At 51.6% G+C, this 115343-nt stretch carries 87 protein-coding genes (1 of these 87 only partly in view); 53 read left to right on the top strand and 34 right to left on the bottom strand.

All coding sequences use genetic code 11. The annotated features are described in order from the left end of the window. A protein-coding gene (locus tag K7P01_RS28220; RefSeq protein ID WP_267297948.1) for a serine hydrolase crosses the window boundary here: on the bottom strand, positions 1–749 show its start. 2170 nt of this gene lie to the left of the window's left edge; only the first 749 of its 2919 coding nucleotides appear in the window; its start codon is at positions 747–749; its stop codon lies beyond the left edge, outside the window. Between the two features lie 174 nt (positions 750–923). Between K7P01_RS28220 and mutL the strand changes: the two genes are divergently transcribed. The 3 genes from mutL to K7P01_RS28205 are packed head-to-tail and all read left to right on the top strand — an operon-like array spanning position 924 to position 4256. Then, the gene (mutL, locus tag K7P01_RS28215) at positions 924–2741 is read left to right on the top strand and encodes a DNA mismatch repair endonuclease MutL (RefSeq protein ID WP_267297947.1); all 1818 of its coding nucleotides are present in this window, start codon (positions 924–926) and stop codon (positions 2739–2741) included. 30 nt (positions 2742–2771) lie between these two features. After that, positions 2772–3353 carry a rhomboid family intramembrane serine protease gene (locus K7P01_RS28210; RefSeq protein WP_267297946.1) on the top strand — a complete coding sequence of 194 codons (582 nt, stop codon included), beginning with the start codon at positions 2772–2774 and terminating at the stop codon, positions 3351–3353. A gap of 9 nt (positions 3354–3362) precedes the next feature. Continuing rightward, a complete protein-coding gene (locus tag K7P01_RS28205) occupies positions 3363–4256 on the top strand; it encodes a rhomboid family protein (protein WP_267297945.1) in 894 nt (297 codons plus the stop codon). A 10-nt stretch (positions 4257–4266) separates the two neighbouring features. Here K7P01_RS28205 and rlmN read toward each other — a convergent pair whose 3' ends face one another. The 4 genes from rlmN to K7P01_RS28190 all read right to left on the bottom strand — a co-directional run bounded on the left by rlmN (position 4267) and on the right by K7P01_RS28190 (position 6640). Then, positions 4267–5313, bottom strand: coding sequence for a 23S rRNA (adenine(2503)-C(2))-methyltransferase RlmN (rlmN, locus tag K7P01_RS28200; protein WP_267297944.1), 1047 nt, complete (start codon positions 5311–5313; stop codon positions 4267–4269). A 72-nt stretch (positions 5314–5385) separates the two neighbouring features. Next, a complete protein-coding gene (locus K7P01_RS32220; protein WP_397311149.1) occupies positions 5386–5688 on the bottom strand; it encodes a type II toxin-antitoxin system RelE/ParE family toxin in 303 nt (100 codons plus the stop codon). Next, entirely contained in the window at positions 5688–5909 is a 222-nt protein-coding gene (locus K7P01_RS28195; protein ID WP_267297943.1) for a hypothetical protein, read from the bottom strand. The genes K7P01_RS32220 and K7P01_RS28195 overlap by 1 nt, the downstream gene beginning before the upstream one ends. A gap of 257 nt (positions 5910–6166) precedes the next feature. Continuing rightward, positions 6167–6640, bottom strand: a complete 474-nt coding sequence (locus tag K7P01_RS28190; protein WP_267297942.1) for a DUF2147 domain-containing protein — start codon at positions 6638–6640, stop codon at positions 6167–6169. 152 nt (positions 6641–6792) lie between these two features. Here K7P01_RS28190 and K7P01_RS28185 point away from each other — a divergent pair, with 152 nt between their 5' ends. From K7P01_RS28185 to K7P01_RS28135, 11 genes are all read left to right on the top strand, one after another. Beyond that, positions 6793–8055: a class A beta-lactamase-related serine hydrolase gene (locus K7P01_RS28185; RefSeq protein WP_267297941.1), complete on the top strand. Its 1263-nt coding sequence runs from the start codon at positions 6793–6795 to the stop codon at positions 8053–8055. A gap of 75 nt (positions 8056–8130) precedes the next feature. Further along, positions 8131–9207: a DUF1611 domain-containing protein gene (locus tag K7P01_RS28180; protein ID WP_267297940.1), complete on the top strand. Its 1077-nt coding sequence runs from the start codon at positions 8131–8133 to the stop codon at positions 9205–9207. Between the two features lie 41 nt (positions 9208–9248). Further along, the gene (locus K7P01_RS28175; protein ID WP_267297939.1) at positions 9249–10319 is read left to right on the top strand and encodes a mandelate racemase/muconate lactonizing enzyme family protein; all 1071 of its coding nucleotides are present in this window, start codon (positions 9249–9251) and stop codon (positions 10317–10319) included. A gap of 358 nt (positions 10320–10677) precedes the next feature. Next, positions 10678–10863, top strand: coding sequence for a hypothetical protein (locus K7P01_RS28170; protein ID WP_267297938.1), 186 nt, complete (start codon positions 10678–10680; stop codon positions 10861–10863). Positions 10864–10940: 77 nt separating this feature from the next. Further along, positions 10941–12941: a prenyltransferase/squalene oxidase repeat-containing protein gene (locus K7P01_RS28165; protein ID WP_267297937.1), complete on the top strand. Its 2001-nt coding sequence runs from the start codon at positions 10941–10943 to the stop codon at positions 12939–12941. Further along, positions 12941–14173, top strand: a complete 1233-nt coding sequence (locus tag K7P01_RS28160) for a hypothetical protein (RefSeq protein WP_267297936.1) — start codon at positions 12941–12943, stop codon at positions 14171–14173. The genes K7P01_RS28165 and K7P01_RS28160 overlap by 1 nt, the downstream gene beginning before the upstream one ends. Continuing rightward, entirely contained in the window at positions 14160–15569 is a 1410-nt protein-coding gene (locus K7P01_RS28155) for a radical SAM/SPASM domain-containing protein (protein ID WP_267297935.1), read from the top strand. Before K7P01_RS28160 ends, K7P01_RS28155 begins: the two co-directional genes overlap by 14 nt. 14 nt (positions 15570–15583) lie before the next feature. After that, positions 15584–17944, top strand: coding sequence for an ABC transporter permease (locus tag K7P01_RS28150; protein ID WP_267297934.1), 2361 nt, complete (start codon positions 15584–15586; stop codon positions 17942–17944). Positions 17945–17994: 50 nt separating this feature from the next. Next, positions 17995–19215, top strand: coding sequence for a cytochrome P450 (locus K7P01_RS28145; RefSeq protein WP_267297933.1), 1221 nt, complete (start codon positions 17995–17997; stop codon positions 19213–19215). A gap of 20 nt (positions 19216–19235) precedes the next feature. Beyond that, positions 19236–20375 (top strand): hypothetical protein, encoded by a 1140-nt coding sequence (locus K7P01_RS28140; RefSeq protein ID WP_267297932.1) that lies wholly within the window; start codon positions 19236–19238, stop codon positions 20373–20375. Beyond that, the gene (locus tag K7P01_RS28135) at positions 20372–21286 is read left to right on the top strand and encodes a hypothetical protein (RefSeq protein WP_267297931.1); all 915 of its coding nucleotides are present in this window, start codon (positions 20372–20374) and stop codon (positions 21284–21286) included. The genes K7P01_RS28140 and K7P01_RS28135 overlap by 4 nt, the downstream gene beginning before the upstream one ends. Here the strand turns inward: K7P01_RS28135 and K7P01_RS28130 are convergent, their stop codons facing one another. The 3 genes from K7P01_RS28130 to K7P01_RS28120 form a co-directional block, all read right to left on the bottom strand. Then, entirely contained in the window at positions 21287–21919 is a 633-nt protein-coding gene (locus K7P01_RS28130) for a response regulator (RefSeq protein WP_267297930.1), read from the bottom strand. Positions 21920–22227: 308 nt separating this feature from the next. After that, a complete protein-coding gene (locus K7P01_RS28125; RefSeq protein ID WP_267297929.1) occupies positions 22228–23493 on the bottom strand; it encodes a sensor histidine kinase in 1266 nt (421 codons plus the stop codon). Further along, complete coding sequence (locus K7P01_RS28120; RefSeq protein WP_267297928.1) at positions 23490–24167, bottom strand: response regulator transcription factor; 678 nt, start codon at positions 24165–24167, stop codon at positions 23490–23492. The genes K7P01_RS28125 and K7P01_RS28120 overlap by 4 nt, the downstream gene beginning before the upstream one ends. Before the next feature lie 113 nt (positions 24168–24280). Between K7P01_RS28120 and K7P01_RS28115 the strand changes: the two genes are divergently transcribed. Genes K7P01_RS28115 through K7P01_RS28105 form a run of 3 tightly spaced genes read left to right on the top strand, consistent with a single transcriptional unit; the run spans position 24281 to position 30045 of the window. Beyond that, positions 24281–25681 carry a TolC family protein gene (locus K7P01_RS28115; protein WP_267297927.1) on the top strand — a complete coding sequence of 467 codons (1401 nt, stop codon included), beginning with the start codon at positions 24281–24283 and terminating at the stop codon, positions 25679–25681. A 14-nt stretch (positions 25682–25695) separates the two neighbouring features. Next, positions 25696–28911 carry an efflux RND transporter permease subunit gene (locus tag K7P01_RS28110; RefSeq protein WP_267297926.1) on the top strand — a complete coding sequence of 1072 codons (3216 nt, stop codon included), beginning with the start codon at positions 25696–25698 and terminating at the stop codon, positions 28909–28911. Positions 28912–28917: 6 nt separating this feature from the next. Further along, positions 28918–30045, top strand: coding sequence for an efflux RND transporter periplasmic adaptor subunit (locus K7P01_RS28105; RefSeq protein ID WP_267297925.1), 1128 nt, complete (start codon positions 28918–28920; stop codon positions 30043–30045). Between the two features lie 70 nt (positions 30046–30115). On the opposite strand, the gene K7P01_RS28100 is transcribed toward K7P01_RS28105, so the two are convergent. The 6 genes from K7P01_RS28100 to K7P01_RS28075 form a co-directional block, all read right to left on the bottom strand. Next, entirely contained in the window at positions 30116–32044 is a 1929-nt protein-coding gene (locus tag K7P01_RS28100) for a M56 family metallopeptidase (protein ID WP_267297924.1), read from the bottom strand. Next, complete coding sequence (locus tag K7P01_RS28095) at positions 32037–32426, bottom strand: BlaI/MecI/CopY family transcriptional regulator (RefSeq protein WP_267297923.1); 390 nt, start codon at positions 32424–32426, stop codon at positions 32037–32039. The genes K7P01_RS28100 and K7P01_RS28095 overlap by 8 nt, the downstream gene beginning before the upstream one ends. A 198-nt stretch (positions 32427–32624) precedes the next feature. Beyond that, positions 32625–33533 (bottom strand): DMT family transporter, encoded by a 909-nt coding sequence (locus tag K7P01_RS28090; protein WP_267297922.1) that lies wholly within the window; start codon positions 33531–33533, stop codon positions 32625–32627. Positions 33534–33538: 5 nt separating this feature from the next. Next, positions 33539–34651, bottom strand: a complete 1113-nt coding sequence (locus tag K7P01_RS28085) for an LptF/LptG family permease (RefSeq protein WP_267297921.1) — start codon at positions 34649–34651, stop codon at positions 33539–33541. A gap of 4 nt (positions 34652–34655) precedes the next feature. Then, the gene (tgt, locus tag K7P01_RS28080) at positions 34656–35786 is read right to left on the bottom strand and encodes a tRNA guanosine(34) transglycosylase Tgt (protein WP_267297920.1); all 1131 of its coding nucleotides are present in this window, start codon (positions 35784–35786) and stop codon (positions 34656–34658) included. Between the two features lie 64 nt (positions 35787–35850). Continuing rightward, positions 35851–36915: a LacI family DNA-binding transcriptional regulator gene (locus K7P01_RS28075; RefSeq protein WP_267297919.1), complete on the bottom strand. Its 1065-nt coding sequence runs from the start codon at positions 36913–36915 to the stop codon at positions 35851–35853. Positions 36916–37131: 216 nt separating this feature from the next. On the opposite strand from K7P01_RS28075, the gene K7P01_RS28070 reads away from it, so the two are divergent. From K7P01_RS28070 to K7P01_RS28040, 7 genes are all read left to right on the top strand, one after another. Further along, positions 37132–40182, top strand: coding sequence for a SusC/RagA family TonB-linked outer membrane protein (locus K7P01_RS28070; RefSeq protein WP_267297918.1), 3051 nt, complete (start codon positions 37132–37134; stop codon positions 40180–40182). A 28-nt stretch (positions 40183–40210) separates the two neighbouring features. Beyond that, positions 40211–41755 carry a SusD/RagB family nutrient-binding outer membrane lipoprotein gene (locus tag K7P01_RS28065; RefSeq protein WP_267297917.1) on the top strand — a complete coding sequence of 515 codons (1545 nt, stop codon included), beginning with the start codon at positions 40211–40213 and terminating at the stop codon, positions 41753–41755. Between the two features lie 365 nt (positions 41756–42120). Beyond that, complete coding sequence (locus K7P01_RS28060) at positions 42121–42387, top strand: hypothetical protein (RefSeq protein ID WP_267297916.1); 267 nt, start codon at positions 42121–42123, stop codon at positions 42385–42387. A gap of 45 nt (positions 42388–42432) precedes the next feature. Further along, the gene (locus tag K7P01_RS28055; protein WP_267297915.1) at positions 42433–43278 is read left to right on the top strand and encodes a sigma-70 family RNA polymerase sigma factor; all 846 of its coding nucleotides are present in this window, start codon (positions 42433–42435) and stop codon (positions 43276–43278) included. Between the two features lie 59 nt (positions 43279–43337). Next, positions 43338–43928 carry an FMN-dependent NADH-azoreductase gene (locus K7P01_RS28050; protein ID WP_267297914.1) on the top strand — a complete coding sequence of 197 codons (591 nt, stop codon included), beginning with the start codon at positions 43338–43340 and terminating at the stop codon, positions 43926–43928. A 4-nt stretch (positions 43929–43932) separates the two neighbouring features. Next, on the top strand, positions 43933–44316 hold the full coding sequence (locus tag K7P01_RS32215) for a nuclear transport factor 2 family protein (RefSeq protein ID WP_397311148.1): 384 nt from the start codon (positions 43933–43935) through the stop codon (positions 44314–44316). Positions 44317–45679: 1363 nt separating this feature from the next. Then, positions 45680–48016: a TonB-dependent receptor gene (locus K7P01_RS28040; protein ID WP_267297912.1), complete on the top strand. Its 2337-nt coding sequence runs from the start codon at positions 45680–45682 to the stop codon at positions 48014–48016. 635 nt (positions 48017–48651) lie between these two features. On the opposite strand, the gene K7P01_RS28035 is transcribed toward K7P01_RS28040, so the two are convergent. The 3 genes from K7P01_RS28035 to K7P01_RS28025 all read right to left on the bottom strand — a co-directional run bounded on the left by K7P01_RS28035 (position 48652) and on the right by K7P01_RS28025 (position 56297). Beyond that, complete coding sequence (locus tag K7P01_RS28035) at positions 48652–49896, bottom strand: PepSY-associated TM helix domain-containing protein (RefSeq protein WP_267297911.1); 1245 nt, start codon at positions 49894–49896, stop codon at positions 48652–48654. A gap of 10 nt (positions 49897–49906) precedes the next feature. Next, positions 49907–52321 (bottom strand): TonB-dependent receptor, encoded by a 2415-nt coding sequence (locus tag K7P01_RS28030; protein WP_267297910.1) that lies wholly within the window; start codon positions 52319–52321, stop codon positions 49907–49909. 148 nt (positions 52322–52469) lie between these two features. Further along, complete coding sequence (locus tag K7P01_RS28025) at positions 52470–56297, bottom strand: PKD domain-containing protein (protein WP_267297909.1); 3828 nt, start codon at positions 56295–56297, stop codon at positions 52470–52472. 159 nt (positions 56298–56456) lie between these two features. On the opposite strand from K7P01_RS28025, the gene K7P01_RS28020 reads away from it, so the two are divergent. The 7 genes from K7P01_RS28020 to K7P01_RS27990 all read left to right on the top strand — a co-directional run bounded on the left by K7P01_RS28020 (position 56457) and on the right by K7P01_RS27990 (position 64629). Then, complete coding sequence (locus K7P01_RS28020; RefSeq protein WP_267297908.1) at positions 56457–57644, top strand: glycosyltransferase; 1188 nt, start codon at positions 56457–56459, stop codon at positions 57642–57644. Next, entirely contained in the window at positions 57632–58243 is a 612-nt protein-coding gene (locus tag K7P01_RS28015; protein ID WP_254088015.1) for an RNA polymerase sigma factor, read from the top strand. The genes K7P01_RS28020 and K7P01_RS28015 overlap by 13 nt, the downstream gene beginning before the upstream one ends. Positions 58244–58288: 45 nt before the next feature. Beyond that, positions 58289–58918, top strand: a complete 630-nt coding sequence (gene rsmG / locus K7P01_RS28010; RefSeq protein ID WP_267297907.1) for a 16S rRNA (guanine(527)-N(7))-methyltransferase RsmG — start codon at positions 58289–58291, stop codon at positions 58916–58918. Positions 58919–59022: 104 nt separating this feature from the next. Beyond that, positions 59023–59568, top strand: coding sequence for a hypothetical protein (locus K7P01_RS28005; protein WP_267297906.1), 546 nt, complete (start codon positions 59023–59025; stop codon positions 59566–59568). Between the two features lie 255 nt (positions 59569–59823). Continuing rightward, entirely contained in the window at positions 59824–60738 is a 915-nt protein-coding gene (locus K7P01_RS28000) for a transporter (protein WP_267297905.1), read from the top strand. An 11-nt stretch (positions 60739–60749) separates the two neighbouring features. After that, positions 60750–62360 (top strand): phosphatase PAP2 family protein, encoded by a 1611-nt coding sequence (locus K7P01_RS27995; protein WP_267297904.1) that lies wholly within the window; start codon positions 60750–60752, stop codon positions 62358–62360. 70 nt (positions 62361–62430) lie between these two features. Beyond that, positions 62431–64629, top strand: coding sequence for a TonB-dependent receptor family protein (locus K7P01_RS27990; protein WP_267297903.1), 2199 nt, complete (start codon positions 62431–62433; stop codon positions 64627–64629). Between the two features lie 111 nt (positions 64630–64740). Here the strand turns inward: K7P01_RS27990 and K7P01_RS27985 are convergent, their stop codons facing one another. The 4 genes from K7P01_RS27985 to K7P01_RS27970 form a co-directional block, all read right to left on the bottom strand. Further along, the gene (locus K7P01_RS27985; RefSeq protein ID WP_267297902.1) at positions 64741–65490 is read right to left on the bottom strand and encodes a lysophospholipid acyltransferase family protein; all 750 of its coding nucleotides are present in this window, start codon (positions 65488–65490) and stop codon (positions 64741–64743) included. A 146-nt stretch (positions 65491–65636) separates the two neighbouring features. Next, positions 65637–66965, bottom strand: a complete 1329-nt coding sequence (locus K7P01_RS27980; RefSeq protein WP_267297901.1) for a Gfo/Idh/MocA family protein — start codon at positions 66963–66965, stop codon at positions 65637–65639. Positions 66966–67083: 118 nt separating this feature from the next. Beyond that, positions 67084–68064 carry a formylglycine-generating enzyme family protein gene (locus tag K7P01_RS27975; protein WP_267297900.1) on the bottom strand — a complete coding sequence of 327 codons (981 nt, stop codon included), beginning with the start codon at positions 68062–68064 and terminating at the stop codon, positions 67084–67086. A gap of 65 nt (positions 68065–68129) precedes the next feature. Next, positions 68130–69323: an RsmB/NOP family class I SAM-dependent RNA methyltransferase gene (locus K7P01_RS27970; RefSeq protein WP_267297899.1), complete on the bottom strand. Its 1194-nt coding sequence runs from the start codon at positions 69321–69323 to the stop codon at positions 68130–68132. 88 nt (positions 69324–69411) lie between these two features. Here K7P01_RS27970 and K7P01_RS27965 point away from each other — a divergent pair, with 88 nt between their 5' ends. Both K7P01_RS27965 and K7P01_RS27960 read left to right on the top strand, forming a co-directional pair. Then, complete coding sequence (locus K7P01_RS27965; RefSeq protein WP_267297898.1) at positions 69412–70332, top strand: hydroxypyruvate isomerase family protein; 921 nt, start codon at positions 69412–69414, stop codon at positions 70330–70332. Positions 70333–70451: 119 nt separating this feature from the next. After that, on the top strand, positions 70452–73301 hold the full coding sequence (locus K7P01_RS27960; protein ID WP_267297897.1) for a CHAT domain-containing tetratricopeptide repeat protein: 2850 nt from the start codon (positions 70452–70454) through the stop codon (positions 73299–73301). Between the two features lie 37 nt (positions 73302–73338). Here K7P01_RS27960 and K7P01_RS27955 read toward each other — a convergent pair whose 3' ends face one another. From K7P01_RS27955 to K7P01_RS27935, 5 genes are all read right to left on the bottom strand, one after another. Beyond that, positions 73339–74478: a PQQ-dependent sugar dehydrogenase gene (locus K7P01_RS27955; RefSeq protein WP_267297896.1), complete on the bottom strand. Its 1140-nt coding sequence runs from the start codon at positions 74476–74478 to the stop codon at positions 73339–73341. An 88-nt stretch (positions 74479–74566) separates the two neighbouring features. Then, positions 74567–75139 (bottom strand): GDYXXLXY domain-containing protein, encoded by a 573-nt coding sequence (locus K7P01_RS27950; RefSeq protein WP_267297895.1) that lies wholly within the window; start codon positions 75137–75139, stop codon positions 74567–74569. Between the two features lie 27 nt (positions 75140–75166). Then, positions 75167–76465, bottom strand: a complete 1299-nt coding sequence (locus K7P01_RS27945; protein WP_267297894.1) for a DUF2157 domain-containing protein — start codon at positions 76463–76465, stop codon at positions 75167–75169. 80 nt (positions 76466–76545) lie between these two features. Then, a complete protein-coding gene (locus tag K7P01_RS27940; protein WP_397311147.1) occupies positions 76546–77253 on the bottom strand; it encodes a Bax inhibitor-1 family protein in 708 nt (235 codons plus the stop codon). A gap of 29 nt (positions 77254–77282) precedes the next feature. Further along, complete coding sequence (locus K7P01_RS27935) at positions 77283–78134, bottom strand: SMP-30/gluconolactonase/LRE family protein (RefSeq protein WP_267297893.1); 852 nt, start codon at positions 78132–78134, stop codon at positions 77283–77285. Between the two features lie 123 nt (positions 78135–78257). On the opposite strand from K7P01_RS27935, the gene K7P01_RS27930 reads away from it, so the two are divergent. Both K7P01_RS27930 and K7P01_RS27925 read left to right on the top strand, forming a co-directional pair. Next, positions 78258–78692, top strand: a complete 435-nt coding sequence (locus tag K7P01_RS27930; RefSeq protein WP_267297892.1) for a cytochrome B — start codon at positions 78258–78260, stop codon at positions 78690–78692. A 107-nt stretch (positions 78693–78799) separates the two neighbouring features. Then, positions 78800–80557 carry an OmpA family protein gene (locus tag K7P01_RS27925; protein WP_267297891.1) on the top strand — a complete coding sequence of 586 codons (1758 nt, stop codon included), beginning with the start codon at positions 78800–78802 and terminating at the stop codon, positions 80555–80557. A 53-nt stretch (positions 80558–80610) separates the two neighbouring features. Here K7P01_RS27925 and K7P01_RS27920 read toward each other — a convergent pair whose 3' ends face one another. Further along, positions 80611–81081 carry a hypothetical protein gene (locus K7P01_RS27920; RefSeq protein ID WP_267297890.1) on the bottom strand — a complete coding sequence of 157 codons (471 nt, stop codon included), beginning with the start codon at positions 81079–81081 and terminating at the stop codon, positions 80611–80613. A gap of 136 nt (positions 81082–81217) precedes the next feature. Between K7P01_RS27920 and K7P01_RS27915 the strand changes: the two genes are divergently transcribed. The 3 genes from K7P01_RS27915 (at position 81218) to K7P01_RS27905 (ending at position 91526) form a co-directional block, all read left to right on the top strand. Continuing rightward, entirely contained in the window at positions 81218–89917 is an 8700-nt protein-coding gene (locus K7P01_RS27915) for a GH36-type glycosyl hydrolase domain-containing protein (RefSeq protein ID WP_267297889.1), read from the top strand. An 82-nt stretch (positions 89918–89999) separates the two neighbouring features. Then, positions 90000–90335: a response regulator gene (locus K7P01_RS27910; protein ID WP_267297888.1), complete on the top strand. Its 336-nt coding sequence runs from the start codon at positions 90000–90002 to the stop codon at positions 90333–90335. Between the two features lie 153 nt (positions 90336–90488). Continuing rightward, positions 90489–91526, top strand: a complete 1038-nt coding sequence (locus K7P01_RS27905) for a BON domain-containing protein (RefSeq protein ID WP_267297887.1) — start codon at positions 90489–90491, stop codon at positions 91524–91526. Between the two features lie 71 nt (positions 91527–91597). On the opposite strand, the gene K7P01_RS27900 is transcribed toward K7P01_RS27905, so the two are convergent. Then, on the bottom strand, positions 91598–92077 hold the full coding sequence (locus K7P01_RS27900) for a DUF6232 family protein (protein WP_267297886.1): 480 nt from the start codon (positions 92075–92077) through the stop codon (positions 91598–91600). A 318-nt stretch (positions 92078–92395) separates the two neighbouring features. On the opposite strand from K7P01_RS27900, the gene K7P01_RS27895 reads away from it, so the two are divergent. From K7P01_RS27895 to K7P01_RS27885, 3 genes are read left to right on the top strand one after another with little or no spacing between them, the layout of a single operon-like run. Continuing rightward, on the top strand, positions 92396–92878 hold the full coding sequence (locus K7P01_RS27895) for a PA2169 family four-helix-bundle protein (protein WP_267297885.1): 483 nt from the start codon (positions 92396–92398) through the stop codon (positions 92876–92878). Between the two features lie 37 nt (positions 92879–92915). Beyond that, entirely contained in the window at positions 92916–93491 is a 576-nt protein-coding gene (locus K7P01_RS27890) for a DUF4142 domain-containing protein (protein ID WP_267297884.1), read from the top strand. A 28-nt stretch (positions 93492–93519) separates the two neighbouring features. After that, positions 93520–93810 carry a YtxH domain-containing protein gene (locus K7P01_RS27885; RefSeq protein ID WP_267297883.1) on the top strand — a complete coding sequence of 97 codons (291 nt, stop codon included), beginning with the start codon at positions 93520–93522 and terminating at the stop codon, positions 93808–93810. A gap of 303 nt (positions 93811–94113) precedes the next feature. Here K7P01_RS27885 and K7P01_RS27880 read toward each other — a convergent pair whose 3' ends face one another. The 3 genes from K7P01_RS27880 to cls all read right to left on the bottom strand — a co-directional run bounded on the left by K7P01_RS27880 (position 94114) and on the right by cls (position 96627). Further along, on the bottom strand, positions 94114–94620 hold the full coding sequence (locus K7P01_RS27880; RefSeq protein WP_267297882.1) for a TIGR00725 family protein: 507 nt from the start codon (positions 94618–94620) through the stop codon (positions 94114–94116). A 60-nt stretch (positions 94621–94680) separates the two neighbouring features. Further along, positions 94681–95088 carry a putative signal transducing protein gene (locus K7P01_RS27875; protein ID WP_267297881.1) on the bottom strand — a complete coding sequence of 136 codons (408 nt, stop codon included), beginning with the start codon at positions 95086–95088 and terminating at the stop codon, positions 94681–94683. Positions 95089–95169: 81 nt separating this feature from the next. Beyond that, positions 95170–96627, bottom strand: a complete 1458-nt coding sequence (gene cls, locus K7P01_RS27870) for a cardiolipin synthase (RefSeq protein WP_267297880.1) — start codon at positions 96625–96627, stop codon at positions 95170–95172. Between the two features lie 81 nt (positions 96628–96708). Between cls and K7P01_RS27865 the strand changes: the two genes are divergently transcribed. The 12 genes from K7P01_RS27865 to K7P01_RS27810 all read left to right on the top strand — a co-directional run bounded on the left by K7P01_RS27865 (position 96709) and on the right by K7P01_RS27810 (position 112311). Further along, positions 96709–99417: a vWA domain-containing protein gene (locus tag K7P01_RS27865; protein ID WP_267297879.1), complete on the top strand. Its 2709-nt coding sequence runs from the start codon at positions 96709–96711 to the stop codon at positions 99415–99417. Between the two features lie 15 nt (positions 99418–99432). Next, complete coding sequence (locus K7P01_RS27860; RefSeq protein WP_267297878.1) at positions 99433–99978, top strand: RNA polymerase sigma factor; 546 nt, start codon at positions 99433–99435, stop codon at positions 99976–99978. Next, on the top strand, positions 99968–100480 hold the full coding sequence (locus tag K7P01_RS27855; protein ID WP_267297877.1) for a hypothetical protein: 513 nt from the start codon (positions 99968–99970) through the stop codon (positions 100478–100480). The genes K7P01_RS27860 and K7P01_RS27855 overlap by 11 nt, the downstream gene beginning before the upstream one ends. Before the next feature lie 39 nt (positions 100481–100519). Beyond that, positions 100520–101050, top strand: a complete 531-nt coding sequence (locus K7P01_RS27850) for a DUF4252 domain-containing protein (protein ID WP_267297876.1) — start codon at positions 100520–100522, stop codon at positions 101048–101050. A gap of 156 nt (positions 101051–101206) precedes the next feature. After that, on the top strand, positions 101207–101740 hold the full coding sequence (locus tag K7P01_RS27845; protein ID WP_267297875.1) for a DUF4252 domain-containing protein: 534 nt from the start codon (positions 101207–101209) through the stop codon (positions 101738–101740). A gap of 53 nt (positions 101741–101793) precedes the next feature. Continuing rightward, positions 101794–102684 (top strand): ABC transporter ATP-binding protein, encoded by an 891-nt coding sequence (locus K7P01_RS27840; protein ID WP_267297874.1) that lies wholly within the window; start codon positions 101794–101796, stop codon positions 102682–102684. Between the two features lie 14 nt (positions 102685–102698). Beyond that, positions 102699–103502, top strand: a complete 804-nt coding sequence (locus K7P01_RS27835; protein ID WP_267297873.1) for an ABC transporter permease subunit — start codon at positions 102699–102701, stop codon at positions 103500–103502. A gap of 92 nt (positions 103503–103594) precedes the next feature. Continuing rightward, entirely contained in the window at positions 103595–105484 is a 1890-nt protein-coding gene (locus K7P01_RS27830; RefSeq protein ID WP_267297872.1) for a 7TM diverse intracellular signaling domain-containing protein, read from the top strand. 308 nt (positions 105485–105792) lie between these two features. Further along, positions 105793–108738 (top strand): SusC/RagA family TonB-linked outer membrane protein, encoded by a 2946-nt coding sequence (locus K7P01_RS27825; protein WP_267297871.1) that lies wholly within the window; start codon positions 105793–105795, stop codon positions 108736–108738. 11 nt (positions 108739–108749) lie between these two features. Further along, positions 108750–110213 carry a RagB/SusD family nutrient uptake outer membrane protein gene (locus tag K7P01_RS27820; protein ID WP_267297870.1) on the top strand — a complete coding sequence of 488 codons (1464 nt, stop codon included), beginning with the start codon at positions 108750–108752 and terminating at the stop codon, positions 110211–110213. Positions 110214–110263: 50 nt separating this feature from the next. Beyond that, positions 110264–111730: a glycoside hydrolase family 30 protein gene (locus tag K7P01_RS27815; RefSeq protein ID WP_267297869.1), complete on the top strand. Its 1467-nt coding sequence runs from the start codon at positions 110264–110266 to the stop codon at positions 111728–111730. Positions 111731–111930: 200 nt separating this feature from the next. Then, complete coding sequence (locus K7P01_RS27810) at positions 111931–112311, top strand: hypothetical protein (RefSeq protein WP_267297868.1); 381 nt, start codon at positions 111931–111933, stop codon at positions 112309–112311. Positions 112312–112351: 40 nt separating this feature from the next. On the opposite strand, the gene K7P01_RS27805 is transcribed toward K7P01_RS27810, so the two are convergent. The 3 genes from K7P01_RS27805 to K7P01_RS27795 form a co-directional block, all read right to left on the bottom strand. Continuing rightward, positions 112352–113050, bottom strand: coding sequence for a DUF1361 domain-containing protein (locus K7P01_RS27805; RefSeq protein WP_267297867.1), 699 nt, complete (start codon positions 113048–113050; stop codon positions 112352–112354). A gap of 112 nt (positions 113051–113162) precedes the next feature. Further along, entirely contained in the window at positions 113163–114062 is a 900-nt protein-coding gene (locus K7P01_RS27800; protein ID WP_267297866.1) for an aldo/keto reductase, read from the bottom strand. A gap of 235 nt (positions 114063–114297) precedes the next feature. Then, positions 114298–114867: an NUMOD4 motif-containing HNH endonuclease gene (locus K7P01_RS27795; protein ID WP_267297865.1), complete on the bottom strand. Its 570-nt coding sequence runs from the start codon at positions 114865–114867 to the stop codon at positions 114298–114300. Between the last annotated feature and the right edge of the window lie 476 nt (positions 114868–115343).

Genomic DNA, 115343 nt, shown 5'->3' with positions numbered 1-115343 from the left:
GTGGGCATCACAGCAGTTAACCCAGCGCTGAAAAGTTTTTTATAGGGGTATACATGGCCCGAGTCGAGCGAGGGTTGTATGAAGGGATGACCTTTTTGTACATCGGTCACGGTAATGCCCTGGAGTGGAAAGTGCGTGGCGCATAAAAGCACCTGCTGGCTTTGCAGGCCTTGGAGAAATGCCACCGATTTTGCCCCGACACGTTGTGGGTTCTCGCCGAGCGAGAGCGGGCTCATGCGCAGGGGTGTGGGGTTGCGGGCGGTGTCGCCCAGCGATGCGAAGTACAACTGAACGCCCAACAGTTTTAACTGCCGGCCTACTTCGCGGCCCAGCTGGTATAGGAGGGAGTCGGGACGAATGGCGCCGAGCATCATGGGTGAAGGGAACGCCAGGAGGCTGTCGGGTGTCGAGCCGAGACCGGCGGGGGCGTCCTGCGCGATGAGCAGGGGAATGTCGGCTTCGTGCTGCATGCGACGGATGAGTCGGGCCTGCAGCACGGGCGTGGTGGTGCCGGCAAAGAGCAGGCCGCCGACCTGGTCGTTTTTTACTTTCGTTTCTACATCGCGCAGCTGCGATTCGTTCATGGTGGCTGATACGGGCAGGAGGAACAACTGGCCAATGCGTTTGCCGGTGTTGAGGGCGTTAAAAACGCTGTCGACCCAAGCTTCGCGCGTACGTTTCGTTTGAGCCTGCGTGGACGAAAATACCATTAGTACTGCCAGCAGGCAGAAGAAGATCTTTTTTGTCATCCGGTTATTGCGTTTAAAAAATAGGGAGACCGCCAACTTTACGGCTAAGTTAATGGTTAAAACCATACCGGATAAAACAGGATGGCTGGCAATTCGGCCAGCCGAGCCAAAAACATCTCCAATCGTGCGGTAAAATGTGCACATTTGCATCGTCATACATTAGCTTCTTGTTTCATGCCTGATATTATCCAGCTTCTGCCTGATGCCATCGCCAATCAGATCGCTGCCGGCGAGGTCGTGCAGCGGCCGGCATCGGCGATCAAAGAGCTGATGGAAAACGCCATCGATGCAGGGGCGCGGAACATCCGGCTGATTGTCAAAGATGCAGGCAAGACGTTACTACAAGTTATAGACGACGGTATGGGCATGACCGAGACCGATGCGCGCATGAGTCTCGAGCGCCACGCCACGTCCAAGATTCGCCGCGCGGAAGATCTTTTTACACTTCATACCATGGGGTTTCGCGGCGAGGCACTGGCGTCCATTGCCGCCGTGGCCCAAATGGAAATGAAGACCCGCATGGGCGACCAGGAGCTGGGCACCTTACTGGTGGTGGAGGGGTCGGAGGTCAAGCGACAGGAACCGGTTGCCTGCGAGAAGGGTACGAGCATCTGCGTTAAAAATCTTTTCTTTAACATTCCCGCCCGCCGCAATTTCCTCAAGTCCAATGCGGTAGAAATGCGCCATATCATAGACGAATTTCAACGGCTGGCATTGGCAAACCCCGACATTGGATTTATGCTGCAGCAAGCCGATGAGCTGGTGTATGACCTGGCGGCCGCCAAGATTGGACAGCGTATTGTTAACCTGTTTGGCAAGACCTACCAGGCGCAGCTGGCTACATGCCAGGAAGAAACCGATCAACTGAAAGTTTCGGGGTATGTGGGCAAGCCCGACTTTGCCCGCAAAACGCGGGGTGAGCAGTTCCTCTTTGTGAACCGCCGTTTTATTCGCAGCAACTATTTGCACCATGCGGTGATGAGCGCCTTTGAAGGACTGCTGCCGGACGGCAGCTTTCCGTTTTATGTGCTGTTTATCGAGATCGATCCACGCCACATCGACGTGAACGTGCACCCCACCAAAACCGAGATCAAATTTATAGATGAGCGGGCCGTATATGCGGTGGTACGCGCGGCGGTGCGTCAGGCCATTGGCTCGCATAACCTGACGCCGGCCATCGACTTTGATGCAGACGTGAACCTGATTGCCAAACTAAACAACGCTGCCGGCGAAACGCGCGAGGCCTACTTTGACGAGCGATTCAGCACGGCGTTGCACAAGCATCCCAACAATACCGACAATTGGGAAAAGCTTTTTGAAGGCCTGGAGCGTACGCCAACGCCGTCGCGGCCGGTAGAGGATACGCCGCCGGTGCATACGTTGCGGTTTGAGAGTGCCATGAACCAGGCAAGCACAACGTCGGTGGTAGAAGATAAGCCTTTATTCCAACTTCACGGGCGTTACATCGTTAAACAGGTGAAATCGGGCATGATGATTATTGATCAACAGGCTGCTCACGAGCGGGTGTTGTTCGAAAAATTCGTGTCGCAGGTCAAGAACAAGACAGCCCAAAGCCAACAGAGCTTGTTTCCCCAGGCCATTACGTTTTCGCCGTCCGATTTTGCCCTGGTGCTGGAGATCCACCAGGAGCTGATGGCGTTTGGCTTCCGCGTGGAGGTTTTTGGGAAAAATACAATGGTGGTAAACGGCATCCCGGCTGGTGTAAAACCCGGCAATGAAAGGGAGCTGTTTGAGGGATTGATCGAGCAGTTTAAGATCAATCAGGACGAGCTGGTACTGCCTTTACAAGAGAATCTGATGCGGTCACTGGCCAGGCGGGCGGCGATCCGGTCAGGACAGACGCTGGAACAGGCCGAAATGCGGTCGCTGACCGAAAACTTGTTTGCCTGTACCACACCCAATTATGCGCCGGATGGCCGGCCGACGTTTTTTATTTTGGAACTCAATAAAATAGAAAGTTACTTTCGATAGACTTAACAGGTAAGGACTAAAAGACACCATATGTTTAGATTGACACCGGTTGTACGTAATCTTGTTATAATCAACGTGATCGTTTTTGTGCTGCAGAACTTTGTACACGGGCTTACCGAGCTATTGTCCTTGTACGGCGTGCAGACACCCTATTTCAAGCCTTACCAGCTGTTTACGTACATGTTCGCCCACGGCGGGTTTATGCATATATTCTTTAATATGCTGGTGCTGGCCACCACCGGACCGATCCTGGAGAATTTCTGGGGCCAGAAAAAGTTCCTTATCTTTTACCTGGTGACGGGTATTGGTGCGGGGGTATTTCACTTGCTGATGGAAGCATTCGTGCTGCACGGCCCCGGGTCGCAGATGCTGGGTGCCTCGGGTGCAGGCTACGGTGTACTGATGGCCTTTGGTATGATGTTTCCCAATATGGAGATGATGCTGTTGTTTCCGCCCATTCCGATCAAAGCCAAGTACCTGGTATGGGTGTTGGGTGGCATGACCTTTTTACTTAGCGGTGCCGGCGTAGCACACTTTGCCCACCTGGGTGGAATTATCTTTGCATTTATACTGCTGCGCATCTGGCGGAGCCAGGGCGGTAGCTACTTTTGATATTGACCTATGCTCGAAGAATTTAAGAATGCATTCAGCCGGTATAACAATGCGACGATCCAGCTGATCATCATCAACGTGATCGTCTTTGTTGTGCTGGGTATTTTGTCGGTGGTGGGTGATATTTCCGGGCTCTCCAGCGCCTTGAGCTGGGTACACCTGCAGTTTACTATTCCGTCGCCGATCCAGGAATTTATTCACCGCCCCTGGACCATCCTGACGTATGCCTTCATGCACGGCGGCCTCGGGCACATCTTTTTCAACATGCTGGCGCTGTATTATTTTGGCCGCCTCTTTTCGGAGTACCTGGGCAGCGATAAGCTTATTGCTGTTTATGTATTGGGTGCCATTGCCGGGGGCGCGTTATACCTGCTGGTCTATAACACGGTACCGTTCTTTGCCGAGCGTAATAATGTCACCATGGTAGGGGCGTCGGCGGCGGTCGATGCGATCATTGTGGCCACGGCTACGCAGCTGCCAAACTATACTTTCTTTTTGTTCCTGATCGGTCCGGTGCGGATCAAGTATATCGCCGCGATTACAGTACTGCTTTCATTCCTGAGCGTTACCGGTGACAATGCGGGGGGTAACATTGCGCACTTAGGCGGCGCGGCGATGGGTTTTATATATATGAAGCAGTTGCAGGCCGGTTCTAACTGGGGCTTCTGGATCACGGCGACACTCGATTGGATCAAGGGCCTCTTTAAGCCGCGCACGCGGGTGAAGGTAAGCTATCGCAACGAGCGGAACCGGTCGGAGGCGCGGGGACGTACGGCGCCGCAGCCCTCATCTTCGTTGTCGCAAGCCGAGCTGGATGCTATTCTCGACAAGATCTCCGCGGGCGGGTACGAAAGCCTGACCAAGGACGAGAAAGAGAAGCTCTTCAACGCCAGCAAGAAATAATCTATACCCTTTAGCTTTTATTGGCCAGCTGGCCACAGGCAGCGTCGATGTCTTTGCCGCGGCTTTTGCGTACGCGCGTGGTTATGCCGTGGCGCTCAAGCAGGTCCATGTACATGCGAATGGACTCTTCCGACGCTTGTTGGAATTCGCCGTCGTCGATGGGGTTGTATTCGATCAGGTTTACTTTCGACGGAATGATCTGTGCAAACTTGAGCAGTGCGCGGGCGTGCTCTTCGTTATCGTTTATGCCTTTCCACACCACGTATTCGTAGGTCACCTTCCGTTTGGTTTTGTGATACCAATATTTCAGTGACTCGCCCAGCTCGGCGAGCGAGTTGGTGTCGTTGATGGGCATGATGGACGAGCGGGTTTTGTCCAGGGCGGCGTGTAACGATACGGCCAGGTTGAACTTCACGCCATCGTCGGCCATTTTGATAATCATTTTTGCCAGGCCTACGGTAGAGACCGTAATACGTTTGGATGCCATGTTAAGTCCCTTTTGCGAGGTGATCTTTTCAATGGCGGACATGACGTTGGCGTAGTTGAGCAGGGGTTCGCCCATGCCCATAAACACGATGTTGGTCAGGGGGCGGTTGTAGAACAATTCGGATTGTTCTTTGATGGCCACCACCTGGTCGTAGATCTCGTCGGGGCTGAGGTTGCGCTGGCGCTTGAGGCGCGCCGTGGCGCAGAATTTACAGGCCAGGCTGCAGCCTACCTGCGAGGAGACGCAGGCGGTGATGCGCTTTTCGGCGGGGATGAGCACAGACTCTACCACCATGCCGTCGTGCAGGGTGACGGCGTTTTTAATGGTGCCGTCGCTGCTGCGCTGCATGTGGTCTACCTTGATGTGGTTGATCACGAAGTGCGTTTTAAGCATGTCGCGCAGGCTGACGGACAGGTTGGTCATCTGGTCGAAGCTTTTGGCAGACTTGTTCCACAGCCATTCATAGACTTGCTGGGCACGGAAAGCCTTTTCACCGTGCTGCACAAAGAATTCCTTCAGCTCCTCTGCCTTCAGTTTTCGAATGTCGCGCCGGGACTCTGTTTCAACCATTTTGCAAAGGTAAGGCGTAATTTCGAGAGATACGAGCGGGAAAATCGGAACTAAAATGGATTTGCGCTGTCGTTACCCTCTCATTTTTGAAGGATCTTGTCGGGAATCAAAAATATCCGTGACAAAAATACGGTCGTCTTGAACATAATAGACGATTTTGTAATGGCCACAAATAATTCTGCGGTGTTCGCGACCGAGGTGGTCCATAAAACGTTCAGTTTGGACACGACGTCCCATTTGCCGGAGCGATTCCATCCTCTCCTTTACAGCGTCAATGATTTCGAATATTTTGGTCTCTAGAACTCCTTGAAATCTTAGAAAATCTATCGACTGGTTAAATCTTACTCTGGCCTCTAACGTGTAAATTATTTCCACTAACGCTTTTTTACATAATCTTTTATATGTGCCCAGAATTCTTCTGAGGTATAAACTCTTCCTGCTTTAATATCTTCCTCTGCACGTAAAGCGGATGCTATCATATCTTCACGAATAGCGTCTTCCCTCCCCAACTGATCATATATCTTTTTGATAAGATCAGGATCATTCTGGTCTTCTATCCATTTATGGATCTCCCGCTTCATTTCCATTGTTCCCATAGCTTAAAGATAACTAGATCCTGTTAGAATTGAAAAACCAAAATAATATGCGGTTTATGGCTTTATCCTTATAAAAACTTTGGTCGCAGGCTCTTGAAGCGTTTGAAAAGCTTCTCTTAAAAAAAGAGGCGTCCACCAACTTATCGACATTATAGTTCCGAATCGGCATTATAGTGCCGGTTTGATTATTCTTCTGTGTATTTAGGGGGTGAAAAGTCAAAATTCGGCAATTTATTGCCGAATTGATAAATCGCTGATTACGGTTTTATCCTTACAAAAACTTTGGTTTCACATGCCCTTGAAACGTTTGAAATAATCAGCGAGTCGCCTTCGAGCTTTTCGACGGTGAAGCTTTCGATGATGGTGCGGGATTTTTTGTCGAGGAAGTGCAGGGAGGTGCCGTCGTATTTGTACAGGAATGAGCGCGAGTTATAGGTCTTTTTGCGGCTGATGATGCGGGTGTTTTCTTCGCCGGAATTGTTGTCTTTGAGTTGCAGTACCTGGGCGGAGGAGCCGGCGCGGCTTTTCATGTCGTCGACGACTTCCTGCATGCCCAGCTCGTCTACGGCGAGGGCGTCGTCATCGTCCAGGCAGCTGGTTTGTTTTACCAGTTGCCATTTGCCGATCAGGGACTGGGCCTGGGCGGGAACGGTGGCGGTCAGGCCACACAGGCAGGCAAGGCAAAATACGATCACGAGCTTCATAGGGCGAATGTTGGTTTTAGCGTCCATGGGAAATTGGGCAACCCCCCATAGTCCGGTGGCCGGATAAAGCGTATACGGGCCGTTTGTACCGTTACAGGAGGTGTAACCAAATTTAGTCAAATTTCAGGCCAGCCAAGTTGCCTGCAAACGGTATTTTAGGGGATCAGTACCCGGTTGTTATGAAAAAACTGCCTATGGCTCTTGTCTTGCTGGTTGTTTTTTGGGCTTGCCGCCAGCAGCCCTTGCGGGAAGATGCTGACTTTCTGAAAAATCTCCTGGCCCGTGATCCTGCCCTGGCAGCGGTGCTCGCGCGTGCCGATTCGTTGGAGGTGCAGATCATCTATACCATGATCGACCGTGATACGGCGAACAACCCTACCTTCCGCACATTTTATTACAACGTAGATTCCACGCATTATTTCTATCCGGCGTCTACCGTCAAGCTGCCGGCCGTTATGCTGGCCTTGGAAAAGTTGCGTGCGCTGAACATCGACAGCCTGGATGTGTATACCCCCATGTTTCACGATAGCGTTTACGCCGGGCAGGTGTCCGTTGTTCGCGACAGCACGGCGCGCAGTGGCCTGCCGTCGGTGGAACACTATATGAAGAAGATCCTGGTTGTCAGTGACAACGACGCGTACAACCGGTTGTATGAGTTCGTGGGCCAAAAGGCGATGAACGAACGGCTGCATGAATTGTGGTACCGGCAGGTGCGTATTTTACATCGGCTGGAGCGACCGTTGAGCCGTGATGAGAATGCACACACGGAGGCGGTGCGGTTTGAAAAGCAGGGACGGGTGGTATACCGGCAGCCCATGTTGGTGAACGCGCCGTTGATCGAGGTGCCGGAAAAAGTGTTTCGCGGAACCGGATTTATACGCAACGACTCACTCATTCAGCAGCCCTTTGATTTTACCTATAAGAACTTTTTCCCTTTAACGGAACAGCACGCCATGTTGCGGGCTATTCTTTTCCCGGAGACGGTACCGCTTGCGCGGAGGTTTGCGATTTCAGACGAGGACCGCGCACGCGTGCTGGAGTATATGTCGCAGTTGCCGACGGAGACATACGCCCCACCCTATGCAACGGATACGACGTACTACGATGCCTACTGCAAGTTTTTGATGTTTGGTGGCGGACGTGGCCCGATACCGCGCGGCCTTCGGATCTTTAATAAGGTGGGCGATGCCTACGGCTATCTTATCGACAACGCCTACATTGTAAACTTCGATACCGGCGTGGAATTTATGGTGAGCGCGGTGATCAACACGAATACCGACGGCATTTATAACGACGGCAAGTATGACTACGAAACGTTAGGTTTCCCCTTTCTGAAGCGGTTGGGTGAGATCCTTTACCGGTATGAAAGCGAGGAACGGAAGAAGGATGTGATGCCCGAGTTTTCGGGGCTCAGATTTTATTATGACGATAAAGACAAATGAGTAGCCTGGTCGCCAACCCTTTTTTGAAAAATCGCTTTATTAAACGAACTTCCCACCCCTCAGATAGCACATATTATGGTTAAAAGTAATGCGATTGTACTGACCGGAGGCTTCCTGGACACCGGTAGCGCGAAAACTGCGCATGGATTGATCCGTGGCACGGACCGGTTTAACATTGTAGGTGTCATCGATCAGAAGTACCCGGGGGCTGATGCCGGCGAAGTGCTCGACGGTCGCAAGCGCGACATCCCGGTGTATGCCACCCTGGACGACTTTCAGAAGACGTCGCCGGTGGCGGCAACATACTGCGTTGTGGGCGTCGCCACGAAGGGTGGCGTCATACCCGATACGCTGCGGGCTTTGCTGCGCGAGGCACTCGAGCACGGCTACAACCTGGTGAACGGGTTGCACGAGTACGTGGCCGACATTCCTGAGCTGGCTGCGCTGGCACAGGACAAGGGGTTGGAGATCATCGACGTACGCAAGCCCAAGAAATTCAAGGACCTGCATTTCTGGACGGGAAAGATCGTGGAGGTGAAATGCCCGAAGATTGCCGTGCTGGGCACTGACTGTGCGCTGGGCAAGCGCACCACTACCCGGTTCCTGGTGGAGGCTATGCGCAAGGCCGGCTACAAAGCCGAGATGATCTATACGGGGCAAACCGGTTGGATGCAGGGTGCCCGGTATGGTTTTGTATTCGACTCGACGCTGAACGATTTTATCTCGGGTGAAATGGAACATGCTGTGGTGACCTGTTACCACGAGGCGAAGCCCGATATCATTTTTATTGAAGGGCAGTCGTCGCTGCGCAACCCCAGTGGTCCCGCCGGTGCGGAGTGGATCGTATCGGCCGCAGCCGACGGTGTGGTGTTGCAACATAACCCGGCGCGGAAGCAATACAAGGATATGGAGTATTATCCCGCCTATATTGCCGACCCCGCCGATGAGATTGCCCTGATTAAATTGTACGGTGCCCCGACCGTGGCGCTGACGATCAATACCGCCAAGATGAGCGAACCCGAAGCACGGGTTTATGCGGAGCAGTATAATCGCAAGCTGAATATACCGGTGGTGCTGCCGTTGGAAGACGGTGTCGACACCCTGGTGCCGCTATTTGAGACGATGATCAAAAACAGTGTGGCGCAGGTATAGCGTCGTGATTTTAAAGAATCTAACTATCCTATTTTATATACATGGCCAAAATAAAAGACATCCGCGTATGGAGCGTGGACCTGGGCAACACCAAGCCCTACACCATCGCGTTTAAAACTGTTGATGAGGTGCGCAATGCTTTTGTAGAGATCACGCTCGACAACGGTGTTACGGGCATCGGCGCAGGAAACCCCAGCGAGTACGTGGTAGGTGAGACCCTCGACCAGTGCCTGGAAGCGTTGGAAGAAAAGAACCTGGAGTTTCTGATCGGCCGCGACATTCGCGAGATCAACCAACTGACTTTTGAGATTTGGAAGAAATTTCCGGCCAACCCTTCTGCGCGCGCGGCACTCGACATCGCGTTGTACGATACCTTTACGAAACACCTGGATATTCCCCTGGTGAAGTTCCTGGGGCAGAAGATCAAGAAGCTGCAGACGTCCAATACGATTGGGATTAAGAATGTGGAGGAGACTCTAAAAGAGGCAGAAGATTATATCCAGCGTGGCTTTAAAGTACTGAAGGTAAAGCTGGGCAAGGACCTCGATGAAGATGTCGAGCGGGTGATGAAGCTGCGGGAGAAGTTTGGGGCGAGTATTGTTATTCGTATCGATGCGAACCAGGGCTATACGGTGGCGCAGACGATTGAATTTTATGGGCGGGCATATGATTTGAATATCGAGCTGATCGAGCAACCGCTGCCAGCACACGATATCAATGAAATGAAAGGCCTGCCAAAGGAAGTGCGGAATGTGATTGCGGCAGATGAGTCGTTGATTACACCGGCGGACGCGTTGGAGCTGATCAAGCCTCCGAAGGCGGCGGCAATCTTTAATATCAAGTTAATGAAGTGTGGCGGGATCAGCCAGGCGTTGAAGATTGCCGATATCGCGCTGCATGAAGATGTTGATTTGTTCTGGGGATGTAATGATGAAAGCATTGTAAGTATTACGGCGGCGTTGCACACGGCCTATGCTTGTTCGAATACGAAGTATATTGATCTGGATGGAAGCCTGGATTTGGCGCGTGATGTGGTGAAGGGTGGGTTTATTTTGAAAGATGGGTATATGTATTGTTCGGAGAAGCCGGGGTTGGGCGTGGAACGAGTATAGTGATTTACCGGTCTGAAGGCCGGTGCCGGGCCGCTTGGATATTAGTCCAGGCGGCCTTTTTTTTGTTTTTAGTGGATATATACCTTATATTTAAGGTACCTTATATTTCCGGTAGATCGTAGTATATACTGCTAGGTATATCGTAAAACTACGATTGTTTGGGAGCGATTTTTACGGAGGTTATGTAGGTTTCTTTAGAGCAATTACTAAATTGAGAGAGGTTTTTTGATAATCCGAGTGGTGAAGTCGGGTTTGATCGTAGTTGTACGATGTGGGATAGATGTATGATTAGATCGTTAGGGTGTTTACGTATGTACTGTTTAATGCAAAAATTGTTGAGATAAACCCCTAATTAATAATGGAGAATCAAAAACCGCTTCTCAAAAAGATCGAGGATCTTTCTGAGGCCGAAAAACTGGAACTCTTCAAAGTTGAAGAACTTGAAGATCGTCTCGAAATGACTGCGCTGACAGACAGCATCGACGCTGCTGCCGGCAGCAACGGCGTTTGCTGGGTTGGCGACGCTGGTTGCAGCACGAAGTAATTCTACCATTTCAGAAAGGGCTCTCGCAAGAGAGTCCTTTCCCAAACGACATCATTCACCTAAACCCATATACACCTATGCTCGGCTTAAGCAAGATAGGGTTGAAGAACTCCGCCGGTACCATCGACCGGCTGAAGCAATCCTTTAATAATTACCTGGACGATCACATTCAGTTGCCGGGCGGGTTAAAGATCTTTGTTTTTCCTCCGGATTTTTTTGATTCGGAGTTTTACCTTCTGTATCCCTCGTTATTCCGAAAGGTATTTGGCGAACGTAGCGAAGCTTTTGCGGACGAGCTTTGCTTCTCGGGATTTTTATATTTCCAGTATCTGCTCTGCGTCGACAGGCTTATTGATAAGGACGACGAGAATCCGCAAGGGGCGGATGCCAGCATGGTCCACCTAAAAACTCACATTTATCATGAGGAGGCCTTGAAGATCCTCTCCCGCCATTTTGGAAAGAAGCCATTGTTTTGGGAGCTGTGGGATCGCCGGAACAAAGAGTTCCTGGGCAGCATCCTGATGGACAAGCATTATAACCTCGACATGGAGTTTGACGGCTATTGCAAGCTGGCCATCGGTAAGTGTGCTTTTTCAAAAGTGGCCGCCGATGCCTATCAGGCCCGGAAAGAAAACCCCGCGCTGCATGCGTTGTTGATCCAGTCCATCGAATACTTCTCGATCGCCCGCTGTATTCATGACGACCTCGAGGACTTTAAAAAGGACCTCGTTCACCGCAAGAATAACATCTGTCATATGTATCTGCATAAGTGGATGAAGGAACACCAGCTGCGCCTGGAGGATCACACGCCGGAGATGTTGGAGAAATACCTGTTTACGTCCGAGACGGCAGAAGCGATGCTGGTGCTTTCCAAAAAGTATTATCAACTTGCGATCGATGTCTTACAGGACTATCATGTCCACCTGCAGCCATACATCGGCATTATCGAAACACTACGGAATCGCATCAATTATTTCAAGGTAAATATACAGGCCTATCGTATTCATAAATATGTAGATCGGGTCAATAGCGCCTATACACTGTCCTCTTTTGGATTGGAGGATTCCATTCGGGTGGCACGCGAGTACATTGCAAATATGCAGAATGCTGACGGCTCCTGGTTTGAAGTGACCAACATGCAGGGCATGAGCAACGTGTGGGCGACCGGCTTTATCGCCGCACACCTCGACAATCGTTCTGATAATTTTATAAAAGCTGCGGGCTTCCTGGCACAGAACAAGCAAGACCGAAACTTGTGGGGGTACAATACAGAGTGGACGTTCGATTACGATTCATCGACCTGCGCCCTGTTGGCGCTAAGCCAGGCAGGGCATTCGATCGATGCCGATTTAAAAGAATGGCTGAAGGGCCAGACGCGCGAAGGGGGTTTTGGCACCTATTCTTCAGAACACTACTCGCTGGTAAGCAACCTCGGCTTAAAAGGAAAAAATCAAGTCAAAGGATGGATCCACGCGCATGTGTGCGTCAGTGCGCTGGCGTATTATTTTCTCAGCAAGTTGCCCAACCGGCAGGAGTATGCCTCCGAGCTTACGGCGTTGAAAGAATATCTTACGAAGACGCGTGCCCGGAATGGTGCCTGGCAGCCGTACTGGTGGACATCCAGTATTTACCCGACATCGTACATTGTACAGGGAATGGTGTCCGAGCAGGGCGAGCTCGATCCTGCGATCCTGCAATCGCTGGATTTCTTATTGAAAAAGCAGAATAGCGATGGAAGTTTTTCATGCGATGTGTTGAAACAGAAAAGCGTGTTTTATACTGCTTTGGTGTTGGACGCATGTTGTGCTTCGCAGGAGCTTTACAACCGTTATCGCAAGCCGGTGGAGAGCATGAAGAATTGGATGTTGCAAAATCAATATACGAACGGCGCATTCGAGGGCTCGACTTTCCTGGCGATTCCCAATCCGGATGTGGTGCGGTGGACGACAAATAATACCTCGTTCAAAGTCAACCGGCAGGGTGGTGGCAACACTGTCACGGGTGAGTTTGCGCACTTATTTACGACCGCTGTTTCGCAGCAGGCCTTGAGCCGGTACAGTTCCTTAAGCGCTGCGTGATGGGAGTGGATGAGTATTACGTTCCGCAGCTTGTGCCGAACTGTTCGTATGTTCGGTTTAACCAGCATACGTACACACTGTGCATTGATGATTTACAGAAGCCCATTAAGCTCAATGTCAATCATTTTGTCAAAGAGTTACTGGACGAGATCGACGGCATCAAAAACATCGAACAGCTCACGGCTGCGTTTAACCAGAAAAGCGATGTGAAGCTGTCGGTGACGGATACGATCACCATCTTTACGAAACAACTTTCCGGCTATGGTATTTTGAGGGACGACTCGCAGGAACGATTGCGTGTTACCGATGGCTATATTAAGTTTAAGATCACGCTGATCCCTTTCTTCGTGGTTCGGAGAATCACGCCGCTCTTCCTGGCATTGTTCCACAAAGAAGTGTTTTATACAGCGTTTGCCTTGTCGCTAGCGCTACTGACTGGTGTATTTATGGTGTCGATCGACCCGAAAGAAGTATACCATAGCATTGATCCCAACTTTCTGGTGATGTTTATGGTGATACACTATTCCGGGTTGTTGTTGCACGAGTTCGGGCACGCGGCGGCGTGCGACCGCTTTGGCGCGCGAAGTGGAGCGATCGGTTTTGGGTTTTATGTATTTACACCGGTATTTTATTCAGACGTGACCGATGCCTGGCGCTTGCGTAAAGACGAGCGGATTATAGTCGACCTCGGGGGTATTTATATCCAGGTGTTGATTTGCGCCTGCCTGGCCGTTGTCTTTTTGATTACGTCGCAGTTGATGTTTGTTACACTCTCGTACCTCATTGCCCTTTCGGTCCTGATCAACCTCAATCCGTTTTTACGCTACGATGGCTACTGGGCCCTGAGCGATTCACTGGCCGTGGCCAATCTACGGTCGCGGTCGATTGAGTCGGCCCGGCTGATGTTGGGACGTATTGCAGGGATGCAGAACAGGTGGCGGCCGACACGTCATACCATTTTCCTGGCAGTATATGGCTTGTTGAGTGTTGGCTTCCTGGTGTTGTTTCTGATTTACATGGTGCTGTTCAACTATAAATCCGTGATCTATTTTCCCTACAACCTGTATCTCTTCCTGCGGGATTTGATTACCTGGTCCGACGTTGTAAACTTTTCGTGGTTCAAAGATTCGGTGGTAAGCTTAGCCATACCGGGATTGTTTTATTATCTGTTGATCAAGTCTGTTTACAAAAAGGTCTTCCTTAAATACTTTCCTCGTCATGAAAAGCCTTAAACTGTCGTATTATACAATTGCCTCGGGACCAGTGAACGAGGCGGGCCAATGGTTGATGCTTTCGACACGGTCGGGGCGCATGGTGCTGGTGAATGATATTTGTGTGGAGTTCCTAAAAAACGACCTGGTCGATAATATTCCGGAACCCATTCGTGAGAAGCTGGTAGCCAACAATATCCTGGTGGATGCGGAAGAAAATGAGCTGGAGTCTATCGTTCAGGAAAATAATGATTATATTGATCATGAGCGAAGCCAGTTGTACGAGGTTATCCAGGCATCAGCAAATTGCCAGCTGGGGTGTCACTATTGTGGTCAGCAGCATACGAAGAATAACATCGCCGATCCGCTCATTGACACGCTGGTCGACAGGATACATGATAAGTTTATGCGGGGTGGTTATAAAACCCTGCACATCGGGTGGTTTGGCGCCGAGCCATTGATGGGCTTGCCGCAAATGCGGGCCATTAATAAAAAGCTGCGCCAGGTGCTGCCAGAGGGCGTGCTGGTAACGGGCAAAGTTGTCACGAATGGACTGAGCTTAAAGGACGACATCTTTGACGAGCTGGTCAGAGATTTTGGTGTAACCCGTGTGGAAGTTACGTTGGATGGAATAGAGGAGCACCACAACCGCCAGCGATACCTGAAGGCCGGCGGTGGATCGTTTGAAGTGATCTACAAAAACCTGAAGAGGATTTTGCTACGACCAGACTTTGACAGGGCTGCGTGCAAGGTAACGATACGGTGTAACGTGAGCTATGACAACGTAGCCGGAGTAGAGCCACTGATACAGCAAATAGCATCAGACGGACTACACACGCGGATTGCCAATTTATACTTCGTGGGGATTTATTCGTGGGGCGGGAATGAGGCGCATAAGACCTCGTTGACCAAAGAGCAGTTTGCCATGAAGCGGATGAAGTGGGAGATCGCCAAGATCAAGCTGGGGTATCCGTTTGACTCCGGAGCATATGGCAGAACCAAAATGGTCTGTATTGCGACAGGCGGCGAAAGCGAAGTATACGACGCCTATGGAAATATTTACAACTGCACGGAGATACCCTATGCGGATTATTACAACGACAAAGGTTACAAATTGGGGAAATTAGGAGAGGCAACGCCCAAAACGGGAGAGAAGCCTTTCAATGACTGGTACACCAGTGTACGCGACACGGATAAATACCCGTGTCACACCTGCCGGCTGCTGCCGGTGTGCGGGGGTGGGTGTCCCAAGTCATGGGTGGAGGATAATGTGGCCTGCCCGCCGTTGAAGTATAGTATTTTAAAAGACATGCAGTTCCGGTACTTGCTGCGGACAACGCCAGGCGAACAATTGGCCAGCACGTTGAGCAACTTTGATGCTGTATTGAAAGAAGAAGACTTTTTTAGGTATAAATAAATATTGTCACGGTTATGATCAGAAGCTTCATTCTACTCGGGTTGAGGAATATTCGCAAGAATAAGATCTTGTCAGTCTTTAGTATTTTCGGCTTGTCACTTTCCATCGGCTGCGCCATTGTTATTTTTATTTTTATCAACTTCGAATATAACGTCGATCATTTCCATACCGATGCAGACCGCATTTTCCTGGTCACACAGACGGAAGAAAGTAAACAGTCCGTCGATGTCTATGGCCGCGTGTCGTTCCCGGTAGGGAAGGCGTTGAAAGATCAATTCTCGCAGGTCGAAGAGATGGTGCGTCTGAACCAACGAAATGCTGTCGTACAGGTGGAGTCCAAAGAGCCGCTGTACGAGCAGGTGACCTTCGCCGACGCATCGTTTTTTAATGTCTTTACCTTTTCCATGAAATGGGGGAGTGCGTTGTCGCTAAAGGATCCTGCACAGGTTATTTTGAGTGAAGAGACGTCGCAGAAGTATTTTGGTCAGGATAACCCCATTGGCCAGGTGGTGAAGCTCCGGTTTGACAATGGCTATGAGGCGTCGGCCGTGGTGGGTGGTGTAGCCGATGCGTTCCCAAAGAAGCGGAGCTTTGACTTTAGCATGCTGATCAACAACAGCACCTGGGACAAGGTCGGCGGCGCACCCGACGACTGGAAGACTTTGTGCGATGCTACGTTTATAAAAGCTCGTACAAGTGCTCTCACGCTATCGGATGGATTAAAAGAGGCTGTGACGGCCTACAACGCCGTGCATGTCGATGCACCCATTCAGCGCTATGGCTTTCAAGCACTGAGCACCCTGGCACGTGAGAGCTATCGCATTCGCGGCGACATCGCCAAGGGTTACGGGCCGCCATCCGGCAAAGTCGCCTTGAGTATAATGGGGCTATTGCTGATTACCTTATCATGTCTGAATTATATCAACTCGGCCACGGCCACGGCTGCTACCCGCCTCAAGGAAATTGGCATCCGCAAAGTCATTGGCAGCCGGCGCACCAGCATCATGCTGCAGTTTATGGTAGAGAATATTGTATTGAACTGCTTTGCCTTGATCGTCGGTATTTTTCTGGCGCGATTCTTACTGCTGCCGGGATTTGACAGTTTATTTCAGATCGGGCTGGAGTTTGAAATCGGCGACGGCTCGTTGTGGCTGTTCTTCCTGGGCTTATTGGCCGTTACATCGCTGCTGTCAGGTGCCTATCCAGCTTTTTATATATCGCATTTCAAACCGGTCACCATCTTGTCCGGCCGGCAGAGCCTGGGGACGAAGAGCTTTTTCTCGAAGCTCTTATTGTTCTTTCAATTTAAACTATCATTCCTCTATATCGTGGCGGCTATCATTTTTGTAGCCAACGAACGCTTTCAAAAGAGCAAGGACTGGGGCTATGACCACCGCGATCTGCTGGTGGTTGCACCTGCCGACGAGCGTGCGTATCAACATTTTGTAAAGGCGTTGCCGCAGCATCCGGATGTGATGCGTTTGTCGAGCGCGCAGGAACATATTGGCTATAACGTGCAGGATGTGAGTGTGCAGGTAGAAGGAGATGCTGTCAAGTCTTTATTGCTTGACGTCGATAGTACCTACCTGGAAACGATGGGGGTCCGCGTAGTGAAAGGCAGCTCTTTTGCCGTGAACCAGGAAGCGGGCCATCGTAATGTTATCATCAATGAAGCGTTCGCGCGGAAGATGAATTGGCCCGATCCCTTAAATCATACCCTCAAGATGGAGGACGAGACGTATTACGTTACCGGCGTCGTGGCTGATTTTCATACCGGCAACTTTCAGACGCGGGTGGAGCCCACGGTGCTGCGGCTGGCGCTGGAGGACCGGTATTATCATTATGTGGTAGTCCGGGTGGCGCAAGGCGCGTCGGCAAAAGTGTTGACTCATGTCAGGTCACTGTGGCACGAAGTATCGCCGGAGGTTCCCTTCGGTGGATATCATCAGGACGAGGCTTTTCAGGGATACTTTGCATTGATCTCCGGGCATGGCAAAGTGATTCTCTTCTCGGCCTTCCTGGCCGTAACACTGGCGTGCTTCGGACTCTTTGGCCTGGTATATTTTAACGTCATGAGCCGGTTGAAAGATTACAGTATCATGAAGGTGCTCGGCATGGGCACGGGCCGGCTGGTCAGGAAAGTGGTACGTATTTTTATCTGGATATTAGTCATTGCGCTGGCGATAAGTTTTCCGCTCAGCCTTTTCTCGACGAAGATGCTGTTTGATGTTGTGTATGGCGATCATATACCGATCACGTTAGTATACCCGTTCGTGGCGGTCGTACTGATGCTGCTCATTTGCCTGGGCACGGTATCGTTCCTGATTGTCAAGCTGGCCAAACAAAACCCGGTGCACTCCCTGCGCAGCGAGTAAGCTCCGTCTCGATTTTGCCACCCGACCCCTAACCTTCTACCCGTTCACCTATGACGAAGAATAAAGACGACATTCTGGCCTTGTTACAGTCGCCACCGATGGCGTTTCCGGTAGACAACCCCTACCCGGCGTATCAACAGTTACGGGAGCGTACGCCGGTGTATCGCATCTCGCCCATGCAGTGGATCATCACGCAGTATGAAGATGCCGTGGCCATTCTCAAGCATCCGGACATCTCGCATTGGGGACAAGACCCCCAGACGCAGTCGATGATGTTTTCCGAGCAGGGGCAGATGTCGAAGACGCTCTATGCCTATGCGCCGGACAGCAACACCCCGTATCGCAAGAAGGTGCTGCATGCGTTGGCCGCGAAGAATATGAAGATCGAAGTAGAGGCCATGCACCAGCAAGCCAGCCGGGTGGTGGAGCGGCTGCGGGGCAGGGATCAGATCGAGTTTATGGCGGACTTTGCACATCCCTTTACGTTTGATACCATTAGCCGGATCATCGGTGTGCCGAAAGAAAAGGTCGAAGCGCTTTCGGATATCGTCGGCGCCTTATTGCAAAGCGGCGGCTATTCCCAATACATAACCTACCACCCGGAGTCAGGTGACGGATCGGCGTTCATCAACTTCCTGCGCGCGCTGGTCGCGGAGAAAAGAGCACGGCCCGATAACGACCTGTGCAGCGCGTTGATTGAAGCCTGTACTGACGGCGAGGATGAATCGTTTATTCTGTCACTGGTTGTCTTTCTGTTTTATGCCGGTCATGAAAACATGATGAAGTTTCTGGGCAACGCCGTGATTGCCCTGCAATCGCACGAAGCGGTACAAGATACGTTGCGTAAAGACCCGCGTCTTGCCAGCAGTGGTGTGGATGAGCTGCTGCGGTATGACAGCCCGGTGCAGTTCCTGCTGATGTTTGCCAAGGAGCGTGTGCAGGTAGGTGAAGCAAAAATCCCCTCGGGCAGCATGCTGCTGGTGTGTGTCGGGGCGGCTAACCGTGATCCTAAAATATTTTCGAATCCCGACCAGATCGACTTGCAACGCCGGCCGGCGCACCTCAGCTTTGGCGCAGGGCCATACCGGTGTATTGGCGCCGGGTTGGCGCAATTGCAAGCCGGTGTTGGCCTGGGCAAGTTTATCAGCGCGACAAAGGCGTATAATATTGAGCGAAATAAGATCCAGTGGAAAAGCATTCCCTATATGCTGCGCGGGCCGTCGGCGTTTCCCATGACGATGGCGTGGAACCATGACTTCCAACCCGCATGAGCTTTAAACTATCAAAATATATGACGGTATCCGAACCGTTAGATCAGGAGGATACACCCAAGAGCCTTCGGATGATATTTTCTACGCGCAAGGGCATGGGTATAACGTTGACCAACTATGTGTGGACTATGGTGGAGGCAGGAAACTTTGAGATACTGCCCGATCATCTTTTTAACATTCTCATGTTTCACGAGATGATCATACCCGCCGACGAAGATGAGCTGGAGGAAATTATCGCGCGGAAAGTGTGCATGGCGGGCGACACCCGCAACCAGGAGGCCGAAGTGTGCATCGATTTGACGTTGACTACCGACCCCGCATTTGCCGATACGTTCAAAGGATTGTTGCAGGGACTGATCGATACAAGTGATCAGGCTTTTCGTAAGACGTTAAAAGTGACCGTGCCCGATGCGGGCCGTGGCAATGCACTGCGCGTGGCGCAATTTGTCGAGGATCTCGTCGACGCTCATAGCCCGGGCGATACGATAGATGTCCAATACTGCCTGGTGTTTGACGATATCCTGGACATACAGGAGGCTCAACTGTATGATACGATCTTGCCGCAGGTGGCGCGCATTGTTTTTGCATTCGATCAGAGAGAAGACATGAACGAAACAATACATGCCTTAACCCAAGCACAAGCGTTAGTAGGGCAGTCCGGATGGCAAACGATATTGACAGACGTTCGGATACCCTGGACGGACGATGCGTCGGTCTTACGAGATTTGGCTGCTCCGTTAAAAGCACTGGCCACGTATAGCAACGTGCGGATATATCCTGCGGTGGACGATTATGGCGCGGGCGGCGAGGACACGTTGCTGCAATACTTGCGTAGGTTGGAGCTGCACCTCAATCTCCTGCCCGGCACTTCGTGTACGTACTCGAAACAAAGTGATGCCGGTATAGTTTCGCATATTCAGAAATATACGGTCGAAAATTTGTTGTCTGGTCCCTCGAATACCATGGACCGACGCTTGTACGACAATACAATTGTGGAGCAGCTCCGTGCGCATACCATCGCCTGCTCTACCTGCACCTATTTACCGATGTGTGGTGGACAGGTTGATAAAGGCCCGGGCGACGATTCGTGCCCGGCGTTTGTGCACAACTTTGGCGAGAAGGTAAGACTCAAATACGCATTAGCCCCAGGACGACTATGAGACGAGCTGCCAAGAAAGTGAACGAGCGCTTTCGCTGGAGCAAAAGCGAAGTAGTGGAGAACAATACCTACGTGAAGATGTACCTCGGGGCCTTGAACAAGGTGCTCGCGACCCCCGAGCGCCAGACACTTTACCTCCTGTCAAAGTTTTTTACAGACGCCGCCGCGGAAGTGACGCGTGGGCGGTATCTGCTGGCAAATCACCTTTTCAGTAAGGGCGAGCGCCTGATGGCGGCAATCAACCGTGCGGATCATCCGTTGTTGATGGCGTTCCTAAACAATGTCTATAACCGATCGAAGTCGTTATTTCATTACCGAAGGGGAGAGACGGATACGGCCATCGCCCTGATCCAGGCTACGGTCGTGAACAACCAACGGCTGGAAGCCCGGGGTTTTGATTTCCTGGTGTTTGATCGCGTGTCGCAGTATCACAATCTGGCACGGGTATATTTTTCTATGAGTCGTCCGGAGGAAGGGATGAAGGTTGTGCTCGACAATATCTGTTTTCTGATGACCGGTGCGTCGCCGTTGTTTGACACGGTGCAGGCGCCCGGCATCCGAAGCTACAACAAAGATTATCTGGACATGCGATTTTCGCTCTTATGCCAGTTGATCTTTGATACAGTGCGTTCCTATGTAGGCGAGGAAGATAACGCAACGCAGCGTTCGGCGCGTATTTCATTTTTTAATACGTTGGCCATATACCTGCGCGACTTTATTGTGGTCACCAGTGATGAGCAACGATTACAAGATTGGCTGACGGCTATTATCATGTTTTACGAGGATAACAATATTGATGTCCTGACACGGGCGGCACAGCGGCAATTGGACCAACCGTTCTTTGGTGGGCATCCGGGTAAATTATTAACGAAGCTGGTGAAGCTTGAAGAAAAGGCCTGGTGCCTGAAATAGTTAGAGGCTCAGGATGCCGTTTCTGTAGGAATAGTCGATCAGCTCGGCGGCGTTCCTTACCAGGAGCTTTCGTTCAAGCTTGAGGCGTTTTGACTCGATGGTGCGGACAGAGCAGTTTTCCAGTTGTGCGATCTCTTTGTTTGTTTTCCCTTGTCCGATAAGCTGGATAAGGCTGCGTTCCTGCGCGGACAACATCAGGGATGGCTGTGTGCCCTGGTGGATCATTTTCTTGAGCTTGTCGTTGTATTCTTGCGGATAGCACAGGTTTCCTTTCACAACGCTCTCGATTGTGGCCAGGAGATCTTTCAAATCACAATCTTTATTCACGAAACCGTGTACGCCCAGTTCCAGCAGCTGGTATATAATGGATGCTTCTCTGTAGAGCGTCAGGACAATGACGTACGGACGACTGACAATGGAGCGTTGCAGCAGGCTTTTGGCCGTTTCGAATCCTTCCAGGATCGGCATGTTGATGTTAAGCAACACAATGTGCACCAGTTTACTTTTGCAAACCTCTAATGCCTGTAGCCTGTTCGAGGCTTCGTAGATGTTTTGAAACGGAAGATTGTTTTTGATGGTATTAATGAGACTTTTCCGAAAAAGAGAATGGTCGTCTATAATGAGAAGGTTCATGGTGGTCATAGTACACAATTACATTAAAAGACAATAATGATTTAAAATAGGGAAATACTTTTAATGTTTCAATACTGGTGATTTATATTTTGTGGAATGATACGGATGTATACAAGTTGGATGCGGGTGTCGCTTTTTTGGTCACGGGCGTGAACGATGTTTTGTGAAATTGGGGAAATGTTGTTGTAGAGGAGTTATTGAGTAGAGAATGGACGCAATCGATTGGAGGTATAGTATACTAAACATCTGGCGTGTGCGTTGCTGTGCCAGGTCGCTACGATGCGTTGGCAGCGTGCTTTAAAATTGTATTATGTGCGTTGGTGGATGGTCAGCGTGTGAAGGGTGTTGTCGTACTGATATCGGATGTCGAGGGGATAGTTGTCGCAGATCTTTTTGACGATGGCGAGGCCCAGGCCGAGGGAGGCGGAGCTTTGGTGTTGTTTTTTGAAGCGTTCGAAGAGGCGGTCAGGGTCGATGGTGAGGGGGGCACCGGTGTTGGCGACCGTGAAGGTTGTGCCCGTAATAGTGATGTTGATGCGGCCGTTGGGTACGTTGTGGCGAATGGCGTTGGTGAGTAGGTTGGTGATGAGAATGTCGGCGAGGGTGGGGTTCATCTCTACTTCGAAGGATGCCACGGAGGTGACGGTTACGGTTAGTGATTTGTGTGCGATGAATTCTTCCAGTTCCTGGAGCTTGGCGGTTACGCGCGCGTGAAAGTCGATGGCGGTGTGCTCGAAGAATTGGCCGTTGTCGATTTTGGAGAGCAACAGTAACGCCTGGTGCAGGCGTGACAGGCGTATGGAGGATTCGTGGATGTTTTGGATCCACCGCATTTGCTCGTCGGAGAAGTTGCTTTGTTGGATGAGCTCTTCGACGCGGCTGTTGATCAGCGCCAGCGGGGTTTGAATTTCGTGGGCGGCGTTTTCGGTAAATTCTTTCAGGCTCGTATAGTCCCGGGCGATCTTGTCCGTCATTTTACGTAAGACCGAGTTGAGCTCGTTGAACTCGAAGATCTTTTCTTCGCGCAAGGCCAGCCCACGGCCCTCGTTCAGGTCGAAGGCTTTAGCAGACGCCAGCGTGGCGTAGAAGGGTTCCCAGATGGTGCGGGCGATACGTCGTTGGAATAAAAATAATAGCAACAGACCAATGCTGAGTACAATCAGCATGGTGCCGGTAATGGATTTCAGCAACTTGATGGATTCGATCAGTGACTTGCGAATGCTGACTTTGTATGGTGTTGCGCCAATGGTGGTAATAAAGCTGTATTCGCGAAAGGGTACGTACTCGTTGCTATAGCGATTATAAAGCAGGGTGTCTTTGAATACGGCATGGTTCGCGGGCAGGTTGCCGGCCGTGTCGAGCTCGATCTTGTTTTCGACGAAATAGCAGCTTTCGTCCCACATGCCGTGAGTCTTTGTAAAGTTCTCGAAGTCGCGGCGTTCGACCGTGAGGCGGTCTTCCACCTCCTGGTAGATGACGTGTTCGACAACCAGGTAGAACGCCAATCCAACGATGATATACGTGAGGATGGCGAATAGAATGTAGTAGAGGTTGGTGCTATCGAACAGTTTCAAGTGTCGCTGAATTTATAGCCGATGCCGTAGATAGATTGTATATAGTCTTTACACCCTTTGTCGGTGAGTTTCTTGCGCAGGTTCTTGATGTGTGAGTACAACATGTCGAATGAGTCGGCCATGTCGATGCTGTCACCCCAGAGGTGCTCAGCCATGGCAGGCTTTGTAAGGGCAACGTCGATGTTGGACATGAAGTATAACAACAGGTCGTATTCTTTTTTTGATAAGGGTACTTCCGTTTGGTTGACAAAAACTTTGCGCGCGGTGTAGTTCACCAGGAGCTCGTGGAAGCGTATTTCGTTGCTGCCACCGAAATTGCGGCGACGTAATATGGATTTTACCCGGGCCGTTAGTTCCGAGAGGTGAAAAGGTTTGGTGAGATAATCGTCGGAGCCTATCTCGAGGCTGCGGATTTTGTCTTCCAGGGCATTGCGCGCCGAGATGATAATGATGCCGGAGGAAGCCTTTATTTTTTTTAGAATCTCTACGAGATCGAACCCCACGCCGTCGGGCAGGTTGATATCGACGACAACGCAATCGTAGGTGTAGAGGTTAATCTTTTCTTCGGCGGAATGAAAATCGAATACGGTTTCGGTGACAAAACCATCTTTTGTCAGGTGTGCCGCAATGCTTTCGGCCAGGTCGCGCTCGTCTTCAATGATGAGTATTTTCAAAGCCTGTTGTGAAAAAGTGATCGAATATACGGCCTCAATTCTGGAAAAATATGGGAATCCGGGAAGTTCCGTTTCCAAAATGTTTCCAGAATCGACCCCGTACTATTGTGGGCATGAAACAAAAGCGGATCGATTGTCGAACTACCAGGCTAACGCTCGTGCTGGTCCTGTTGGCCAGTACGTATGCCACCCACGCACAGCAGAGCCTGCCTGCGGTGCTGGACCAGGCCGTACAGTATTATCCATCGTTAAAGGCTCGTCAGGCCGAGGTGCACAGTGCGGAGCAAGATGTGAAGACGAGTACCAGCGACTATATTCCCCGGTTGTCGGTGCAGCACCAGTACACCTACTCTACCAACAACAGCGTGACGGGCTCCTTTTATCCCAATGGCGGCACCGTTATTTCGCCGTCGGGAGGAATTCGCGCGGATAATATTTATGACGGCACCTTTGGCAGCTTTACCTCGGCGTTGCTCGAGTGGAACATTGTCAACTTTGGAAAAGTGTCCACCGCGGTGGGTACTGCTCGTACAGCACTGGCAGCGAGTCAGGCGGCGTACGAAAACGAATTGTTTCAACATCGTGTGCAAGTTGCAGATGCTTATTTGCTTTTGCTGATCGGGGAGAAGCTGGAGGATATTCAACAGTCCAATCGTGATCGTGCGGAAAACTTCCGGCAAGTAGTCTCCGCGGGTGTACAGTCGGGGCTGCGTCCGGGAGTTGACAGTGCGTTAGCCGAAGCGGAGTATGCTAAAGCGAACCTGTTACTATTAGAAAGTCACCGTAACGAGCAGGCGCGACAGCTGCGGCTGCTGGAGCTTACGGGTGTCTTGGGTGATTCCATTGCGATCGACAGCATGCGATTTTATACGGCATTGCCACAACCTGTCGATACTGCCGTCCGGGCATGGCAGCGGCATCCCGCGTTGCGGCTGCAAGCGCTCCGTTGGGAAACAACGCAGGCGCGTAGTAAGGCTATTGGCCGTTCTTTTCTGCCCTCCATTTCGTTGGTGGGTGCTGCCTGGGCGCGTGGCTCCGGCGTGTCAAATACAGACGATCAGTACCGCACCGACTTTTCCAGTGGTACTCGCTACCAGGTGTATAATTACCTGGTGGGCATCTCTACACGTTGGACCCTTACCGACTTTGCGCAAATACGGCATCGCTACAAGAGTGAACGCTATCGCGCCGACCGCGACCACGAAGTATATAACGAGCAGGCGCTGCGATTACAACGACAGGCAAAGGAAGCAGAGATGCAGTACGAGGTAGCGCGTGAGCAAGCGCGCACCGCGCCTGTACAGCTCGCTGCTGCAACCCAGGCCTATAAACAGGCCAGTGCCCGTTACGCCAGTGGCCTGACTGACCTGCCGACGTTGCTGCAAAGCATGGTCGTACTCAACCGGGCGGAGGCCGATGTAGCCATTGCTTATAGCAACGCGTGGCGATCGCTGCTGATGGTGGCGGCGGCTAAAGGCGACCTGCCGGTATTTCTGAATGCTATCAATCCATAAAAAGGCTTTATAATATGTATAAACTTATTCGCGCTGCTTTGCGGCAGCCTGTTTCGGTGATGGTGGGGATCCTGGCCATCCTGTTCTTTTCGGTGCTGGCCATGCGCAGCATACCGGTCGACATCTTTCCCGATCTCGATCTGCCGACGATCTATGTCGTGCAGCCCTACGGTGGTATGGCGCCCGACCAGATGGATGGTTTTATCACAACGCGTTACCAGGATCACTTTCTCTATGTTTCGGGTATCCGCGATGTGGAAGTGAAGACCATCCAGGGGATGTCGTTGATCAAACTACAATTTTATCCCGGCACGGATATGGCGCAGGCGGCAGCCGAGGTGGCCAATAATATTTCACGGGCGAAGGCCTATATGCCGGAGGGGACCGTGCCGCCGCAGGTAATTCGTTTTGATGCCAGCTCGGTGCCCGTGGGCCAGCTGGTGTTTTCCAGTCCGTCGCGGCCGTTGAACGAAATACAGGACTATGCCTCGTCGCGCATACGACCGATGTTCTCGAAGATCGAAGGTGTATCCAGCCCGCCGCCGCTCGGGGGGAATCAACGTACCATCGTGATCAAGGTCGATCCGCAGCGTCTGCGGAGCTACAAGCTCACGCCGGAAGAAGTCATTCGCGCCATCGGTGTGAATAACCAGCCTTCGCCCGCGGGTAACATTCGCATTGGCAACCGTACGCTGATGACGCCGGTCAATTCACTGATTGCCAAACCCGCTGACTTTCTGGATATACCTTTGCGGGTAGGCTCCGGACCGACGGTGTTTGTGCGCGACATTGGTACGGTAGAAGATGCGGCAGATATTACCGTGGGCTATGCGCTGGTACAAGGCCGCCGCGCTGTATATATACCGGTAGTAAAAAAATCCGATGCCTCCACGCTGGATGTTGTAAACAACATTCGTGCGGCATTGCCGACGTTGCAGAACGCCGTACCGGAAGATGTTTCGATCTCGTATGAGTTTGACCAGTCGACGTATGTCACCAACGCGCTGAAAAGCCTGGTGACCGAAGGTGCATTGGGTGCATTGCTGACGGGGTTGATGGTGTTATTGTTTTTGCGCGACTGGCGCAGTGTGGTCATCGTGGTGGTGACAATACCGGTGTCCGTGCTGAGCGCGGTAATCTTACTAAACCTGTTTGGGCAGACGATCAATATTATGACGTTGAGTGGGTTGGCGCTGGCGGTGGGGATTCTCGTCGACCAGGCTACGGTGACGATCGAGAATATACACCAGCATTTGGAGATGAATAAGCCCAAGGCGGAGGCGATCTGGGACGCATGTAAGGAGATTGCCTTTCCCGAGCTGCTCATTCTGCTTTCGATCCTCGCCGTGTTTGCGCCGGCGTTTGTCATGAGTGGGATACCCCGTTCGATGTTTCTCCCGTTGTCACTGGCCGTGGGATTTGCCATGACGGCTTCTTTCTTATTATCACAAACCTTCGTGCCCGTGTTAGCCAACTGGCTGTTAAAAGATCATAAGCACTATCCTGAAGTCCCGGCATTGGCCCTGGACGATCGTGAGGCGGCCGCAGTCGTAGAAGAAGGACGCCACCCGCACCGCGAGACCGCCTTCGACCGCTTTAAGATTCGTTATACCGGCTGGCTGGAAAAGATCATGGATCGTGGCGGACTATGGACAACGGTATACCTGACAGGCTCCTGCATATTGATTGGCGTGGCGTTTTGGGCGATCGGTACCGATATTCTCCCGAAGGCAAACAGTCACCAGTTTCAGCTGCGGCTTCGGGCGACCGATGGTACGCGCGTGGAGCGCACGGAAGAGATCACCTTAAAGGTGTTGGATGTAATCCGCAAGGAAGTAGGTGCGGAGCATATTGCCATTACTTCAGCCTATGTGGGCAACGTGCCCACCAGCTACGGTACTTCGCAGATCTTCGTGTTTAACAGTGGCCCGCACGAAGCGGTGTTACAGGTATCGCTGCACGAAGACTATCCCGTGCGCATCGACGCCTTGAAAGAGCGCCTGCGCGTCGGCATTACGAAAGCCGTTCCCGGGTTGCGGCTGTCGTTCGAACCCATCGAGCTCGTTGACAAGATCATGAGCCAGGGGGCCGCAACACCGATCGAGGTAAACATTGCCGCGAAGAATATTCGGGAGGCGGAGAAGTTTGCCCGCAAGGTGATGGCGAATATGCAAGAGATCCCCTTTCTGCGCGATGTGCAAATAGCCCAGCCGATGGACTATCCCATTTTGCGCATCGAAATGGACCGCGAGCGTGCCGGTCAATTGGGTATAACGCCTACGCAAGTGGCGCGGTCACTGGTCGCCGCGACGTCGTCCAGCCGCTTTACCGATAAAAACCTGTGGCTTGATAATGACAAAGGCCTGGCGTACCAGGTGCAGGTACAAGTGCCCGAGTATAAAATGACGGCGGTAGAAGACATTGCCAATATACCCTTGCAAAGTGGTAACCTGCATCCAACGCTGACCGACGTCGCGACGTTCTCAGAAGAAAGTGGTCCGGGGCAATACGATCGTTCAGGTCCCAATCGTCTGGTGACTATTACGGCAAACCTGCATCAGAAAGATCTGGGTGCTGCCAGTAAGGCCGTGGAAGAAGCTGTAGCACGTGCGGGGGAAGCCCCGCGTGGTATGGCGATCGAGTTCAAGGGGCAGGTAAAGCTGCTCGCCGAGACGCTCTCCAGTTTGCAAGGCGGACTGGTGGTCGCAATCGTGATCATCTTCCTGTTGCTGGCCGCAAACTTTCAGTCGTTCAAACTTTCGCTGGCAATACTTTCGTCGGTACCGGCGGTGTTGGCGGGCTCGCTGCTGATGCTATTGTTGTTTGGTGCGACGCTCAACCTGCAATCGTATATGGGTATGATCATGTCCGTGGGGGTATCGGTCGCAAACGCGATCCTGATGATTACCAATGCGGAAAACCTGCGGCTGGAAGTAAAAGATGCACGGCGCGCGGGGCTGCTGGCGGCGGGTAGCCGGATCCGGCCGATTCTCATGACGAGCATCGCGATGATTGCTGGCATGGTGCCGATGGCCTCGGGTCTCGGCGAAGGCGGCGATCAGGTGGCGCCCCTGGGGCAAGCCGTGATCGGCGGACTTATCGCATCGACGCTCGCGTCGTTGCTGATCCTGCCGGCCGTGTTTGCACGCATGCAGCGGAACACTTCTCTTGAATCGGTGTCGCTCGACCCGGAAGACCAAAACAGTAAATTCTATACTTCGAAATCATAATTGTCTATGAACTTGTTCCGTCTCCATATCGTACTGCCGGCCCTGAGCCTGGCGTTGCTGACCGCCTGCGGGCATGAAGAAAAAAAGACTGCCGCGGCGAGTAGTGTCCCCGTGGTACATGCCGCGGCTGTACAGAGTTTGCAGCCGTCGCTGCAAACGGTGTTGCCCGGCGAGCTGAAGCCGTGGAATAAAACAAACATCTTTCCGCGTGTGAAAGGATATATAGGATCGGTGAAAGCCGACCGGGGCACGGTCGTACGCAAAGGTCAGGTACTCGCAGTGCTGGAGGCGCCAGAGCTCGTAGCATCGCTCAACCATGCACGTGCACAAGAGGCTTCCGCCGAAGCTTCGTTGATCGAAGCAAAAGCCAGGATGAAAGCGAGTGGCCTGACGCACCGGCGTATTGTGGCGACGAGTCGCACAAAAGGTGCAGTCTCTGCCAACGAGCTTGATATGGCATATGCGCGCATGCTGGCCGATAGTGCGCTGGCGACGGCGGCGGGCAGCAACCTCGCGGCGGCACGGGCGCAGCTGGCGGCGCAATCACAACTCGTGAGCTACCTAACCGTGACTGCACCGTTCGATGGCACCGTCATCGAGCGTAACATCAGCCCGGGCGAGCTTGTCGGCCCCGAGGGCAACGCCAAGCCGCTCTTTGTGCTGGAAGATCACGCACGCCTGCGTCTGACAATTGCAGTGCCCGAAAACCTGTCGAATGCTATACCGGATAGGGGCGCCGTTTCCTTTACAGTACAAGCCGATCCCAATAAAGAGTATAGTGCGCAGTTTGCGCGGAGTGCCGGGAGCTTACAAGAAAGCAACCGGACGATGATCGCGGAGTTTGATATGGATAACCGCCAGGGGGAGCTCAAGGCCGGTATGTATGCAGAAGTGAAGCTGCCGGTGGCGCGTAATAAGTCCACCCTGTTTGTGCCGCGTACGGCCTTGATTCAATCCACGGAGGGTATGTTTGTGATCCGATTGAAAGAGAATATTGCCGAGTGGCTGCCCGTCCAAAAAGGGCATGTGCTCGACTCGCTGGTAGAGGTGTTCGGCGCGTTAAAGCCGGGTGAACGGGTGGTGGCCGAAGCGTATGAGGAGTTACGGAATGGCCAGGCGGTGGTAGTGCAATGAAAGTATCTTAACTAGAAAGCTCCGGTAGAACCTTGTCTGCCGGAGCTTTTTTATGCCGATCGCGGTAGTGTTATTCTTTTACGTAGTTCTTGCGTAGCTTACGGTATGCCGCGAAGTCTTTGTCTTTTACCTTCTTGCCATTTACTGACATTTCCGTATCGGTTTCGTGAATCTCGAATATATCGCTACCTTTTTTGATATACCCGTCCTTGATTAATTGATCCCGGAGTGCTGCGTGATAGCGCTCGAGTTTCTGATGCTCTTTTCGCATTTCTTCATCCTTTTTGCGCAGCTCAACGGTTTGTTCTTGCAGCACCTTTTCCTGTTTGCGGAGCGCTTCGTCGTGGCGCTGCATTTCTCTTTGCTGCTCAGCCATATACTGGCGCGCTTCGTCGCGGACGCGCCTATGTGTTTCAAAGAGGTCACGCTGTGCTTCGAAATCGGCTGCACGGAACGAGACTTCCGCCCTAGCCAATTCGGCTTCCGCTTCTTTGATGATCTTTTCTAACTCTGCCTGGTGCTCACCGTAGAAATCGCCGAACTGTTCTTTCATTTTTTCGAGAATGGCTTCCTGCATGGCTTCGAGGTCGGCGGCATAGCCAAATCGCTGTGCGCGTGGCAGTGAGTCGCTAAGAACGACATCCAGCGGAGGAAAAGGTGGGAATGCCTCGAATACAACGTCTACGTTGGGAATGAGCACCTCGACCGGTTCCAGGGGCTCCATCGGCGCAAAGGCGAAGACGTTTCGGGGAGGGGTCGGGAAGCCCGGCACGTCGGGACTGGAGACAGCCGCCATGATGCTCGCGCGCATAGCCTCGTCGCCTTCGTATACCTCCGAGGTGACCTCGTGCGGTTTACCGTCTTTGCCTACTGTAACCGTTGTACGACGTTCGTAGTAAGCGCGGTTGTTTTCTTTCGGGTTCGGGCCTTGTATGAAAATGGTATCGGCGTTGAGGATTACCGTTTTCTGCGCGGCAGCCTGCTGCTGTTCCGCTTCGGCAGTATTTTGCGCGAAGGCGACCCAGGAGGCGCATACCAGACCGATCACTAACAAGAAAGCTGGTATCAGCCGTTCGCGACCGGTATTTTGTTGGACAGATTTTTCCATAATTCGTTTGATACGCGTTAGAAGTTGATGTTTGTTTTCGGCGAGTGACAACGCCACACCGGTCTGACGCAAGCGGACTTCCTCCAACTGTACCAGGGCCGTGGCATAAGCCCGGGCATTACCGCCATAGTACACCACGGCATCGTCGCAGCAGTGCTCACGTTCGGTACGCACCTGCGCGGAGAGCGCCCAGATGCACGGATTGAAGAAGTATAGCGCTTCGACCAGCATTTGTGCCAGGTTGGCCAGGTAGTCGTGTCGGCGTATGTGGGCGAGCTCGTGCAGCAGGATTGTTTCTACCTGCTCCATCGACAGGCCCGCCAGCATGCCGGCCGGCACCAGGATGACCGGCTTGATATATCCCAGCACCACCGGCGCCTGCAGACGCACAGAAGTGGCCAGGGTTACAACCCGGTGGATGTCCAGTTGTTGCACCAGCGCATCCAGCCGTTGTTGCCAGGCGTGGCCCACGGGTGACGATGCACGACGGAGCGACGTGACATACCACGCCCCACCGGCCACACGTAACGAGAACAGCAGCGCACCGGCAAACCAAACCGCCAGGATCAGGTTCATGTGTGCCGCCACGTGTGTGAGCATCTGCTCCCACACACTGGCCGGCGCCGGCGCAGCAATGTCAGAAGCGATGAAGGTATAGGTCACGTCTACTGCACCCGTGGGGTGCGCCGGGACCTGGCTATACCACCAGAACGTTGCCGTGCTCGCCACGAGCACCACGGCCAGGCTACTCAATGCGACGGCGTACCGCAGCGACGAGCGATGCGACGGAATGATACGCAGCACGATCGTCACCGTGCCGTATACCAGCAGCGCTTGCCAGAGCGAATGAATGAGGGTCCAGCCCAGGGCTTCGGTCAACAGGCTACTCATGACTACCTCCTTCCAGTTTTTCGAGGTATTTGCGAATCTCGAGCAGCTCTTCTTTCGAGGAGCGATTGTTCCCCAGCGCGCTCAGCACCAGCTGCGCGGCGGAGCCCTGAAAGACGGTGTCGATCATTTTGTCAACCATCTGCTGCCGGGTGCTTTCCTGCGACAATTCGGCTTTGTAAAGGTGGAGCTTACCACTGCGCTCCCGCGATACAAGGCCTTTTTCAGTCATGATCTGCATCAGCTTCAAGATGGTGGTGTAGCCGTTCATGGCTTCGCCGCCGAGGCTTTCGTGCACGTCTTTGACGGATACGGCGTCGTTTTCCCACAAAATTTGAAGGATTTCGAGCTCTTTTTCAGTGGGTTTCAGAGGCTTGTCACTCATGTACGAATGTTTTCGTAGTACAATGTTAATCGGTGGTCGGGATAAATGCAATACTATTTACGAAAAAATTCGTACATGGTTTTGCAGAGGTGCAAAATGCGCCGCAACTGGCGCAAGTATTAGCACCAAGCGTTAGCGTAGGTGCGGTACTTGTGCCTAAAACTGCAGCCAGTCTCAGACTGGCGTAGAGTATTTATATTACTTGGTGCCAGCGCGCTCGCGAGCCGCAGCCACGCGCTTCTTTAAGACAGGATACGCGCCAACGGCCAGCATGATGATGCAGGTACCGACGTAAAAGTTCCACCCCATTTTCTCGGCGGAGCCGAAGATGATAGTGGCCATGATGATGCCATAGACCGGCTCCAGATTAAGGCTAAGCTGAATAACAAAAACAGAAATACGTTTCATCAACTCCACCGCTACCGAGTAAGCATAAACAGAGCACACGCCGGCGAGGATGGCAATATATAACAGGTCCATGCCGGTGGGGATGAGGCGAAGCACATGGTCAGTTGCCCAAAAATACTGGTATACCGGCAGGAAGAGTAGCGTAGCCAGAAATACGCCGATCATTTCATAGAACGTAATGGTGAACGGCTGCAGGTGTTTAACCGCGCGGGAGTTGAAGATCGAGAACAAGGCCGAGGTAAAACCGGCTGCGATACCCATGAGCAGACCGAGCTTATATTGAAAGTCGAAGGAGAATATAATGTACAGGCCGAAGATTACCACCAGGCCCAGGGCGATCTCAAATTTCTTGATGCGGGTGCGGTTGAACCAGGGTTCGAGCACAGCCGCCCAAAGCGAGTTGGTGGCAAAGCCGATCAGGCTCACCGATACGTTGGAGACGCGGGCAGCACCGAAGAAGGCGATCCAGTGAAAGGCGACAACGGCGCCGATCAGCAACAACCGGATCAGGTCGCGTGTACTAACAACGAAGCTACCACGGGTAGCCAGGATGACGAGTCCCATACCCGCGAAGGAGAAAAGCGCACGCCACACAATCATCTCCACGGCGGGAATGGAAACGAGCTTACCGAGGATCGCGGAGAAGCCCCACAGGAAAACAATGAAATGAAGTTTGACGTAGTCGTTGCGAGAAGCCATGATGGTTAGCGAGGCACGTATTTATACATCCAGAGTGCCACCGCCCCAAAGATGATGTTCGGAATCCAGACGGAGATCTGCGGTGTAAGCGACTCCGACCCGTTTTCAGCATACGTTCTGAAAAGCGTAAAAAACAAAATAAAGATGAACGAAAGCGCAAAGCCCAACGCGATCTGTACGCCCGTACCCCCGCGGCTTTTGCGCGACGATACGATTACGCCCATAAACACAAGAATGAAAATTGTAAAGGGGGCCGTATAGCGTGTATATAACTCTACCTCATACGTCTCGATGCCGGTAGACCCGCGCGAACGCAACGTACGAATGTGCTCGTTCAGTTCGTTCATGGTCATGCCGTCGTACTTACGATAGTCGCTTTCAAATTCTTTCGGATGGATCACCAGGGTGGTGTCGAGCTCGGTACCGGTCGTGACCAGCGTGGTATCGCCGGCCGTATTTGTGCCCACCGTGCGGAAGATCTTTTCCACCCGCTTCAGGCGCCAGTCGCGTAGCGTCCATTTTAATTTTGCCGTGTCCCACTCGATGCGGCTGGCGGTCAGCTTTTCCATCAGCTTGTTGTCCTGGAATGTTTCCATGCTGAACTGATAGCCTGTCTGGTTGGTGTTGTTATAACTCTTCAGGTACAGGTATGTGTTGGTCGCCACCTGTATATGAATGTTCTGTTTGTCGAAGTAGTATTTGTTTTTCAGGTACTGTACTTCAAAGGCTACGCGCCGTTTGTTGGAGTTAGGAATAACCCAGCCATTAAGAACAAACATGAGGGCCGCGACGATTGCCGCACCGATGAAAAATGGGACGACGATACGCTTGAAGCTCATGCCGGAGCTGAGCATGGCGATGATCTCGGTATGCCCCGCCATGCGTGCGCAGATGTATACGGTAGCGATAAAGATGGTAATGGGCGCTACGAGGCTGCCGATCCAGGGAACAAAGTCGAGGTAATAGAGCGCAATCTGCCCGGAGCTTAGCTGGGCCTTCGCAAACTTATCCATCTTATCCGTCATATCGATTACGGTAATGATGGCCAGCAGGATCAGCACCACGAAAAAGAACGTGCTGAGGAAATTTTTCAGAATATACTTGTCCAGTAGCTTCATAGTCTTAGCGTCTTTCGCGCACTCGCTTCACCATGTCGTTTTTCCAGGCGGCAAAGGTGCCCTCCTGAATCTTTTTGCGGGCTTCTTTCACCAGCCACAGGTAGAAAGTGAGGTTATGGATCGTAGCAATTTGCGCGCCGAGTATTTCTTTGTTGATCATCAGGTGTCGCAGATAGGCCTTCGAATAGAAGCTGCTGACATAGCCGCCCAGCGTTGCGTCGATCGGCGAGAGGTCTTCCTTCCACCGTTCGTTCTTGATGTTGATAATACCATCGGCTGTAAAAAGCATGCCATTGCGGGCATTGCGTGTAGGCATGACACAGTCGAACATGTCTACACCCAACGCGATACACTCGAGAATGTTCTCCGGCGTGCCGACGCCCATCAGGTACCGCGGCTTGTCGGCCGGCAGAATGGCGCACACCAGGCTGGTCATGGCATACATATCTTCATGCGGCTCACCTACAGACAGACCACCGATGGCGTTGCCGGGTTGGTTCTGTGCAGCAATAAACTCCGCAGAGCGCTCACGCAGGTCCTTGTAGACACTGCCTTGCACGATCGGGAACAACGCCTGGTCGTAACCATACTTGGGTTCCGTCGTCTGCATGCGGTCTACACAGCGTTTGAGCCACTGGTGTGTTATATCCAGCGATTTTTTGGCATAGGCATATTCGCAGGGGTACGGCGTGCACTCGTCAAAGGCCATGATGATGTCGGCGCCGATGGTCCGCTGAATGTCCATCACATTTTCGGGGGTGAAGTGGTGGCGCGAGCCGTCAATGTGCGACTTGAAGGTCGCCCCGTCAGCTGTGATCTTGCGGTTGGCGGCCAACGAGTACACCTGGTAGCCGCCGCTGTCGGTCAGGATGGGCTTGCTCCAGCCATTGAAGCGATGCAGGCCGCCGGCCTTTTCCAGCACGCCCAGTCCGGGGCGCAGGTAGAGGTGGTACGTATTGCCCAGGATGATCTGGGCCTGAATGTCCTGTTCCAGCTCGCGCTGATGCACGGCTTTAACCGATCCTGCCGTGCCGACGGGCATAAAAATAGGAGTTTCAATCACACCGTGGGCGGTGTGCAACAGGCCGGCACGGGCAGACGAACCGGGGTCCGTGGCAAGAAGGTCAAATTTCATACAGGGCATCGCCAATGGCGGTGCAAAAATAGAATAATCGGCCGGAAAACCGGTATACGCCGGACTAGTGAATGCCCGAGCCGAGGTACGACTCGACGTTCTGCTGCGTGATCACCTCCAGCGGGAAGAGATCGGTGGACGGCGTGCCTTTTTTAAACATAAGGTGGTTGACCAGGTGGCTGATGCCCAGCGAGGCCTGCCGCTTCGGGTTCTGATTGATCAGGAAGTCAATGACACCCGCCCGTAAATACCGCAGGTTTTCTTCCAGCAAATCGTAGCCCACCAGCCGAATGTCCTGGCGGCCATATTTCTCTACGATTGAAGCTGCCACCGCTGTACCCTTGGAAGTACTCACAAACAAACCGCGCAGGCTCTTGTCGTCCAGCAACGTTTTGAACTGATCTTCAAACGATGGGTCTTTCGGGTTCATGTTAAAGTCGACGATATCAAATGCGACTTTGCTTTTCTCTTTAAAGTATTCGCGGAAGCCACGTTCTTTTTCCAACAAGTGGACAGAGTCCTGAATGTCTTCGTCGATGTGCAACACGGCGAGCGTACCCTTCTCGTGCTGGCCCAGGTTCATGAGCTCGGCGCCGACGCGTCCGCTTTGGTGCAGGTTCTGACCAATAAAGCTGAGCGGCTGGGCTTCGGGGATGTTGGTGTTAAAAAGAACGAACGGAATATCGGTTTCGCGGAAAAGCTCAAAGATGGGAAGCGCTTCGTGGTAGAATGTCGGGGCGATCAGAATGCCGTCGGGCCGTGCGAGGTGCACACGGTGCGCGGTCTTTTGGAACGAGTCACGGTCGAGCAGGTCGAACAAAAACAGCTCTACCTGGATGCCGTACTGTGCCCACTCCAGTTGGGCCTGCGTAATGCCCAGGCTGGCTTGCGCCCAGTAGGGGTCCTGGTTGGGATCGGGCAGGATGGCGGCAATGCGGTAGTTTTTATTAGAGCCCAGCGTACGCGCCAGGAGGTTAGGCTTGTAGTCGATCTGCTCCATCACGGCAGTGACTTTTTGAAGCGCCTCCGGTGAAACCCGACCGCGGTTGTGCAGTACACGGTCCACGGTTCCGACCGATACACCCGCCAGGCGGGCGATGTCTTTGATCCTGATGTTTTTCTCGACCATACTTCAAAAAAACAATTTTCGTGAGTGATAAGAAAACGTTGCCAAAACGGTGAGTTTCAATGTTCTCGCACACAAAGTAAATGTGTGCGTACACATTTTAAAAATTTTCTTGCTTTTATTTCTTTCATAATCTACTTTCGATCGTGGATTTGCCGCTAGAATATTCGGCAGGCGGCAATTCGCAGAGAATAAAATTTTAACCCAAACCCAATCTAAATGAAGAAAAGTCTACTCGGGCTGGTCACGTTGTTGCTATTGGCCAGCGTCTCGGCATACGCCCAGACTGTGACCGGAAAGGTCACTTCGGCAACGGACGGTGCGCCCATTCCTGGCGTATCGGTGATCATCAAAGGAACTTCGGTCGGCACCTCTACTGACACAGAAGGAAAGTTTACGCTTACGGCTCCCAGCGCAGCAAATGATGTGCTGGTAATCTCTTTTATCGGTTTTGCAACTCAAGAGATCTCGGTTCAAGACCGGACGAACATTGACGTTGTGTTAAAGGAAGATGCTACGGAGTTGAATGAGGTCGTGGTTACGGCCTTAGGTATTGAAAGAGACAGGAAATCACTGGGATACTCGGTGACGGAAGTAAAAGGAGAGCAGTTCACACAAGCGCGCGAGATAAACGTTGCAAACTCGCTCGTAGGGAAAGTGGCGGGCGTGAACGTTAGTTCTATCAACGGTGGTCCGGGTTCCTCAACCAGCGTTCTCATTCGCGGGGTATCGAGCCTTACCCAAACCAACCAGCCGTTGTATGTTATTAACGGCGTGCCCATGAGCAACGAAAGCAACAAGCTGAAAGATCAGTGGGTAAATGAGCCGGACAAAGGTGACGGTATTTCGAACCTCAACCCGGACGACATCGAATCCATGACAGTACTGAAAGGTGGTGCTGCAGCGGCGCTCTACGGCTCACGCGCAAAGGCAGGTGTTATCCTGATCACCACGAAAAGTGGTAAAGGTGAAGGCACGGTAGAATGGAATTCCAACTTTGTGATGGAAAACATCATTGACCTGACGGACTGGCAACAGACCTATGGCCAGGGTGCCAACGGCATTAAACCTGTTTCACAGGCGGCTGCGTTGGATGCCGGTGGCAATAGCTGGGGCGGCCTGTTGGACGGTACTGATGTGGTGAACTTCGATGGCGTAGCGCGTCCGTATGTTGCGCACAAAGACAACATGAAAGAATTTTACCGTACTGGTAGCACATTCACTAACACGGTGTCCTTTAGCAAGGGTTTTGCCGGCGGTGGTATTCGGATGTCGGCGAGCGACTTGCACAACAAGTCGGTAGTGCCGTACTCGGGCCTCAAGCGAAACGCCTTTAACCTGGCGATCAACCTCGAGCCAGTGAAGCGCTTGAAGGTCGACGCACGTGCCAACTTTGTGCTGGACGATGTTACAAACCGCCCCATGCTATCGGACGGTGCAGGCAACGCCAACTTCCAGGCCATGTTCATTCCTACGAGCCTGGACATTAACACAATGAAACCGGGTACGAAGGCCGACGGAACGGAAATGCCTTTTAGCAGCAATACGTATGCTACAAACCCCTGGTTTGCCGCCCGGAATTTTATCAACGACACAAAACGCGAGCGTTTTATCGGATCGCTGACTGCACGGTATACATTTGACAACGGTTTCTTTGTACAAGGTCGTGTCGGCCGTGATTCGTATACCGATCGCATCACCGGCGTAGTACCTTCGGGTACGGCCTACAAGCCCGGAGGAAGTATCAGCGAGACGACGGTTAAATTCTATGAGATGAATGCCGACTTCCTGGTGGGCAAACCGTTCAAAGTCGGAACAGACCTGATAATCTCACCGAGTATAGGCGGTAACCTGCGTAAGCAACAGGAAGAAAGAATGGTTCAAAACGGTGATAACTTCGCTATACCCTTTGTATATAATGTCACCAACCCGAGGAATAAATCACTTGACTACAAAAACTACAACCAGGAAGTGCAGTCGTTCTATGGTATGGTTGATTTCTCCTATAAGAACTTCCTGTTCTTGACGGCTACTGCGCGTAACGATTGGTTCTCTACGCTGGCGGTACCCGGACAAAATATTTCCAAATCGAACCTGGACATCTTATATCCGTCTGTAAACGGTTCCTTCGCGTTCTCTGAGATATGGGACCTGGGTCCGTCGGTAACCTTCGGTAAATTACGGGCAGGCTTCTCGAAAGTGGGGGGTGCAACCGACCCTTACCAAACAGTATTGAACTATGGTATTGACCCGCGCCTGATTAACGGCAATCCGATTGGTACCGTGATCAACGATGCGATTCCGAACAGTGCCCTGGTTCCTTCTGAAGCGACGGAAGTCGAGGTTGGTACAGAATTGGGATTCCTTGGAAACCGTCTGCGTCTTGACCTGGCCTGGTATAATAAAAAGTCAACGAATGAGATTATCCGTGCTCCAGCATCGGGTACCTCTGGTTACAACTACGTGATGCTGAATATCGGTGAACTCCGCAATAAAGGTGTTGAGGCATTGATCACCGCTATTCCGGTTCAAAAGACGGATTTTCGTTGGACGACTACGTTGAACGGTTCGTTCAACCAGAACGAAGTGTTGAAACTGGCCGCCGGTCAAAACTCCCTGGGTGTAAATACGGCGCGAAGTGGTAACGGCTTTACCCAACATGTGGTGGGCTATGCTGCGCACCAGATCATGGCGTTCGACTATAAGCGTGATGCTGATGGTAACATAGAATACCAGGACAACGGCGTGCCTGCACAAGGCGACTTGAAAACCTATGGCTCAGCCATTGCCAAATGGACTACTGGTTGGAATAACGAATTCTCGTACAAACAATTCAATTTCGGCTTCCTCATCGACGGCAAATTCGGTGGTAAGGTGTTCTCGGGTACGAACTTCTACGCCTATCAATTCGGTCTGCATAAAGAGACGTTACCGCTTCGCGCTGGTGTAACGGGTTCAAATGACAAGCTGACCAGCGGTCAGGCGTACTATTCTGGCCTGGCTTCCAATGTCTCTGAGCTGTTCGTGTACGATGCAAGCTTCGTCAAGCTTCGTCAGGTAACGTTAGGCTATACGTTGCCGGGCGCGCTGTTGGGTAACGTTGTCAAGAGCGCAACCCTCAGTTTTGTGGGAAGAAACCTTTTCTTTATCTCAAAGAAGACAGACAACATAGACCCCGAGGCGAACTACTCGACCTTTGCACCGGGTCTGGAGCAAGGTGGCGTACCACCGACGCGTACCTATGGTTTCAATTTAAATGTTAAGTTCTAATCGTATAAGAACGTCAATGCTGAACAATATGAAACATAAATATCTTTCCTATATAGCACTCGCCGTTGCCGGCGCCTTTGTAACCACCGGTTGTACCGATGATTTTGCAAAGATCAATACAGATCCCGTGGCCTACGGAGCGGGTAATTATGAGCCTGCGTATTTGCTAACAACCGCGCAGCTTAATTATACCGGTAGCCCTGATAACGCGTATGAAACATGGCGCAGTAATCTGATCTATGCATCAACCATGATGCAACAGCTTGCCGCAGTAACCAGTTATTGGGCCGGCGATAAGTACTTGCTGAATACAGGCTATGCAGGTGCGTACTGGGAGCGTGCATATACCGAACAGCTGAAATTCGCGATCGAGCTGATCCAGCTGACAAAGGACAAGGAAGAGCATAAAAATCTCTATCAGGCAGGACGCCTGATGCGTGCCATGATCCTGGGCCGGATTACAGATATGTACGGAGATATGCCGTATTTTGATGCCGGCTTGGGATACTATACCCAGAAGTATTTCCTCGCCTACGATACACAGGACAAGGTCTACGGTGACCTCCTGAAAGAGATCGAAGAGGCTACGGTTGCCCTGGATGATAGCGCCGGCAAGATTGAAGGAGATCTGTTTTACGGTGGCGAGATCGGCCAGTGGCGTAAATTCGGGTATACCCTGTTGCTCCGCACGGCAATGCGTTTAACAAAAGTAGAACCAGAGACTGCTAAGGCATATGTTGCCAAGGCCGTTGGCAAAACCTTTGAAAGTAATGCAGACAACGCGGTGGTTGTACACGACCCCTCGGGTTCCTGGACTACACAAAACCGTAACAGTGTTGTGTTGCTGAAAGGTCCCGAAAATGTGCAAGTGAAGCTTTCGAAAACGTATGTCGACTTCATGAAGAGCAACAATGATCCACGCCTGGCAGTGATCGCCGTCACCAACCCCACGTATGCCGAAGACGGTACTGCCTTGGGCGGTAACGCAAACCCCGCTTCGCAGAAAGGTTTGCCCAACGGCTTCGATATCGATGGTCAGAATCCATTGCCCGACGCTATCGGTGGTTACTCAAGCCTTAGCCCAAGCCTGCTAAGCCTGGCCGGCCCGACGTTCGTGCTCACCTATGCGGAGTCTGAATTGTTGCTGGCCGATGCCGCGCAGCGCTGGAGTGTTGGCGGCAATGCCGAAGAACACTACAACGCAGGTACAAAAGCTGGCATCACCTACTTTGAGAAATATCCCGGTGTAGGTGATCTTGATGCTGCCGCCGACGACTATGTAGCAGCTCATCCGTACGATGCTGCCAACGGTCTGAAGCAGATCAACACACAGTTCTGGGCTGCCACGCTGTTGAATGGCTATGAAGCCTGGATCAACTGGCGCAGAAGCGGTTTCCCTGAGCTCACCCCCGTGAACTATCCGGGCAACGCTACCAACGGTACGATTCCTCGCAGATTCCCGTATCCGCTTACCGAAGCGAACAACAACCCGGTGAACTATAAAGTAGCGCACGATGCTGTGCGGGGCGGTGACTTGCTCACAGGCCGCGTATGGTGGGATACAGAGAACTAAGGATATATAAGATTTAACTCTTTCATAGGGAGTTAGTTTGGTTTGGAGGCTTTCCGCTGGTTACGGAAAGCCTCTTTTTTTATAGCTTGCAGGGAGTGAATAATTTCTAGCCCAATGAACAGAAGGAAAATAGCCATACTATCGATAGTGCTCATCGGGATTTTCTTGTCAGCAATATTCTTTTGGAAGGGATATCCGATTGTTTTTCGAACGTCCAAAACAAGAGAAGCGCAGCTTCATTACGACAGCGCGGTGTTTAATCCGCTTAGGGGTCTACCACTTGACGATGGAGAATGGGCCGTGTATTTAGTACTCGATAAGTATGATTTTGAAAAGCTGACACCGGAGCTAAAGCCGTCCAAGGTATGGAAGGCAAGTTCCGGATCTGTTTTGAAACAAATGCAGAATGCCTGGAACTTAAGCCAAGAGGTAGCGATATAGCGACTGTTACCAGTTCATTGATTGTTGTGCATAATGGCGAGATAGTTTTTGATACAGGGATAGTTTTGGATCAGGATATGATGGGATTCCAAAGTCAAGACTTTGGATGGGCTGAACCGGTAGAGGAGGAGAAGTTTGCTGCGACGCTAAAAGAGTTTAGGAGGGTTCGATCTCCCCTCGTTTTTATATAGATTCAACCGCGACATTCGAAGTCTGTCACGTTTCCGCGCCTATCTTTGTCTTCACCGCAAAGCAACGCCATGGACGCCACGTACCGCAAGCTATTGACCTATTCCTACAACATCGTCGGCTCGTACGAAGACGCTAAGGACCTCGTACAGAGCACAATGGAAAAATACATCACACTCGACAAGCGACACATCGAGCACGAAGTGAACTACCTCATCAAGACTGTCATAAACGCCTCCATCAATTTTAAGAACCGTGCCGAAAAACAAAAAGGCTACGGCGTGTGGCTGCCGGAACCGATGGCTACTGAAAGCCCCGACCTCAACCTGATCAAAGAGCAGACCGCCAGCTATTCCTTGCTGGTGTTAATGGAAAAGCTCAATGCCAAAGAGCGGGCAGTGTTTATCTTAAAAGAAGCCTTCGGATACAGCCACGAAGAAATAGCGGAAGTGCTGGACACCACCCTGGAGAACTCGCGGCAACTACTCACCCGGGCCCGTAAGTCCCTGGATCAAACGCCAGTCCGCGCCGATATGCCCGCTCAGGGCGTATTGGAAAAATACATTCAATCGATCCTGGATGCGGATCTCGATACACTCGAGCATTTGCTCGTAGAAGATATCCGACTGATGGCCGATGGTGGCCGTAGCGTGAAGGTTGTAAAGGATGTAGCCGTAGGCAGGGAAGCCGCCGCGCGATTGCTGCAACATGTATACACGTTATTCCTGCGCGACACCGAGTATACCTTTACGACAATCAATCACCAGCCAGCAATCTGTTTCTATAAGAACGGCACATTGTATAATTGCCATGTATTAGAGATCACCGCCGACGGCCAGATTGGCAACATCTTCTCCATTGTAGCCCCTGAAAAACTCCGTACGATTTCGTAATATTTTCTTGTCACGTTCTGTCGCGGCTGGTTGTCTTCTACACAAATATTACAACAAACATGAAGACACTATTGCGCATCGATGCCAGCATACGCCGGCAAGGGTCGTTCAGCCGGACCTTAGGCGACGCTTTTGTGAGAGCGTGGAAACATCGTTATCCACAGGGCGACATTATACACCGCGACATCGGCCACGAGCCGCTGCCGCATTTATCAGACGAAGTCGCCAACGCATTTTATATGGAGAAGCGCGACATGCAGGTACTCACGCTCAGCAACCATCTATGCGATGAGCTCAAACAAGCACCCGAGATACTCATTACCTGCCCGATGTATAACTTTGGCATACCGTCGACGCTGAAGGCGTGGTTCGACCTGGTGGTACGTGCAAACGAAACCTTCCGGCGCAACGGCAACCAGTACGAAGGACTGCTACACAACAAAACAGGGTACGTCATTATTGCCATGGGCGACGGGCGCCCGGGCCTGCGCACGACCGAGAACTTTGAATATTACCTCACAGACATGCTCGCATTCATGGGCATACACGACGTACGCCTTATTACCGTGGGTGGTACCGCCATGCGCAGCTTTACTGACGACTGGCAAACCACCTACCAACAATCCATCACCCAACTGCTAAACAATTAAAACTATGAATACGCAAGAACAAACAATCGAAGCTGTAAAGAACACCGTCCGTGAATTTCTGAAAGGTGGCGACACAAACGATCCGGCGCTCCTCGAAAAAGTACTACACGCCGACTATCAAAACGTACAAGACGGCTTCTTTGGTGAGCCCGGCATCTTTACATTCTCCAAAACAGAATACAAACACCTCGTAGAAACCAAACGCTTTGGCGGTTCACCCCGTACGGTCGACTTCGCATCGGTGGAAGTGTTTGGCAATCTGGCCACTGCCAAAGTTCATCTCGAAAGTGCTGTGCTGCGGTTTACCTCGTATATCGTAGTGGTGCAGGAAGGTAGCCGTTGGTTGATCCGAAACAACTTTCCGAGCGTTGTGCCGAAGGCGGCGTGACATCGGTCGTCGTGAGCAATCAAGGGCATGCTCGCGACCATGCCTTGCGGGCCGGCGCACGCCGGTTGCTACAAGTACGATCGCCAGCGCTTGCTGCTGGCGGTCGCGCAAGGGACATAAGATGCCGTTGACGTATTGGAAGAATTCTACTCCCAATGTCATCAGCACCGTGCCGCCTTCTATAGCGGGTAACGGGTTGACCAACGTAATGGAGTCATGCGAGCGCGTGCTGATGGCTTGCGGCGGCCCTTTTTGAGTATGCAGGACATATTGACCGGTACGATGGTTGACAGCGGCTATCCCCATCGTTAGTTGAAAATGTGTGGCGGCCTTCGGCGCCTTCACGAATTGGCCAGTCGGGCATGCTTGTAGCGATACGGTGCAGGTTTTTGTTTTGCGATCTATAGCGGCGGTGTGAGTGCCCGCAAGCACGCTGTGTAAGTGGGTGTCGTTATTGAACTCAAAACCTTTTAGCTGTGACATATTTTCAGCGGTCAATACACGTCGGCCCAGAACGTGCTGGCGGTCGGCATGCATCACCGCGAGCATCGCGCTGGTTAGCCGGCTGGTCATGCGGGTATCCGCAAGCGTTGCGAAAAGTGGATGGAAGGCCGCGCGCAACAATTTGACGGCATACGCGCAGACACCAAATTCGACGTTATACTTATGCACACGGGCAAACGCCGGATCGGTGCGGATACGGTGGGCGTCCACAGATGTAATCTTCCGGACTAAATAGCCGAAGTAGCGATGGTAGTAGTATACCATGTTGCCTAGCTTACCCGTGAACTTGAGAATACCCGTTTGTTTTGCCATGTCAATGCTAGATACGGCAAAAGATTATGGATGGACAAGACCGGGTGTCCCAAATGGATCATAATGGTACATAATGTCCTATAATGTCCCATTTATTCCCATAATGTCCTATGGAGCAAAACGGTTTTACCCGTATCAACTCCCTACCGATCTCATACTAAAAGCGTATGTAAAGCATGACAACAACATCCCTGCGCTCGGGAATGCTGTATGTCGGGTATAATTGATGGATAACGATGCCTGGGCTTTGACACAGGTAATACATAGCCTCTCGTTAACCTAAAGATCAGGTCCTGAACCACTGCTCTGGTTGTGAGTCGATCAATCTGTGAAATCACCGTAGTGATTTTACTATTTCTAAGGCTACCCTTTATTGGGTGCTGTCTACCCTACACAGGGTATATTTAGAATAATTCCAAATAGGTTTGTGTCTGACAAAACACTTCTCCGCATATTTGCGCGCCCTCTCCAACCGTACCCAGGTGATGAAAATCTATGGGGGCGTGATTAGAAACTCAAACTCAGAACTATAGATCAATTCTACACCATGAATCGAATACGCTACATGTTTTTATTCCTGCTGCTCACGGCAGGATCGCTCTATGCGCAGACCGGGAAAGTAACCGGTACCGTGAAATCGAACGACGGGCAGCCTGTGTCGTTTGTAAGCATTTACCTGAAAGGTACGAGCAAGGGTGTACTGACCGATGCCGAGGGTAATTTCGAAATAACCGGCGTAAAAGACGGTACCTACACCGTTGTTGCCAGCAGCGTGGGCCTGCAGACCATTACGCAGTCAGTCGAGGTCGCCGGTGGCCAGTCAACGCCCCTGGCTATTGCCATGGCCGAAGACGACAAAGAGCTCCAGGAAATTGTCGTAACGGCAAATCCCAGTCAGCACGTAACAGATTATCCGTCTGTCTCGCTACGTCTCAAAACCCCACTTATCGAAACACCACAGAACATCCAGGTAGTAACCGGCCAGGTACTGCGCGAGCAGGCCATCTTCGACATGCAGGAAGGCGTAACCCGTAACGTCAGCGGCGCCAGCCGTTCTGACCACTGGGAGAATTATGCCCGCATCGTGATGAGAGGATCGCGCGTGGCATCTTTCCGAAATGGCATGGACGTCACCACATCGTGGGGGCCCATGACCGAAGACATGAGCATGGTGGAACGGATTGAGTTCGTAAAGGGGCCTGCTGGTTTTATGCTGGCGGCCGGCGAGCCCAGCGGTTTTTATAACGTCGTGACAAAGAAGCCTACCGGGATCACAAAAGGCGAAATGGGCATGACCATCGGCAGCTACGGCACATACCGCGGCACGCTCGACTTCGATGGCAAACTGAGCAAGGATGGCAAAGTGCTATATCGCTTGAACCTAATGGGGCAGGAGAAAGGTACACAACGCAAGTTTGAATACAACAACCGCGTCTCAGTAGCACCGGTTGTGAAATTCCAAATTAATCCGACAACATCCCTTACAGCAGAGTATAACCTGCAGTATGCGCAGATGTCTCCGTTAGGGTCAAGCTACGCCTGGTCGCCAACCAAGGTGTATGACGAGCGGGTTGCCGATGATTTCACGACGATGGAGCCCAACATGTCACCGACGACAATCCGCGACCATTCACTTATGCTCACATTTTCGCACAGCCTTGACGAGAACTGGAAATTTACCAGCCAGCTCGCATACCTGCGGTTTAGCCAGGAAGGTGAAAGCTTGTGGCCGACGGGCTTCGCGGGCGACACGTTGATACGCGGCGTCGGCATCTGGGACGTGCTGGGCATGGTAAAGGTAGGACAGTTCTTTTTGAATGGCGACGTTCAGACGGGTGCTGTTAAACATCGCATTCTTGCTGGTATCGACATGGGCTCGAAAGATGTGTATAACGACTATTCGACGAGTGGTGTCTTTGGCAAGCTTAATGTATATGATCCCCAATATGGATTTGTGCCGGCTTCAGCGTACCCGGTATACGATCGGAGTCTGGACATCCGCAAGCGTGGTTTACAGTCGACGAGCCAGTACTCTGCATTGTATATTCAGGACGAGCTTCGGTTTCTCGAAGAAAAACTGCGCGTAACATTGGCTGCCCGGTATACGAGTGCTAAAAATATGGACCAGGACGCCGACGATAAAGTTACTCCGCGTATCGGTTTGAGCTATTCCATTAACAGCTTGACCAGCGTATATGCTGTATACGACGAGTCTTTTATACCGCAAACCGGTCAGGGTATCGACCGAAACGTGTATGAGCCTGTTGAAGCCAATAACAAAGAAGTCGGTGTAAAGCGTGAATGGCTAGGCGGCCGCTGGACAGCGACGGTGTCCGTATATGAAATACTCAAGGACAAAGTCATGGTACCAGATCCTAGAAATAATAACGTTCAGTTTGGTTACGTCCAGGTCGGTGAAAGCCGTACTCGGGGCGTCGAATTTGATATTCGCGGGCAACTCTTGGAGGGTCTGGACGTTACAGCCAACTATGCCTATACAGATGCCGTCATCACGGAGGACATCAGCGACGATCTGGTCGACCGGCAGGTGCCCGGTACTGACAAGCACATCGTCAACGTATGGCTGAACTATCGCTTTCCCGCAGGGCCCGTACGTGGCTTGGGTATTGCTGCCGGTGTGCAGCATGCGTCGAAACGCTCAAACTGGTATGGAGAGTGGACAAGAGCGAACGATCCGGCCATGCCTGACATTACCCGGTTCGATGGTGCTGTATCGTACCAGTTTACAAGAATGTCGGTGGCGGTCAACGTGAATAATATCTTCGATACCAAACTGCAGTCGGGCGCTCCCTACTATGGAATGTACTACTGGCAGACCGAGCCTATGCGTAATTACCGTGTGACGATCGGATACAGATTCTGAGATCCGGTCTGTGTTATGGCAGAAGAGGGCGTCTCAAAAGGGGAGATGCCCTTTTTTTGTTTTTGGAAGGTTTGGTTATCGGCCCATAGCCCGAATCCTGACGATTACGGGCTCAATTCGGAGGTTACATTTGCAGATGGTACGACATATAAATTGCAAAGCACAACGATTGAGAATGATGGTTGGGTGACGTTATGTCGTCAGCGACCGAGGAGGGTCGTTATGTCGGGTGTGAATGCGGCCTTGGGTGTACACTGATTGAGAATTTAACCGATTGTACCAATGGAGATGTTCTATAGGATAATAGTGAAGGCAGGTTTCATGATTATTCTGGGTTTTGCTGGAACATATATATTGTGGCTGATCAAAGGTAAAAAACAGTCGTTTGGGCCTTTGATAAGTAAATATGGCAGATTAGCTGCCGTATTGTTACTCATGTTCATTGCATTGGTCCTTATTTTACTAAGGAACATTTAACGATGCTAGGTACCTTCTTTGGCAGATCGGTGCATTATGGCTCGATCATAGACGGGTAAGAAGGTATAAGACAAGAGCAATGAAATAGTGAGAGGACGGGCGTTGCCAGTCTGATTATTAGACTGTCTCCCACTTCAATTACAGTGGTTATTCATAGTTTAATCCGCGTTAACCTCTTTTCGTCTTACAGGCAGGCGCGGCTTATAAGGTATGGTTGCCGTAACAGTCGCGGAAGCGGCGTCCTTCTTTTTCGCCTTGTTCATGCGCTTCCTCTCTTTCTTGCGCCGATGCAGGTACATAATAAAGCCCGTGATCGGCAGTGACGCACAAATTAACGATACAACGACAGCCAGTACTTGCGTGGGCCAGCCGTAAATCTTGCCGGTGTGGATGTCGTAGTTAGAATTGCGCCACTTCATGCCAAGCCCTTTGGCGTCGTGGGCTACCAACAGTGAGAGCGCGCCGGTGGCGCCGTTGTAATAAACATAGTCTGCGTTCTTCCACCACGAGTCACCATGGTAGTGCACAAGGCCGCCGACACGGGCGTTCTTTTTGGTGGGGAAGTTAAAGGTTACACGCAGAAGCTTGTCGGCGTTGTAGCGTTGCCGTACGTCTTGCCATGCGCGGGTAACACCTTCTGCTGTGGCTGTATAAGTCGTGTCACGTACGTTCAGATAAGCAACATCTTTTTTTGTCGAACCCATTGCGTTAAACACGCTTTCTTCCCACCACGCAAACGACCAGGTAAGGCCGGTCAGGGCAATGATTAGTGCGAAGATAAAGGCATAGAACCCGAGCACGTTGTGAAGGTCGTAGTTTACGCGCTTCCATTTAGCATTCCACTTGATAGCGATACTTTGTTTGATCTTGGCCACGCGTTGCGGCCACCACAGCACAATACCCGTAATGAGAATAAAAACAAAGATAGCGACAGACCAGCCCACGATCATATTACCAATATCGCGACGCAGCAGCAGGTTCTGGTGAATGCGGCGTACGAAATAAAAGAACTCTGTACTCTTATCGATTGTACCGAGCACCTGGCCGGTATAAGGGTTTACAAAAACCTGGTTGTAATAAAGGATCTCGTCTTTCTCCCACCAAGATGTGCTTTCGGGATTGCGCTTATTAGCGGAGAAACTATAGGCGCGCGCAGGATCGCCGTAAATAGAAACAAAATTGATAACCTTGTCTTCGCCGAGAGCCGCCTGCGCAGAGGCCTTTAATGTATTGATGTCGACCAGGGTCTTGCCCGGCTCGACGTGTGTAAGAGCAGGGTGGAAAACCTGAAAAAGCTCTTCTTCAAATACAAAGATGGCGCCGGTAATACTGACCACAACCACGACAATGCCGGAGATGATACCGAGCCAGCGATGTAAAAAAAGAAGAGCTTGTTTAATCATGATCCGTATATCAGAAAGTATAACCTAAGGTCACCAGGAAGTTATGCGGCTTTCCGGGAAAGAGGCGTATATAGTCATAGCCGCCTACCCAGTATGTTTTGTCGAAGATGTTGTTGAAGTTACATTGGATCTTGACTTTGTTCACGGTGTAATACAGGGCGGCATCCACCAGCAGGTAGTCCGGGATAGACTGTTGGGCGTTGATGCTCAGAACACGACGGCCCACATAGTTGGTGCCGAGGCCGAAGCCCAGGCCCGTGAAGTCACCACGCGGAATCGAGTAGCGTGTCCAGAAGCTGCCCTGGTGATGTGGCGCATTGGGCATTTGCCGGCCTACTTCTGCTTCGGTGAAGCTTTCTGTAATAGCGGCATCGTTGTACGAATACGTGGTAAGAATGCTCCAGTGCGGCAGGATGTGCCCGAGTACATCCAACTCGATGCCCCGCGAGCGGTCTTCGCCGATCTGACGCAGCAACTCCGGGTTGCCAGGGTCGTTGGCGTTCAGCAAGGTGCCCTGTTGCTCGATCTGGTATACGGCAACGGTGATCGATAACTGTTTCTCGAACCACTCGCTTTTGGCGCCAACTTCATACATCCGGCTCGTCAGCGGGTCGAACGGTCCCCCGGCATTGGGGTTCGAGATGGAAGATGCCGTTTGTGGATTATAGCCTTCCACATATGTGCCATACAGATTGATCTGTGGCAGTATGGAGTATACCACGCCCACGCGGGGCAGGAAGGCCTTTTGGCGTACGTTCTTTTCGTCACTTGTGCGATAGCCTACTTTGTCTATATAACGCTCGTAACGAACACCCAGCAGTGCCTGGAACTTGCCATACTTGATAAGGTCTTGCGCATAAGTGCCATGCAGGTTGTAGAATGTCGGGGCCTGCGCAGCTGTTACATACGTATATTTCGTCATGTCTTTCAGCCCTTGCGAGGCCAACGGGTTGCGCAGGTCGAAGTGCGGCACGTTCGGTACGAGGATGGCGTTGCCCTCGGCATCGACCCTGTTAAAGTATCCGCCCGCAGTAATCTGCGAGGCACCAGGCGGCAGTTCGTCTTGCGCATAGTCATAACCTACCAGGATTTTGTGCTCGATGGCGCCCGTGTTCGCGGTATAGTTAAAATAGGCCGACAGATTGTCGCTGTAGCGTCTGCGCTTCCGCTGGAACACCTGCATCGCGATGCGGTCGGTCATCGTCTGGCCTTGCTCATCGCGCGCGTAGGCATTGGCGCTCCGGTGCTCGAGCAGGTCTTCGTTATAGCCCGTCTTCAGATACCCTACGTTGAACGAAAGCCGCTCCGTAAACTGGTGGTTGAGCGATACCGAAATGTTATAGGTGTTTTCCTTCAGGAAGTCGTTGGCCGAGCTTAGCGCCAGGGACGTGGGCGTCGAGTACAGGTCGTTTTGCATGGTGGACTGTCCGCGGTCCAGCCGGCTGTCCGACTGGTTGTAAATAATATCGAGGTTCAGCCGGGTCTTCTCCGAGGCCAAAAATGAAAGCGATGGCGCAATGACAATGTTTTTGTCGAATTGCAGGTCGCGGAACGAGTTGGCGTCTTCATAGCCCAGGTTGATGCGGTATAGCAGCTTGCCGCCGTCGTTTACCGGGCCCGTAAAGTCGCCCAGCGCGCGGAACGTATTGAAGCTGCCGAACGAGAAGTCCAGGGAATTGCGTTGATAATCCAACGGCTTCTTCGTCACCCGGTTTACCACGCCGCCAGGCGTAGCGTTGCCGAACAGCGCCGAAGAAGGGCCTTTCAGCACCTCAACACGTTCCAGGTAGTTGGCCAGTGGCTGTTTCCAAAACCCCGTAGAGGTGCGCATGCCGTTGAGAAGCTGTGTGTTGCTCTGGCCATTGATGCGGTAGCCACGGATCGTGATATCGTCGTAGGTCGTAAACTGGCTCACACCGCTCATGTTCTTCACTGTTTCGCCTACACGCATCAGGCCCTGGTCGGCAATCAGCTCCTTTGTAACAAAGGCGGCCGACTGCGGCAGATCTTTCGCGGCCAGCTCGGTCTTCGAACCAATAAAGGTCTGGGAGTTTTTATACGACTGCTCCTTACGGCCGATGATCTCGATTTGCTGTAAGACGTTGTCGTTTTCTGTCAGCTCGAAGTCAAAGGTCTGCGACGAGCCGTCGGTTACAGTAATATTTTTTAGTTGCGGCGTATAACCCACCATGGACGTAGTAAGCCGGTATTGGCCTGGCGCCAGGCTCAGCTCATAGTGGCCATCGGCGTCTGACACGGTCCCGCCCGTGGTGCCCTCGGCCATGACCGACGCTCCGGGAAGTGACTCGCCTGCGGCATTTTTAATGGTGCCAGACACCCTGCCCGACTGGGCAAATGCCGTCGTGGCGGCCAGCAGCAAGACAAAAAAGATGATTCTAAAAAGGTTGGCGGAAAGATGGTGCATAGATGATCGTATACTAATGAGCCGCAAAACTAATTTAGACTCATTATCGATAGCAAGGTGCTCGCACGATAAGTGACGCAGATACCAATAAACACCTTTTGGAAGGGACCATCCGGGAAACTACCTACCCTGTGTAGGGTAGGTAATACTACTTGGATATGGTAACAGTGCCTTTGTAATTTCTGTCAGGACAGAATGCGTTGGTCACCGTATAGAAATAAACTCCGCTGGACAGACCGCCGCCCGTCCAGTTATTCTGGTAGTTTTTCTTTTTATAAACCGTACCGCCCCAGCGATTATATACAAGCAGGTCCCAGGCGCTATTCTCCAGCCCCTGCAATTCGAACGTTTCATTGGTGCCGTCGCCGTTGGGTGTAAAAATATTCGGGATCATGGTCAGCTTGGCCCGCACGGGCACCTCCTGCGTAACGGTAGAGGTACAGCCGGCAGCATTCAACGCGCGTAATTTTACCGGATAGTTGCCGTGCTTTTCGGTGGTGATGGTGGCCTCGGCATCTGTACCAACAGGATTATCGCCCACGTCCCACGACCAGGTCAGGTCCTGGTCGTCCGACTCCGCCCGCAGCGTAAAGCTCTCGCCTTCAAAAATACACCGCGGGCCATAGTCAAATTTGATAAGCGAAGAATCGCTGACGGTCACCTTTACGGTACTGGCTGAAATAACCTTACAATTTTTATCGTCGAACAACACCAGGGACACAATACGGTCGCCTGTGCCGGTATACGCGTGGCCGACGGTTGGTACCCCCAGGTCTACCACATTGCCGTCGCCAAAGTCCCAGCGGTAGATTTTCACGGCGTCGTTCAGTGGCGTGGCAACAAAGCCGATGGAGTCCATGACACAGGTCAGCCCGAACTTATCGTCCTCAAATGTGGCATCAGGCCCACCTACACGCACCAGCGCGTCGTGGGTAACGGTATCGCGGCAACCGTTCGCATCTGTTGTAAAAAGGGTGATATCGAATATGCCGGGGCGTGTATAGCTATAGAGATAGGTCTCGCCCGGCGCACGGTTTTCATGAGGTTGGATTTGTCCGTTGCCAAAGTCCCATTCCCACTTTTTAATATCACCTTCCGAAGTATCCGTAAACTCACTTAACAGTGGCGGGTCGGGGCATTCCGTAAAGACGTTAGCTGCTGTAAAGTCAGCTTCTGGTTTGGTGATCTCGATTGATTTGCTCACCGACTTCTTACAGCCATAGCCGTCCTCGACATCCAGCTTCACGACGTAAGAGCCCTTGTTGGGATAGGAAATAACCGGGTGCATGGTGGTCGAAGGAGTACTGGGAGACAAATCCCATCGCTGTGATGTGGTGTATTGCGAGAGATTGACGAGCTGAATCTGGTCGAACTTGCAAAAACCAAACTTGCCGGTAGAAGTCGTAAAGTCCGGAATAGGATTCGTAAAGACTACGGCATCATAGCGGATAAAAGAACATTGACCGTCGGCATTGGTCAGTGTTAGCTTTACCGGATAGTTACCCAACTGCGTATAGGTATGCGCGGGGTTAGGTCCTATGGCCGTGTTGCCATCGCCAAAGTCCCATGTCCAGGTATCAACGGGGGGATTAGCAGTAGAGGCATCGTTGAACTGCACGGCGAGTGCGTCGCACGACACGCCGCTGGCGATAAAATTAAAATTACCTTCCAGATTGAGAACACTTACCAACAACTCCGCGACAGCGGGGCAGCCGTCGGGGTCTTTGGCCGTCAGTGTCACTTTGAACTCGTCGTGATGATCATAACTGGCGGAGGCCTGAATGCCCGACTGTGCAGGAGCGCCATTACCAAAATCCCAATTCAGACTCGCAGCACCTTGGGATGTACTTTCAAATTTTACCGGCGCATTTTTACAAGGCCTCAGATTATCAATCGTAAAGCTCGCTTTAACTTCGTGGATGGCAACCGGTACGGGCTTGTCCACCGTACAGTGCGATGTGTTGTTGGTACCAGTAAGCTTGATGGTGTACTCGCCTGTAGCAGCATACCGATAACTGGCCACGTTGCCCGTTTTGATGGTGCCGTCGCCAAAATCCCACGTCTTGGTATCACATTTACTGGTGAGATCCTCTATCGTAACCTTATAAGGGTCCTGGCAGTCCTTTGTAATTTTAAAATCCACCAACGGATCGCCCACTGTGATCACGTTCGCTTTGGTCTCCGTGTCGGAACAACCGGCATTCTTCGCGATCATCGTAATCGTATAGGTACCTGGCTTCTCGTAGTAATGGCTCACGTTCGGGCCGTTCCCCGTATTGCCATCGCCAAAATCCCAGCATATAAAGACGGCATTCTTGGAGGTACTGGTAAAGTTTACATCCTCGTGCGGACAGACCTTACTTCTGTCAAATGTAAAGGCCGCCTCCGGCGTCACATCCGACACCGTCACCGCAGCGCTCATCGTGCTCGTGCAACCTTCGGGCGTACGGATCGTAAGCTTTACGGCATACGAGCCTTTACCATAGGTGTGCGTCGGATTTTTGCTCGAAGAAGTCGTATTGTCACCAAAAGACCACTGCGAAGTAAACGACGACGAAGACGTTGATTTATTGATAAAGTTCACGGTAAAGGGAGCACACCCCGCCAGCGACGGCTCGGTACACGATTGCGTCTTATTGGGCTCAAAGTACGCCTGGGGCTTGGCGGGTACCGACACCGGCATTTCCAGCTCCTTGCTGCAGTTAAGACTGTTGTAAGCCACCAGCTTCACCGTATAATTTCCCGGCCCAGCATAAGGGTATGCAAATGACGAAGCCGTCGAGTACAACGTACCATCCAGGAACCACTCCACACGCGTAGCCTTGGTCGACCTGTTTGTAAAGGTCACTTTATAGTTACAGTCGGCGGAAGTAGTAAAATTCGGAACAGGGTCAGGCACCACTTCAATGGTTTGCGTCACGACGGAGGCGCACGACTTACCAACCAGCAGCGCTTCGAGGCGCACGGTATAGGTACCCTCCGTTTTATAGACTATTGTGCCGGGGTCTTGCTCGTGGGAGACGGCGCCGTTCCCAAAGCGCCAAACCCATGAAATGGCCGGTGACGTAACGTTCGCATCAAAGGTCAGCGCCTGGCCGACACATACTTTTGTAGCCGAGGGCGTAACGCTCAGGCCTCCTTCACTGCCAACGTTGATGACGGCGGTGGTGGAAGTACCCTGGCAGCCGTTAGCGTCTGTGGCACGCAACGTAACCTTGTAGGCACCCTCCTTTGTAAACGGGTGTGACGGGCTGATCGCGGCGCTGCTTGTGCCATCGTTAAAATCCCACGAATAGGTGAAGGGCGCGGCGCCGTTCGTTTTGTTGGTAAATTTTACCGTAGCCGGCGCCTGGCAAAAAACGTCTTCATCGACCTCGAACGCGACATTCGGCCCGCGCGCCTCGGCGACGAAGGTCTGCAGACTGGTCTTCGAACAACCGTATTGGTTCGTCACGCGTACCGACACGGGGCGCGTGCCGGGTGCCGTGTAGGTATAGGTAGGGTTGCGTTCGGTGCTGGAACTGCCATCGCCAAACGTCCACAGCCAATTGGTATTCGCGCCCGAGCCGGGTGTGCTGGTGTCGCGGAACTCCACTTTCAGGGGAGTACAGCCTGTCGGTGGTGCCACGCTGGTAAAGCTGGGCGTCGGAAAATCGTACACGTGTATATACGCCGTGCGGACAGACTCTGACCCACCCGATACCCGTAGCGTGACCGTGTACGTTCCGGGGCCGGCATACACCGCGCTGGGGTTTTGCAACTTGGAGGTGTTGCCGTTGCCCAGATTCCAATCCCACGTCGTGGGTGATCCGGTGGACAGATCCTTAAAATTGATCGTTACCGGGAAACAGCCCGAGGTCTTATCCGACGTAAAAGCCGCAGTTTGGGCAAAGCAATGACCGGTCAGCCACACAGCCGCCAGGGTAAAAAGTATTCGCTTTTGCGCGCCCGGGAAAGACGCAATCGAGGGTATCATGTAGGGAAAGCAGTTATGATGATGTCGGTAAACTGATGATTAGTGTCTCCGAGGCAATCTATAGCACGAGTATAGTTACATTTTAGCAATCCGTGCGCGACACGTTAGTTTTTGATAACAATTGCAGTATTCCGGTAGACGGTAAAAAACCTCTTTGGCATGGCTTTTATCCTACAGACGGCCGTTTATCTTTGTAGCGCTAATCGAAAAGACACCTTGCAAATTCTACTCGCCATTTTTTTCGCGCTCGCTGCCGTACAGATCATCTATTGGATCGTTTTTCTGGCAGCCTTTTCGAAAAAGCAGTCCGCGCCGGCTACCGGCCGCCAGCTACCTGTGTCCGTCGTAATCTGTGCACACGACGAAGAGGCTAACCTCAAAGAGCTCGTACCAGCCCTGATGGCGCAGGACTATCCCGAGTTTGAGATCGTCGTGGTCGACGATCGCTCCAACGACGCCACCTTTGACTGGCTACTGGAAGAAACACGTAAAGACCACCGCCTGCGCATGGTGCACGTAAACCGCACGCCGCCACACGTCAATGGAAAAAAATATGGGGTCACCCTGGGCATCAAAGCCGCCAAATACGAGTGGCTATTGCTGACCGATGCTGACTGCCGCCCCAACAGCCGGAACTGGATCAGCAGCATGGCTGCCCGGTTTGATGAGCCGTCCGTCAGCTTCGTCCTGGGCTTCTCGCCGTACATCCGCATCCCAGGCTTTCTGAATATTTTCATCCGTTTTGAAACCTTGCTGACCGCCATGCAGTATATCGGATTAGCGTTGCTCGGCAATCCGTTTATGGGTGTGGGCCGCAACCTGGCATACCGCAGATCGATGTTCCTGGAGAATAAAGGCTTTAACAACTTTCTAAACGTGACCGGAGGGGACGACGACCTTTTCGTAAACCAGCACGCCCGGGGCAAGAACACCCGCGTGGTGGTAGGCGAAGAGTCGATGATGTATTCCATTCCCCACACACGGTGGGGCGCCTATTACACGCAGAAGACCCGCCACCTGTCGGTGGGCAAATTCTACCGGGCCAAACATCGGTTTTTGTTAGGCGCCTTCTCCGTAACATGGTTGCTGACATGGTTCCTGGGTCTTGGCTTGCTCATCGCGCTGCCCTTGCAAGCCGAGCCGCTGTGGATCGCACTGTACTCCGTCATCGGTGTACTGGTGCTCCGAACCGGCTTTATTTCCCTGATTTTGCACATAACTTCCAAGAAACTTGGCCAGAAGTTTGAGGCCTGGATGGTGCCTCTCTTAGATTTTATTTATGCGTTTTATTATCTTGTCACCGGCCTCACTGCGTTAGTTTCTAAAGAAGTACGATGGAAGAATTAGAAGAAAACAGGTTTTCCTCAAAAGCACTCGAAGATTTCCGGCTGATAGATAACGCGGTGGACGGGGATGATAAGGCCTTTGCGCGCCTGATGCAACGCTATAAGCGGCCCGTGTATCACATGATCCTGAAGATGGTCCGGAACGTAGACGACGCCGAAGACCTGACCATCGAGTCGTTTGCCAAAGCCTTTCGCAGCCTGCACCGCTTCAAAAAAGATTTTACCTTCAGCACGTGGCTGTTCCGCATTGCCACCAACAATACCATCGATTTCATTCGCAAGAAGAAGCTCAACACCCTGAGCATTGAAAACTCTTTCACGGACGACGACGGCCAGTCCGTGTCCATCGACGTAGAAGACGAGAACCTCGACCCGCAGGAAGAGGCCATCCGCATACAGAAGGCAGAGCTCATCCAGGTGTTCGTAGACAAGCTGCCGCCCAAGTACCAAAAGCTGGTACGCCTGCGCTACTTCCACGAGCTGTCATACGAAGAGATTGCCGAAGAGCTCGACGCGCCCCTGGGCACCGTCAAGGCGCAGCTCCACCGCGCCCGCGAACTGATGTTCGACATGGTGAAGAATAAACGCGATCATATTTAATTCCTGAAGACCCGGCCGGGCTACCGGCCCACTGTACTTTACATCGTGCAAGACGTCAGCATCATATACCACTACTTTCCCGACCTTACGGAAAAGCAAAAGCAGCAGTTCGCTGCCCTCTTTGATCTCTACAAAGACTGGAATGAAAAGATCAATGTCATTTCCCGCAAGGACATTGAAAACCTCTACATCAACCACGTGCTGCATTCGCTGGGCATTGCCAAAGTGATGGCCTTTAAGCCCGGCGCCCGCGTGCTGGATGTCGGTACAGGGGGCGGCTTCCCCGGCATACCGCTGGCCATCCTGTTCCCCGAGACGAGCTTCCACCTGGTAGACTCGATCGGCAAGAAGATCACCGTCGTAAACGGCGTAGCCGGCAGCCTGGGATTAACCAATGTCCATGGCGAGCAAATCCGCGCGGAACAAATAAAGGCGGAATACGACTTCATCGTAAGCCGGGCCGTGACGCGCATCAAGGAATTCTACCAGTGGGTACACCGCAAAACGCGCAAACAATCCACACACACGTTGGATAACGGCATTTTATATTTAAAAGGTGGCGATCTGGACGAAGAGCTGGCGGAGCTCAAAAAGCTGCACCAGATTTACGACCTGTCCGACTACTTTAAAGAGGAATTTTTCGAGACCAAAAAGGTCGTATTTGTGCCGCTGTAGAGAATATTTCGGGCGACTTGACCGCCTGCCCGTTCAGGAAACGATTTCGGTACGTTGTTTAATACGTGTAAATTTCTTAACTATGTATCCACCTGTACCGAACCGTGAGAAGAATTGTTGCGATAGCCCTCTTATTGCTCCTGCTCTTTAATGTGCTGGGCTTTTACGGTATTTTCATGGGGCTGCAATATCAAAACCGGCAGCAACTGGTGCAGCGCTTCGATGCTGAGCAATACGACGAATCCCAAACCATCACATTCAAAGTACCACTCTCCATTCCCTATGCGGGCGACCGGCAGGACTACGTGCGTGTAGACGGCGAGTTTGAGCACGAAGGGGAGTTCTTCCACATGATCAAACAGCGGCTCAGTCAGGACACACTTTACGTAGTGTGTGTCAACGACCAGCAAAGCAAACGCATTCACCGCGCCATGACCGACTACGTCAAAACCTTTAGCGATGACGCGTCGGGTGCGCAAGATCAATCCAAAACAATCGCACCGACCCTTATTAAAGAATACCTGATCGGCTTCCATGACATGGACCGGTCGTCTATCGGTTGGGCCCAGCCTGTCTCTCAGCACGGCGCCCTGACGATTTTTATTCCTTCCTTCCAGACTTCTATTATACACCCGCCTGAACGGGCTTAATGCCGAGGTGTATCCTTATTAACACGGCTGCGGCAGGTTAATCTCCGCTGGCCGCGACGTCTCAAATTCTTCTTTCATCATTCAATCAATCATCCTTCGCGATGGCACCTATTGCTGTAAACGCGCAACGACCCGACATAGGGTTGCTGTACTTCCGGCCTGAGATGGCCGACTTCTTAAACCATGCGGCCATTCCCCCGTGCGTGGCATGCCCGCCTTTGATGGATACACCCAAGTAACACCCAAATAACCTATATGAAGAAAATCTACCTGATCCTGATCGGGCTTTTACCAGCCCTCTCTTTTGCACAGAATCTAACAGACGGGCTCATGATGAGCTCCAAAAAGCTCTGTACGGGGCTCCTGTATACCCATGACCAGTGGACCGACTACTGGCAGGGTGAGAAGAAACGCGACAACGGCAACATCGGCCACGTGACAACACAAAGCGTGGCGTGGATGGGCACCTATGGCATTACAGACAAAGTGAACGTCATCGCCATGTTGCCCTATGTAAAGACTAAAGCCAGTGCCGGCACGTTGCACGGCATGGAAGGTATTCAAGATTTGTCGGTGGGCGTGAAGTATAATTTCTTCCGTCACAAGTCCGATAAGAATGCCTTCAACACCTTTGCCGTCATCAACTTCTCGACACCGCTGTCAGACTACACACCCGACTTCTTTCCGCTGTCGATCGGCACCCAGACCACCAACCTGCAATATCGCCTCACGGCGCACTTCAAAGTGCAGCAAGGCTGGTTCGTAAACGGCTCCGGCGGGTATACCTGGCGTAGCAACACCACGCTGGATCGCCCGGCCTACTTTGATGGTAATGAACAGTACAACACAGACGAGGTAAAAATGCCCAATGTGTTCGATGTTTTTGTTTCAGCCGGCTACCATAAAGGTGCCCTGCAGGCAGAGCTGAACTATATACAGCAGAATACACTCGGCGGCGCCGACATTCGCAAGCAGGACATGCCGTTTGTGTCCAACCGCATGAACTACATTAAAGCTGGCGTGCTGGTGATGTACTACTTGCCGAAGCCGCAAGGTCTTGCCGTGCGTGGTGCTGTGAACCGCACCCTGACGGGCCGTAACGTAGGGGAATCCACCACCTTTACAGCCGGCGCACTGTATACCATCAACTTCAATAAAAAGAACCTGTAACCGACCCGATCATGATAACCCGCAATCTATACCGCATTACACAAACAGCTTTCGCTGCCGGCTTGCTGCTGCTGGCAAGCTGTAACAAAGACATTGAGGATACCGAGATCCTCGCACCGCAGGCGCCTGCGGCCCTCGACGAAGATGCCGCGAACTGGGCCCCCGTCGATGCATCGGTCATGACCATCGAAAAGATCACAGGCATTGTCGAGAACTCAACACCCAAAGTATTTAACCCGCCGGCCGATGTAAGCTCTGACGCGTATAAAACAGAGCTGGCCGCGATCAAAGACCTGCAAAAGAACTTAACGAAAGAGCAACGGGGCGTAATCGAATATTGGAGCGGTGGCGGCGTGTTGCGCTGGAACCAGATTATGCGTGGCATGGTGGCGCGCTTCAACCTGCCGCCGGAACCGAATGCCGTCGGCGCGTATCCGGCACCCGATGCCGAGAACCCCTTCTCCGATCCGATGTTCCCGTTTGCCAACCCGCCGTATGCCGCGCGGGCCTATAGCTATGTAAGCGTAGCGCAATATGAAGCGTTGAAAGCAGCCTGGCACTATATGTATCAATACAACCGCCCGGCTCCCTATAAGAATGACAGTGAGATCAAGGCCCTGATGCCGGAAACAGATTTGCCTGCATACCCTTCACCCGATGCGGTAATGTCGGGCGTTTCCGTGGAGATGCTAAAACTACTGTTTCCTGTTGCGGTAGAAGAGATCACGAAGAAAGCGGCTGAACAACGCAACGCCGCGCTGTGGTCGGGTAAAGCTACTGCCAGCGACATTGCCGCGGGCCTTGCACTGGGCAAGTCCGTAGCGAACCTGTTTATCGCCCGCGCGCGTGGCGATGGCATGGGCGCCGCCGGGGGTAACAAAGCACTATGGCAGGCACTGGTCGACAGCTGTACCAAACGTGGCGAGCTCGCCTGGAAAAGCCTGGAAACACCGGCCCGCCCGCCGATGCTGCCGTTCTTTGGCTTGCGTAAAGACGCCAACAAAGGTACCAAGCTGTGGAGCATGACCGACGCCGACCTCGTGCAGTGTCGCCCGGTACCCCCGCCGTTTACGGCCTCAGCTGAAATGAAAGAAGAAACCGAGGAGGTAAAATGGTATTCCAAAAACCTGACCCGCGAGCGCCTGGCCATTGTACACAAATGGGCCGACGGTGCAGGCACTTACACACCCCCTGGCCACTGGAACGACATTGGCGCAGAATATATCCGCGATGCCCACTATAGCGAAGTACGCGCGGCGCGGGCCTTTGCCCTGATCAACATGACGCTGCACGACGCTGCCGTCGCTTGCTGGGATACGAAATTCTATTACTTCAACCCACGCCCGAGCCAGATGGACCCGTCCATCAAGACAGGCACCGGCGTGCCTAACTTCCCTGCCTTCACTTCTGGCCACTCGACTTTCTCCGGATCGGCGGCCACGGTATTAGGCTACCTCTTTCCGCAGCAGGCGCAGTACTTCCTGCTCCAGGCGACAGAAGCATCGTACTCGCGAATGTATGGTGCGATACACTACCGCTCCGACGTGGAGATGGGCCTTAAGCACGGCCAGACCATCGGCGGCTTTACCATAAACTTTGCAACGACAGACGGGGCCGATTAACCCATAAGTGCAAATCACCGGGAAGGGCTGGACCAAAGCCTTTCCCGGTTATCCGAACCACCCAGGACACATGACAAGACTTTTTACCGCGATTGTTTTTATGGCCAGCATCTCAGCAGGCTTTGCACAAACTGACTCGCTGAAGATAAAGCAGCTGAAGGAAGTTGTGATCCAGTCCAACCGGTATGAAGTAGAGCGTCTGCCGGCTACCCAGGGTACCTACCTGCTGGGCGGCCGCAAGAACGAAGTGCTGAACATACAGCAGATGAACGTAAACATAGCGGAGAAAACCCCGCGCCAGATCTTCGCCAAAGTGCCCGGCGTATTTGTATACGACATGGACGGCACCGGCAACCAAACCAACATCTCCACCCGCGGCCTCGATCCGCACCGCGGTTGGGAGTATAACATTCGCAAGAATGGCATCATCACAAACTCCGACATGTACGGCTATCCCGCCAGCCACTACAGCATGCCGATGGAAGCGGTAGAACGTATTGAAATGATACGCGGCACAGGCTCGCTGCAATACGGCGCCCAGTTTGGTGGTATGCTGAACTATGTATCCAAACACCCCGACACCACACGCGTAGCGGCCTACGAGACCATCAACACCGTCGGCTCGTTCGGGCTCTTTAGCACCTACCACGCGCTGAGCGGAACGGTCGGCAAATTCCAGTACTATGTATACTATAACAAACGAAAATCCGATGGCTACCGCGACAACAGTGACTCGGACTTCGATGCGCAGTCGTTTATGCTGGCGTATCGCCCCACCGATCGCATGACAATCAAGGCCGAAGTAGCGCGCTCAAAGTACATCTACCATATCCCCGGCCCGCTGACCGACAGCATGTTCCACGCCGATCCCCGCCAGTCGACACGTGCGCGGAACTACTTCAATCCAGCGATTTATGTGCCGTCGCTCTCCCTGGATTGGAAGCTTTCCGACCGTACGCGTCTGTCATGGGTACTATCGGCAGTGCTGGGTGAGCGCAACAGCGTGCAGCTCGACAAGCTGGCCACGACTAAAGACGTGATCGACCCAAATACACTCACCTACGCCTCACGCCAGGTAGACATCGATAATTTTAACAGCTATACCTCGGAGCTGCGCCTGTTGCATACTTATACCCTGGGAAAAACCGAGCATGTAGTGGTAGCGGGTGTACAGCTCTTTAACAACGACCTGCACCGCCGTCAGCTCGGCAAAGGCACCACGGGCGCTGACTTCGACCTGTCACTGATCGATCCCAACTGGGGCCGCGACCTGCACTTTAAAACCAACAACGTAGCCGTGTTTGTAGAGAACGCGTTCCGCTTGCTGCCGGGACTGTCAATCACCCCCGGCGTACGCGTAGAAATGGGTGAATCAAAAATGTCGGGTACTATATCGTACTATGATGCCGGCAGCTTTCCCGATAACATTGATCACACCTTTGCCCTCGGCGGCTTGAATATCGACTACATCACCCGCAAGGGAAACAACGTCTACGCAGGTTTTTCGCAGGCCTACCGCCCGGTAATCTTTAAAGACATCATTCCGGCCTCGGCATACGAGACCATCGACAAAGACCTGAAAGACGCCACGGGCTACAACATGGAGCTCGGGTATCGCGGCATCACCCATGGTCTGCGTTGGGATATAGGGGTATTTAGTCTGGGTTATGACAACCGCCTCGGTACGCTTGAACAGACGAACCCTGACAACGGCACGACCTATATATATCGCACTAATATCGGCAACTCCATGACCACAGGAGCCGAGATCTTCCTGGCATACAACCTGCGGTTAGGCGACTACAGCAACCTGTCGTTGTTTACCTCGACTGCTTTCTTCCACGCGCGATATACCGATGCTATTGTACGCTCGGGTAAAAATGCCGGGGGAAGTGCCCAATCGGAGAACATCGACATACGTGGCAACAAAGTGGAAACTGTACCCGATATGATCACCCGCAACGGTATCACCTTCTACTGGCACCGCCTGAGCGCGACAGCGTTGTATAGCTATACAGGGGAGAGTTATGCCGATCCGTTGAACACGGTAACACCCTCGAAAACCGGCGCCGTGGGCCTGGTACCTTCGTACGGCCTGCTGGATTTCAACGCGTCGTTCCGCGTCACGCAGCAGTGGATGGTAAGGGTTAACATGAACAACATGACAGATAAACAATACTTCACGAAACGCCCCAGCTTCTATCCGGGCCCAGGTGTCTGGTCGTCAGACGGCCGCTCGATGAACGTGACGGTAGCGTTGAAGGTATAGTACGAAAGATTTTGAATTAATAATTTGGGTTAGTTCAAACACACCCGCACGGCTCAGACTCACACGCGAGAGTATCCGGATAAGTCTTCATCTCTTGAAGGCTGTCCGGATTTACTTTTTTACAGGGGTATTCTTCACGATCATTTCGTGCATGATCGCAAACACCTTGTCTTTTAGCGCCACGGTATTAGCCGTGGTAAGCCCCGTCGTTTCAATGGGCTCGCCTACATAAATGCGGATCGTACCCGGGCGCAAATCAATAGTACCCGGCGGCATCAGCGGGCCCGCGCCCAATACAACCATCGGTAGAATAGGCTGTTGTGTATCGACGGCAATACGGAACGCCCCGTCCTTAAAGGGCTGCAGCAATTCCTTTGAACGGTTCTGCGTGCCCTCGGCGAAGATGAGGATCGAAATGCCCTGCTTTAAAAACATCTTGAGCCTATCGATGCTACGCTTGCGGCTCTCCGGGCTCGAACGATCTACGATGATGGTAGCCGCTTGTGCAATCCACCCAAACACCGGAATCTTCTTCAATTCTTTTTTCGCCAAGGGCCGGAACTGCCCGGGAATGATCATCCGAATGCCGGGAATATCGAGGAACGAGGTGTGATTGCTGACATAAATGTACGACGCGCCCCGTTTGAAATTTTCCGTACCATAAAACTCATACCGGATAAACGTAAGCTGACTAAAGATCCACGACCATGCATACAAAAACGCATAACCAATATTTCCAAAGCGCTGTCCCAACATAAACGGCACAACAATGCCCGGCAGCAGGATCAGCATAAACACCGTAAACACCAGAAAAACCCACACCTTATACAGCGTAAGCAGAATGAAACGAATGACTTTCAAAGCGTTGAATTAAAAAATCGACCGCGAAAGTTCCGAAACTTTTTTTAACAAACAAGCACAAAAAGGACGGAGGGAAGGGGGAAGGAGTGAAGGGGCGGGGAAAAGCCAGGCTCGGGAGATGCCCGAGCCTGGCCATGAATATTATGTTAAGAGAAATACCGCGTAACCCCCGGCGTAGCGATCGGATAAAACCCATTCGCATCCGGCTTCACCGGCATATCCGCATCCCAGGCGAACGTGGTCGGCATAATACTCAGCCCGGAGTTAAGTGTCTTATCCCACTCAATCACCTGTCCTGAATAAGTCGCCATCCGCCCCATGATCGCCGTCAATGTAGACTTCGCGCCATTCTCTGCGTCAGCAAACTTATATTCACCTTTCGCAATAGCAGCAAACAGCTCATCGTGCTCCGTCTGATACGGATTATTCTCATTCTTCCGGTCATACTTATACAAAGCCTTGCCCTTGCTGGTAATCTCCGCAGCACCACACTTCACAACCCCTTTCGTTCCCACCAGCATCTCATCCACAATCGCATACGTACCTTTGATGTGACGGCATTGGCTATTCAGTATCGTGCCATCGGCATAATGATACTCCACATAGTGGTGATCATAGATCTCGCCATATTCTTTACCCGTCCGTACCTGGCGGCCACCCAGGCCAAAAGCCTTCACCGGGTAATCGCCCTTGAACCAGTTCATCACATCGATATTGTGTATATGCTGTTCGTTGATATGGTCGCCGCACAGCCAGTTAAAATAGTACCAGTTGCGCATTTGATATTCCATTTCGGTTTGACCGGGCTTGCGCATGTTTACCCACACGCCGTCGTTGTTCCACCACACCTGGCCCGAAGTGATCTCGCCGATCATACCATCCTTCACGCGCTTGAGCAGCTCGCGATACGAGTTCTGGTAGTGACGTTGCAGACCCACTACCACGTTGAGCTTTTTCTTCTTGGCTTCTTCCGCTGCGCGCAGCACGCGCTGTATACCGGCAGGGTCCGTGGCCACGGGCTTTTCCATAAACACGTGCTTGCCCTGGCGAATAGCTTCTTCAAAGTGAATCGGACGGAAGCCGGGAGGCGTCGTCAGGATCACAACATCGGCCAGCGCAATAGCTTTCTGGTATGCGTCGAAGCCAACAAACTTGTTTGCTTCGGGAACGGCGACTTTAGCCTTCACGTTGCCCTCTTCCGAATTCTCGTCGGTAAGCGCAGCGTAGGCGCTGTCGAGGCGATCGCGGAAAGCATCGGCCATGGCCACAAGCTTTACATTCTGTTTGGTGAGCATGGCCTGCATCGCTGCGCCGGTACCCCGGCCACCGCAGCCAACCAGTGCGATCTTAATGGTATCATCTACCGAGTTGAAATAGCCGCTGGCATGGGATAAAAACGGAGCGGCCACCAGGCCTCCGGCCAGCAGGGAGGATTGCTTCACAAACTCCCGGCGTGATTGTTTATCTTCTTTCATGGTTCTAGTGTTTGGTATCGTTCGTTTTCTAAGCGAAGTAAAGTGAATATACACCTTCCGGCATTCCTTGCCACCGGCTTTTATACACCCGGTCGGAATGCGGGTTGACCTTAGCCTGTTATTTCAGGTACGATGCATAAAACGCATCGGCTTCCGCTGCTGTGGGCTGCGCCAATGGACGCACGATGCGGAAACCCATATACATGCCCTCGGTTAACCACCAGCGGCTTTTCGGTATCTGCGGGTCGCGTTTGTTCCACGCGGCATTAGACGGAATGCGGTTGGCCGTTCGCAGCATACTGGCATCGTCCAGGTACGAACCGCCGCGCGCAGCACGGGGATACCGTGAAGCCGGCGCCACCGTGGGATCTTTTGCACCGTCGGCCAGCGTGTTATAGGTAGCGGCATCGTATTGGTCCAACGTCCACTCGCTCAGGTTTCCGTGCATATCGTACAAACCCCAGGCGTTGGGCTTCAGCTGTTTTACCCGCTGATATTTACCGCCGCTGTTGCCGACAAAATAACCATACTCTGGCAACAGCTTAGGGTCGTTGCCAAAGGAATAGGCCGTCGTACTTCCCGCGCGACAGGCATACTCCCATTCTGCTTCGGTCGGCAACCTGTAGAAGATGCCGGTCTTGGTATAGAGCCATCGGCAATACACAATACAGGCTTGCTGACTCATGCTGTTGGCCGGGTGTTGCGGCTCACGGCCCATGCCCCACGTCAGGTCGATATACTGCGCCGTAGGGCGCGACACGGCATCAACGTCGATAGCCTTTGTCTGCGGCACATCCATATTCTTAAAGAAGGTATCCCACTCGGCAAATGTCACTTCGTGTTCTTCCATCCAGAACGAAGAAACTTCTACTTTCTTTTGCGGGCCTTCGTCCTCTTCACGTCCGGCTTCGGCCGCAACGCTGCCCAGGCTGAAGCTGCCGCCCTTGATCGGGATCATTTTAAACTTTACCGCAGCGCCGGGCACGGTCTGCTCGTACGGCAGAAAATCTTGCGCAGTAGCGATACTAAAGAAACAGGAAAAAGTCAGGACCAGGGTCAGTACAATACAGGAAAGCGGGTGGCAAAGCGGATGTCTCACGTCAGTCGTAAATGGTTAGGGCCTCAATATAGAAAAACCCATCCCCCGCTGCAACCACGGTGTACCTACGAGAGACGACGCAGCAGCGCCATATAGAATCCATCAAACCCTTCGGACGGCCAGGCGTGCGCTTCGTCCAGCAGGTCAAAACGTCCGTTTTGCGTCTCCAGGAATTTTTTTACCTGGACTTCATTTTCAGAAGGCATGATGCTGCACGTGGAGTATACCATCAGCCCACCGGGTTTGAGCATTTCACAATAATCGTTGATAATGTGCTGTTGCAGCTCGCGCACGTTCTGAATAAACTCCGTCGAGAGCTTCCACTTGGCGTCGGGGTTGCGTTTTAACACACCCAGGCCGGAGCACGGCACGTCGAGCAGTAGCCTGTCCGCTGACTTCTCCAGGCGCTTGACCGTCTTGGAAGAGTCGATAACACGGGTCTCGATGTTACTCGCGGTGGCGCGCCGGGCACGTTTCTTAAGCTCTTCGAGCTTCCACTCTTCGGTGTCCATCGCGAGAATACGTCCTTTGTTCTGCAACAGCGAGGCAATGTGTAGGGTCTTGCCACCCGCACCCGCACAGGCGTCTACCACGCGCATGCCAGGCTCCAGCCGCATGAACGGCGCGATCAGCTGGGAGGCAGCATCCTGCACTTCGAAAAGACCTTGTTTAAAAGCGGGCAGCCGAAATACATTCTGTCGGCGCTCAAGCACCAACGCATCCGGCACGTCGGGCAGCGTGGCGGTTTCTACCTGCTCTTCCAGCAACATAGCCCGCAGCTCGCGCAGGGACGTCTTGAGCGTGTTGGTGCGCAGCACTACCTCAGCCTCTTCGTTGAGGGCATGCAGCTCGTCATCCCACCGGGCGCCGAGCTCCTGCTCCCCCAGGTCGTCTAGCCAGTCGGGAATCGATTCGTTAATACGGCGGATCTGCTGAAACTTCTCTAAGCGGGCCCGGATCTTGTCGGGGTTCAGACCTTTGAGCTCATCCCATTCGGGCATGGGCACGTCATGCAGCACACACCAGCCGCCCAGCAGTGACCAATAATCGTTTGACGGAGTGTCGGTCAGGGTTTGGAGGAGCCGGTACCAGCGCACAATGTCGTATGTAGTCTCGGCGATAAACCGCCGGTCGCGGGCACCCCATTTCGGATTTTGTTTTAATACTTTTTCGATCACCTTGTCGGCGAACTTGCCTTGCTCGAAGATCATTTCCAGTGACTGGATTACGGCACGGGCAATGTTAACGTAGAGTTTCATGTGGGTGCGAAGATACTAGGCTTAGGGGAATAAGGAGAGAATTTTTACCTTGTATCAAAACGACCCGGCCCCTTAAACCCCGATAACCATGAAACGCAGAAACTTTTTGCAAAAAAGCCTGGCCGCTGCCGCCTCTACCGCAACGCTCGGCGGCGCCCTGGCTACTGTCGCTACCGCACGCCCCACGGCCGCTGCCGAAAAACCATTTAAGCTCAACTACGCCCCCCATGACGGCATGTTTGCCAACCACGGCGGAAAGGACTTCGTCGACCAGATTAAATTCATGTACGACCAGGGCTTTCGCGGAATCGAAGACAACGGCATGCTCGGCCGCAGCAAAGAACAACAAGACAAGATCGGTGCTACCCTGGCCAAGCTCGGCATGACCATGGGCGTATTTGTGATCGACACCGGCAACAACTGGAAGGTATCGCTTACCAGCGGCAAACAAGAATTTAAAGACAACTTTATCGATACCTGCAAACGCTCCGTCGAGCTGGCCAAACGCGTCAACGCCAAGTGGGCTACCGTGGTACCCGGCTTTTACGAACGCCACTTACCCATCGGCATTCAAACAGCCAACGTCGTGGACGCCCTGCGCCGCGGTGCTGAAGTACTGGAACAAGGAGGTCTGATCATGGTGCTGGAACCCCTGAGCGACACCCCCGAGCTCTTCCTGCGTTACTCCGATCAGACGTATGAGATCTGCAAGGCAGTCGACAGTCCATCGTGCAAGATCCTGTACGATATATACCACATGCAGCGCAACGAAGGCAACCTCATTCCGAACATCGAAAAGTGTTGGGATGAAATCGCCTACGTCCAGATCGGCGACAACCCGGGCCGCCACGAGCCCACTACCGGCGAGATCAACTATAAGAACATCTTCAAATACCTCTACGATCGTGGCTACCGCGGCGTCATGGGCATGGAGCACGGCAACGCCAAAAGCGGTAAAGAAGGCGAGCTGGCACTGATCAAGGCGTATCGGGAAAGTGATAATTTTTAAACCCTACATAACCGTGGGGGATAATTTTAAAACAGGCCGTTTCACCTAAGAGACGGTCTGTTTTTTTTGAGTGATAGCGGCAAGACTTTTGTAGATTTGAACTCCCTAAAAAACCCTCTATGAAACTTGGCTGGATAACCCTCCTTTTTCTCTCCCTCACGTTTACCCTGAACGCTCAAATACTCAAAGACCTCCAAAAGGCGGCAACCGACACCGGAAAAAAACTGAACACCAAAGAAAACCGCGACAAGGTTGCTACCATCGTGCTCAAGGACATGGAAAAGGCGCGTGCCGAATTCGACTCCACGGACTTTGATTATGCCATCCTCGTGAGCGACAACTCCGGTCTGTTCGACCTCAAGGAAAAAGGCGAGAGCGCCGCGCGCTTCACTTCTGTTGTAGGACTCGGCTCGTCCTATCTAAAAAACGATGAGCTGGCCGATGCCGAAAAAGCACGCTTCCACCGTGAGATGGGCGAGGTGTGGTATGCCAATGGTAAGTTTAAAATGGCAGAAGCGAAATTCACCGCCGCTAAAGCGGCCTACGAAAAAGCCAACCTGCGCGAAGACATGGGCTATATCAAAACCCTGTCAGACCAGGGCCTGCTCTATAACACCATGGGCCGCTTCACGCAAGCCGAAGGCGCTACCGCGGAAGCCCTCGACATGCGCGTAACCAAATTCGGCGCCAATAACCTGAGCGTGGCGGCATCCCAAAACAACTACGGCGTATTGAAGTATAACCTGGCCCGCTACAACGAAGCCGAGAAAGACTTCGAAGCCGCGGAGACCGTCATCAATACAAACAACTTGCAGGCCGCCATGCAGCATGCCATCGTGCTGAACAACCAGGCCATGCTGTTCCAAACCATCGGCCGCCTGGAAGAAGCCGAAAAGAAATTGAAAGAAGGAGTAGCCATTGCCGAAAAGATTCAGGGCTCCAAATCTAAAAACAACCTGCGCTTCCTGGCCAACCTCGCCCTGCTATACCAGCAGATGGGAAAATATACCGAAGCCGAAACAATCTATACTGGCATGGAGAAACGTCTGGGTAAAAACAATCCCGACTACGCCGCCATGCTCAACAATCAAGCAGCCCTGTACATGGTCATGGGCAAAGAAGACAAAGTCGAAGACTTACTGAAGCGCTCTGCGGCGATCTACAAATCAAAGCTTACGGAAGATAGCCCCGCGTATGCCCGGGCTGTGAGCGACCAGGGTAATTTCTATCGATACAAAGCCCGGTATAGCGAAGCCGAACCCCTGCTCGAAAAAGCATTGAGCGTACGCGAAACAACACTCGGCAAGAACCACCCCCTATACGTACAGTCGCAGGAAGACCTCGCCATTCTCTACTGGAAACAAAAGGCATGGGACAAAGCCTTCACGATGTATCGCGAGGCGATGGATAAATCACTCGACTTCGTCAGCAAGTACTTTCCCCCCATGAGCGAAGCCGAAAAGACGAAATATTGGGATGTACTCTCGCCGCGCTTCCAACGCTTCTATAATTTTGCCGTAGAAGCCAGCCCCGAAAATCCGCATGTGGTAGGCGCCCTGTTCGACTACCGCATGGCCACCAAGGCCTTACTGCTCAACTCAACAAATAAGGTCAAGAAAACAATCTTCGCGAGCAAAGATCCCGCGCTGATCGGTGACTACATCACCTGGCTGGATCAAAAGGAAACGCTCGCCCGTCTCTATGCCTACTCCAAAGACGAGTTGAAACAACAGAAGATCAACCTCGATTCATTAGAGCGTGCCGCCAACGCCATGGAGCGCAGCCTGTCACAACGCTCGGCAGACTTCTCGTCCGGTTACGCCACACAAAAGATCGGCTACGGTCAACTCGCCGGACTACTGACCGATACCGAGGCCGTGGTAGAGATCGTACGCCTGCAAAAATTCGATCAGAAGTTTACCACCGACGCGCGTTATTTAGCATTGGTGCTGACGAAAGGTGCCGAATCGCCCAAACTGGTGGTACTCGAAAACGGCCAACAGCTCGATACACGCTATGCCAAATTCTACCGCAATGCTATCCAGACACATGCCGACGACAATTACTCCTACGACCAATTCTGGGCACGCATCGAGCCAGCGCTCGCAGGCAAAAAGCTCCTCTACCTTTCGCCTGACGGCGCCTACAACCAACTAAACATCAATACACTTAAAAAGCCCGACGCCGACTACCTCGTCAACCGCTACGACCTGGTAGTATTGGGAAACTCCAAAGACCTGATCGCCCTCAAAGGACGCAAGCCCCGTACCACAAAAAAGAATGCAACGCTCCTGGGCTTCCCCGACTACGGTGCCGGCGACATCAATCCGCTGCCGGGCACGAAGGTAGAGATCGACAACGTCAACAAAGTATTGAAAGCATCCGCCTACCAGGTAACACAGTTCACACAGAAGACAGCAACCGAAAAGAACCTCAAGGCCGTAAAGGCACCCACGCTGCTACACGTCGCGACCCATGGCTACTTCCTGCAAGACGTAGAAGAGACCGGCAACGCCTTTGGCGTACAACTTGAAAACGCAGGCAACAACCCACTGCTCCGCTCGGGCCTGTTGTTAGCGGGAGCCTCAGGCACCGCCAGCGGCACACGTGCGCCGGACCTGGAAAGCAATGACAACGGTGTGCTGACAGCCTATGAAGCCATGAACCTCAACCTGGACGGTACCAGCCTGGTGGTACTAAGCGCCTGCGAAACAGGCCTGGGAGACATAAAGGCAGGGGAGGGAGTATACGGCCTGCAACGCGCCTTCCTGGTAGCCGGTGCCGAAGCCCTGATCATGAGCCTTTGGAAAGTAGACGACGCCGCCACACAAATGCTGATGAGCAACTTCTATACCCAGTGGATCAAACTGGGCAACAAACAAAAAGCCTTCAAACAAGCCCAACTCCAGCTAATGACAAAATACAAAGACCCATACTACTGGGGCGCCTTTGTAATGATGGGCATGTAAGCAAAAAAAACAGGCCTTCAACGAAGGCCTGTTTTTTTTACTGCGGAATTATCTTCAGAACCATCCCCGGACTCTCGGTCGCCACATACAAGAACCCATCCGGCGACTGCACAACCGCCCGCACCCGTCCGATTTTATCCAGCAATTTCTCATCATGCACCGACTTATTCTCGGCACTCACCTCAACCCGGTGCACATGCGTAAGCGCCAGCGCTCCTACTAAAAAATTCCCCTTCCATCCCGGATACTGATCGCCGCGCACCCGCACCAACCCACACGTTGCAATGGACGGTACCCAATAATGCACCGGCTGTTCCATACCTTCCTTAGCGGTAATATCCGTAATCGGTGTGCCATCATAGTTTATACCATACGTAATAACCGGCCAGCCGTAATTCTTCCCCTTCTCCACCTTATTCAACTCGTCACCACCCTTGGGACCATGCTCAACATCCCACAGTGTCTCCGTGGCGGCATCATACACCAACCCTTGCGGATTACGATGCCCATAGCTCCAGATCTCCGACTTGGCACTGTCTATCCCCACGAAGGGATTATCCGTCGGCACCGTACCATCTTCATTTAGCCGCAGCACCTTGCCCAGGTGGTTGCTAAGTTTCTGCGCGTTCGCCTTTGTACCACGCTCACCCGACGAAAAGAAAATATGCCCTTTACCATCAAACACAATCCGCGAACCAAAGTGCACATCCGAATTAGCAAACGGCTGTGCCGAGAACAACTCCTGGAAATCCGTGAACGCATTACCTTGAAGCTTGGTGCGGGCAATCGTGGTGCCGCCACCGCCTTCGCCGGGCTTCGCGTAGCTTAGGTAAATCCAGCCGTTGTTGGCATAATCAGGGTGCGCAACAATGTCGAGTAACCCACCTTGCCCGTTGGCATAAACAGAAGGTACATTTTCAATCTTCTCATCCAGTAACTTGCCATCCTGAATGATGCGAATCTCACCCTTGCGCTCGGTCACGAGAATCCGGCCGTCAGGAAGAAATGCCATACCCCACGGATTTTCCAACCCGGTAGCGACAGTATCAACACCAAAAGCTTGTTTTTCAGATTGGGTGACCGCCCCGTTGTAGGCTGCAGAATCACCAGGTTTATCAGAACATTGTGTCAGCGCGAAGGTCATGCCCGACAAAAACAGAAGTACGTATTTTTTCATGATTGTATAAAGGAACAAAGATAGAATACGGAGGTATTCAGCCGAACAAACCCGTACCAACACCGGCTTGAGCCTGATGAACGGCGTGTTATTCCGACTTATTATTCATTTCCCGCACAATGTCGGCAATAGGCCGGTCGTTAACCATAACATTTTCCAACGCTGCTTGCCCATTACGCACACGAATCGTAGCATACACCTGCTGCGTCGAGTCCGACCGCGATTCCCAGTAAAGCCGCTCAGCTTCGGAGGCTTTCGACTCTTCGAGATAAAACCGCTCAAAAGGATATTCGAATACTACGGTGGCAGGGGTGCCGCTTTCGACATACGAAATGCGCACTTTGATATAGTCATCACCTTCCTGCTCGTAAAGGGAAGCGCGCGAAATGCGGCCGTAGCCGGCCGAGTCGGCCAGTGTAATGTACATATACTCATGGCCAATCCACTCCTGATAGTCGTTCACCGTCACCTGATTTTCAGAAAAATTCAGGATGATATATTTTCCCCGGAAGGGGTCACTCGGGTCGATCGGGGCGGTTTGTAATTTAAATAGCCGCCCCTCCGATAAGATTGCCTCCTGGTCGAGAATCGTCTTGAAAGGGATGAACCACTGTGCCAGGCACATGACCACAAAGGCAACGATGATCAATGTTTTTTGCATGATACGATCAATAAAATATATTTTATACTATGCATTACGTCGGTTGCGGAGCACACGCAGATTGGCGACAAAGAAACCAGCCCCCACGGCTATGAATAACAGCCCACGTGCGACAAAGCTCATCTCGGTGTCGAAGAAGCGGCAAAGGATCAACAATGCCAGAATAAACAGGCCATAGTTCAAAATACCTAGCTTATTTTGCCGTGCTCCATCGCGAATGGTAAACACGCCAAAGACAAAGACGGTAACGTTGGCCAGAATGCGGCTAACCTGTGGTTGCGTAAACCCAACAAGAAACAGCAGAAGAACGACGGCGAAGGCGAAGACCTTAGCATTGAGCGCGGTTTCTCGGTTTCGGTATAGCATATATACCAGCAGGCCAGCGGTAAGGATAACAGAAATCCAGTACGGGGCGGCTGCGCGTAGATTCAGCGCGTCACCCATATTCATACGTGATACACTGTTCCAAAAGTTATCGAATGTTAAAAATAATAGCATACCGATAGTGCCCAGGCTTCCACAAATCAGGAATCCATTGGCAATCAACCGGCGCTGGCGTATTTTTTCAAAATGTCCAATAAGTACCAGCAAGCTCATTAGGTTGACATAGAGTAGTGCAGTAAGCTCCTCGTCGGCGCTGGTCAGGAAGAGGTGGTTAAACATGCCCAACGTAAAAATCAGCGATAAAGGTAGGAGCCAGGCATGGAATGCAAAGAAATTGCTTTCGCTACGGTCGCGATATAGCCGGTAATAATACGGGCATGAAACCGCCAGCAGCGCAAAATACCACCAGGCAACGTCGGCAGGCCGGTCGAAGTAAGCGACATTACACGCATACCACGTAATACCCCCGAGCAATAACATGGACGCTACAGACGAACGGAGAATATACTGAATCGGAAACGCCAGCAACATCCAAACCAACAGGAATTCCGACAGCGCACCATCGATCTGGTAAACCTGGCTGACGATAGCAATCGCAGCACCGATAGCTAAAAACAGGAACGTAGCACTTCCCTCGCGCCAGGCCGTATTGTCCGCTTTCTTAAACAGTGTAAAAGCACAGGCCGCCTGCCCCACCAACAAAGGTAGAAGCGCCAGGGCCAGCTTAGGCGCCTTGCCAAGCACATCCCAATTATGCGCGATGATGAGAATGAAGCCCAGGCCCGTCAGCAACGCGCCCAGTATACCGAATACGATCACGAGACGGTTAGCGGCATTCTCCGGCTTTTGAGCATAGTACGCGCGAATGCGCTCCGCAGTATCGGGCGTAATGATGGAGGCTTGCTCCAGCTCGGCCAATTCCTTTACGAAAGATTTACTCATAGAACGCTGTAAAAAAAATATAGCCTACGGTAATCCGTAGGCTATAAAGTTAATGTATTAATGTCGGTTTAGCACGTAGTTTAGCGGCGGCGACCGAAGATCCGCAGCAGATACAGGAACAGATTGATGAAGTCGAGGTATAGTGTCAATGCACCCATGATGGCCTCCTTGTGGTCATCATCGCTGCCTTCGTTACCGATGATATTCATGTTTTTGATTTTCTGCGTGTCGTACGCAGTTAACCCGACGAAGATCAACACACCGGCATACGACGTGATCCAATAAAGCGTCTCGCTTTGCATGAAATAGTTTGCGATCGACGCAATGACTAAACCAATGAGACCCATAAACAGGATGTTACCCCATTTGCTCAGATCAGTCTTGGTAGTATAGCCGTATATACTCATCACCGCGAATGTTCCAGCCGTCACAAAGAATGTAGAGGCAATCGATGAGGCCGTGTAAACAATAAAGATACACGACATGGTAAGTCCGTTCAACACAGCATAAATAAAGAACACGAACGTCGCCAGGTTGGCGGACATACGGTTGATCATGCTGACCAGGATACCGACGGAGATCAATTCTAAAATGATCAACCCGAAGAATACCCACTTCGTACCAAAAATAAAACCAAGCAAAGCTTCTGATGAAGCGGTATACAAGGCTACCAGTCCGGTCAGGACCAGCCCGAGGCTCATCCATCCGTAAACTTTTACCATGAAACGTTGTTGCTCGGCCAGTACCTGGTCAACGGTGGGCATTGTAGGCGTAGTAGAAGAATCCATGTTCGTAAAAATTGCTTAAAGATATAGAATCATTTTTGAAACGTATAGGTCATAATGCGGTTGCCAAAAAACGTCGGAACGTAAAGCCATTTTCGGGTAGCGTCGTATTCGACATCGGCGCAGTTCAGTTTTTGCTCCCGTGTGTCCAGCAGGGCGTGTGATTTCCCTTGCGCATCAACGAAATACGCCTCTCCCGGCCAGCAAGACACAATAAATTCTTGTTTGCCTACAGGCACGATCCCGTCATTTCCGCCAGTCGCCACATCCGACACCTTGACCAGGTCTTTTCCTTCCTTTAAGCAGTAGAGCGCGCCGTTCCCCACGTCAGCGACATAAATACCCTCGGGCTGTGCAAGTAACCCGTTGATGCGTTGGAAAAGAGGGCTTTCAAAATACAGGGTGGCCGCGTCACCCTGGATGCGATGGATCTTACCTGTGCCGGAATCCGATACGTACACCGTGCCGGCTTTATCTACTGTAATGTCATTCAGGAATTTAGCGTCCGGTACGTCGATGCGGCGCACGATCTTGCCCGAGGCCAGGTCGATCACCGCCACTTGAAAAAGATCGGCTACATATAGATGGAGACCGGCTATGCCCATGCGCTTTGGCGCATCGAGACCAGTGACCCATTGCAGATTGAGTATCTTTCCTCCCGGCGATATTTTTGAAATAAAACCTTTGCCATCCTTTTCGCCAGGGCCACCGTCGATGTTGGAAACGTAACAAATTTTGCGGTCGGGGTCGATCAGAACAGATTCAGGAACGCGAAAAACCGTGTCGGTTTGCCAGGCCAGGGTGAGCTTTTGCGCCACGGCCGTACAGACCGAAAAAAGCAGCAGCATACCTGAAAACAACAGGAAAGGCACAGGTCGGTTCATCGGTTCGGGGTTAGGGTTGAACGCCTTTATCCAAAGGTAGCTTTTTCCCCGCACCCAAAGAAGCCCCGGAAGGTTCGGAACTTTGACCCGGCTGTGCTAATTTGGACCAAAATTCAACTTTTTATGCTTTATAAAATTCTTGTAGAAGCACACTCGGGCGTCCGCTACCTGGTGTTGTTGCTGTTGATCGTGGTGATTGTAAAATCGCTGATGGGCCTGATCAACAAAAGCCCCTTTGCCAAAGCCGACAACTTGCTCAGCCTGTTTCTGCTGATCTTCACACACATCCAGCTACTGTTGGGCCTGTTCCTGTACTTCGTCAGCCCGCGCGTAAATTTCGGCCCCGAAGCCATGACCGACTACTACCGGTACTTTACAGCCGAGCACATCACGGGGATGCTGGTGGCCGTCGTACTGATAACGATAGCGCGCTCGACGTCTAAGCGCATGACCGATGCCGTCGCCAAGCATAAAAGACTGTTCCTATTTAACACTATTGCCCTGGTGATCGTCCTGGTCGTATTGGTGCTGGGAGGTGTAAAAATTGTCGGAAGGTAACAGATCATACTTTTCGATCGACAAAGCCGGGTTAATCCCGGTTTTTTTGTATACGACCATTTCTGTTATTGTCTTAACTTTACTCCCTAATATCTAACCTCTACGCTATGAGATCGTTATTACTTTTGTTACTGGTGTCGCTTACATTCTGTGCCCGTGCGCAGCAGCAATCCATGCTGCGGTATGAGCTCGTGAAGATGGACAAGAATGTAAACACCTTCCGCCACGAAGCTGCACCCGTAGTCTCTCCCGATGGCAACACCCTCTATTTCTTTGTGCAAAACCACCCCGACAACACCCTCGGAAAAGACGACACACAAGATATTTGGGCTTCCAAAAAAGACGCCAACGGCGTTTGGGGCGTAGCCGAACACTTACGCAACCCGTATAATATCCACTCCTCCAACCAGGTATTTACAGTATTCGACGACGGCAGCCTCTTCATTCGCGGCGGCCGCTCCAAGGGTGAAAAAGGATTCTCCATTGTCACCAATGGCTCGCTGAAAGAACTGGACGTAAAAGACTTTAAGTCTATGAACAAAGGGCGCTTTTATGGCGCCAGCATGTCGGCGGACAAAAAATTCATGGTGATATACTTTAGCGAGAAAGACAACGCCGAGCTAAGCGATCTGTACCTAAGCCAGGCACAACCCGACGGCAGCTGGTCGCGCCCGGAGAAGATGAGCCTGAGCACCACAACCGACGAAGTAGGGCCCTTCATCGGCCCGGATCAAAAGACGTTATATTTTGGCAGCGCACGCCAGGCCCCCAACCGCCAGGGCGGTGTTGATATTTACAAAACAACGCGCCTGGACGACACCTGGAAAAAATGGTCTGACCCCATCAACATGGGCAAGCCCATCAATACCAACGCCCTCGACTTCTACTTCACCATCGACCGCGACGGAAACATCTTTACAAGCCGCGCCAACAAGGCACTGGAAGGTGCGCAGCTCGATTTATATCAGCTCGTACCCAAGACTTTCAAGGTAAATCTTACGGGCGTAGTGTTAAACGAAAAAACACAGGATCCCATCGTAGCCGCCCTCGATGTAAAAGTCAAAGAGAAAGAGCCCCTGAAGCTGAAATCAAACACCACCGGTAAATTTGAGACTAAACTACCCGAAACGCAGGCGATTACAATTGCTGCATCCGCAGAAGGATTCCTGCCAAAAGAGCAATCCCTGAAGCTGCCGGTGTTAACGGCCGACACGACCGTATTTGTAGAAATTTTGTTAAAGCCCGTAGCGAAGAAGCTGATGGTAATGGGAAATGTATATGACAAGAAAACAGAAAAGCTGATCGCAGCCAAAGTAGACGTCACCCTGCGCAAAGATCGTAAAACAACGTTTAAAGTGCCGGCCGAGAAAGGCACATTCGAGAAAGAAGTGCCGAAGCTGGGCTGGTACATGCTGAACGCCACCGCCGAAGGTTACCTCAATGCCACGGATAGCGTAGAGCTTGAAAGCGAAGAGCTCTCACCCGCCACCCGCGATCTATACCTCGAGCCGATTGAAATCGGTGTTACCGTGCGTCTGAAGAATATATACTTTGACTTCGATAAAACAACCTTGAAGAAAGAATCCTTCACCGAGTTGAACAAAGTGGCAGACTTCTTAAAACAAAACGCTACGGTAGAAATTGAAATCGCCGGCCACACCGACAGCAAAGGCTCCGACGACTACAATGCCAATCTTTCACAAGGCCGTTCACAATCCGTAGTAGACTACCTCGTCAGCCAGGGCATCGAAAGCTTCCGCCTGACAGCCCACGGCTACGGCGAGTCCAAACCCATCGACACCAACGACACCGAACCCGGCCGCGCCAACAACCGTCGCGTAGAGTTCACCGTCGTCAAGAAATAAACGACTACCTATTCAAAAGCAAAGAGCCTGCCTGCAAGCAGGCTCTTTGTTTTTCAGGCCTCTGCCGCCTGCGGTGTCTTATTCTTCGACACCAATCCATGCTGCTCCAAAAGTTTCTGCTCATCCCCCGTGACATAGGCAAAGATCTTCAACACGCCATCAAAGTATCGCAGAAAATAAACCACATCAAACTCGATCGAAATATCACGCCCCTGCTGCTGATAACGCGAATCCCAATGTACTTTAGCCATCACGTGGAATTCATCGATTAACGTCACCGCCAGTTCTTTGATCTTCATGGACTGCGTTCCAATACTTTTATAGAACTCCATCCCTTGCGGAATAACCTTTCGAAATTCCGCATCATTTTTCGCCGCATTTACGCCCACCGGGCTCGACTCAATAAAGCTTTCGGCAAAAGCAGCTGCCGTACCTTCAACGTCTGGCTTCCCCGCCAGTCCCTGGTTGAAACGATCTTCATACTCCCGGAAGAACGCTTCGGTCTTTTGTTTGATCTCTTTCATAAGCATTGCATTTTGAATGATTTCCGGCCCCACACTGTAGATCACTTTCCCCATAGTGCCCCAACTCCAGGCAGGAACGTTTATTCCTGGCATATCTTCCAGGCAAAACTATGCCTATCCCCTAAGCCCCGTATCCATGAAGGTAAACACAACGTCCATTGAAGATTTTTTCTCCCAGTTGCGCCAACACCTGCAGCGAGATGGTCTCAACCGGGAGGATGTTAACGAAAAGCCGCCCTTGCGATCAGAACTTTTCAGTGCGGAACAAATGGACCAACATGCGCAATTTCTGGCGGGCACGCATAAACTCACCAACAATAAAGCCCCCGAGCTACTGCTCGGTCGCCTGGCCGTTAACGAAGACGTATTATTCCACGTAACAAGGCTATTACAGGATGCTGTAAAAGAAAAGAAAGTCGTAACCCCCGCGGGTGAATGGCTGCTCGATAATTTCTATCTCATTGAAGAACAGATACGCCTGGCCAAACGCCATTTGCCCAAGGGCTATAGCAAGGGTTTACCGCGTTTAGAAAAAGGCAAATCCGCCGGTCTGCCGCGTGTCTACGAAATCGCCACCGAGATCATCTCGCACAGCGATGGACATGTAGACATGCATAACCTGAGCAGCTTCATTGCCTCCTATCAAAAGCTCAACCCGCTGACGTTGGGTGAGCTCTGGGCGGTGCCCATCATGCTCCGCCTGGCCTTGCTGGAAAACCTGAGTCGCGTCGCGGCACGTATCGCCATTGATCGCGCCGACGAGGATCTGGCCAACGACTGGGCACACCGCATCTTAGAGACGGCCGAGAAACATCCCAAAGACCTCGTGCTCGACATCGCCGATATGGCCCGTTCGAATCCGCCGATGGTCAGCGCCTTCGTTGCGGCGTTTACGCGCCAGCTACAATGGAAAGGACCTGACCTTACATTGCCCGCGTCGTGGATTGAGCAAAGCCTTTCCGAGAGTGGTCAGACCATCAATGCCCTTGTACAACAGGAAAACCAAAAGCAAGCGGCCGACCAGGTGTCGATGAGTAACAGCATTAGCAGCTTACGCTTTCTGGTAAAGACCGACTGGCGCGAGTTCGTCGAGACCATGAGCATGGTGGAGCAGACACTGCGAGCCGACCCGGCAGCGGTATATCCCAACATGGACTTCCATACACGCGATCAATACCGTCACGTGGTAGAACGAATCGCGAAGCAAAGCGGCGCGGCGGAATACGAAGTGGCACGCATCGCGTTGGAGTTCGCAAAAGAACATTCCGGCGGCACACGCGACGTGCGCACGTTGCACGTCGGTTATTACCTGGTAGGCGAAGGAGTAAAGAAGACCGAAGCCGCGGTACGGATCAGACTGACGACCGTCGAAGGCGTACGACGCTGGACGGCACGTCGCCGATATGCCTGGTATGTGTTAGGAGCAACCGTGCTTACCCTGTTAATAATGGTCATCGGCGTAGCGGGAGGCTACTCCCGGGATGTGGCGTGGGGATGGTGGCTGACGACGGGCGTTGTTGCCTTGCTGGGTGCCAGTCAATTTGCGCTGTCCATTGTCAACTGGCTGTCAACACTAACAGTCAAACCTCACCAACTACCCAAGATGGATTTCTCGGGTGGCATACCCGACGAAAACCGTACCCTGGTCGTTGTGCCCACCTTGCTGGTCAACCCACGTCAGGTAGAGAAATTGCTGGAAGACCTCGAAGTTCGCTTTCTCGCAAACCGCGACCCCAACTTGCTCTTCGGTCTCTTGACAGACTTGAAAGACGCCGACCAACAAATTCTGCCGGCCGATTCGCTGCTCATACAAATCGCCCGCGATGGAATCATTGCCCTGAACAAAAAATACGACCGCGATGTAAACGATACCTTTTTTCTCTTCCATCGCCCGCGTATGTGGAACCCGGTGGAGAAAATATGGATGGGATATGAACGCAAACGAGGCAAGCTGTCGGAATTAAACCAACTGCTGCGCGGCGGTGCAAAGGCCAGGTTCTCCGTGATCGCGGGGGAAGAACATATTTACAAGAGTGTGCAATATATCATCACACTGGACACAGACACCCAGCTGCCGCGCGATGCCGGTTGGATGCTGGTCGGAATGATGGCACACCCCTTAAACCAGCCTGTATACAGCGATAAAAAGCGTCGCGTAGTACAGGGCTATAGCATTATTCAACCCCGCATCGCGATCAGCCTGCACGGCGCCACCCGCACACGGTATACACGCATGCATGAGAACGATTCAGGCATCGACCCCTATACACAAATGGTGTCCGATGTATACCAGGATGTATTCAGCGAAGGTTCTTTTATTGGAAAAGGCATTTACCACGTCGACACCTTCGAGAAGGTGTTAAATAACCGCTTCCCCGAAAACCGCATTCTCAGCCACGACTTGCTGGAAGGCTCCTACACGCGCTGTGGCTACGCGAGCGACGTACAGTTCTATGAAGAATATCCGGCGCGTTACAGCGTAGACGTCAGCCGCCGGCATCGCTGGATACGGGGAGACTGGCAGATTGGTAACTGGTCATTGCCGTGGATCCCTGACGCCAGGGGCCGGTTTATCGGCAACCCGCTAAATGCGCTCTCCCGCTGGAAAATATTCGACAACCTGCGCCGCAGCCTTGTGCCGGTAGCCTTGGTGCTGCTCTACCTGCTCGCGTGGCTCGTGTTGCCGGCAACCTGGTTTTGGACGGTATGTGCCACGGGGGTCATTTTGCTGCCCGCACTCGTGGTTTCTATATGGGGGATGGTGCATAAACCGACAGAGATCAATTTTCGTCAACACTTGGTAAACAATATACGCAGCATATACCATACGTTGGCACAGGCAGGACTTACGATCGTCTGCCTGCCCTACGAAGCCATGGTCAGTCTGGATGCTATTGGGCGCACCGGATGGCGCGTCGTTGTCAGCCACCGGCGACTGCTCGAGTGGAATCCGTCGGGGTTTGTGCAAAACGGTCGTCCGGAAACACTGCCGGAAACCTACGTCACCATGCTGGCCTCGCCGCTGTTTGCCATTCTGACAAGTGCTGCGATCATACACTGGAATCCGGCCGCATGGGCAGCGGCCGCACCGTTCTTACTGGTGTGGATGCTGGCGCCTGCGGCGGTCTGGTGGTTGAACCAACCCTTGCCGACCGTCTCGGGTGAGCTGAACGCTGACCGCAAAGACACGCTTCGTGAGCTGGCGCGTAAAACATGGGCCTTCTTCGAAGACCTGGTAGCGGAGCCGGACAACTGGCTGCCTCCTGACAACCTGCAGGAATATCCTATACCGGTGGTGGCCCATCGCACGTCACCCACCAACATTGGCTTATCGTTACTGGCCAATCTTACCGCGGTGGACTTTGGCTATATACCCGCCGCACAATTTTTACAACGTACTGAGCACACGTTCTCGACCCTGAACCGCCTCGAACGGTACAAAGGCCACTTCTATAACTGGTACGATACGCAAAGCTTACAGGTATTGCAGCCACGGTACGTGTCAACGGTAGACAGCGGAAACCTGGCGGGGCACTTAATTACATTGCGGCAAGGGTTACTTCAAATGCCCGATCGTAAAGTGATCGAGCGACAGGCATTGATGGGACTGCAAGACACAGTTCGGATTATATTACACAAGCTTCCTGAAATACATCAAAGCATATACCAAAGCATCGTCCGCGATTTCACACAGATGCTGCAAAAGGAATTTATTGACCTGGAGGCGCTGCGCGCGTTGTTGAGCCAGGTGCGTATAAAGGGTATAGCGGTATTAAACCGTCTCGACTCCCGCACGGAGACACATCGCTGGATCGTCATGTTTGACAGACAAATCCAGACCTTCCTGACCGAGATCGATGCCGTGGCACCTTGGCTGACCGCCGGCCCTATACCGGCAAAGTTCCAGGAGATGAGTTTACTGACGGACGTACCCACCTTCGCGCAGATTTTACAAGCTGAACATCTCCTGGAGGAAGAGATGACGCGTCTGTCCGGCAAAACACAAACGCCGGAAGAAGTAAGCTGGATTGGCCGGTTTCGTACCGCCTTGCACGAGGCGGCATCGTATAGTCGTCGCCAGCTGACAAGCGCAGCCGACTTGGCCGAGCAGTGTGCCTACCTGGCAGACATGGAGTATGACTTCTTATATGACAAGTCGCAGCACCTGTTAACGATTGGCTATAATGTCGAAAGCCATCGCGCCGATGCCAGCTACTACGATCTGTTGGCATCCGAAGCACGCCTCGCCACGTTTGTCGCCATTGCGCAGGACAAACTGCCGCAGAAGAGCTGGTTTGCCCTGGGTCGACGCCTGACAACGGCGGGCAACACACCGGTGCTGTTATCCTGGAGCGGGTCGATGTTTGAATACCTCATGCCCATGCTGGTCATGCCGAGCTATCGCAACACATTGCTCGACGAAACCATGCGTGGCACCGTACAACGGCAGATTGAATATGGCCGCCAGCGGAATGTACCCTGGGGGATATCGGAGTCATGCTACAACGTGGTGGATGCACACCTGACATATCAATACAGGGCCTTCGGCGTACCCGGCCTAGGCTTTAAACGCGGCCTGGGTGATGACCTGGTCATTGCACCATATGCAACCGTGATGGCGCTGATGGTTGCCCCCGATGATGCCTACAACAACCTGGCGACACTGCGCGAACAGGGCTTTGAAGGGCAATACGGTTTCTTTGAAGCCGCTGACTACACCCCGTCACGGTTACCGCGCGGACAATCACGCGTACTTGTTCAAACCTTTATGGCGCATCACCAGGGGATGAGCCTGTTGTCGCTGGCGTACGTACTGCTGGACCAGCCGATGCAAAAAAGGTTTGAAGCCGATCCTCAATGCCAGACCGTATTGTTGCTGCTACAGGAACGTGTACCACGTACAACAAGCTTCTACTCTGCGGCGACCGAAATGCAGGAAGTTACGCTCATGCAGTCGGTACCCGAGATGCGCGTCATCAATACAGCCGATACGCAAGTGCCCGAAGTACAACTGCTGTCGAATGGCCGGTACCATGTCATGCTCACCAACGCCGGCGGTGGTTATAGCCGTTGGCGCGACATGGCGGTGACCCGTTGGCGCGAAGATACAACCTGCGACAACTGGGGAACCTTCTGCTATATACGCGACCTCGATCGGAATGAATATTGGTCGACCGCACATCAACCCGTACTACGCCCGGCCGAGCGGTATGAAGCCCTGTTCTCACAAGGACGCGTGGAATTCCGCCGCCGCGACATCGACATCGAAACACATACCGAAATCATTGTATCGCCCGAAGACGACGTCGAGATCCGCCGCATTCATTTGGTCAATCGCTCCGGGCGCAAGCGACACATGGAAGTGACCAGCTATGCCGAAGTGGTATTGGCGGCGGCCATTGCCGATGCCGCCCATCCTGCTTTCAGCAACTTGTTCGTGCAGACCGCTATAGAGGAAACACACCACGCTATCCTCGCCACCCGTCGTGCGCGTAGTCACGACGAACAGCCACCGTGGATGCTGCACATGATGAAGATCAGTGGGCAAGGAGCCGACAACATTGCCTACGAAACCGACCGCGATAAATTTATCGGCCGTGGTCATACGCTCGCCAGCCCACGCGTGATGCGCACACGCGAGCCGCTGGGGAATTCGCAGGGCTCCGTATTAGATCCCGTCGTATCCGTACAATACCGCATAACATTGCCACCCGGAGAAAGCGTCACCTTCGACGTCGTGACGGGTATGGCAAAAACACGTGAAGAAACACAGATCCTGATAGACAAATACCAGGATCCCCACTTACGGGACCGGGCCTTTGAATTATCCTGGACGCATAGCCAGGTAGTATTACGACAGATCAACGCAGCAGAAGGCGACGCTCAGCTCTTCGGACGCCTGGCCAGTGCGGTGATCTATACCAATCCCTTCATGCGTGTCAGCCGCACCGTTCAAGTAAGAAACCAACGGGGACAGTCTGCATTGTGGGCATACGCTATATCAGGCGATCTGCCGATTGTATTGCTTCGCCTGTCCGATTCTACCAATGTGACATTAGCCCGTCAGATGGTGCAAGCGCATGCATACTGGCAACTCAAAGGACTGGCCGTGGATCTTGTTATTCTAAACGAAGACCAATCCGGATATCGGCAGGTATTGCAAGACCAGATTCAAAGCCTGATCGCTGCCGGCGTGGGGTTAAATTCCGGCCGTCAGGGCGGAATATTTATTCGCTCCGCCGACCAGGTGTCAGGAGAAGACTGGGTGCTGCTGCAAACAGTGGCCCGCATAATCATATCGGACACGCGCGGAAGCCTGAACGAGCAAATTAAACGACGCCCATTACCGAAGCCTGGCGTTGGTTATCTGCAAGCTTCGGCTATCGCGCCAACCGTGGTGGAAGAGACGACCGAGGTGCCGCCCTTGCTATTCTTCAACGGTCACGGCGGCTTTACGGCAGACGGTCGGGAATATATCATTCGCACAAGCGCCACCAGCACCACGCCGCTGCCCTGGATTAACGTGATCGCCAATAATCATTTCGGCACAGTAGTAACCGAAAGTGGTCCGTCATACACCTGGATTGAAAATGCACACGAATACCGGCTTACACCGTGGTATAACGATCCGGTTACCGGACGCGCCGGTGAAGCATTTTACATACGCGACGAAGAAACAGGTCGCTACTGGTCACCCACGCCACAGCCCGCAATAGCCGGTGCGGTATACACCACACGTCACGGCTTTGGTTACACCGTCTTCGAGCACCAGTACGACGGAATCCGTACGGAAGTATGGATCTACGTAGACCGTGAAGCTGCGGTGAAATTTACAACCCTGAAGATTCGCAACATCTCCGGCCGCCCCCGGAAGTTGAGCACTACTGCCTATGTGGAATGGGTCCTGGCCGATCTGCGCGAAAAGTCATTGTTACACATAGTAGCTGAACAAGACCTGGCAACACGTGCGATCATTGCCAGAAATGCCTACAGCATGGAATTCTCCAACTACGTGGCATTCCTGGACGTGGACGCGCCCACATATACCTATACCACTGACCGGCAGGAATTTCTGGGCCGAAACGGCACGTTGCAACAACCCGATGCCATGCGCCGACTATACCTGTCCGGAAAAGCCGGAGCAGGTCTTGACCCTTGTGCTGCCATACAGGTGCCGGTAGAGCTCGACAATGGTGCCGAGCAGGAAGTGATTTTCCGTCTGGGAGGAGGACGCAATGTATTTGAAGCGACCGAAACCATTCGCAAATTTAAAGGACCCAAAGCCGCACGCGAGGCACTGACACGCGTACACCAATATTGGAGTCACACCCTGTCTTCAGTGCGCATTAATACACCAGACAGTGCCTTGAACATCTTGACGAACGGCTGGCTGCTATACCAGGTTATGTCTTCACGTCTGTGGGGTCGCAGCGGTTTCTACCAGTCGGGCGGGGCCTATGGGTTCCGAGACCAATTGCAAGACGTACTGGCACTTGTGCATGCGGCTCCCGCGATAACACGACAACAGATTCTGTTGGCAGCGTCGCGTCAGTTCCGCGAAGGCGATGTACAACACTGGTGGCACCCGCCGCTGGGTCGCGGTGTTCGTACCCAATGCTCCGATGACTTCCTGTGGCTGCCCTTTGTCGTAAGCCGATACGTGGAAGCGACAGGCGACGCAGCCATCCTGGATGAAGAAGTTTCCTTCCTGGAAGGTCGGCCGCTGAACATGCACGAAGAGTCGTACTACGACTTACCGGCCGTGTCCGACGAGCGGGCCAGTCTCTATGAGCACTGCCGCCGCGCCGTACGAAGAGGCCTGCTGTTCGGTGAAAATGGATTGCCCCTCATTGGCTCGGGCGACTGGAACGACGGTATGAGCATGGTAGGGATCCACGGTAAGGGTGAAAGTGTATGGCTGGCATTCTTTCTATATGATGTGCTGCGTCACACGGAAGCTCTGGCGCGTGCACGCAACGACGAAGCCTTCGCCTCGGAATGTGCACATCAGGCATCACAGCTGAAACGAAACATCCACGACAATGCATGGGACGGCGGATGGTATATCCGCGCGTATTACGATGATGGTACACCGCTTGGCTCGTCGCGAAATGTCGAATGCCGCATCGACTCGATTTCACAAAGCTGGTCGGTATTGTCGGAAGGGGGAGACCCCGAACGGTCGCAAGTAGCGATGGAGGCTGTCAACAAACATCTTGTTCGACGGGATCGCGCGTTAATCCAGCTACTCGATCCCCCGTTTGATAAGTCCGAGAAAGATCCTGGTTATATAAAGGGCTATGTTCCGGGTGTGCGCGAGAACGGAGGTCAATATACACATGCCGCCGTATGGATGATTATGGCCTTTGCGAAACTGGGCGACCACCGGCGTACCTGGGAGCTGCTCAATATGATCAACCCCTTAAATCACGGTCGCGATCCGAAAGAAATTGCAGTATACAAAGCAGAGCCTTATGTTATTGCCGCAGATGTCTATGGTGTCGCGCCACACGAAGGCCGTGGTGGCTGGACCTGGTACACCGGCTCAGCCGGTTGGGTATACCAGCTGATCATCGAATGGTTCTTTGGATTAAAGCGGCAGGGCGATCGCCTGCTGGTAACACCCTGTCTGCCGCCGGAGTGGCCGTCCGTCACAATGCAATATAGGTTCCTCGAAACCGTGTATGCATTGCAGCTGGACCGTGTAACCGGGGGCGAAGAAATCGAAATCTGGGTGGACGACGTGCGTCAGGAAGGTCACTTCATCGACCTCGTGAATGACAAGGTCGACCACTTGGTCCGGATTACAGTAAAGGCGCCGGAATGGGTAATATGATGCCCAGTTTAAAGCGGTGGGCACGGAAATTAGCGTAAAATTAACGAGATATGTTTGGTAAGAGTTTTTAATAGATAGTTGCATGAAGACCAGGAAGATACTGTTGATTGACGACGAAAGGGATTTCGGTATCCTGATGAAAAACTTCTTTTCGCAAAAGAATTGTGAAGTATACCACGCCCAGACACTGGCCGAGGGAATGAAACTTTTGGAGCAAGAGAAGCCCGACGTCATCTTCCTGGATAACAATCTCCCGGACGGTCTCGGCTGGGGCAAAACAGAATATATCCTCGTGAATTATCCGTTGTCACAACTAAATTTGATCAGTGCCTATCACGTGCCGAAAACCTCTGCATCGTCTTTTCGCATTCTGGAAAAACCACTTGTATTGGAAGAGATTAACAAGATGTTTGAGTAAAAGAAGCCACGCCCCATCGGATCATCATTGTTCAACCGTTTGAGTAACCTGCTGCTCAAAGGGGCAGCCTGTATTACTATTTTCGACAGGCATAGTTTTGTCGCCCGTTGTGAACGTTCAATAAAAAATGTTTCACAACTAAAAAACAATCTCATGTCAAACTACAATCGTGGACAGCGAGGTCAAAGATCCCAACGTCCTAATTATAATCGCGAAGACAGCAATCGTAATTACAGCAGCGAAAATCGCGATTATGGCAACGAGTATGGTACCAACTGGGGCGCACAGCAGGGAAATGACTACAACGAAAACAGTTGGTACGGCCGCAGCCGCCAGGGCGACTATGGCAATACGGGCTATAATACAAACTACGCCCAGTCTCGCTATGGCAACTCCGGCGACATGTCCCGTAATTATGACCGTGATTACGACACGGACTACTTTGGCAACCGCCGGTCGTACGAAGGAGGTAGCTATGAAGGTGGCTATGGCAACCGTGGATACAACGACGACGACTATAACAGCTATGGAAGATACGGCAATCAATATAACCGTGGCAGCTACAATAATCAATATGATCGTGGTAACTATAGTAATTATGGCAGTTCAGGCGGCTATGGCAATAGCAACTTCGGATCGGGCTATGGTTATGGTAGAGGGTATGACTATAACCGTGGACAACACGATCAGGGAAGCATTGGCAATGCAGGCAGCTATGGGACCATTGGTAGTTATGGGAATGAGCAGTACCGCGATCGCGGTGTCTGGGACAAGGCGAAGGATGAGGTTTCGTCCTGGTTTGGGAATGAAGACGCGGAGCGTCGTCGTGAGATGGATCGCCGCTTCATTGCGCAACATCGCGGCAAAGGCCCCAGGGGCTATAGTCGCTCCGACGACCGCATCAAAGAAGATGTTAACGATCGTCTGAGTGATAATCCGTATATCGATGCCAGCGATGTTGAAGTGTCGGTGAGCAACGGTGAGGTAGTTCTGAGTGGGAAAGTAACAGATCGGCATGATAAACGTCGTGCAGAAGATATAGCCGAGGGTGTCTCTGGCGTACGAAACGTCGAGAATCGCATTCGTGTTCAAAGCGAAATAGGAGAGAGCACCAGCTCTTTCACGACGACACCGCGTAGCACACAGACAACAGAAAAAAGCAAGAGTCGCAATGGCTTGGTAGAATCGTAGTATAAATTCAACACCTCATAAAAAAGGCCGCTCTACAAATCGTCGGGCGGCCTTTTGTTGCTGATTCGTTGTTATTCTTTTACCGTGATAAAAGGACGGCTTGGAGTAGGCTTGGTTAAACGCAGCCCTTCATTTAGTGCATTAACGATTTGCGTGACATACTCCTTCTGCGTGCTCACAACCGCATTCTTCTCACCTTCCGCTGTGGCAATCCGAACGGCATAACGCTCACGGATTAAACCTGTAATCAACAGCCCAATCAATGCCAGGGCGCCGCCGATCCAAATCGCCATCGTGTTGGCGCTGACATATTCGCCGTTAATATTGGAATCAGGAATGGTGCCAGGGGAAATAAGGCCGAGTACACCCACTATGCAAAGCAGTAAGCCAATTACAAGCAAGAGAATGCCGGGCAAGCGATGAGGCTTGAGGATCAGCAGTCCATGCTTGATAATGCCTTTTAAACTATAGGACGTGTTCTTTACTTGAAACGTCGAATCCGTGATCGTGACATCATGACCATCGGTATACAAAATTCTGTCAGGTATCATAATATGGTAGTTGTTTGTTGTCAATGAATAGCGTGTTTGAAAACTCTATGCCACAAAACCGCACATGTTTGTTTTGCTTCAAAAAGCTGTGTAGCCTGTGTAAAAACTGCTACAGCTTGTGTAAACCAGCGTCAGTCAATGATTTTTTGGAACAAACCATACTGTGGACGATATACCGTGTAGTGTGGATGCCTGCACCCACACAAACGCAAAAGCCGCTCTTTCACCATAAATAGGCTTACGCATAGGCCATCTGGCATCAATTTTTCTGAGGCTTCCGCAATACAGACAACAAAAGACCATTAAATAGTTAAAGTTATGAAAGCAAATGATGAAAGGCTTATTGCCATCCTCAACGATCTCATCCGTATCAACTACGATCGCATCGAAGGATATGAAAAAGCCATTGAAGAAATCAAAGACTTCTCAGAAGTAGAGATAAAAGGTGTATTTCTCAAAATGGCCGAAGAAAGTCGCAAACATCGTACGGAGCTGACGCAGGCCGTAGTACAGCTTGGAGGTGAGCCAGCCACTGACACAACAACCGCAGGCGACATTTATCGTGTGTGGATGGATGTTAAAACAACCTTCGCGGGTAACGACGTTCTGGCATCTTTACAACTGTGTGAGTATGGGGAGGACAAAGCGCTCGAGGCCTATAAAACGGCTTTGGCTAACGACGTTACGTGGCCGACGGATATACGTTTGATTATCGAGAAAGAACGTGCTTCATTGAAGTCTTCTCACGACCGGATTAAACGTTATCGTGACGATTACGCAAACGCAGAAAAATCCCATTAATTCGAAAAAATCGGTTAATCACAAAACAAACACGACAATGAAACGTATCACTAGAATATTGCCGCTCTTTATCGCCGGCGTAGTAGCCTTTAGCTGCGGGCCAAAAAAGGTTGAAAATACCAATGAAGTAGCGGAAGAAGCGAACGAAGAAAAATTTGAAGATCGCAAAGACGAAAAAGACGCCGAGTTTGTGGCGGAAACAGTAGCCTCGAATTATTCAGAGATAGCGCTGGCTATACTGGCCAAGGAGAAATCAAATAACCCACAGGTGAAAGAAGTAGCCCAGGAGTTAGAGGCTGGACACAATAAGATTCTTGGCGAGCTCCAGTCGTTCGCCAGCGCAAAAGTTATCACAGTTCCTACCGAAGCGAATGATGCCGAGCAGAAGACCATCGAAAAGCTTCGTGAAGAGAAGGACGTGAAGGAATTCAATAAGAAATGGAGCAAAGAACTGGTAGATAAACACGAAAAAAGCATTAAGGAGTTTGAAGCCCGCCTGGAGAAGACCCAGGATGCCGATCTTAAAATCTGGATAGAACAAACACTTCCCCATCTGCGTGAACACCTGGACAAGGTAAAAGCGCTGGAGTCAAATGTGACCGCTTCCAGATAATTGTTTAACCTCTAAATACGGAAACATTATGACAAGTACATCAAAAGTAATCGTAGGCATTCTTGGCGCCGCCGCCGCTGGAGTAGTATTGGGAATGTTGATCGCACCCGAAAAGGGATCCGATCTGCGTAGGAATCTGAAGAACACAACAGACGACTGGCTGGGTGAGATCACGGAGTGGATGGGTAAAGGTAAAAAGTACCTCGCTGACATTAAAGATCAGGCAGAAGGCGAAGCGGAAGGCCTGGCGGCAGAAGCAGAACAAGGCGTTAACAGCTTAAAAGAGTCTGCACGCCGCCGTGCTTCCACGCATCATTAATAAATGAAATCGATCATATAAACGATCTTTTGCATAAGCCTTTCTCGGAACTCACTGACACTGGAATCCGACGCAAAGCAGCAAAAGATTACGAAGGGCTCTCTACGGGAGCCCTTTTTTTGTGAGCAAAACACCGGCGAAAGGGAGGAAGAAGCAGGGATGTCTCAGAGTATTCCCAGTGTATTCTCAGTGTTTAGTCAGACATGAGTCAGTGTAAAAGAACTGAGACAACTCGGGCAATACAATGACACAGTTGGGGCTCAGGAGGAAAGGATCTCGGGAGGTTCCGGGGAGCCTCCTCCTTTACCGCAGTTGGTGTACGGCGAGATAATCTTTGATCTGGGTAATCGTTTCTTCCACGTTCTTGGCAATCAGAATACGATAGGTGCCAATATTTTTAAAGAACCGTATCGTGATCTCATCCTGATGTAACAGAATTACCTTTTTATTGGACTTGATAGCCAGGGCTACTTCCGAGGCCGTGCCGGCGGCCATGCCCAAAACAACAATAATATTGCTGGACAATACATTGATTATGTTGCGGCCACTACCCATACCGGTAACAATCTTAATCTGAGCATTTTCTGAAGCCCCTTTATCATGGGCGTCAGGCAGCACGCCAATGGTGAGACCATTGGCGTCGCGCGCACCCTTCATGACGGCCTCCATTACCCCAAAGCTGCGGCCGCCTGTCAGCACCGCCCATCCCTCTTTGGCGATAGCACGGCCCAGTTCAAAGGCCATTTCATTCTCGTCAGGAGTGGCGTTTTCGCCAGGTCCCATTACACCGATGATAATTTTTGCTGACATATAAGATTAGTTGCTGCTAAATTAATGTGCGATTCTAGAATTACAAATATATACCAGGCTTCATCCGGCAAATTCATGGTGACAATCCCGGCACCGGTATATCTTTTCTCCCGGCGAGAATATACCGAAGAACAAGACCCGCAAACCCGCCAGGAATGTATCCTGAAGCTTTTTTGGGAAATCACGTTCCAGGGAGATGGAATGACAAGCGGGGCAATGTGGCGTGGAATCTTCGCTTAACTGCATATTTCCACCGTCCAGAACCTGGCGTGCACGCTCTGCATCTTCAGCGAACAAGTGCAGCCGCACCCGAAAAGCCGCGAAAGGCTGCCCCGGATACAGATTTGAAAGATTCTCCTCCGTCAAAAAACAAGGTATGCCATAGGCATCCAGCTTCGTCTTCGCCAGGTTAGCTTCAATAGCGTGATTAAATTCCAAAAAAGCAATGATCGTACCCCCGGTTTCCATTGCAGGTAAATTGTTCTCTAAAGTAAAGACTTTATGGCAAAATAAACAGATCAGTTCCGATAGTACGGGGCAGTGGCCTCCCTATAATAGGGGCGAAAACAGCCGGGCAGCTTTGTCTGCAACATGGTCGAGCCAGCTGCGGGAAGTGAGCATCTCCAGCGTAAGCTCCTCGCTTTGGGTCAGGTCTTCCAGGAACTGGGCCGTAAGCTCTGCGCAGATTCGCTCGCCATACACCACGGCACCGACTTCGAAGTTAAACTCAAAGCTCCGGAAATCGATGTTAGCCGTGCCAACAATCGCCAGGTTGTCGTCCGCCACGATTGTCTTGGCGTGCACAAAGCCCTTTTTATAGCGATAGATTTTTACGCCACATTCCAATAATTCTTCATAATAAGAACGCGAAGCGGCATTGACAAACCGCAGGTCAGACTCCAGCGGTACAAGCAGCCGCACATCCTTGCCGCTAAGCGCAGCTTTTTTTATCGCATCGTTGATGCTGTTGTTGGGGATAAAATACGGCGAAGTGATATATACCCGTTCCCGGGCATTGACAATTGCCGTAAAATAACACAGCATGATACTCGCCCGGGGATAGTCTGGACCACTCGCCACAATTTGTACCAGCGAATCGCCCTTGGGCATACGGGCGGAATCAGGAAAGATGGTGCCGTCGGGAGGTAGATCCTGCCGCGAACAGAAATTCCAGTCGGCCAGAAAGTGATACTGCAAGCTTTGCACGGCCGGGCCGGAAAGCTTAATATGGGTGTCGCGCCAAAATAATGATTGCCCTGGCAGGTCGTTAAGGTAGTGATCCGCTACATTGATGCCGCCGACAAAACCAACATGCCCATCGATGACGATGATCTTGCGATGGTTGCGATAGTTTAACCTGCTGGCAATAAACGGCAAGTGCACTTTAAAGAACGGAAACGATTCGACACCCGCGGCGTCCATCTCCCGAAAAAACTTCCGCTTCAGACCTTTGCTGCCAAAGTCGTCGTAAATGAACCGTACCTTGACACCCTGACGCGCCTTTCGCATCAGAACCTCTTTCAGGCGGTTGCCGATGCCGTCATCTTCATAAATATAATATTCGAAATGAATCGTTTGCGTAGCGAGCTCCAATTCGGCAAGTACCTCTGGAAACTTCGACTCACCGTTGATCAGCAACTTAACCTTATTGGACGACAACGGCTCGAAGGAATCGTTCAGTAATAGGTTGACCATATCCCGTTGGCCATCGAGCTTGTGCCGGTTGCTTTCCAGGATCTGGTGTGTGGTCGTAATGATCCGCTCCCGGATTCGCAGCAGCAAACGGTCATTGGCAATCAGCTTCTTATTATAGATACGCTTTTTGCGATAGTTGACGCCAAAAGAAAAATAAACGATCGCACCGATAATGGGCACCGTAATGGCCAGCACCAGGTAGCCAAGCGCCTTTGAAGGATTCCGCGAATCCATAATGATACGCACAACCGTAAACAACGTGATAAAATACAGAAAGACCAGTAAGGCGAGTTTGGGAGTAAGCGTGAACATAGCCGGCGTACGAAGAACGCAACTTGACTGGTGAGAAACAACCAGCTTTACATTATTTGTCTTATTTGGTAAGTTCGGCCCATGCGTCTCTTTATAAAAGCCCTCCTTTTAGTATGCATGCCGGGACTGGCGATCGCCATCACCCCCGCCCAGCAAAAAGCACTCAACAGCTATGTTGAATATGCCAACCACTCGGCCGGCGAAGTCGCCCAGGTGGTACAGAGTCTCATGGCCTATTATCCATCGCTGGCGAAGCCCTCCAGTTGGTCCATGCCCCGCTACAGTTGCCCCGTTCAACTGGAAGACTACTACCTCAAAAACGCGCTGACATTAAGCACCGCCCTGGCCAGCCAGGCTGCCCCCCTAAACGCCCGGCTGAACGACTTGCGCGCCGCCGCGGAAAAGATCGATGCCCAATGTAAAGCCCTCGATACCTATCACAAGCTTGGAGACTATAAACAGGACAACTATGCCAAAGCTCGCGAGATCGTAACGACCGTACAGAGCTTGGTAAAGGACTACCAGGCAAAACAAACGGCATTGCAGACCGCACTGGACGCAGCCTATAAAAAGCTTGTGCCCTCCACGGGCCCCTACCGGCAAGCAGACGACAAACTCCAGGTCGCCATGGCACAGGAAAGAGCATTGCTCGACGCCTGGACTTTTAACCTGCAGCAGGAAACACATACGGGCTGGCCGGTAGAGCAACTGCAACAAAGCATTGTCGCAACGATGACACTGGTGGAAGATATGAAAAAGATCAGCACGGGCTTAAAATACCCGGCCTCATCTTCCTGGTCAAACCTGATCGAAAGCTGGTATACAATCCTCGAAGTAAAACGGCGGGGATGGGACGAATACAATTTTGACGCGCAGAAATCCGACGCGCACAGTAACAAAGTCTACCTGGACCTGATTAACTATTACAACGGTACATTGGTCTCCGGGTACAACAGCCTGTTGGATTATGCTGCCGCCGACGGGTATCGCGGGCTGAAAGCCTTCGCCTACTTTCCACGCTATGACATCCGCACCCAAGCCGTACCACCGGCCGTCACGATCAAACCTTTTCAGGACGCGGCCGTGCCACCGCTCGCCGCTACCCCGGCAGCCACGCCGATGTCACGGGCAGTATACACGTCGTTGGACCGTTACATCGACTACATAAACGAAACCTGGCGCCAGACACGGTATATGCAAATGGTCCTGACAAACCTGAGCAGCAGCGCCGACTACTACCGGAAATTGGAATCGTTTGAGCGGCACGGTGCCATGAGCTTTAACTACCCTGACTTTACAGTTCCTCGATCGGCCCATCAGCAAGCAATGGTCGCTAGCAAGGCCCTGCCGCCGGCGGTAGCGGCAACGTTGAATGCAGAAGCAACGCAAATACTGACCATTCTCCAGGAAATGGATGCGCTGGCCGCGACCCTCCAGATCGACGTGCAGGAAAAACGGTATGAAAAAGATCGATTGGCGCGTGTGACCGAGATTCTCGACCGGGAAAAGGAATTGATGAAAGCATGGGACCAAAAAAAGGAAAAGCTCTACATGGATATCCGCCAAACCTTTAACGCCTGGCCCCAGACGAATAAAACAGCGTCATGGTACGTCGCGGGAAAAGCCCTGGGAGACCTGGCCGACCTGGATAGAGACGCTTTGTTCCAGGCAAAGCAACACTACGACAACGAGACGCCCGTTACCATCTCGACCACCGCCATCGACGCCAGTCTACGCGATGTGATCGCCCGGGAATACGAGAATATGAAGGGGATAGAAAAGATCGGCCGTAACAATGGAAATTGTCCCTATACGCCATACGAGGACCTGCCCGAGTCGTCGCGTAAACTAAGCGAAGAGTTGCGCAAGCTGGCACCGGCTGTAGACGCGCGGCGGGAACATCCATACTACTACATGGTATACCACTATAACGATGTAGTGGATGACTACAATAAATTCTGTGAGCTGTCGCCTGACGTATTATTGCTCAAGAAGGTCAAACAACCGCAATTATTCCTCCCGCGATATGCCGGCCAGCCTTTGCCGGACAAGCGTCCTGCACGGCCGCCAACGACACAGGTACCGGCAAACGATGCCACGAAAATACCGGAACAAAATCCGTCCGTCAAGGTAACGCGCGAGCCAGGACAAAACACCCACACCGTACAACACGACACCGTGTATATTGAGCGGCGTGACACCGTCTACCTGTCGGATGCCGGCGAAGACATTCGATCCATGGAAGGTTATGCTACCAATCACATGGTACTCCTACTGGACGTATCGGGGTCCATGAACCAGCCGGGCAAATTGCCACTGTTAAAAAAATCGGTACTCGACCTGTTGTCCATGATGCGCGTCGAAGATCAGGTTACGATCATTGCTTTTTCGGGTAAGCCGAAGGCGTTGCTAACCGCAGCTTCCTTTAAGGAAGAAGAAAAAATAAGAGAGGCGGTTGACGAGCTGCAATCATCCGGCAAAACGGATGGCAACGCGGGTCTCAAACTAGCGTATAAACTGGCCGACCAGCATTATATCCGTGGCGGCAACAACCGCATTTTGCTGGCGACCGACGGCGAGTTTTCGGTGGACAGCGACGTAGCAGCGCTAATCGATAAATTTTCGAGGGAAGACATCTTGCTATCCATCTTCAACTTTGGCAAAGGGATGGGTGCCTCAAAAAGCCTGGAAAAACTGGCTACCGCAGGGAAAGGAAACTATGCCGCCATTTCGGCGCAAAACGTCGATCTTAAGCTGATTCGCGAGGTAAAAGCAAAAAAGAAAAAATAATGTGTAACAAACCTGATGAGCGGGCGTCTTGCCTTTGAATTTCAGTACATGAACCTCGAATCCTTTCAAAACCGGGTGCTGCCTGCCAAGAACAAGCTCTTTCGCTTCGCCCTTCGCTTTCTGGGGAGCGAAGAAGATGCGAAAGACGTGGTACAGGAGGTATTCATTCGGGTTTGGAACGGTCGGGAGCAGATGACAGAGATACAGAACTGGGAGGCCTGGTGTATGCGCATCACCCGCAACCTCTCACTGGATCGTGTCCGCTCCAACCATCGCCGCCAAACCCGGCCGATGGAAGAGACCTTCGACGTTCGTCAGGAAGCGTTAACACCGCACGAATCAACGGAGATCAGCGAAAGTATGCACCGTATCAGTCAAATCATCGAAGCACTGCCCGAAAAACAACGGCAGATCATACACCTTCGGGATGTGGAAGGATACAGCTACAACGAGATCTGCGAAATACTGGAGCTGGATATGAACCAGGTAAAAGTAAACCTGTTCAGAGCACGGACAACAGTGCGCGAAAAACTCACCAAGATGAACGCCTATGGACTCTAATAAAATCGAAGCACTGCTGCAAAAATATTGGGAGGCCGAAACCTCACAAGAAGAAGAACAGCAATTGCGCGAATGGTTCCGTAACCACCAGGCCCCAGAACCGTGGAAAGAAACCGCCGCCATGTTCCGTTATTTCGACGACACCAAAAAAAAATCACTGGACGACGCTTCCTTTAACGCCACCGTGGTAAGCAACCTGCCTACGGCCGAGGCCGGCCGCATACGGAAGCTGGTCTATAACACCCTACGGATTGCAGCCGGCGTCTCCGTACTTTGCCTGGCCACGTGGTTCGTACACACAGAAATGCAGGAATCCGCTGACCCAGAAGTGGTGGATACTTACAGCGACCCTAAGCTGGCATTTGAGGAAACTAAAAAGGCCCTGCTGCTCATCTCCCAAAGTTTTGGCAAAGCCGAAAAGCAGGCTCGGAAGATCAATATGTTTAATGAGGCGCAAGAAGAAATTAAAAAAGAGAAACCTTCTCAGGAGCAAAAACTTTGAGAACAGCAATCGACAGGAACAATAAACGGACTAAACACCATGAAAAAGATATATATAGTAATAATCGTGATGATGGCAGCACAGGGTGTGTTTGCACAGGACATTATCTCCAAGTTCTTCAATAAATATCAAAACGACGAGTCGTTTACGCAAGTAACAATCAGTAGCAAGATGTTCAGCCTCTTTACGAATATGGAGGTTGAAAACAAAGAAGATCAGGAAGTGCTAAGCGCCATCAGTAAGCTCAAAGGTCTGCGCATTCTCGGCAAAGAGAATACCTCTGACGCCCGCTCACTATACAAAGAAGCCTTTTCGCTTATTCCAACCAAAGAGTTTGAAGAGCTTATGTCTGTACGCGACAAAGACAAAGACATGAAGTTCTACATCAAAGAAAGCGGCGGAAAGATCTCTGAGCTGGTAATGATCATGGGCGGCACCAAAGATTTTATGGTACTGAGCCTTTTTGGTGAGATCGACCTGAAACAAGTATCACACATCGGTCGTAAAATGAACGTGAGCGGACTCGAAAAGCTCGAGAACGTAAAAGACAACGGCAAGAAGCACGAGTAGCAGCCGTTCGTTCCCGAGGATTCTGGCGCGAGTCTTAGCCCTGCCTACCGGCAGGCAGGTCCGCCTCGGGGTGGAGACTCGTGCCTGCCATGATGCCAGTCTCCAAACTGGCGACTCCCCGAAGTAACAAACATTGGTCTATACATAATAACTCCCATGCGATATATCATAATACTCCTGATACTGGCGGGTACTTCCTGGGCCAGCGCCCAAAGCCCGGTAACCGAAGCACTGTACAAGAAACATAGCGACGCCCTGACATTGTTCTTCTACAACAACACGCTCCGCATGCTTAACCAAACAAACGACAAAGACTTCGATGCCCTGATCGAAGATATAGAAAAGATGCGGTTCCTGATGATCAAAAAAGCAAATGGTTTTGCCACAGGTGATTATACTAAATTGGTAACGGATTATAAATCTGAACAGTTTGAAGAAATGATGTCAAGCCGTTACCAGGGAAAAAACTTCGATGTATTTATAAAAGAAAAGAACGGCGTAACAAAGGGAATGCTGGTATTGGTAAACGATGCAGAAAGCTTGTTCGTACTGGATATTGTAGGTCGGATAGCCATGGATAAGATTACCAGCCTCTATAAAACGGTAAATGAAAACAGTGAGATCGGCGACAAGATCAAGAGCTTTGCAAATAAAGATGATAAAAATAAAGATGATAAAGATGGGCATTGATGTAATGCCGGCTGTTTTATAGACACGTATATAGCATTAATCCGATTCAACTGGTGGAAAACGTACTGGCCATAAATAACCTCAGTAAGCGCTTTGGTCGCATCCAAGCCGTCAACAACGTAAGCCTGCAAGTAAAAGCTGGACAGGTCTTTGGTATGCTGGGTCCCAATGGCAGCGGCAAAACAACCACATTAGGGATGCTGATGGGCGTTGTAAATCCCACCGCCGGTAATTTCACCTGGTTTGGCCAGCCGCCGACCGACCATATTCGCAGAAGGATTGGTGCCGTACTCGAACATCCAATCTTCTACCCATACCTGAGTGGTCGGAAGAATCTCGAGTTAAACGCTATGATCAAACAGTGCCCGACCGAAAATATAACAAAGGTATTGGCCCTGGTAGAGCTGGCGGAACGCCAGGACGATGCCTATAAGACGTACTCGCTGGGCATGAAGCAACGCCTGGCGATTGCATCAGCACTGCTAAACGATCCGGATGTACTCATCCTGGATGAGCCCACAAACGGTTTGGACCCCATGGGCATCGCCGGTATCCGTGAATTGATCATTCGTATAGCAGCAGGAGGGAAGACCATCATCCTGGCCAGTCACTTGCTCGACGAAGTACAACGCGTATGCACACACTTCGCCATACTAAAGAAAGGCACGTTGGTACACCATGGCCCCGTGCACGATGTTGGTAAAGGCACAGAAACGGTGGAGGTAAAAGCAGACGCTCCCGACCTGTCACAAGTGCTGCTGGCGTTTCCCGGTACATCCTCCGTTAACCGTGAGAACGGCAGCTTTCAGGTACACCTGCGTGAACAGTTTAATGCAACTGACCTCAATCGCTTTCTGTTTGAAAAGGACATTGTCGCCTCACACCTGGTCACTCGTCAGAAAAGCCTGGAACAACAGTTCCTGGAAATACTCGCCGAATCATAATTCACAACGCCGCCATGCTTCAACTGTTACGCATAGACCTCAAAAAAATGACCAGCTACCGTACCTTCTGGGTAGTGTGTGGTCTGTATTTTATGACCCTGGGCTTCGGCGCTGCCAGCGGCATGGAGTTTCTCAAATGGCTCGCCAGTTTCATCGACGGTTTCGGGCAGGAAATAAACATCGGGCGAATTCCACTCTATCATTTTCCGGATGTATGGCTCAACCTGATCTGGTGTGCCGGCCTGCTTAAAGTAATTCTGGCCGTTATGGTGGTTATCTCGATCACCAATGAATACACCTACCGTACATTGCGTCAAAATATCATTGACGGCCTCAGTCGCGGTGAGTTTCTGCTATCAAAGATTCTGACGAATGTGTTGCTGAGCCTGATGAGCATGACAATGATCTTCGTAATCGGCCTGGTAACCGGCATGATCTATAGCCCCTCGCTGGAGTTGAACAGAATATTGACCGATTTGGAGTTTCTTCCCGCCTATTTCCTGGAAGTATTTTTCTTTTTGTCGTACGCACTCATGCTTGGCATTTTAATACAGCGTTCAGGCCTCACGATTATCTTGCTGCTGTTGTCTCAATTGATCGAGTTTATCATCACCTCAAACCTCGACGATTATCTACCCGGTGTAATTCCGTTCTTTCCCATGGAATCAATCCGGAACCTCATTACATTTCCCTTTCCCCGGTATGCTTTCTCAGAAATCCGCGACTATATCAGCCCTGGGGCTGCGGCGATTGTGCTGGTGTGGACCTTTGTCTTTAATTATATCAGCTACCGCAAACTAAAACGGTCTGATATCTAGCTTACGACCTGTCTCGGAACTCATTTGTCGACAGTAGTTGTTTCCCTTGCCAGGGTGCTTTAACATTGCATTGGAAAAGCCTGTGGGGAAACATGAGAAAGTTAATTGCCCTTGCCATCGGTTGGAGCTTGTGCTACGCCAGCCTGGCCCAACCCGCTGTTGCGCTGGAGAGCGTATCGGGGCAACACATATTTTCCTTTCAGGAAATTCAATACCTGGAAGACCTTTCCGGTAAGCTTACCATCCAAGAGGTAAGCAGCCCAGCCTGGAATATTCATTTCAACCCCAGTGCGACGTTTAATCCCGAGAACAAACACCGCAATGCCGCCTACTGGCACCGGGTAAAAGTAAAACTCGATCCCGCGCTACAAACACGTTGGGTGATTGAATTCTTTGATCAGACGATAGACAGCATCGAGTTCTTTATCCCGACAGCAGACGGAGGGTATGTACGCCATCGTTACGGGGACCACCAGGAGTTCTCGGCCCGCCCGCTAAAACATAAAAATTTTGTCATCCCTATAGCCAATGACGTAGCCGGTGAAGTAACGTATTACTTCCGGCTTCGGTCGGCACAGCAGGCCGAAGCGATCGTTGTACTCCGCTCAACAGACTACTTGTTTGAATATGCCACGGACGAATACTTCTTCTTCGGCATATTCTACGGTATGATCCTGGTCTTTTCTTTCTATAACCTGCTGATGTATGCCGCCGTGCGCGAAAGCCACTACCTGCTCTACATGCTGTACCTGGTGGGCATCGGGGTATACGAAATGAGCGCCGACGGCATAGCCTTCCAATATATATGGCCGCGGGCCATCACCTGGAACCAATACGCGCCAGGCATAGCCCTATACCTGGCATCAACCTTTGCACTCTTTTTTGCCGCCTCGGTACTAACCCTCCGAAGAGAAGCACCAGGATTGTTTAAGCTTATCCTGGGAGCCTTTGTTTTCAGAACAATCTTTCTCTTCGTAAGCTTGTTTGTCGTGCGCGAATGGTTTGCCGTTCGGTTTATCGAGATTGTGCCGTTCGCCGCAGCTTTCTATGCCGCGGCATACCGTTGGGCCAAGGGATATTCAGCCGCCCGGTTTTTAGTAATAGGCTATAGCATCTTGCTGTTTGGCGTAGTAAGCAAAGTGTCGTTGTATTTTGACTTTGAGTGGATGCCCTTTGGACAGCTATCACACTATAGCCTGGGATTCTGCTTTATCATGGAAATGCTTTTCCTGTCATTTGCAATTAGTGACAAAATCCGGTTGCTCCGCATCGAAAAGGCCGAAGCGCAGGAGAAGACCATTGAACAACTGCACGAAAACCAACGCCTGAAAGATGGCTTGAACCAGGAGCTGGAAGAACAGGTGCGCATGAAAACGGCGCAGCTGGTACAAAAGACGGAGCTCATCGAAGAGCAGAACCACCGCCTGGAGGAAGCCAACGTCCGGCTGGCCCGGCAAGCGGAAGCAATTGCTGCGATGAACACCCTCCTGGCCCGTGACAATGACCAACTAAAACATGACGTGGCAGAAGTCAAAGAAGCGCGCATCATGTCCAAAGAGGTCGACTTTGAGGAATTCAGCGCGATGTACCCCGATGATGACAGCTGCTTGAAGTTCCTGGCGGATATAAAATGGCATCACAACTATGCCTGCCGCAAATGTGGCCATACCCAATACAGCACCGGCAAAAGCCCCTACAGCCGCCGCTGCTCCAAATGTGGCTACGACGAATCCGTAACTGCCTACACCGTATTGCAGAACACCCGGCTACCCATCAACAAGGCCTTTTACATGATTTTCCTGGTCTACAGCTCGCAGGGCAATATATCCTCTCATAAGCTCTCCGAGATCCTGGGCATCCGTCAAAGCACCTGCTGGACTTACAGCTCACGCATCAAGAAAACCATGAAAGAAAGACGTCGCCATGGTGGCCTACACCTGCGCGAAGGGTGGAATTCCATTTTAGTAGAGGAAGACAAATGATTTTATTACGCTGAATAATAACACGTTAGCAATTTTGAAAAATAAATTCGGGTACTGCGTTCGAAATCGTAATCGATTGATATTCTTTTTTTTACCTCCGAGCCTGTCGTAAACGATTGCGCCTTTTCTGGCGTATCAGCATCATTTCTCGGTTCCAGGCCCAATGCCATCAAATTGTGTCAAAAGGGCATTTTTAACTTGCGACTGAAGCGTATCATTTTTTGTAACTACCTACATTCCAGTAAGTTGTATCGCGATTAGAAAACACTCCTCTACATTTGGTTCACAATCAACCAAACTCAAACACTATGAAAAGAGGTTTACTCCTGCTATGGAGCATGGTGCTATCCGCGGCCCTATGGGCTCAAAATGGCAGCGTCTCCGGGAAAGTTACTTCACCAGACGGGCAGTCGCTGCCTGGCGTAAACGTCGTGCTGAAGGGTACGTCTACTGGTACCATTACAGATGGTGACGGCAACTACAAGCTTGACGCCACGGAAGGAACGCTGGTCTTTTCGTTCATCGGCTACCAAATTTTAGAGATTCCCATCGACAACCGCTCAGTCATCGATGTTAAAATGGAAGAAGACCTAACCACCCTGGAACAGGTCGTTGTGGTAGGGTATGGAACCCAGAAGAAAAAAGACCTGACCACGTCGGTGGCCATCGTGGACCAGACTTCCATCAAAGACCGTCCCCTGACCTCCGCTGCAGAAGCATTACAGGGTAAGGCAGCAGGCGTCCAGGTCACGCAGACATCCGGTAAGCCGGGTGGTGAGATCTCCATCCGTGTGCGCGGTGCTACATCTGTACAGGCTGGTAATGAGCCGCTGTACGTCGTGGACGGCGTACCGACAACCGACATTCGCGGCATCAACGCCAACGATATCGAAAGCATGAGCGTGCTAAAAGACGCGTCGTCTGCAGCGATCTATGGAGCGCGTGCGGCCAACGGCGTGGTACTGATCACAACAAAGCGCGGTAAAGCCAACGCCCCCGTGCTTCAGTTCCTCGCCAACGTAGGGGTCACAGAGGTCACAAAGAAACTGGACGTGTTGAATACCGAGCAGTATCGTGACTTGATGAGCGAAATTAACAATACCGTAGTCGACCCGGCCATTACTCAAAACACAAACTGGCAGGACGAAACCTATAGAACCGGGTCATTTCAAAACTACCAGCTTTCTTACGCTGGGGGTACTGACAAAAACCAGTACTATGTATCCGGCGGCTATCTCAAAAACAAAGGTATCATCAACCCGTCGGCGTACGACCGCTATACACTGCGCCTGAATCTTGACAATCAGGTAAAAGAATGGCTGAAGTTCGGTACCAACTTCAACTTCGTGCGTTCCGAGTATAAGAACACCGAAGATAACAAAGCTGGAGGTCGGGGAGGTGTAATCTTAAGTGCGCTAACAACACCTCCTTTTCTGACGACGTACAATCCCGACGGCAGCGGACAATTTGCGCCCAATCCGTTCCAACCATCATGGGAGAACCCCGTGGCCTTCATGGAAGGTGCTGATGAAGGCACAACCGATGATCGCCTGATTGGAAATTTTAATGCCGAAGTGAAGATTCTCGAAGGGCTTTCCTTCCGTACCAACTTTGGTGTAGACTATACCATCCATCGTAATGACTATTTCCTCGACCCGTTTAGAACCGTATTTGGCAGAGACCCCTCCAATCACGGTATAGGCCGCACGGATCAGTCGACAACATTTTCGTGGTTGAGTGAGAATACATTCAACTACGTAAAATCGTTTGGCGTACACAATATCAATGTACTGGCGGGCATGACGGCGCAAGAGTCTACGTGGGAACGTACCTATATCGAAGCAAAAGACTTTCCCAGCGTAAGCGGCGTACAAACATTAAATGCCGCAAACCAAATTGTCAACGCTTTCACAGAGGCGACTGACTGGGGTATAGCATCGTTACTGGCACGTGTGAACTATGACTACGATGGAAAGTATCTTTTTGCGGCTACGCTACGACGGGACGGATCATCGCGATTTGCCGCCGGTCGTCAATGGGGCACATTCCCGTCGTTTTCTGCCGGCTGGAGAATTTCGGCTGAGCCGTTCATGCAAAGCGTTGCTACTATCAACGACTTAAAGCTACGTGCTGGATGGGGTAAGAACGGTAATCAGGAGAATATTAACACCTATGCCTCGTATACACAATCGGGGTTCAGACGCAGATCTGAATTGGGACAGGGTCCGGAGATTATCGAAGAAGATGTATTGGGTGGCCCCGCGATCACCTGGGAGGAAACAACCCAGACAAACATCGGCGTTGATCTTTCCGTGCTAAACTCGCGATTGACATTTACATTCGACGCCTACCTGAAAAAAACAGATGGCTTGCTGCTCGACGTTGGATTTAATGAATATACAGGTTTCGCATTTGCTCGCAAAAATGCTGGTAAAATGGAGAACAAAGGACTGGAGTTGGCCCTATCGTCAATCAATACCGAAAGCGAACTGCGGTGGACCACGGACTTCAATATATCGTTCAACCGAAATAAGGTGACTGAATTGACGTTGAACAAAGTCTACTACTATGCTCCAATGTACAGCAACGGCGATCAAAACCTTGTGAGAATGACGGAAGGTAGCTCGTTGGGTACATTCTTTGGATACATCTATGAAGGGGTTGATCCTGAAAACGGAAATCCGTTGTACCACGACTTTACAGGTAACGGCCTGAATGACGCCGATCGTACTGTGATTGGAAACGCGCAGCCGAACTTCATATTCGGGTTGACTAATAACCTTTCATACAAGCGATTTGATCTCAATGTATTCCTGCAAGGATCGCAAGGAAACGATATCTACAATGCCACTCGTATGGAACTGGAAGGCATGTATGACACCAAGAATCAATCAACAGTGGTGTTGAACCGGTGGACCGAGAACAATCGGAATACCGACATACCACGCGCAGGCATTGGTACCGGTAGTATTCGTAACTCAACGCGATTCGTTGAAGACGGTTCCTATCTCCGGGTGAAGAGCGTAACGCTTTCGTACAATGTAAATACCAGTCCGCTGGAGAAGCTGGGTATCAATAAACTATCGGTATACGCTACCGGGCAAAATTTGCTGACATGGACAAACTATTCGGGCTACGATCCTGAAGTGAACGCATATTCTACTGCGGGAGGAAAAGGAACCGAGATTGGCATCGACTACGGAACCTATCCGCAATCGAGAACGATCATTCTGGGCGTAAACGTTTCATTCTAAACAGACGAGCGATGAGAAAGGCAAAAACATACAATTATATAGGCGCCCTTCTGTTGGTTGGTGCGCTTTTACTGGGGTGCGATGATTTTCTGGATAGAGACCCACTTTCTAAGTTAACGAACGAGGATCTTGGAAATGACGGCAAATCAACTGGATTCACAACGGCAAGTCAGGCGGAAGCGATTCTGGCAGGCTGTTATGGCGATTTTAGAAACGAATATTTTCAGTTGGATTATTACGTAAATGGCGATGCGCAAGCCGACAATGCGTATGCCGGCGCAGACAATCCTAATAATTTTCAGATTGATGAATACGCCATTGAATCGGTAAATAATAACGTGCTTCGTGACTGGCGTTACTTGTACAGTACAATCGCCAAAGCCAACACGGTATTAGATCATATCGACTCTGTTACCGATGCAGCCCTGACGGAAACAAGAAGAGCCGAAATCAAGGGCGAAGCGGCATTTGTGCGGGCGTACATGTACTTTGAGCTGGTTCGTCAATATGGCGATATACCGTTACTGGTGCATGAAATAACCGAATGGGATGTGGATGATGAAAGTAAAATATACTTGTCTCGTACACCGCAGGCTGAAATATACCAGCAGATAATCAAGGACCTGGAACTTGCCGTCGCCAATACACGGGCTACTACTGCAAACAAAAACGTTGCGACAAAAAGCACAGCACATTTTCTACTCGCGAAAGTATACGCAACCGTAGAGCCGCACGACTGGGCAAAGGTTAACGAGCATGCCGACGCCGTACTGGCGGCCGGGTACGAGCTGTTACCCGAGTTCGATCAATTGTGGGACGGAACACACGAAAATTCTTCTGAAGCAATCTTTGAAATAACCTACGACGGCTGGGATGCTGGTACAGGCAACTGGGGAGCTGGTATGTTTTATGGTATTGACTGGAAGAAATTCAATACTCCCACCAATGACCTGGTGGCGGCATTTGATGCCGAAGGCGATGAGATCCGTAAAAACGCGTCCATTCGCTTTGCGGACGTTACCGGCAAATGGTCTGACCGATATTGGCCGCTAACAAACTTTCCATACTCCTATAAGTACAGAAACACCAACGGCACACAAAACTATATTTTGTTCCGACTCGCCGACATCATGCTGCTGAAAGCCGAAGCATTGACAGACGCTGGTGATTTGGAGGGCGCAGCAGACCTTGTAAATGAGATTCGCGCGCGCGTGCACCTAGACGCCATCACACCGACAACAGACGCCAACATGGTTCAGGCGATTGCAAAGGAACGCCGCCTGGAGCTTGTCTTTGAGGGGCAACGTTGGTACGACCTGAAACGCACGGGAAAGGCGATTGAGGTAATGAATGCCCTCCGCGATGGAAATGGCAATAGCTTGGGGTATCAATTAACAGAAGACCGACTGTTATGGCCCATTCCGCAAAATGAGCGTGACAAAAACGAAAAGCTAACGCAAAACGACGGATACTAATAAAGAAAAGAGGAACCCTGTATACCGGGGTTCTTCTTTAGAACATAAAGATGAAAGTAAAACTGAACTCAACCGTAAAAGGGATTACACTCGGCGTGGCATTAGTGCTGACGAGCGTGCTATGGCAAGGATGCCAACGCAACGACCAGGAAAAACAAACAACATCGGAGTCTGAAGTTGAGGCGTCGTCCATCCATTCCTACCTAACCACCAGCGACAGATCGTCTCTCCTGGCGAAAGACCAGCAAGCCCTGGCGTTTAACACTAAGGCAACCGATCTACTCGTGATCGAGATAGACTCCACACAACAGTACCAGACGATCGATGGATTCGGTTACTCCCTAACCGGAGGAAGCGCTTACCACATCCAAACGCTGACACCCTCCACACGCGAGGCATTGCTCAACGAGCTATTCCGATGGGACGGCACCAACATTGGCGTAAGCTACCTGCGTGTGAGCGTCGGTGCCTCCGATCTGGATGACCATGTCTTCTCATACAACGACCTGCCCCCAGGCAAGACCGATCCCGAGCTAAAAGGCTTTACACTGGAGGAAGACAAAAAATACCTCATACCAGCACTCAAGCAAATCCTGGCTATCAATCCCGACATCAAGATCATGGGTAGTCCATGGTCGGCGCCCGCCTGGATGAAGACCAACGGTCACCCCAAGGGGGGAAGCTTAAAGCCCGAGTTTTACGCAGCCTATGCAGAGTACTTTGTCCGGTATATACAAGGCATGGCCGAAGAAGGAATAACGATTGATGCCATCACCTTGCAGAACGAACCTGAGAATCCGAAGAACACCCCCAGCATGCTGATGACGTCTGCCGAGCAAGCTACGTTTGTGAAGAACAACCTTGGCCCCGCATTTGAAAAAGCTGGCCTTAAAACGAAGATCGTGATCTTCGACCACAACTGCGATCATCCCAATTACCCCATCGAGACGCTGAACGACGCGGACGCCAGGAAGTATATCGATGGCTCGGCGTTCCACTTGTACCTCGGCGAAATAGAGGCACTTTCGGAAGTACACCAGGCACACCCCGACAAACATCTCTACTTCACCGAGCAATGGACCTCACCCCAAAGCACCTTCGGCGACGATCTGCGCTGGCACACCCGGCACCTGATCATTGGCGCCACACGCAACTGGAGCCGCAACGTGCTGGAATGGAACCTTGCTGCCGATCCCGAGTTTAAGCCGCACACAGACGACGGTGGATGCACGACATGCCAGGGCGCGTTGACGATTGACAAGGATGCTGTAACACGCAACGTATCCTATTACATTATCGCTCACGCATCGAAGTTCGTACGCCCCGGGGCAGTGCGTATAGCGTCTACCCTCGTGGGAGACCTGTATAATGTGGCATTCTTAAATGCTTCAGGCGAGAAAGTACTGATTGTAGTCAACGACAGCAACGAAGTCAAACGGTTTGGTATTCGCTACAACGGCAAAGTAGCTGCCGCTGCGCTATCGCCAGGGGCGGTTGCTACATACACCTGGCCTTGATAGAAAACAGACGCCAAAATGGCCTGCCTAAAAGGCAGGCTTTTTTTTATCCCAGTCGGGAACTTGTTTAATAATCATCGATTCCAACCTCTTTGTGGCATATTCTTTCTGGCTGGATTGTCATGCGGCTGTCCCGATGGCGTAAAAAAACGTGTTGGTACACCGATTGACTCTTCCCTCCGCAGAAGGAGAAATGAATTATGAAAAAGAACAATTTCCAGGACCTGTTAACGTCGGTAGATGTTCTGAATACTATAAACGGAGGCATCAGCGAACCAAGCCTGACCGTCCATCAACAAGCAGACGGACGCGAGCTTCACGTGCGAGTGCCCGGTATGGAAAAGGAAGTACTGCAGGCGGAGGTTCATAACAATACGCTATCGGTATTTTACCTCATTCCCATCACCGTGCGGGAGAAAGTCGTACAAATGCCCCAGGTAGTGTATAGCAAAACGATCCCGTATTTTGTTGACGTCAGTGGTATCCGGGCCGAACACGAAGGCCAGGAGCTTGTAGTGCACATGCCCTTCAATGAGCTTTCCAACGGGTATCACAAAAAGCTGACAATGGACGAAGAGTAGAGCATTAAAAACGCCCCGGCTTTATTCCGGGGCGTTTTAGTTAATTGTTCGGATGCGACGCAGATTTCCGTGCATACACCTGTGCAAATTGAACCAGCAGCACGTAGCCCAGCACCAGGAAGGCCGCGAAGATAATCGTAACGCCGTACGTGTGCGGATGCTCGAAGGGATGCAGTATACGTTGTGCAATGTCACGCAGCAGTGGTGTAGGAGAAGATATAATGTCCCAGCTGTTCCAACGCAGGTAACGCCCCAGGTAAATTCCAAAGCCCGATAACAGCAATGTACCGACAGCGACACACCACCCTATCCAGGGACGGAAGCGTGTGGCAAAAACGGACTGTATATCCATAATCGAAGCATAACCGAGCATCAAACCATTCCAGGCAAAGAAAAGGATCAAAGCCAGGTCGTACCAATACGGCACACCCGGGCGCGGTCTAAGGTGAAATAGATCAGTCAGGATATAGGGCGCATTGGGTAAGAACGCCAGCCAGGTTGCGAATAACAACAGAAAGCTAAAAGTACCCAGACGGTGGTGGTATAATACCAGCAGGGTGCTGATAATATAAGGAATAAGGGCCAGGAAAATATTCCAGACCAGGAACACGAATGTAATACGGGTAGTGTATTGCACGCGAAGAGCCACCAGGGATACGCACAAAATGGTGGTGAGCGAGAAAATAAAGAGAATAGAAAGTCGGTTATGTTCTTTCAGGCGATGAAACAGGTTCGTCATGGTGTAATGCTTTAACACCTTTCACGGGCCAGCCGGAAGAAAGTTATTCCGGCTGGCGACAAATTCTTCTGTTTCATCCTGACACCCGGCTAACTCGGGTGTAGTCGGAAGACTAGCCGGGCATTTCGCCGCGTGAGGCGATATACAGCTCGTACCAATCCTGATGGTCGAGGTTAATATTAAAGGCATCGGCAATATTGCGAATACGCTGTTCTTCTTTTGTACCAATCAGCGGTAACGCACCCAACTTGATCAGCCAGGCCGCAGCGACAGACTCAAGGTCGACATTATACTTCTGCGCAAACTCTTGCAGCTTCTTCCGCACACGCACCGCACGTTCATCCGTGCCGCTCACGATCTGGCCGCTAGCTACGGGTGCCGACGCCAGGGGACGCATATACCGTTGCTTGATGTAGTCGACCTGGCCGTTGTCCAGCGCCGAGGTATTCAATAAGTTCAGCTCCAGGTGGTGGGTCACGATTGGCGTATGCATATAGGACGCCAGTAATTGATGTTGGAACACAGAGAAGTTTGCCACTCCAATGCTACGCGCCTTTCCCGACTTTAGAAGTTGTTCCAGGGCAATCGCCGTCTCCTCCAGATTGGAAATAGGGTCCAGGTGGTCGAGCAGGAAAATATCAATATAATCTGTATTGAGCCGGCGTAGCGAATTTTCGACGCTTCGCTGAATATGCTGCGCCGATGTGTTGTAATGTTTCACGCGTACCTCCGGCTGGTCCGGACCAGGCACACGCAGGCCACATTTTGTAAACAACACCAGGTCTTCGCGCTTAAAAGACTTCTTGCGAATCAACTGGCCAAACATCTCCTCGCAACGAGATGAACCGTACGTATCGGCGTGATCGAATGTATTAATACCCAGTTCCAGACACAGGCCGACGATCTTTTCCATAGACACAGATTCAGTAGCAGCGTCGTCGTGCCATCGGTAAAAGCCATAGACGGCAGGAGAAACTTTGGGGCCGGCATCACCGAGATAGATTTTTTCCATAAGGTTATGATTACTTCAGTACTACTACAAGTATCGGATTTAATACGAAACAAAAAAATGGGGAACGAATTTCTGCCGGGGGATTTGACCCAGGTCAGAATGGCTGCTGAACGTTAGGGAGTACTGTTTTGGCGCAGGTGAGCCAGTGGTGGGGAAATGGCTGACGAGTAACAGGGCAGTGGGGAAGAAACCTGAAGTTTAAGGATCAATACCTTAAACTTCAGGCCCCCGGGCCTTAAACCTTGACGTGGCCCCAGTTCTCTCCAATCTTGATACGATGAATCTGCATATCAGAAACACGGAACTTCTTGGCGAGCGCCTTCAGGGTGGGTTGTTTCTTTGACTTGAAAAGCGCAACCTTGATCTGCTTCACCTTGTCGGCCGTAAGTTTCGGGCCTTCTTCCGGATTCATACGCAGTAATACATTGGGATCCTTTTTGGCATGTTCGATCTGATCTTCATGCTTCACCCATTTGAGGTTAGAAGCTTTGTTATTTTCCTTCTTGTGATCGACATGAATTACGAAGGTCTGCTTTGCACCGCCCTGCTTGCAGAAATATTCCGCTACAAGCCGGTGAATGTAGTAATTCTGGCGAGTATCCTCCCGGCCTATAGTAATGCTCGGGTAACCTTGCGTTAAGCGCGGCTTCAGGATATAGCCATCTTCCAGCTCAGATTTAAAGCTTACAATCCGTCCTTTGTCCGATACCGCGTATCGCTTGGTGGTTGTGCCTTTCTTCAGTTTCAATTCCTTCCAGGTCTCCCCGGCGAGGAATTTTAGTTTAGATTGTTTAGTTGTTGCCATATGTAGAAATTAATAGGGTAAGGGTTCAGGAGAAAGTTGCGTCGGCCGTTGCAATAAGTGTACCGACCCCCGGGCTATCGTGCGCGCGTATGCCTGCCACGGTGGACTTGCGCGACAAGGAAAGACAAGGGAGTGAAATAAGTTTCGTAAACTGATACCATGGAACCAGCCGCCTCCTTTCAATAACGAAAGGAAGTACATACAACTGGTAAGGGTAGGCCTTCGAACCATGCTTATAGCTAAGTCTAATGCTTTTACCATCCGACAACCTGTAGGATAGAGGACATCAGGAAACCAGACTGGGTAGACTTTGAGCCTTATTAAAGTAAAGACTATTTTTGATAAGGGACAAGTGTTTAACGAAAAAGGTAACAGTTTTTCGTAGAATAGACCGATAAAGGATATGGGTTGATGTCTGGACTGACCAGTTGCGGTTCAGTTGTATAGTATATTTTCTCAGGGCATAGGCAGACCGG

Source organism: Parachryseolinea silvisoli (assembly GCF_021190955.1).
GTDB lineage: Bacteria > Bacteroidota > Bacteroidia > Cytophagales > Cyclobacteriaceae > Ohtaekwangia > Ohtaekwangia silvisoli.
This window is presented reverse-complemented; position numbering and strand designations above follow the sequence as displayed.

Bases quoted from the DNA above. Each gene is read 5' to 3' on its own strand.
- K7P01_RS28115 (WP_267297927.1), top strand. From the start codon at position 24,281: ATGAAACAAAAGCGGATCGATTGTCGAACTACCAGGCTAACGCTCGTG.
- K7P01_RS27855 (WP_267297877.1), top strand. From the start codon at position 99,968: ATGGACTCTAATAAAATCGAAGCACTGCTGCAAAAATATTGGGAGGCC.
- K7P01_RS28170 (WP_267297938.1), top strand. From the start codon at position 10,678: ATGGAGAATCAAAAACCGCTTCTCAAAAAGATCGAGGATCTTTCTGAG.
- K7P01_RS28130 (WP_267297930.1), bottom strand. From the start codon at position 21,919: ATGAACCTTCTCATTATAGACGACCATTCTCTTTTTCGGAAAAGTCTC.
- K7P01_RS27865 (WP_267297879.1), top strand. From the start codon at position 96,709: ATGCGTCTCTTTATAAAAGCCCTCCTTTTAGTATGCATGCCGGGACTG.
- K7P01_RS27815 (WP_267297869.1), top strand. From the start codon at position 110,264: ATGAAAGTAAAACTGAACTCAACCGTAAAAGGGATTACACTCGGCGTG.
- K7P01_RS28075 (WP_267297919.1), bottom strand. From the start codon at position 36,915: ATGGTCGAGAAAAACATCAGGATCAAAGACATCGCCCGCCTGGCGGGT.
- K7P01_RS32215 (WP_397311148.1), top strand. From the start codon at position 43,933: ATGAATACGCAAGAACAAACAATCGAAGCTGTAAAGAACACCGTCCGT.
- K7P01_RS28050 (WP_267297914.1), top strand. From the start codon at position 43,338: ATGAAGACACTATTGCGCATCGATGCCAGCATACGCCGGCAAGGGTCG.
- K7P01_RS28190 (WP_267297942.1), bottom strand. From the start codon at position 6,640: ATGGACGCTAAAACCAACATTCGCCCTATGAAGCTCGTGATCGTATTT.
- K7P01_RS27820 (WP_267297870.1), top strand. From the start codon at position 108,750: ATGAGAAAGGCAAAAACATACAATTATATAGGCGCCCTTCTGTTGGTT.
- K7P01_RS28155 (WP_267297935.1), top strand. From the start codon at position 14,160: ATGAAAAGCCTTAAACTGTCGTATTATACAATTGCCTCGGGACCAGTG.
- K7P01_RS28095 (WP_267297923.1), bottom strand. From the start codon at position 32,426: ATGAGTGACAAGCCTCTGAAACCCACTGAAAAAGAGCTCGAAATCCTT.
- K7P01_RS27940 (WP_397311147.1), bottom strand. From the start codon at position 77,253: ATGGATTCTTCTACTACGCCTACAATGCCCACCGTTGACCAGGTACTG.
- K7P01_RS27895 (WP_267297885.1), top strand. From the start codon at position 92,396: ATGAAAGCAAATGATGAAAGGCTTATTGCCATCCTCAACGATCTCATC.
- K7P01_RS27900 (WP_267297886.1), bottom strand. From the start codon at position 92,077: ATGATACCTGACAGAATTTTGTATACCGATGGTCATGATGTCACGATC.
- K7P01_RS28030 (WP_267297910.1), bottom strand. From the start codon at position 52,321: ATGCACCATCTTTCCGCCAACCTTTTTAGAATCATCTTTTTTGTCTTG.
- K7P01_RS27885 (WP_267297883.1), top strand. From the start codon at position 93,520: ATGACAAGTACATCAAAAGTAATCGTAGGCATTCTTGGCGCCGCCGCC.
- K7P01_RS27960 (WP_267297897.1), top strand. From the start codon at position 70,452: ATGAAACTTGGCTGGATAACCCTCCTTTTTCTCTCCCTCACGTTTACC.
- K7P01_RS27875 (WP_267297881.1), bottom strand. From the start codon at position 95,088: ATGGAAACCGGGGGTACGATCATTGCTTTTTTGGAATTTAATCACGCT.
- K7P01_RS28135 (WP_267297931.1), top strand. From the start codon at position 20,372: ATGAGACGAGCTGCCAAGAAAGTGAACGAGCGCTTTCGCTGGAGCAAA.
- K7P01_RS27880 (WP_267297882.1), bottom strand. From the start codon at position 94,620: ATGTCAGCAAAAATTATCATCGGTGTAATGGGACCTGGCGAAAACGCC.
- K7P01_RS28090 (WP_267297922.1), bottom strand. From the start codon at position 33,533: ATGGCTTCTCGCAACGACTACGTCAAACTTCATTTCATTGTTTTCCTG.
- K7P01_RS28085 (WP_267297921.1), bottom strand. From the start codon at position 34,651: ATGAAGCTACTGGACAAGTATATTCTGAAAAATTTCCTCAGCACGTTC.
- K7P01_RS28015 (WP_254088015.1), top strand. From the start codon at position 57,632: ATGGAAGAATTAGAAGAAAACAGGTTTTCCTCAAAAGCACTCGAAGAT.
- K7P01_RS28185 (WP_267297941.1), top strand. From the start codon at position 6,793: ATGAAAAAACTGCCTATGGCTCTTGTCTTGCTGGTTGTTTTTTGGGCT.
- K7P01_RS27830 (WP_267297872.1), top strand. From the start codon at position 103,595: ATGAGAAAGTTAATTGCCCTTGCCATCGGTTGGAGCTTGTGCTACGCC.
- K7P01_RS28065 (WP_267297917.1), top strand. From the start codon at position 40,211: ATGAAACATAAATATCTTTCCTATATAGCACTCGCCGTTGCCGGCGCC.
- K7P01_RS27950 (WP_267297895.1), bottom strand. From the start codon at position 75,139: ATGCAAAAAACATTGATCATCGTTGCCTTTGTGGTCATGTGCCTGGCA.
- K7P01_RS28020 (WP_267297908.1), top strand. From the start codon at position 56,457: ATGGCTTTTATCCTACAGACGGCCGTTTATCTTTGTAGCGCTAATCGA.
- K7P01_RS27795 (WP_267297865.1), bottom strand. From the start codon at position 114,867: ATGGCAACAACTAAACAATCTAAACTAAAATTCCTCGCCGGGGAGACC.
- K7P01_RS28105 (WP_267297925.1), top strand. From the start codon at position 28,918: ATGAACTTGTTCCGTCTCCATATCGTACTGCCGGCCCTGAGCCTGGCG.
- K7P01_RS28100 (WP_267297924.1), bottom strand. From the start codon at position 32,044: ATGAGTAGCCTGTTGACCGAAGCCCTGGGCTGGACCCTCATTCATTCG.
- K7P01_RS28150 (WP_267297934.1), top strand. From the start codon at position 15,584: ATGATCAGAAGCTTCATTCTACTCGGGTTGAGGAATATTCGCAAGAAT.
- K7P01_RS28205 (WP_267297945.1), top strand. From the start codon at position 3,363: ATGCTCGAAGAATTTAAGAATGCATTCAGCCGGTATAACAATGCGACG.
- K7P01_RS28110 (WP_267297926.1), top strand. From the start codon at position 25,696: ATGTATAAACTTATTCGCGCTGCTTTGCGGCAGCCTGTTTCGGTGATG.
- K7P01_RS27935 (WP_267297893.1), bottom strand. From the start codon at position 78,134: ATGAACCGACCTGTGCCTTTCCTGTTGTTTTCAGGTATGCTGCTGCTT.
- K7P01_RS28035 (WP_267297911.1), bottom strand. From the start codon at position 49,896: ATGATTAAACAAGCTCTTCTTTTTTTACATCGCTGGCTCGGTATCATC.
- K7P01_RS27860 (WP_267297878.1), top strand. From the start codon at position 99,433: ATGAGCGGGCGTCTTGCCTTTGAATTTCAGTACATGAACCTCGAATCC.
- K7P01_RS28165 (WP_267297937.1), top strand. From the start codon at position 10,941: ATGCTCGGCTTAAGCAAGATAGGGTTGAAGAACTCCGCCGGTACCATC.
- K7P01_RS28040 (WP_267297912.1), top strand. From the start codon at position 45,680: ATGAATCGAATACGCTACATGTTTTTATTCCTGCTGCTCACGGCAGGA.
- cls (WP_267297880.1), bottom strand. From the start codon at position 96,627: ATGTTCACGCTTACTCCCAAACTCGCCTTACTGGTCTTTCTGTATTTT.
- tgt (WP_267297920.1), bottom strand. From the start codon at position 35,786: ATGAAATTTGACCTTCTTGCCACGGACCCCGGTTCGTCTGCCCGTGCC.
- K7P01_RS27910 (WP_267297888.1), top strand. From the start codon at position 90,000: ATGAAGACCAGGAAGATACTGTTGATTGACGACGAAAGGGATTTCGGT.
- K7P01_RS28140 (WP_267297932.1), top strand. From the start codon at position 19,236: ATGACGGTATCCGAACCGTTAGATCAGGAGGATACACCCAAGAGCCTT.
- K7P01_RS28195 (WP_267297943.1), bottom strand. From the start codon at position 5,909: ATGGGAACAATGGAAATGAAGCGGGAGATCCATAAATGGATAGAAGAC.
- K7P01_RS27825 (WP_267297871.1), top strand. From the start codon at position 105,793: ATGAAAAGAGGTTTACTCCTGCTATGGAGCATGGTGCTATCCGCGGCC.
- K7P01_RS28210 (WP_267297946.1), top strand. From the start codon at position 2,772: ATGTTTAGATTGACACCGGTTGTACGTAATCTTGTTATAATCAACGTG.
- K7P01_RS27890 (WP_267297884.1), top strand. From the start codon at position 92,916: ATGAAACGTATCACTAGAATATTGCCGCTCTTTATCGCCGGCGTAGTA.
- K7P01_RS27955 (WP_267297896.1), bottom strand. From the start codon at position 74,478: ATGAAAAAATACGTACTTCTGTTTTTGTCGGGCATGACCTTCGCGCTG.
- K7P01_RS27915 (WP_267297889.1), top strand. From the start codon at position 81,218: ATGAAGGTAAACACAACGTCCATTGAAGATTTTTTCTCCCAGTTGCGC.
- K7P01_RS28180 (WP_267297940.1), top strand. From the start codon at position 8,131: ATGGTTAAAAGTAATGCGATTGTACTGACCGGAGGCTTCCTGGACACC.
- K7P01_RS27970 (WP_267297899.1), bottom strand. From the start codon at position 69,323: ATGAAACTCTACGTTAACATTGCCCGTGCCGTAATCCAGTCACTGGAA.
- K7P01_RS27835 (WP_267297873.1), top strand. From the start codon at position 102,699: ATGCTTCAACTGTTACGCATAGACCTCAAAAAAATGACCAGCTACCGT.
- K7P01_RS27925 (WP_267297891.1), top strand. From the start codon at position 78,800: ATGAGATCGTTATTACTTTTGTTACTGGTGTCGCTTACATTCTGTGCC.
- K7P01_RS27920 (WP_267297890.1), bottom strand. From the start codon at position 81,081: ATGAAAGAGATCAAACAAAAGACCGAAGCGTTCTTCCGGGAGTATGAA.
- K7P01_RS27930 (WP_267297892.1), top strand. From the start codon at position 78,258: ATGCTTTATAAAATTCTTGTAGAAGCACACTCGGGCGTCCGCTACCTG.
- K7P01_RS27965 (WP_267297898.1), top strand. From the start codon at position 69,412: ATGAAACGCAGAAACTTTTTGCAAAAAAGCCTGGCCGCTGCCGCCTCT.
- K7P01_RS28145 (WP_267297933.1), top strand. From the start codon at position 17,995: ATGACGAAGAATAAAGACGACATTCTGGCCTTGTTACAGTCGCCACCG.
- K7P01_RS28025 (WP_267297909.1), bottom strand. From the start codon at position 56,297: ATGATACCCTCGATTGCGTCTTTCCCGGGCGCGCAAAAGCGAATACTT.
- K7P01_RS27995 (WP_267297904.1), top strand. From the start codon at position 60,750: ATGATAACCCGCAATCTATACCGCATTACACAAACAGCTTTCGCTGCC.
- K7P01_RS27905 (WP_267297887.1), top strand. From the start codon at position 90,489: ATGTCAAACTACAATCGTGGACAGCGAGGTCAAAGATCCCAACGTCCT.
- K7P01_RS27945 (WP_267297894.1), bottom strand. From the start codon at position 76,465: ATGAGTAAATCTTTCGTAAAGGAATTGGCCGAGCTGGAGCAAGCCTCC.
- K7P01_RS28070 (WP_267297918.1), top strand. From the start codon at position 37,132: ATGAAGAAAAGTCTACTCGGGCTGGTCACGTTGTTGCTATTGGCCAGC.
- K7P01_RS27980 (WP_267297901.1), bottom strand. From the start codon at position 66,965: ATGAAAGAAGATAAACAATCACGCCGGGAGTTTGTGAAGCAATCCTCC.
- K7P01_RS27810 (WP_267297868.1), top strand. From the start codon at position 111,931: ATGAAAAAGAACAATTTCCAGGACCTGTTAACGTCGGTAGATGTTCTG.
- K7P01_RS27805 (WP_267297867.1), bottom strand. From the start codon at position 113,050: ATGACGAACCTGTTTCATCGCCTGAAAGAACATAACCGACTTTCTATT.
- K7P01_RS27850 (WP_267297876.1), top strand. From the start codon at position 100,520: ATGAAAAAGATATATATAGTAATAATCGTGATGATGGCAGCACAGGGT.
- K7P01_RS28175 (WP_267297939.1), top strand. From the start codon at position 9,249: ATGGCCAAAATAAAAGACATCCGCGTATGGAGCGTGGACCTGGGCAAC.
- K7P01_RS28060 (WP_267297916.1), top strand. From the start codon at position 42,121: ATGGAAGGCAAGTTCCGGATCTGTTTTGAAACAAATGCAGAATGCCTG.
- rlmN (WP_267297944.1), bottom strand. From the start codon at position 5,313: ATGGTTGAAACAGAGTCCCGGCGCGACATTCGAAAACTGAAGGCAGAG.
- K7P01_RS28000 (WP_267297905.1), top strand. From the start codon at position 59,824: ATGAAGAAAATCTACCTGATCCTGATCGGGCTTTTACCAGCCCTCTCT.
- K7P01_RS27845 (WP_267297875.1), top strand. From the start codon at position 101,207: ATGCGATATATCATAATACTCCTGATACTGGCGGGTACTTCCTGGGCC.
- mutL (WP_267297947.1), top strand. From the start codon at position 924: ATGCCTGATATTATCCAGCTTCTGCCTGATGCCATCGCCAATCAGATC.
- K7P01_RS27990 (WP_267297903.1), top strand. From the start codon at position 62,431: ATGACAAGACTTTTTACCGCGATTGTTTTTATGGCCAGCATCTCAGCA.
- K7P01_RS27800 (WP_267297866.1), bottom strand. From the start codon at position 114,062: ATGGAAAAAATCTATCTCGGTGATGCCGGCCCCAAAGTTTCTCCTGCC.
- K7P01_RS28160 (WP_267297936.1), top strand. From the start codon at position 12,941: ATGGGAGTGGATGAGTATTACGTTCCGCAGCTTGTGCCGAACTGTTCG.